Below are 89222 nucleotides of genomic sequence, written 5' to 3'. Positions count from 1 at the left end.
GGACTCGTCAACTATATTTGGTGGGCCAAGAAGGTATACGTGGGTGAGGATTCGCTCGATTTCCCACTGTACTCGTCCATTTCCTTTGACTTGACGGTTACTTCCGTGTTCACACCGTTGATTACAGGCAACACGATCCGGATTTACGCAGGTGAAGATAAGGGCTTGTTAATCCAGCAGATCGTCGAGGACAACCAAGTCGACATTATCAAGCTGACGCCAACACACCTGAGTCTCATCAAAGACATGACCTGGGCGGCAGCAGGACGCTCCCGCATTCGGAAGCTCATCGTGGGCGGGGAGAATCTCAGCACCCATCTGGCAAGCAGCATCACTGAGCTGTTCGGCGGCAATATCCAGATCTTTAACGAATATGGACCAACCGAGACCGTCGTCGGCTGCATGATCTACCGCTATGATCCAATCCGGGATACACGGGAGTCTGTACCGATTGGCGTACCTGCTGACAATGTGAGCATTTATCTGCTAGACGCACAAGGGCATCCTGTACCGATCGGAGTGCCTGGGGAGATGTACATTGCCGGGGACGGTGTAGCACGAGGCTATCTGAACAGACCGGAGCTGACCGCGGAGAAATTCGTAGACAATCCGTTCGTACCAGGCGGTCGCATGTATCGCACAGGCGATCTGGCCCGCAGACTCGCTGACGGTCATATCGAATACCTGGGTCGGATGGATGAGCAGGTGAAGATTCGCGGCTACCGCATTGAGCTGGGCGAGATTGAAGCTCAGCTGCTGAAGGTGGATGCTGTACAAGAAGTGGTTGTCACCGCCTATGCTGCCGAGGATGGCCAAAAGCAGCTGAGCGCCTATCTGGTCGCTGACCGGCTATTGACAACGAAGGAGCTTCGCGGGGCGCTGTCCCAGGAGCTGCCTGGCTACATGATTCCGTCATATTTCGTGCAGCTGGAGCAGCTACCGCATACTCCGAACGGCAAGATTGACCGTAAGGCACTACCAAAGCCTGATAGCGGTCTCCCTACAGGAAGCGACTTCGTAGCCCCAAGGACGGCGGTGGAGCAAGCGTTGTCCGCTATCTGGCAGAGCGTGCTTGGCATTGCAAGAGTCGGCATTCATGACAGCTTCTTCGACCTAGGGGGCGACTCCATCAAGTCTATTCAGGTATCTTCAAGAATGATGCAGGCTGGCTACAAGCTGGACATGAAGCACTTGTTCAGATATCCGACAATTGCAGAACTTAGCCCATATGTTCAGACCCTTGTACACACTGCCGATCAAGAAGAGGTCGTCGGCGAGACACCGCTGCTCCCGATCCAGCACTGGTTCTTCGAGCAGACACCAGCAGATCCACAGCATTTCAATCATGCGGTCATGCTATATCGGGCAGATGGCTTTGAGCTGACAGCACTACATCAGACGATGACGCGGATTGTGGAGCATCATGATGCACTGCGGCTTGTATTCCGTCTGACAGATGATGGATATAAGGCCATGAATCGCGGCATTCATGAAGGTGAGCTCTATACACTGGACGTTGCCGATGTCCGCGATGAAGCGGATTGTACTGCAGCGATCGAGGCAAAGGCTAATGCGATTCAGCGCAGCATACAGCTGAATGAGGGACCTTTATTGAAGCTTGGATTGTTCCACTGCGCAGACGGGGATCACTTGCTGATCGTCATTCATCATCTGGTTGTGGATGGTGTGTCCTGGCGGATTCTGTTCGAGGATATTGCCAGCGGATATGAGCAAGCCATAAGCGGACAGGACATTCAGCTGCCATATAAGACAGACTCATTCCGTACCTGGGCGCAGCAGCTATCCTCATATGCCGCAAGCCCAGCCATCGAGGCGGAACGTGCCTACTGGCAACAGGTAGAGCAGATGGCCTCAGCCATTGCTTCGTTGCCGCAGGATTATGACCAGCCTATCGCGCGTGTCCAAGACACAGAGACGGTCATGGCCCAGTGGACTGAGCAAGAGACTTCTCAGTTGCTTACGCAGGCTAATCGCGCCTACAATACGGAAGTAAACGATTTGCTGCTGACGGCTCTGGGTATGGCGGTTCACGAATGGACTGGTATGGAGCAAGTTATGGTCAGCCTAGAAGGACACGGTCGTGAGGAAATCATACCGAATATTGATATCAATCGAACCGTGGGCTGGTTCACCAGCCAATATCCAGTAGTGCTGAGGATCCAATCTGGGCAGAATGTATCGCGCCATATCAAGCGCGTCAAGGAGGATTTGCGCTGCATCCCACATAAAGGTATCGGTTACGGCATACTCACATATTTATCCGGCAGCGGCGAGCATGGGCATCATGTATCTCCTCTGCATCCCGATATCAGCTTCAACTATCTGGGGCAGTTTGATCAGGATTTGGACAGCAATGCCATACACATGTCCTCCTATCCAACAGGTGCCGCGATCAGTGAGAGCCACGTCCGACACTATGTGCTGGACATCAACGGCATGATTGTCGATGGCACGCTAAAGCTCGCTATCAGCTATAGCGGGCAGCAATATCGCAAGAAGACCATGGAGAAGCTAGCCGCTCTGATCCAGAGCAAGCTTCAGGAGATTATTCATAACTGCACAAGCAAGGAACAGGCAGAGCTCACACCAAGCGACGTGCTGCTGCAAGGGCTTGAACTGGACGAATTGGACAAGTTAGTGGAGAACACTCGACATATTGGTGAGGTTGAGAATGTGTACCAACTTACGCCGATGCAGAAAGGAATGCTCTTCCTAAGCCTCACAGATTCGAATCCAGGCTCCTATTTCGAGCAGTCTGCATTCGCCATCCAGGGAGAGCTGAACATTCAGGCATTTTCACAGGCCTTGGATGCCTTGATGCAGCGACATGATGCCCTTCGTACAGGAATTTATCGTGGTATGGCCGAGCCTGTACAGGTCGTGTATCGCCATAAGCGCAGCTCGTTTTACTTTGAGGATCTGCTCGAAATGGATCCCGCCGAACGCAGTGCCTATGCAGACAGCTTCATCGTACAGGATCGATCCCAAGGATTCGATCTGACGCAGGATACACTGTTACGTATCTCGATTCTCCGTGTTGGCAAGGACAGCTATCGTCTCATCTGGAGCTTCCATCATATTATTATTGATGGCTGGAGCGTGCCTCACCTGATGCAGGAGATCTTCGAGCACTATGCTGCGATTGTAGAGCAACGACAACCGGAGCTTGCACCAGCACCATCCTACAGCACTTATATCAAATGGCTGGAGCAACGTGATCTGAACGCAGCTGCAGAATACTGGAGAGAATACCTTGAAGATTATGAGCAGCAGACTCTACTGCCACAGGACACGAATCATGGCAAGACTGACGAATATGTACTAAGAGAGCTCGTCTGCAATCTTGGTGAAGACATGACCAAGCGAATCGAACAGCTAGCCAAGCAACAGCAGGTAACGGTCAGCACTATTTTGCAGACCGTGTGGGGTATTCTTTTACAGCGGTATAATAACAGTCTTGACGTTGTATTCGGAAACATCGTATCGGGTAGACCTGCTGAATTACCAGGTATTGAGCACATGGTCGGCTTATTTATCAATACCGTCCCGGTTCGTGTTCGATCAGAGGAGCAGACGATTTTTGCACATTTACTAAGAACACAACAAGATCAATATCTGGCTTCACATGCTTACGATACGTATCCACTCTATGAAATACAGGCGCAGACGGGTCAAAAGCAAAATCTGATTAGCCACGTCATGGTATTTGAGAACTATCCTGTTGAGGAACGTCTTAGCCAATTGGATCAAGATGATGCTAGTGATCTAAGGATTTCTGATGTGACGATGTTCGAACAAACGAACTATGATTTTGTGCTCACCATCGCACCAGGCACAGAGCTCAAGCTTCATATGAGATACAATGAGCTAGTGTTTGATACGATGACGATTCAGCGAATTCAAGGGCATTTGATTCGTCTGTTTGAACAAGTACTGGATCATCCATATGCTAGGCTCCGTGATTTGCAGGTGATTACGACACAAGAGGTAGAGCAAATTAGCAGCTTCCAGGGAGCTCCAGTTGACTACATGCACCATGCAACGCTCCATCAGATATTTGAAGCTCAAGCCATGTCTACACCGGAGAACATAGCTCTCGTCTTCGAAGATCATCATCTGACCTACAAGGAATTGAACGAACGGTCGAACGCTCTGGCCCGTACTCTCCGAAACGAGGGTGTCCAGCCAGATCAGGTTGTAGGGATCATGGTAGAACGTTCACTGGAGATGATCGTGGGTATTCTGGGCATACTCAAGGCGGGCGGTGCATATGTGCCGATTGATCCTGAATTCCCTGAAGAGCGCATTCGGTATATGCTGGAGGACTCTGGTGCACAATTGCTGATCACCCGAGAACATGGGCTGGAGAAGACCCCATTTGACGGCAGCATGGTTAATCTCGATGATCCGTTGATCTACCATAGGGATCGAACGAATCTGGAGGCGGTCGCGGGGCCAACCCACCTAGCCTATGTCATCTATACTTCAGGCTCCACCGGTAAGCCAAAAGGGGTTATGATCGAGCATCGCTCCGCTGTTCATACTTTAAGTCAGTTGGAACGTATGTACCCGATGCTGGATGACGATGCATTCCTGTTGAAGACGACATTCACATTCGACTTCTCTGTACCGGAATTGTTCAGCTGGTTCTTCGGTCAAGGTAAGCTGGTCATACTGCCTCAGGGCTTGGACAAGGACCCGGCCGCGCTGCTGAAGGCTGTAGAGCAGCATCGAATTACACACTTGAATCTTGTACCTTCCATGCTCAGCATCCTGGTACAGTACATGAAAGAAGCGGGAGTAGCGCAGATGCGCGCATTGAAATACTTGTTCGCCTGTGGGGAAGCTCTGCCAGCCAAGCTGGTGGAGGAATACTACCAACTGACTCCGAATGCACAATTGGAGAATATTTACGGACCGACGGAAGCTACCGTCTACGCCACGAAATACTCAACCAGTCGCGACATTTTGCATGCGACTAACGTGCCGATCGGTCAGCCTTTTGACAATGTGCAGGTCTGGATCATGGATAGTACACAGCAGCTAGCTCCGATTGGTGTTGCTGGGGAACTGTGCATTGCTGGTGACGGCGTAGGCCGAGGATACTACAATCGTCCTGAGTTAACAGCCGACGTATTCGTCCCGCATCCCTTCATAGCAGGAGATCGGATGTACCGGACTGGCGATCTGGCAAGATGGTTGCCTGACGGCAATCTCGAATATTTGGGTCGGATCGACCATCAGGTCAAAATTCGCGGCTATCGAATTGAGCTGGGTGAGGTAGAGGCACAGATTCTGAAGCTTCCACCTGTACAGGAAGCGGTTGTCGTAGCGCATGAGGATGAACAGGGCCAGAAGCAGCTGTGTGCTTATCTGGTGGCGAATCGCCAGTTGGCTCTTGGCGAGCTGAGAGGCGCTCTGATAGAGGGATTGCCTGCGTACATGATGCCGACTTATTTTATCCAACTAGAGCGTATGCCGCTGACGCCAAATGGCAAATTAGATCGCAAAGCACTGCCGCAGCCAGAGAGTGTCGTACGCAACCATGGCGATGGCGATTATATCGCACCTCGTACTCAACTGGAGAGCGAGCTGGCTACGATGTGGCAGGAAGTGCTTGGAATCGAAAAGATCAGTATGCAGGATAACTTCTTTGATCTTGGTGGTCATTCTTTAAAAGTACTGCAGCTTATCCAGCAGATTAGCTCTAAAATGAACGTGGCACTTCCGATTCATGCTGTATTTAATGCACCTACGGTTCAGGATATGGCTCTGGAAATTGTAAAATCCGGATTCGCAGCAATCGTAGACCATGAAGAGAGTGAAATGATTCGACTGAATGAGCACGGCTCCATCTGCCTGTTCTCATTCCCGCCAAGAGTCGGCTATGGTCTGGGATATTATGAAATGGCCCGACAGCTGGAGCACACTAGCATCGTGTACGGCTTGGAGTTCATCGGAGATCGTTATACAGGTGAAGAAATGCTGGAACGATACGTTGATTCGATCGTGAGTGTCCAAAAGGAAGGTCCATATGTATTCCTCGGCTACTCGCTGGGTGGCAATCTGGCGTTCGAGGTAGCCAAAGCCATGGAACGTCGCGGTCACACCGTCTCTGATATCATCATGGTCGATGCATTACGCGAGACGAGCAAGGAAGTCATGTCACCGCAAGAGATGAATGATATTATTGATATGCTCCTTGCCAGTGTCTCTGAGAGCTACCGATCATTGCTTGAAGATCCGAGTGAACGTGAGAGAGTCCGGAACAAAATCAAGGCATATACCGAATACAGAAATGAGCTGATCAATGACGGCACTGTCAATGCCAATATTCACGGATTAGTTGCGAATGGTCTACAGACAGGACAGATGCGAGACACTGATGAGCTGTTATGGAGAAATGCAACAACAGGACATCATGCTGAGTATGACGTTATGGGTAGCCATGATGTATTGCTGGAAGCAGGCTTTATAGAAGCAAATGGACTTCTGATCCAGCAAATCATTCAAGAGATTGCAGGACGCACACTACAGCCGAATAGCAACAACGGATCAGACATGTAATAAATATCAAAAAGCGTTACTGCTGTTAGCCTCCTGCTGACAGCGGTAACGCTTGTTTTGTGTGAAGAGAGGAACGCCGAGATACTGACTTAGAGAGAAGGAGCATTCTCCACAGTCTTTGTCTGAGTAAGCGGAGATGGTTCATCATCCGTATATCGAGGAAGTGTAGCCAGATAATATACAGCTACAGCTAGTAGGCAAGCACCGATTAGCAGGAACAACGCTTCAATGGAGATCGCAGCCGGGAAGCTGATTCCAATCATCCCCAGAGTAAGCGAGTGAGATAACATCATCAGTGGATTAATCCATCCCTGCACACGTCCCATCATTTGCGGAGCAACGATGCGCGGTAGCCAACCGCCCAGACCAATATTCACGGCAGGTAATGCGAAATATCCTAGAAAGCTAAAAACAAAAAAGCTGTATATATTGTTCATGAGCCCAGCAGCAGCGAGCATCACTCCACTGATCAACAGACCAACGGATATAAGCTGATACAGCTTGAATCTAGAAGAGATCATTGAGGCCACGAGGCTTCCTATCAATAGAGCTACACCGACAATCATTCCCATCCACACCGAGTACTGTTCATAGGTGTCGGGGACCAGCTTATATTTCAGAATGAAGATAGGCATGACACTCAATCCGCCATTAACTATACCGAACACAAAAAATCCCATAATCAGCGATAGTAACAATTTGCTTCTTAAGATGTATATGAAGCCTTCCTTGAAGTCACTCGCTATCATTCTAACGCCCATGTTCCTCCATCCACTCTCCCCATTAGGAATACGTGTCTTCTCCTCAATCGAGCAGGCCCTGATCAGAAAAGTCGCGACGGTGAAGGAGATCGCATCAATCAGGATCGCTCCCATAATACCGATATTCCAATAGGCCACAGCGCCAAGAGCGCTGCCGAACAAGACAAATAGACTTCCCAGTGCTTGATTGAGACCCGCTGCAACTGTATAGGTTTCTTTGGACAGTATTCCTTGAATCAGCGAGCTCTCGGCAGGAAGGAAGAATTTACAGACAGCACTTCGCAGAAATAAAAACATGAAAATCAGCGGCATCCAGTTCATCCAGATCGCTAGCAATAGACCGATGGATAGAATCGCGCTAATCGAATTACAATGAGCAGCAATTTTCTGCCGGTCGAGACGATCTACAACGACACCGACAAGGAGAAAGACCACCAGCGTTGGCAAAGAGTACATTAGCTCGGCTAATGTTGCATAAGCTGGTTGATTGGAGAAGCGATTAAGTAGATAGAACATAAATGCTGTCAGGCCAATCACATTGCCTAGCTGAAAAGTTAGACTAGCGAGAAACAGTTTTACATAACTAGAATTTCGAAATACCATCTTCAGTTGCTGCATGACACATCTCCTTCTTGGATCAGCTCGACCGTTCACTGGAATGATATTCTATTTCATCTAATTATTATGTTAATATATCCATCCAAATAAGTCTAACTATTCGTAGTATCTCTGTTCTAATGTTGTGAACTATTTCTGAAGGAATGCCTTGGAACACAAAAAAGGACGGTTATCCCGTCCCGATACTTTACGAGGCAGCTGTCACGCCTCAGTGTTCCGAGCCTGCCAGTAAAAGCTCCTGTATGATCTTGTCTATAAAATATCCTCAAAATATCTAATATACTCACAGCCGCTGCAGAGCAAGTGAAATAGGCATATTGCCTGATGTGACGTCAAAAGCACGTCTGATCGTCGTAGGCTCATTCAAGGCAGCGACAACGATGGCGGCTACATCTGCTCTAGGAATGGTGCGTCGGGACGCATCCTCTCCAATCTGAATCCCGCCTGTCGCCTCCTCATTCACCAATCCACCAGGACGGATGATAGTATAGTCCAGATTACTATTCATCAGGATTCGATCCGCAAAGTGCTTCGCTACATAGTAAGGCTTGATCTCCTCTGGCCACTTCTCCCGCTGATCCGCATACATCGCACTTACCAAAATGAAGCGCTGGATGCCGGCCTGCTCCGCAGCCTCCATCGCCTTGACCGCGCCATCCAGATCAATGAGCAAGGTCTTGTCCGCTCCTGTATGTCCACCAGAGCCTGCGGTGAATACGATAGCCTCGCAGCCAGCCGCAGCCGCAGCGATATCTTCGACCGAGCCTTCCAGATCGGCAATAACCGTCTCGGCTCCCCATTGCTCAAGAGCAGGAGCCTGCTCCTCCTTGCGAATCATGGCTTTTGCAGAATGATTCTCATCCTTCTCCAGCAGCTGGACTACATGCTGTCCAATCTGACCATTTGCGCCAATTACTAGTATCTTCATGATTGCTGCCTCCTTATCCTAGCGAGTAGGGTTCGATGATATACATGGATTCCATTCACAAAATTAGGCATCTCATTGTATATTACCCACGCAGACACACATTCATCAAAAAGCTTATTGAGATGAGCTATGAGCCTCCAGCCTGAACTGATTCATCTCCCGCAGCAATTGGTCTGCCATCTGCTGCAGTCCCTCTGCTGAAGCAGATATCTGCTCGATGGATGCAAGCTGCTCCTCGCAGGTGTCCGCAACACCTTGCGATTGTCCGGAGATCCCCATGGATAAGCCGACGAGCTTCCGCTCGGATTCCAGCAATTGCTCGGTCAGTCCTGACAGCTCCTCGGTTGCGGCCGACACCTCCTGGGAATGCTCTGCTACGGTAAGGACCGCCTGCTGCACCTCATGAAATACACCTGCCGTATCGCGGATCATTCTCGACCCGGTATCCATCTCCTGTGATCCTGCCCTCATCGCCTGTACGGCCTCGGACACTGTATGTACCATGGCATGAATGTGCTCGGCTATCTCGCCTGAGGCCTTCTGCGTCTTGTCCGACAGCTGCTGTACCTCTTCAGCTACCACCGCAAAGCCCTTCCCCTGTACTCCAGCTCTAGCAGCCTCAATCGAAGCGTTGAGAGACAAAATCTTCGTCTGGCGGGCAACATCCTGAATTAACTGCGTAATCTTGACGATACTCTGGGATTGTTCACCTAGTTCGAAGATCAGCCCGGCAGATTGCTCAATGGATGCATTAATCAGGGCCATCTGCTCCACAGTATGCTCAAGCTGCTGCTCCCCGTGCTTGGCTTGAGTTATAGCCTGCTCCGACAGCTCGGCTGTAACTGCGGAAGATTCAGCAATGACCCGAATCCGCTCGGCACTGTGTCTGACCGCCTGCTGATTCTCCCGATTACGCTCTACCTGCACGCTTGCTGATTCGTTTATATTACGCACTGCCTCCGACATCTGCTCTGCGCCGCCTGTACTATGTGCGGACAGAGCTGACAGCTCACTTGAAGCACGGGACAGCTGATTCGCATTCATAGCGACGGCCTTCAACAAAGATTGCAGTTGCCGCTTCATGCTGTTAAAGTCCCTGCTCATATCCCCTACTTCGTCCCGCTGCTTGATCAGTAGATCTGCCCCGGTCAGATCCCCGGCAGCAATCTGTCTGGCAGCCGCTGCCACCATAGTCACTGGGCGTGCAATCAAGCGTGTAGTCCAAATGGACAAGACTGCCCCAACGGCTACTGCAAGCAGCACGGTGATCAGAATGAATGATTCAATCTGCTCAACCTTAGCTGTCAGTTCATTGCGGGACTGATCAAGCAGCTTCTGCTGGTATGCAGCCAGCTCGTCTGCCGTATCTGATAGCGCTTGCGCCATGGGAACGCACTTCTCCATCACAAGACGGGTATAGGCTTCGCGATCCTCCACCATTTTATAAGCCTTGATCTCCTGCACCACATCTGCATATTCCTGTTCCATGGCAACGAAGCGTTCTGTCATTTGCTCTGCTTCTGCCGGGGTTAATCTATCTTCAAAATCCTTCAGCCTGTTTGCAAAATCCACCCTGTTCTTCTCATATTCCTCATACTGAGAGATCTCTCCCGTCAGTAGATAAGCACGGAAATTCTTGGTCTGCGTAAGCGCATTGCTCTTCAAATCCTGGATTTGAACAATCTTGTCCACCCGATTCGCGAATAACTCACGGTACGACTGCTCCATATCACGAATCTGGAACCAGCCCACACCGCCCACAATCAGTGTAATACATAGAACTACAGCAAAGCTGAATGATAGTTTCTTGGTAATATTCACACGAACTCCCCCTCACCAGGACCATTTAACTAGGTCATAGTACCTTATTATCCAGCTTTAATTGATGTGAAACAAGTAGATTTATGTCAATATAATATGAAAAATGTCGTAATAAGTCGACAAAAAAATACTCCCTTAAAAACGCATGATTCCACGCGAACTTAAGAGAGTATTCAATATACAAAATTTATGGATGTATCGAAGCGGTCGTGGGTCCTTCGATGCTGCTTAGTCCTCGAATCCGCCTAATTCTTTGTCCATAAAATAGTCCATTTCCGTGTCAAGAATCGTCTCCACCGTAATCTCATCCAACTTCACGTCAGAACGGCTTAGAATGTAATCCACCAACTCATCACTATCAATGTCCACCTCGCCATTCACATCTGCTTGAGCATTATTGATAAAATCCTGCTCATGCTTCAATACAAGCATAATGCTCTTGGAATCGATCTTGGTTTCATCTGCTATGAACTGGACCAGCTCCAGCTCATTCACCTTTTCACTCATTCATTTCAACTCCTCATTATGACTTGTTGTTGGTGTAGCTTAGTTTACGGACAAGATATATAACCAACAGGATGGTTACGATCATCATTATAACACGAAACCACTTCTCTGTCTGAAACCACCATCGAAGTTCTCCCGTAGGCTCGCGATAAGTTGTGTTAGCCTGTTGGGTGCCGAGAAGAATATCACTTGGATGCGCTTGATCAATATAAGGCTTGAATGCAGCCAGATCGTAATCGGGGGCCTCTGCATCTTGATTGCCATAGAGCAGGGCATAAGGAGCAGTCCCACGCGCCTCAAATACCAGACGGTCCAATATATATTCATTCCTGATGGCCAACATGCTGAGTGGGCTGTCATCCCCATTGCTGATCTCGATCTGCAGACGACTATCCTTCAAAGGTAACTCCGGTGTTATGGTCAACGGCTTCGATCTGCTGTCATTGGTAGATAGCTGATACAACTCAGAGCCTTCCCGAGTCGCCACAAGCCGACCTGTCTCGTCCAGAAGCCGATAGGTTCGCTTGAAGCTGCCCTCCACCTCCAGCTCAAGCCTGCTAATCAGGAGATGCTGGGGATTGTGTACAGTAATCATGGTCAGGGTCCCCTCTTCAGAGATGTCGAAGGCAGGCACCGCCTGTCTGCTGATCGGCTGACGATTATCGTCTATTCGTACCTTCTGCTCCAGCAGCAGCTCTGGAAAAGCAAGCTCTTCTGCATTATCCAATACCCGCAGACGGTAATATTGAAAGCGCTGAGCCTCTTCCCATTCGATGCTATTCTTCTGATTCTTATCGGTGCGATACAGCTGGGCCTTATCCAGAAATGTCCACTCTGCTCCATCATAGCTCCCATATACCTCGACTTGCTTGAGGAACATGGCTGACGGCAAGGTCCAGATCAGATGATTAATGACGGGGTCCGTGAGTTCCCTCTCTACCATTACCTTATAATCAAAAGAGGTATGTCCATCCGCCTTCGTAGTTCTCAATAGAGAGGTGTGATATTGCTTGCTCACCTTCTCCTGCTGCCCCTCATCCAATTGTCCCGCAGAAACGTACATATCCGTATTCTCCATATAAAAAGGGATAAACTGGCCCGTCGAATCCACGATCCGAATATCCTCCAGCCCTGCACTTGCTTCTGCGTAGACCTCCTCATCCAGAAGCACACTATAGTATGTACTACTATTCGTGATTTCAATCATTTTTTTAAATTTCCATGCTGACGTCGGGTCGGCTGCTGTTCCATGCGTCACGGAAGAGGGACTCAGGACTAACAGGAGGCAGATTGTGCCAAGCAGGCAGCCCATACTACGTAGTAGGCTAGACATCGGTATGGGTAGACGCCTCTTGCTCACTCTCACTTCTCCTCCGATTCTCCTCAGATTCCGATCCCCCCAGCTTACTGGAGACCTTTTGGTACATATACGAAATGCCTAACAGAATTACACCAAAGGCAAAATAAGAGACAATCTTGCTGCCAGCAGACACATAAGTCATATCGAAGAGAACTAGCTTGGCCGTCGCCAGCAGGGTCAGTCCCAGGCCCATACGACGGATGTAGATATACCTCCCACGCAAGCCATAAGCGATATAGCCAATTGCCAGCAACAGATACATCATGCTGAACAGGTAGCCTAGCTCCCCAAGCCGCAGCTGCACCAGCATGAACACCGTCAGCATACAGAGCAGGTACAATCCCATAATGACTGGATACAGCTCAGCATTGGCGTAGCGCTGTTGCATGAAGCGCAGCAGAACATCACGTACATGAAGGAAGATGAATGCATGCACCACGAACAGGATGACCAGAGCTACGTATTCCCCGATGGCATGTGTATCACGCTCCCACTGGAACGTAGGTATGACCAGCAGAACATACAGACAGATGAGATACCCTACCGCATAGAGAGCCGCACGGTAATAACGAACTACAGTGTCCTCCAGGATCTGAATTCTGTCCAGTGTATAGGATAGTCCAATGGTGAGACCTGCCAGCAGCAGCGCATGATAATAGTCACTATGCACCCAATCCTGGGGTACGAGACGTGTGTAATTTACGTGCCCCTCATACAAGAAATAGAACCATAGACTGACAAGGGTGATCCATTTAAAGACCCGGATTAGCGTCCACTCATAGGGCATGAATTCCATTGCTTCCCCATGCCTTTGGCTGACAGCATAATGGAAGGTCACTCCAAGCATACCTGCGATCACAAAGGTGTATTTTAGCTCAAAGAAGGCCTCATCCACGCCAAGCAGCTGATAGATTGTAGCATCCACGAGTAGAAATGCTGCCAGACACAGCATCAATATCCCCCAGCCTGCACGTACCATCGACTTCAGTTGATGCCTGCTGCCATAAATAATGAGCAGCACAGCTTCTGCCAGCCAGCCCATGGAGAGCCAGCGCATACCCAACTGGAATGGAATCATTAGAACGGCGAAGGTCAATGAAGTGACATAGAAAAGGATGACTGCTGACTTTTCCTGACGTGCCGTTCTCTCGGTCAGCTTCCCAAGTCCCCAGAATGCAGCGCAGAATAGCAATGCCAGCAATCCACGATAATCCTGCCAGCCGGCCTGATTGAACAATCCATAGACCAACACGCAGCTAATCATGGTATTCAAGGCCAGCAGTACGATGTCCGTTACCTTCAGCTTGGCCTTATGCAAGAACGGGTAGCCCAAAGTAATGCCGAGATACATGAGGAAGGATAGCATCGTGTACAGGATAGCGGCAGGCACGTTCTCCGTGAAGGACAGCAGCAGCAGCCAAGATGGTGTATGAAGGACGAAGCTGATCTGATGAATAATCTCCCACCGTCTTCGGAAGGACACGATCAGGATCGCTGCATTCAACAGGAACAGGTACACCATAGCAGCATAGACTGCATTCCCCTCCAGACCTGAGCTCGCCCAGATGTAGGACATCAGTGGCATATACCCACCTGCCAGTGCCAGGCCGAGAATCGTACGGGACTGATAACGCAATGACAAGAGCACTGCCAGCAAGGATACAATCACAGACATGGCTAGACCGAGCCACAGACTGATGATGTCCAACAAGAAATAACTATAGAATATGGACCCATACAGCACCGAGATTCCTCCGCCTAGCAGTCCTAATGCAAAGGTCTGCTTCTGACGTCGGAATAACCACTCGCCTCCACCCAGAAGAAGCAGGCCGAGCAGGAAGAACGCACTTCCTTTCATATAACTGTTGAACCAGGTTGCATAGCTATAACGAAATGCTGCACCTACTCCCAGAATAATGAGCAAAATACCAAGCTTGTTAATCCAGTTCAGGCCGATCTTCATTTCGATCTGATTTTGCTTGATTCTCCGCTGAATGGTGGCCTCATCCAGTTCCTCATGCGCCATAGCATCCAGACGACCCGTGACCTGCTCCCGCAGATGACTCTGTGCAGCTTGAACCTTCTCACGGTGCCGCTCAATCCGTTGATTCAGCTCTGCGGATACCCGCTGTAGCATCATAGCGAGCTCCTGCTGCTCTGTCTTCAGCTCTGCTGAAGCCTGCTGGAAGAGTCGGATGATACGTGTGCGCGTCTCCATCTCTAGGGCCGCAAGTCTGTTCATATGCCCCGCAGACTGTGTGCCGAAGTAGGTATTCAGCTTCTCCCGGGATACCTTGATGATATTCAGCTTCTCATCCATCATTTGCTCGGCCAAGGAGGTCCGCAGTCTTCCATTCTCCTCCTCCAGCCCGCGCAGTCGAAGCTGGAGCTCTGCCAGACGCTTCTGCCGCTCCTCTGCCTGCTGTCGAAGCGTTTGATTTTCCAACAGCAGATCCTGTGATTCATATTCCCGCACGAGGGATTCATACTCCTGCAGCAGCCGCTCCTGACCACCTTGAATGTGCCGGAGCTGTTCTCTGAAGTCTTTCATGCTTAATCCTCCGCTTGAACAGTCCGATAGACTATGGACTGCCCACTTCCAATGTTATGTATGAAGCCATGAATAATATGTATAGCAACTAGAGAAATCTGGGACAACAGGGACTTCTCCAATATTTTACTACATTGAGCATTTTGCATAAATCCCCAAGTATTGTTCAATCTTCAATATGTAGATCGAAATGTTTTGTTCGTTTGCTGTGCAAGACCGAATTGCCTTACGCATCATCAGACAGCCTGGCGGGGATGTTAGAAATGTAACAGGGATACGAACAGGGTTTTGGCCAAAATTAGGTTCAGCACAATTTTGTTATTCTCTCCTCACCATCGTTTGTTCTCAATGACTCACCAAAATGAAAGCGGTTTATTATATGATGATTTCAGGAGGTGTTTCCGAGTGATGATTGATAAACGACCTGCCTTTCTGCTGAAGCACCTTTTAAAAGTAAAGAATACAACCATGAATCAGCTTATGGAGCACTCTCAATTAACCAAAAGGCAAATTGCCTATGATTTGGATAAAATCAATTATTGGTTGAAAGAGAGAACACTTCCTGCCATTCCGTACAAAGGAATGAATCACATCATGGTGCCGGAAGAGGTGGTGGACTTTTATCGGAAGCAACAATCGGAGAACCAAAAACAAGATTTATTTTTGACAGAAGAGGAACGTTTGATTTTCATTTACCTGTACCTCTTTATACGCCAAGAGCACATTTCATCGGTTCACTTAACACAGCTTCTACAGGTAAGTAAAAACACAGTGATTTCCGATGTGAAAAAGGCAAATGAAATGAATCAACCTTTCTTGGTCGAAATTCGTTATTCCAGGCAGGGAGGCTATCATCTTCGGGGTACAGAGTCTGATAAGAGGACGCTGGTTCAGCACCATTTAGCACAGCTGATGCAAATTCCTTATTTCGGAAAATTAATCAACTATCTAGTACGTGATCGAAAAGAACTAATTCCGTTAGATTCTATTCACAGTGCTCTTGTGCAGGTGGAGAAGCACTTTCATCTATATTTCGTAGAGGAACGTGTACATCAATTTGCCTATTTTCTCATTGTCTATGCTTACCGTCATCGGGAAAGAAGATTCGTGCGATTTCATAGTGATGAAATCGAGCTATTAAGAAAAGATCAGATGTGGTCCGTGGCAATATCATTATTTCATCATCTGGGTTTTGAGGAAGATGACAATGAACTATGCTATTTCACCACTCAATTGCTAGGTTTGTCTTTAGGAAGCCGCTCTGTTCAGGACGGGAGCCGGGACTTGCTCTTTAACTTATGTGAACAGCTCGTAGTTGATTTTGAATATAAAGCGGCCATTGTTTTCGAAAAAAAGGATGAAGTCATTCACTCATTATATCAGCATTTGAAGCCGGCTTATTTTCGAATGAAATATCGGATTCCTATTAATAATCCGCTTCTCGATCAAATTAAAAGTGAACACAATGAGCTGTATACCATTGTAAAAGAGCTGCTTCAGCCCATTGGATCGCTACTAAGCATCAATATTCCGGAGGAAGAAATCGGCTTTATTACGATGCATTTTGGCGCACTGTTGGCACAACCGCAGCAGGCCATGCCGAAAAAGAAAAGAGCGATTGTCGTGTGTCCAAGCGGAGTAAGCTCTTCTTTGATGGTAAAACACCTGATAGAGTCGCTTTTCTCCGAAATCACCGTAGAAAAAACACTGTCTTTACAGGGCTACCAGAACGAGAATATCGATCAATATGATCTTATCTTTTCGACGGTAGAGCTTGAGTCAACGCTTCCATGCTTTTATGTAAAGCCAATCATGACTCCAAATGAAAAAAACAGATTAGTCAATGAAGTGTATCAGCAGCTCTTTGGTATTGAATACCATGACATATCCCTGAAAGAGCTTATCCAAACGATTGAGCGTTATGCGAACATCTATGATGAAAAAGGATTGTCGGGCGCATTAAGTCAACTGACATTTCATAAAAAAATAGATATTCAGAGGAGGAACCAACCTGTGCTAAGCGATTTACTAAAAGAAGAAACGATTCAAGTTATGGAACAACTCCTCGATTGGGAAGAGGCAATAAAGGCGGCGGCAAATCCGTTGCTGGAAAAGGGAGCGATTGAGCCCTCCTATATTGATGCAATGATTTCAAATATTAAGACCTTAGGCCCGTATGTAGTCATCGGCAATGAAGTCGCGATCCCGCATGCACGTCCTAAAATGGGAGTGAATCAAGTAGGGATGAGCTTTTTAAAGCTAAATAAGCCGGTATATTTTTTAAATGACGAGAAGTACCCTGTCCGGCTATTATTCTGCGTTGCGGCCAATGATAATAAGACACATCTTAAGGCGCTTACCCAGTTAACCAAACTTCTCAGTGATACCAAGAACATTGAGCTTTTAAAAGAGGAAGAGTCTATCGAGAAAATTCTTGGCTTATTCAAGCTATATTCCGCCACGGCGTAATACGAATTTGTCTTCATAAGTGAATGCTGAGAATGCCAAAGTTATCAAAATTAAAAGTTGGAGGAATTATCATGAAAATATTAGCAATCTGCGGTACAGGGTTAGGAAGCAGCTTCATGCTCGAGATGAACGTTCAACAAATCCTGTCGGAGTTTGGTTTAAGTGGTATCGAAGTAGACCATTCCGATCTTAGCTCGGCAACTCCGGATTCAGCGGATCTTTTTATCGCCGCAAAGGATATTGCCACAGGAATGGGGCATTTAGGGGAGGTTATTGTGATTGATAGCATTATAGATATGGACGGTCTTCGCGCGAAGCTTAAGGATGTATTCCAGGAAAAGGGATTGCTTTAATCACGGATGAAAGCTCTACTCTAAGGAAAATAAAAGGGGACAGATATCATGGGCGAAAGAATTCTCAAATTAATGATGGATATTTTGAGCCAGCCAGCCGTCTTGGTTGCGTTAATCTCTTTAGTGGGGCTCATTATTCAGAAGAAGCCAACCAGTGAGATCGTTAAAGGAACAACCAAGACGTTCCTGGGCTTTCTAGTCATTTCCGCAGGGGCTGGAATCATTGTTCAGTCTCTGGATCCATTTGGGAAAATGTTCCAGAGCGCCTTTCACGTAACAGGCGTTGTTCCGAATAACGAGGCCATTGTTGCCATGGCTCTTAATGAATTTGGCAGTGTCACCGCCTTTATTATGTTTTTTGGCATGATAGCGAATATCTTGATTGCCCGCTTTACAAAGTTAAAATATATCTTCTTAACGGGTCATCATACCTTATACATGGCTTGTATGCTTGCTGTTATTCTAGTTGTCTCAGGTCTAAAAGGAGCCCCGCTGATTGTTGTCGGTTCCCTTGCTTTAGGTCTAATCATGGCGGTTTTTCCGGCCATTTGCCAACCCATCATGCGGAAAATTACGGGTAACGACAGCGTAGGATTCGGGCACTTTTCCAGCTTAGGTTACGTTGCTTCTGGACTTATAGGGAAGCTTGTCGGGAAAGGCTCCCGTTCAACAGAGGAGATTAATTTTCCTAAAGGGTTGGGATTCTTGCGTGATAGTTCTGTGACCATCTCGTTAACGATGGTAGTACTGTATGTCATCATTGCTCTCTTTGCCGGCCCATCCTATGTTGAGACAGAACTTAGCGGCGGTACTCATTACCTTGTGTTCTCCGTTATTCAGGGCGTTACCTTTGCGGCAGGGGTATTCGTCATCCTTTCTGGGGTTCGGCTTGTATTAGCTGAAATTGTACCCGCTTTCAAGGGGATTTCTACCAAGCTTGTTCCCAACTCCAAGCCTGCTCTCGATTGTCCGGTTGTTTTTCCATATGCGCCAAATGCGGTGTTAATTGGATTCTTCAGCAGCTTCCTTGGCGGGATCGTGGGAATGGTGATTCTTGCCGCTACAGGGTCCGTTATCATCTTGCCAGGTGTAGTTCCCCATTTCTTTACGGGTGCGACAGCCGGGGTATTCGGTAATGCAACAGGCGGTGTTCGCGGCGCTACCCTGGGATCTTTTGTGAATGGATTGTTAATTACCTTCCTGCCTGTATTCTTAATGCCAGTTCTCGGCAACCTCGGTTTTGCAAGTACAACGTTCTCTGATGCCGACTTTGCGGCTTCCGGAATTCTTCTTGGAAATATCGCCAAATCGTTCGGAGCTACAGGTGTTACCGTAACGGTTGTTGGACTGGTACTATTGGCAGTCGTATTCGGTTTCTTCAAGAAAAACAAAGCAAACCATGATTCGCTGGCCAATGAAGCTTAATGATTAGGCTCACCGGGGGTGTTTCGGCTCAGGCTGAAGCAGCCCCTTTATTTTTAAAGAAGGCCCTCAATTTCGCTTCGTCAAATTCGAGGCTTCCATAACATCATCCGGCCATAGGCCTGCACCATGTTATGGAAGGATAGAAAGGTGAGAACATGCCTTATCAAATTATTGTATTAGATATGGATGGCACTTTGCTTGATGAGTATAGCCGTGTAAGTGATAGGCTAAAAAAATATTTTATGGAACTGAGAGCAAGTGGAAAATTTATTTTTATTGCAACGAGAAGGACTTTGAAAGAAGTCAGAGACGTCTGGCCCCATGATTTAGAAGTAGATGGTCTGGTTACTGCCAATGGGATGTCCGTCTTCGTTGGTCAGGAACAGATTGTCGAACATACGCTTCTTCCTGCACTTGTGTCGGAATTGGTGGAGAAGGCAAGGAGTAAGGGCATCTATTATGAAGTTCATCCGAATGAAGGAACGAGCTTCGCTCTCAAGCAAGATAAAGCTTATATATGCGAGCGTATAACAGACCCTAAACCGGATACAGTCGAAGAAAATGAATGGCTGTCGAGGAAAATGTCCGTAAAAGAGGGGTTGGATTGGCTAGATGGCTTACATGCACTAAATATTTTGAAAGTATATTTTTTCAGTAAGAATGCGGAGCTCATTAACGAATGGAAAATGGAGCTGGACAATTTAAAGAAACAAATCGCATTTACCAGTACTTCCTCCTCGGAGCATAGCGTAGAAGTAGCGGTGGCTAATGTCTCAAAAGCAACCGGCATTGAGCATTTACTCGACAAATTTGGATTGTCTAAAGACAGCATCATGGCAGTAGGGGATGGGGAAAATGATCTTCCTATGTTTAAGTTGGCCTCCTATGCTGTTGCCATGACAAACGCCTCTGATTTTGTCAAACAACATGCGGATGCAATAACGGATTATTCCTATAAAGAAGACGGATTATATCACTTTTTGCAGAAAACTTTTGAACCGTCCGGAAAAGATCTATTCCAGAAACAGGATTTTGTCCAAAACTAGCTTTAGCACAACTTTGTTATTCGCTCTGAACATCGTTTGTTCCCAATCACTCGTCATGTTGAAAGCGATTTAATATATGATTGCTTCAGGAAGTACTTCCAGTTTTGTTGACAGTATCGCGGGTATACAAAAGGGAGGAAATTATAATGAGCTTGGATTTGCAAAAATTAGAATTATTTCGTGATGAGGTCCGTTTAAAAACATTAAAAGAGCTGCATCACCTTGGTTTTGGCCATTACGGCGGCAGCTTGTCCATTGTTGAGGCCCTGGCTGTATTATATGGCGAAGTGATGAAGCTGGACCCAGCCAACCCGAAATGGGAGGATCGTGATTATTTCATTCTCTCCAAAGGCCATGGCGGACCGGGGCTTTATGCCACTTTGGCGGCTAAAGGCTACTTTCCCGAAGAGGTTCTGTATACGTTAAATCAAAATGGCACGAAGCTCCCTTCACATCCCGACAAAAATTTAACACCTGGCGTTGATATGACAACAGGATCTCTAGGCCAAGGAATTTCGGCGGCTGTTGGGGTAGCTCTTTCTCATAAACTATCAAATAAGGACAATTACACCTATTGTATTGTGGGTGATGGCGAATTAAACGAAGGGCAGTGCTGGGAGGCATTCCAATTCGCGGCACATCATAAGCTGAATCGCCTCTTTGTATTTGTGGATGACAATAAGAAGCAGTTGGACGGCTTGACGAAGGATATTATTGATCCGCTGGATTTTGAGGAGAAGTTTAATGCCTTTGGTTTTTACACTATAAAGGTGGACGGCAGTTCATTGCAGGAAATCTATGAAGCTATTGAAAAAGGAAAAGCGCACAAGGATAAGCCCATTGCGATTATATTAGATACGGTCAAAGGGCAAGGCGTTCCTTATCTAGAAGAAAAGGCCGATAACCATCATATTCGTCCCAGTGAAGCAGATGAAGCCGCTATTTTAAGTGCAATTGCGGAATTGGAAACTAAACTTGGAAAGGCTGTGGAGTCATGATGAACGCAAGTGCCAAAAACTATGAAATAGAGAACGTGGAAATGCGTCAAATGTATGCCAATACGCTATTGGAGCTGGCCAAGGCAAATCCCAATGTTATCGGCTTGGAAGCTGATTTAATGAGCGCGATCTCCACGAATAAAATTATCAAAGAGATTCCGGAGCAAATCATCAATACCGGGATTATGGAAGCGAATATGATGGGGGTTGCAGCCGGCCTGTCGCTTACAGGAAGAATCCCCTACGTTCATACATTCGGCCAGTTCGCTACCCGCCGCACGTTTGACCAGCTGTTCATTTCAGGCGGTTATGCAAAAACGAATATCAAAATATTAGGATCTGATGCCGGAGTAACAGCTGAGCATAACGGCGGTACACATATGGCCTTCGAAGATCTCGGCCTTGTCCGTCTGATTCCCGGTGCTCATGTATATGAAGTGAGCGATTCCACCATGCTTCGTTACTTGCTTCGCAAAATCGAAAAAGAGCACGGTATTCATTACATCCGAACGATCCGCAAAAATGCAGTAAAGCTGTATCCTGAAAACGAGGTCTTTGAAGCAGGGAAAGGCAAGGTTCTGCGTGAAGGAGGCGATGTCACCATTATTGCAAGCGGTATTATGGTGGCGGAATCCTTGAAAGCGGCAGACCTGCTGCAAGAACAAGGAATCGAAGCAACTGTAATCGATATGTTCTCCATCAAACCAATCGATAAAGATTTAATTGTGAAGTACGCCGAAAAAACAAAAGCGGTCGTTACGGCGGAAAACCATAACGTTATTGGCGGTCTGGGAAGTGCAGTGGCCGAGGTTCTAAGCGAACATTGCCCTACCCGAATGCGGCGAATCGGGGTCCATGAACAATTTGGTCAGGTCGGTAAGCTTGAATACCTGAAACAGTTCTATAAGCTGACAATAAAAGATATTGTAAGTACAGCGGAGGAAGTTGTTTCGCTTAAAAATAGCTGATCGTCAGCTTATCCGTGAGATACACTTTTGGTTTGGGGTTGTCCCCAAAGGTCATTAACTTGGCCTTAGGGACAGTCCCTTTCGCATTATTAGGTCATTCAGAGGTCGGACCTTGTATCACAAGCGAAGCTGTAGAGTTGGAACCTCAGTCAATTCAGACTTACGGCAGCAATCTGTGCCTTGCCCTCGCCTGAAGGAGTTAATAAGAACAATTGGCTGTTATTGTATCCGATGGGCTGGCTTTTCATCGTATTAGCATTTGCCGTCGATTGAGCTTCTTTTACAAGTGTGGCCTCTTTATTATACATAGCGAAGGTTGTAGGGTTATCCGAATCCGACAAGATAAGCCTGGATTGAATATAACTTGTTCTCCAGTTCGCTTCCGAATTGTTAAAGCTGCGTGTAAGCTTGACGACAGGAGCACCAGTCTTCACATCATATCGTGCGAACACCGTATATTTCTGTCCCGGATTGATTCCCATGGGAAAGCCCTGAATACTTGATGTATACATCACAAGCTCCTTGCCTTCCAAGGCAAAATTAGAACTTACATTCCAGTCCGCAGCTACGGTGATTTTCTTCTTCGTTGCAACATCTATGATTCGATACAAGTCCTGTGACTGTGTACTATTGTCTCCATTTAATTTAACGACTACATACGGAAATTGAGCTTGGATATCCTTCACAATAGTAAGCTCATATTCTTTATCACCAGATACTGCAATAGGAATAGAGGAAGACGCCTTCTTCCAGGGAGATTGATACAGCAAAATCCGATCGCTGGATGACACAATCAATCTTTCCTTACCTCCGCTGCTGGCCGGAGACCAGCATATATCCTGAATTCCGTTAAGCTTGATATTCGGAAAAGACTGCTGCGACAGAAGTGTGCCATTTGGGGATAGGACAATCTTTTTAGGTAGATTATTGTCCGCTGTTATGACCACGATTTTGACAGGATTGCTCAACACATAATAATCGTAAATGGGTGTATATGTCTTGCTCCACAATGCTTCCTGAGTATTTAAGTCAACCACCCGCAGGGTGTTGTTCAAATGATCAACCAGCAGGGTAGACTGATCTGTAAGCGGGTAGGCCTGCGTAGTGTTATTAATTACATCAATTGGAATAAAGGTCTGTTTTGGTGCCGCACTTGCCGAAGCACAGGTTGAAAATACAATCAAAAATATAAGGATCATACCCATTTTTTTCATAAATACTGCCCCCTTATTCAAGGATAGAGGCCAGAGTTCTCTGGCCTCCCTTTAATTCTTTTTGCCTATCAATATATTTTTATAGACTCTTTGGTGCCTGATTTTATGTAATCTAAGGTGCCACCGTGATTCCAGGTTTCTGTTTTTAAACCACTAATTTCACTCGGGTATTTAGTTAGCGATCCATTGTTGTACATAAACTTCATATTATTCCACACCGCATATGTTTTGAATGGAACTCTAAATTTCTGCTTGTTATTAGTAACACCATTCATGGCAATAGTTGTTAATCTTTTGACAGATAGCCCCTTTGGTGATGTGCTTTTAAAATTGATCAGATAAATCTGTGAGCCTAGTATATATCTTACACTTAAATATGATTCATCGTATTTATAATAGACTTTGTAGTAACTAACACTGGCACCACCACTGTACCGATGAGCTGAGTCATAGTAATAAGTTACCGAATTGCCATTACCGTTGTCATCACCACTGCCAACCTCATGTGTTGCCTTTGCATGAAAAACCGGATACCAACCGGCGGGCATATTTAATCCAGTTTGTCTAGTCGTAGTCAATCCCACTTCAGCTATACCTGGATCAATTCCAGTATATAAATATGCAGCCTCTGTAGGTGATGTCAATGCTGCGTTGATATCATAATCCGGTAATGTGATGGAATCAGCTACCACGCCAGTATATGAATTAGCTAAAGAATTGCTGGATGGTGTCTGAATTCTGTGAAACGCCCCAGTTTCTGCCCCTGCTGGTGGAGTTGACGGGTTTGAAATAATGGATTGTAACCCGATTGTCTCATCTTCCTGAACGATATCGCCCGAATATACATCATTATTTACGTCATTACTGACAAATACTGATTCTTTGATAAAGCGGTCAGTTACGGCTCTAGCTTGCGAGTTCTCGGCTGTAACAAGGGCACCCTCCTCATTAAAATTTAATTCTACAATCTCGGCTGCTTCTAACATATCAATTGTACTCTGAAGTTTACTGATTGCTGATACGTTATTTTTTGATGTACTATTCGTTGCTAATTGAATTTCATCCTGAATAATACTCTTGCGATATTGATCAAATTTATTGGTGTCAGGAAGAGATTCTGCATAAGATGGTGAAACTGACGCAGCCAACAAAACAGCACTAGATGCTACTATACTTAGTATGGTTTTTATTTTACTAAAAGCCAAGCGAACCACTCTCCTAATTCAATTTAGAGGCTCGGCTGATGTCTCTTGTTTTCAGTACAATACCAATATAAGGTAATAAAACGTTAGATATATCACACCAAGTTATTCAAATCTACTACGTTATCTTCAACATTATCGCGCCCTTTTCTCCTTTTTTTGGCATTTCCATACATATTGAAACTTGAAACAAATTATCCGATACAAAGCTCACAATATCAAACATACGTAGCACGTATCCTTTCATAGATGTAAACCGAATCCGACGCTATCATGCTATTACGTGCAATTTGGGCTCCCACAGAAAAAGAACCCTGCTCCTGAAATTAAGGAATAGGGTCCAGCTCATAGTATTCAGTCACCTATACGCTTCCTTCGTACATAGTAGAGTCTTACCCCAGCCAGAAGTGCTGCGATAACGGTGGAAATAATGAGCGCCACAACCAGCTTGCCGCTAGAGGACGATGTCTCCTGTTGTTCCTGTCCAGCCTCCGTATTCGGTCCATCTCGCTGAGCTGACGCCCCAGGCGCCGCCTCCAATTGGACTGACACCCCCGTCTGAGCCGGCAAATACCCGTTACCCAATTTGGCAAGCTCCTCACCCGCCTCAGCTACCGGCTTCGTTCCCTCGCAGAGTCCCGTCTTCAGGTCATTAGGATCTCCATAGGCAAATACCAGATATTCCTCATTCACCCGGAAGTCCTCATAGCCGCAGCTTGCCCCAGACATAGCTGTACGTATGCTTAGTTCCCCACGAGGCTCCCCTTTCCATAGCTGCTTCACTGTAAAAGTAACCTTCACAGGGTCTTCGCTGGACATAATCTTCTGCAGGACAGGCTCCTTGATACTGGTTACCGTCCCTTGAAATACAGCCGTCTTTCGCTCCAGTCTCTCCTCCACCGGACCCGGCTCTACACAAGAACACGCATATGCAGGGGCAGGAGCCATAGTCCAAGTTCCCGTAAGCAGCAACGCCAAGATACAAATTCCCAACCACACAGCCTTCGGTCTCATATCCTCACCTCAGCCCTTGGACGTATGACCATGGGGGATTGTTGCAGCCTTCAGGAATTTATTTACACCAGCTCTAGATTCTGAATTGACTCAACGAGGTATGCAGCTCATCAGAAACCTCCGACAGATCATCTGAAGAGGTCTTTACCTGTTCAATCGAATCCAGCTGCATGGCTGCCGAGCTCGCGGTCTGCTGTGCGTTCAGGCTGGCCTGCACAGCGTGGTGGCTGATCTCATGCACCGAAGCTGTAATCTCTTCTACTCCTGCCGACATTTCCTCCGTAGTGGCCACCATATCCTCCAGCTCCCCGGCGATCTGGGTATTCATCTCCAGAATATGCCCGAAATGACGTTCTGTCTCTGTCGTTAACCGCAGTCCTTCCTCGACCTCGCGGATTACATGTGACATGGAGGCTGTTGATTGGCTCATCTCAAGCTCCATGGCGCTAACCAGCTTCTCAATGGTGGTGGAGGAATCCGCCGATTGCTGAGCCAGCTTACGCACCTCCTCGGATACGACAGAGAAGCCCTTCCCATGCTCTCCTGCTCTGGCCGCTTCGATGGATGCATTCAGCGCAAGCAGATTGGTCTGGCGCGCAATGTCCTGAATAGCCCCTACCATATGATGAATCTGGTGCGACTTCTGCTCCAGCAGGCTAATGACCTGCTCTGTCTCTTGGGCAGAGGTATGGATCGCGGACATCTGTCTGACGGATAATTGTACGGTCTCGCCACCAATCAATGCCTGGCTCCGCGAAGAAGCTGCCGAACTGGAGATGTAAGTTGCACGCTCAGCAATACGCTGCACACCTGCAGACAGCTCCTCCATTGCCTTCAGATTCTCTGCAGTGCTCTTGGTCTGACTATCCGCCCCATCGGCAACCTGCGTTGCAGTAGAAGCAATGTGCTGTGACTCCTTACGGGTCTGCTCGGCGATCTGCTGCAGCATTCCTGTTGATGCTTTGACCTTATGAGCTGCCTGCAATCCTCGGCTAATAATCTCCTGCAGGTTCAGTCTCATCTCATTGTAGCCGCCAGCCAGTTGACCAATCTCATCTTGCACCGGATCTGTAACCGATTGTGTAAAATCACCGGTACCTGCCTGCCTAATCGCAGCCGATACGCGCTGAATCCGGCGACTGACCCGTCGTATATACCATAAGATCAGCACCAGAGTAATTGTCATCGCCAGCAGACCCACAATAAGAAAGGTACGTAAGAATGAGGCCATAATAACATCCATCAACGATTGGGAGGCACCGACATAGAGAATGCCGATAGTCTCTCCAGCCGCATTCCGGATCGGCTCGTAAGCTGTCTGATACGTCTGACCGACCACCACCGCCTGCCCATAATAGCTTTGTCCCTGCTTCAATACAGTGTCTGCTACCGCTTCGGATACCTTGGTTCCGACCGCCCGTTCCCCGTCGATCATGACATTGGTAGCTACACGCTCATCTCCCCGAAAGATTGTCGCGGTATCCCCAGAGGCTTCACCAATCTCATCCACCAATTCAAAGTTACCGTCCATCAAGGTCGTTCCTTTATATAGCTGGCCGTTACGCACCTCCCAGTCGCCTGGAATCTTGTATTGAATTAAGCGTTCTGTCATGTCCAGATCCCGCTTGGCCTTCTCCGTAGCGAACGCAGCTATGCCTCGTTTCATCTCAAAAGCCACACTGATTCCTATGGCTACCGAATAGGCGAGAATGATGCCGATCAGGATCATACTTATTTTTGTGCCAATGCTCATGCTTCTCATGTCGTGAGCCACCCTTTTTCCGATAATTGTTAATATAGACCTAAATGAATTTCACGAAGATGCATATAACAATCAATGTATCGGTAAAATAATCCTGGCTTTTTATACGTTCGCAATGACATTAGTCACATTTTTCCGACAAATTTCAACTTTATTTATAGAGAGGTATGAATAACTTGCTTGAAATAACGTATAGACAGCACACCGAATAATGAATACAGCAAGGTATAGACACTCATCACAAGCAGCATCGGGGTAACTAGTTCTGTACCGAAAAAGAACCATCCCGACTTCACCGCAAAATAACTATGGCTCAGTCCGATCAACAATGGAATACCGAAATTGAGGCACTGCTTGAGTCGAATGCCCCGCATTAGATCGCTCTCCGTGAAGCCAATCTTGCGTAGAATCGTATAGCTGCCCCGCTCCTCCTCCGCTTCGTCCATCTGCTTGAAGTAGAGAATACACCCGGACGTCAGCAGGAAGATCAGCCCCAGGAACCCGACAATGAACATAATCAGCCCCATTTGGGCACGCCCGTTCAGCATAAGCTGCTGTTGAGATACACTGGGAGGCTCATGTTGCTGACGGGTATAGATCTCGTAAGCCTCCGTCTGCTCAGAGGATACCGATATACGAACACCATAGTAGGTGGATGGCTCCTGCAGCATGGACGAGCTGTGCTTCGCGATGTTCTGAAATGTAGCATCCGATACCACGGCGACGGGGACCAATCGACTGTAATAGCCCGGTAAAATAGAAGTCTCATCAAGGCCGACAAGCTGCAGCTTTGCCACACCTTCTCGCAGATCGAACGTTACCTGCCCGGTCTCGTGCAGCGGGACCTGTCTTCGAGCAATACTTCCATAGCCCATGAACAATACCTCATCAGGGCCTAAGGTTACTCCCTCCACAGTGCTATCACTCACAACCCGCAGCTCTAGCTGGGACCATCGCTGATCTGGAGTAGCTTCCATTGAGATCACCTCCAAGACATTCGCCGTGACCGCTACACTTGGTCGCTCAACCCCTGTATAGTGGATTCTCTGCCCCGTCAAAGCGGCGGTGAACCGTTCCTTGGATGATGCATCAACGAAAGAGAAATCATCAGGGCTATTTTCTCTCGCCACTGCTGCGGCCGAGTAATAGGAAATATAACTGAGGGACAGCAGACCGATTGCAAGTGCCGATACCGTCGTAATAATCGTGAGGAGCAGTGCATTGGACTTCATACGGAACATCAGAGACGATAAAGACAGCACTTCCTGAATGTTCAGATATCCCTGCTTGCTTCGCCTAATATAGTAAAAGGCCAGACTAACCGAGCCTTTATAGATCATATATGTGCCTACAATCACAGAACCCAGAATCCACAGCATCATCCACATTAGTTGCATGGCATTGGATGGGTCCTTCTCAAACATCCCTGCCGACATGTAATATCCAAGCATGATGAATCCGATTCCGAGGAAGCCAATGACTATTTCCCAGCGGGATAAGTGACCTGCACGCTGCTGCGGGCGTGAGTTTGCACCGAAGAGAGACAGGATGCTTTGTGCCCTTATGAAGCCGTAGTTCATAATCATAATCAGCAGATACAGCGTGGCAAACACAAGAATGGTCTGCAGTAACGCATCCGTCGAGAAGCGAAGCGCCGCTTCCTGCTGCAATCCCATCACCTTCAGCAGGACCATCAGCAGCAGCCGAGAGACGGTAAACCCCGCTCCAATACCACATATCAGCGAGCCAAAATAAAGCAGTAGATTCTCCGCGCTTAATATCCCGAAAATCCGCCCCTTCGTTAGACCGATCAATTGAAGAAGGCCGATCTCCTTGCTACGCCGCTTAATGAACATTGTATTAGCGTAGAGCAGGAAAATTGCTACGATCACTACGAGCATTACCGAGGCGGCTCCAAGTGCCGCCGAACCTTTAATTGAATCCTTCATCTCATTCAGCGAGGGATCATATTGCAAGGTCACGAAGGAGAAATACAGGGCCGAACTGAAGATGAGCGCAATCACATACAGGTAATGATTCGTGAGATTTTTCCGCAAATTTCTAACTATTAGATAGCTCAAGGTCATGAACGGACACCGCCCAGTACCCCCTGCGTGGTCATAATGTCATGGAAAAAATCCTGTCTCGATTGATCCCCCTGGTATAGCTGGGTGTAGATCTGCCCGTCCCGAATGAACACAACGCGGCTACAAAAGCTGGCTGCGACAGGATCATGAGTCACCATCACAATCGTGGCTTGCTCGCTGACATTCAGCTCTGCCAGCTTGTTCAGCAAGTCCGAGGCGGACTTGGAATCAAGCGCGCCCGTTGGCTCATCAGCGAAAATAATACTTGGCCTGTGCACGAAGGCCCTAGCTGCCGAGGTGCGTTGCTTCTGTCCACCAGAGATTTCAGATGGGTACTTGTCCCGGAGTTCATAGATGCCGAGCTCCCTGGCAATCGCCTCGAACCTCGTGTGTGCCTCCTGCTTCGAAAGCTTGGTGATGGAGAGAGGTAGCAGCACATTTTCCTTCACGGTGAGTGTATCCAGCAGGTTATATTCCTGAAATACAAACCCCAGGTGATGCTTGCGGAATTCCGCAAGCTGTCGTTCCTTCATGGCAGTGAACTCTTGCCCCTCGATCACAATGCTGCCCTCGCTGGGCTTGTCGATGGAGGAGAGCACATTCAACAGTGTCGTCTTTCCAGAGCCGGAGGCCCCCATGATCCCGACGAACTCTCCTTTCTCGATTCGCAAATCAATCCCTTTGAGCACCTCTTGGTGGTTCCACTTGTTGCCGTATACTTTAGATATATTATGCGCTTCCAGTATCAACACTTCATATCAACTCCTTCTAACCCTCATCATACGGGTGATGCACCCCCACTGTCGCTCGTTTCGCCGAACAAAAAGAAGAAGCATGTGACATTGTTGTCACACGCCAGATATATCCATCATGCTATTGCGCATGGGAAAAGTCAGTACGCACAAGGTGCCTTCTTCCAGTGTCGATGTGACCTCCAACTGAATGTGCAGCAGATCGGTCACCTGCTTGGTCAAGTACAGCCCCATTCCCGACGCATCACCCTGCTGGCGGTTACGTGAGGAGGTGAAGCCCTTCTCGAAAATGCGCGGCAAATCACGAGCCTCTATTCCCCGCCCGGCATCCTGAATCATGAGCTGGACATGCCCAGCGCGCTCGTAACTGCGGATGAGAATGTCTGATGACTCGCTGTATTTCACTGCATTCGTAAGGAGCTGCCGCAATACGAAGCTGAGCCATTTAGGGTCTGTCAGCACTTGCCTAGCAGCCAGCTCCAGTTCAAAGCCGATGCCCTTGAACATGCACCACGATTGCAGAGCGCGAATTTCTGTATTTAATATAGGCTCTAGTAGCGTCTCGGTAATCATCAGATCATTCTCCATGGTCAATATCCGCTTCTGATGCAACTGTTGATCGAGCAGATGATGGATTCGCTGCCATTCATGAGACAGCCCCTTTCTCAGCTCCGGGTCTCCAACACGATCCAGCATGAGTCGCATGGTACTTAGCGGTGTCTTGACCTCATGAATCCACGATAACAACTCATCCTTCTCCTGCTCCAGCTGTCGAATACGCGTAGCAGCCTCGGTCTGGTACCGTACAGCCTGACTGGTTAATGCCTCGTACACTATAGATTCGAACGGGCGGTCAGCGAGCTCCAGGTCGTTCAGATCATTGATATGATCCCACTGCTCTAGACTACGGTAAAAACGAGTCTCCTTGTGGTATCTTACTGCCATAAAAGCTATACAGATGAGTCCATTCAGCACAACAATATATAGTATAGGCAGCAGCGGGATACTCACATCCACGAATGCAACGAATATCGTTAGTCCCTGCAGAGCCAAAATGAGCAGTAGCCAGCTTCGTTTCTCTCTCACATATCTTCGGATCATATGCAATCCTCATCCGTGGCGATATAACCTTGGCCAACCTTTGTCTCGACATAACCGTCCAGACCTAGTGGCACCAGCTTCCTTCGCAGGCGGTTCACATTCACCGTTAAGGTATTGTCGCTGACGAATTGCTCATGGTCCCACAGGGCGCGGATGAGTTCCTCCCGTTCGACGATCTGGTTCTTACAATGAATCAGTAGCTTGAGGATTAACATCTCATTCTTCGTCAGCTGCACGCTTCCTCTTGCGCAAGTGAGCGTATTTTTACCGTACTCAATCGTAGCTCCCCGCCATACTCGCAGCTCCGCTTGTTGTGTACTGTAATTATAGACACGCCGTAGGATTGCCTGGATCTTGGCAATCAGCACATCAAAATGAAAAGGCTTCTGGACATAGTCGTCCCCGCCTAGCTGCATAGACATGACCATGTCCATAGGATGATCCCGTGAGGACAGGAAGAGAATCGGCACATTCGAGTGTGAGCGTAGCATCCTGCACCAATGGAACCCGTCATAGCGCGGAAGCTGAATATCCATAATGACCAGATCAGGCTTCAATGCCGCGAACTCCTCCAGCACACGGTCATAATCCTGAATCCCGTGCACCTCGTAGGACCACTGGGATAACCGGTTTCTTATCTCTGTGAACAAGGATACATCATCCTCAATCAGCATAATCTTGAACAAGCAGATCACCACTTTTCTTTACTGGCAATATCCATCGCTATCGAATCCTCTACTCCATTATACATGGGCGCACACAGGATTCGATGGATGCTATTCAAGATTATTGCTTAACCTCTAGCCTTTCGAGCTACTGCCCCATGTGCGCATCCCCTTTCCACTCATCATCGGAAGTAACCACAACGCTGCCACTAGGAATAGAAGGCTTGCCGCAGCGAACACACCCATTAATGAGAAGCTAACCTTCAGCAGCCCTGATATGGACATTCCAATGACGGTCAGCCCCGTGAACACTGGCATTAGCGTACCACCCACTCTTCCCACGAAGCCTGCTTCGGTATTGCGCAGCAGGAGCGTGTTGATCCCGATATGGATGCATGGGAAGCCAAGGCCATTCAACATCTGCAATACGATCGTAAGTGGAACACTATGAGACCAGCCGGTCCCCAGCGTACCGATCGTACTGAACAAGAGGCCTACAGCGAGTAGCGTCTGTGGTCTGATCTTGCCGGACATTCCCATTAACCAAGCTCCCCCGAGCAGCATCGCCGCTCCATTCGCCATCATGAACCATTTCAGAGAAGACTTATCCAGCCCCAAATTCTCCATCACCACAAAGATAGACAATGGCTGAACCAGTCCAGAGGCCAAGCCTGTGAAGGCAAATACTACCCCGAGCGTCCGCAGGACAGAGCTGGACCATACGTACCGAAGCCCTGCCTTCAGCTCATAAATGAACGAATCATAGCGGGCAGCGGCACGCCCTGTGGTGTCCTTGGGCAGTTGTGCCAGAATCAGTGCTGAGCTGAACAGCAGGCCACCCATCAGCAGCATGGAGACAACAATTCCGTATTGCTGATATACGAAGGTACCTACGACAGGACCAATGACCATGAATATTGCAGTTAGCGATTGAAACATCGCCATGACTCCTTGTAGCTGATCTTCGGGAACATGCTGCTTGAACAGCTTCATCGCGGATGGCTGGGAGAATTGAGACAGAATCGCAGACACAAGCGTTGCCAGCAGCAAGCCGTACCATGATCCTGTTCCCAGTGTCAGTAGCACCACGAAGGCGGACAGTCCGGATAACACATCACACCAGATCATCGTCCGCTTCGGTAGCCACCGATCCGCAAAGGTCCCACCAATGACCGCAAATACAAATATAGGTGCATATTCAGCAATGGAAATCACAGATACATAGACAGGATTGTTATTCGTTAGCTCCGTAACATAGAGCAAGATTGCAAAATTCCGTATCCATATCCCCAAGTGCAGACATACACGCGAGAAAATAACCGTAAGCACATACCGGTTCTTCAACACCTGTACCAACCTCTTTCCAGCGAGTACGGCCCGCTATCATGATTTCATCCGGCCGGATGTTACCCTTCGTATTATGAGCACCACCTATTAGTTAGTCAATATATTTTTATAGACAATAATTATATTTATCTATAAATAAACAAACAAATACAACTATTGATTAGGGGAATGATCAAAAAAACAAATCAAAAAGACGACCAAATATACCAACAGGATCTCTGTCGGTATATTTGGTCATCCCTAATGGAGCCGCCACCTATCCATGAATCACTCAACTCTATAGACGTACACCCTTGTTCGCTGGATATCCTTGCAGACAATGACACGCTCTGGCTGCCAGTCAGGTAGGGCAAAGCACACGCTAATGATGGTTGCTCCCGGTAATAGACGCTCATGGAGCAGGCTACTGAGCCGCTGCATAGCGGCAGGATACAGATAACAGACGATCACATCTGTCTGCTCCAGAGGCCATTTATACAGATCGGCCCTCCGAAATACAAGACGCTTCCCAAGTGAGTGACCTCGGCGAGGAAGCAGACCCCGTGATAGCAAGAAGCTAACGACTCCAAGTCGCAGTCTGGCATACACATATGGAACCATTGAATTCTCTACTCCCGTAATCCGCCAGCCCGGACAGGCCCGAGCCAGATAGAAGGTCAATGAGCCCCAACCAGAGCCAGCCTCCAGAAGGGTTCCATATTGGCCCAGGCGTTGCAGCTCCGTGGCCACGACGGCCCGCGACTCGATGGGCGAGGGCATCGGAGAGATTCCGTTACGCCAGCTATACAGCACTATAGATATCAATATCAATAGACAGGCCACTACGAGGCACCCGGTCAGAATTGTCGTGATCAAATCTGCATTCATCTGTACATCCTTTCTTACAACACATATGTACTTCCTCTCTGATACCACATGTGTATTTCCCTTCTACATTCGTGAACAACCCCTTGGAGAGAGCATTTTGTATACATTCCACGAGCGGTGTTCTATCAACAGAAGGTAGTTGAGAAGATATTATTCGTTCATCTGCATATCAGCAAGCTTGGGGGCTTCCACGTATGGCTACGGAACTAACGTATGGTTACGGAACTTTTGTATCCTTCTCGTGAGCGCCTTGGTGCTGATTTTCGAATGGTTATAGAACCATTGTAACCTTCCCGTGGGTGTATTGGGGCTATATTCTGATGTTTCTTTTCCTTGCTCAGAATCTTTGGCTTGATTTTTATAAGTTTAGTAACTAAACTAATTACATGAATACTAACCCATCCGAGCAACATACGCCTGGCACAAGGCAACGATCCGAGCAAGGCTCACGTAATCTGGGACGCCTCATTATGCAGCTTCGCCGTCTGGAGCGACAGCCGCACAGCTTCGGTACAGCAGGAGCCCTGACGCCTAGTGAGATTCACACCATTGATGCCATCGGCCCTAATGGAGACCTGCTCATGAGCGAGCTGGCCAACCGTCTTGGGATTACCAAGGGGGCCGTGACCCAGCTTACGGCAAAATTAGAGAATAAGCTGCTTATCCAGCGTTCCCCTCACCCAACAGATTCAAGAGGGGTATTGGTCTCACTGACGGATAAAGGGAAGGAGGCTTATCTAGCTCATGAAGAGGTGCATATCAACTTCTATGAGCAGCTACGCTTACAGCTAAGCGAACAGGAGATTGAGATTTTCGAGCATTGTATAGAGAAGCTCAATTCATTTTTGGAACGCTAGTATCTTGACCAGATACACCTGTGTAAAGATCCGCTGCAAGCGGGGAGCCCTGTTGGCCACTGTTAAGCTTGCTGTTCTTTGATCTAAGATGAACAGTACTAGAACAGCAAGCTTAAAGGCTGGCACTTCGTTTTTCTAGGGCTTCCCCCTTCCGCTAGCGACTACACTCCCCAGATCATTCAACCTGAAATTCGTTCAGTCAAGGTGCTAGGTTTTCAACTTATTTTCTCCACCATTTAACTTATTTTTTTACCAAAATAGTATAGTTACTAAACAAAATCCGCAATGCTACAGGAGGTTATTAAGTTGCAGCCAGACAATACATCATGCACCATAGCGCGTCCCTCTTCGTATCTCCCCATGATGGCTGCTGTCTGCATAGGAGTATTTATTTCACATTTTACCGCGGGGGTGGTCAACATGGCCTTACCTCATCTAACAGCTGTCTTTCATAGTAATGCGAATACTGTGCAGTGGATTACAACAGGATACCTGCTGGCGATTGCGGCCCTGCTGCCTGTGATGGGCAAGCTTGCTGACCGCTATGGCAGTCGAACCATACATAATCTCGGGTATATCGTGTTCGGCATAAGCTCCATATTGGCCGCCTGTTCCCCCAACCTGACTCTCTTACTAGTGACACGGATCATGCAAGCGGCAGGTGCAGCCATGTTCCAGGCGACCAATATGGCTCTAATCAGCATTCATTTGCCTAACAGCCATAAAGGACGAGCCTTCGGTCTGGTCAGCACCGCAGTAGCCTTAGGAGGAATGGCGGGGCCTGCTGTCGGCGGGTTACTGGTGGAGTGGGTTAACTGGCGCTCACTGTTCATCGTACATATGCCCGCCGCCATTCTGGCTACCTGGCTGGCTTACCGTTATATTCCCGCTGTTAGACCAACGCAAGCACGAAAGGCCTTTGATTATACAGGTGCCGTGCTATTCACCATCTTCATGCTTTTGCTAATCACAAGCCTTACGCAAGGTAGCTCAATCGGGTGGCATCCTCTTGTGATGACCGCTGCAGCTGTTTTCATACTGGGGGCGTTATACCGCTGTGAGCGGCGTCATCCTGATCCGTTCGTTCCGGTGGCAAGTCTGCGCATGCCGGCTATACGTCTGGGGCTGATTGTCAGCTGTGTCTCGTTTATGCTTACGAATGCTGTCGTAACCGCACTGCCGTTCTATCTGCTGCGCAGCTCATTGCCAGCTTCGGCGGCTGGATTGATGTTAAGTGCTTATCCTTTCATGCTCGCTGTGTCAGGACCTCTTGCCGGGTATCTCTCCGATCGACACGGTCCTAGAAAATGGATGCTGATCGGAATAGCGATTACAGCGGCTTGTGTTCTTGTGCTAGTGCTGAAACTGGACGACATGCCGGCTGTAGGAATAAGCTTCATGCTTATTTTGCTAGGACTTGGGATGGGATTAACCGTATCACCCAACAACAGCTTCATTATGAAGCATACGCCAGCAGGGCTGGCAGGCTCTACAGGAAGCATGATCGCACTCTCTCGCAACACCGGTATGGCCGTAGGAGCCGCGATCGGCATCAGCAATATGAATGGAGGATTATTCGGATGAGAGATCAAGTTATTGTAATCGGGGGATATGGACATACGGGGCAGATGATCTGCAGATCACTGGGAGCCGCCTATCCAGGTAAAATACTCGCCGCAGGAAGAAGCCTGGAACGCGCAGAGCAATTCTGTGCTACGACAGATGGGCAAGTGCTGCCATTACAGCTGGACATTCGTAGTGACTGGAACCCGGAGCTCTTCCAGAACGTTAGACTGGTCGTAATGTGTATGGATCAGACCGACACGGCATTTGTTCGTGCTTGTCTAAGCATGGGGATTCATTACGTTGATATTTCAGCCAATGGGGCGTTCCTGTCTCAGGTCGAAGCCCTCCATCCGATTGCTCTATCGCAGGGTGCTACTGCTGTATTGAGCGTTGGACTGGCACCCGGATTGACGAACCTGTTGAGCCGGCATGCCGCTGATCACATGGACGAGACACATGAAGTAGATATATCCGTCATGCTCGGACTGGGTGACTCTCACGGCAAGGCTGCCATTGAATGGACGATTGATAACATGAACACCGAGTACGAGGTCATGGAGCAAGGCGTCCCGACCACCGTCTCCAGCTTCAAGGATGGCAAAGTCATTGATTTCGGCGAGATGCTGGGACGGCACACCGCATACAGATTTAATTTCTCGGACCAGCATATCCTGCCACGTACACTTGCCATCCCGACCGTCTCCACACGATTGTGTCTGGACTCGGCTATCGTCAGCAGACTGCTGGCCTGGCTGCGGGCGGCAGGCGTATTCCGTTTGCTGCGGTTCGGCCCGCTGCGCCAGGCCGCTGTCTATCTATTCAGCAAACTGCACGCAGGTGAGCCTGTATTCGCCGTCAAGGTGGATGCATGGGGAAGGGTAAACAACAAGCCGATGTACATGGAATATATACTGCAGGGTAGCAGCGAGGCCGCCATGACAGCCCGTGTGGCAGCAGCGATCGCAGCCATCCTGTATCGTGTACCTATGCCACAGGGCGTCTATCATAGTGAGCAGCTGTTCCAGCTGCAGGATGCTCTGGGATCCGAGCTGAAGGATGTATCGCTGAGCATTCGGAGAAACGGAGATCCATTCATGATCTCAGGAGCATCGTAGTCTAGTACATTGACCAGATCAAATATGAGTGTAGAGCCGCGGCCACTTCGTTTCTCTAGGGCTTCCCCGCTTTCCGCTAACGACTACGCTCCCATGTCATTCAACCTAATCATATTCGGTCAATGCACGAGTGCTTCGACGCTCTATACTTACACTTGAAGCACAAAAAAAAGGTGCCTCCAGCCATTGGCTTGGAGCACCCCTAATGTTCGTTTCACTCCTATATATTTCACAATATGCACAGCATGCATGACTATGACGCGATTAGAACTTGATGATCCCCGTAGAATGCAGAAGCACCAGCAACACCATGATTGGAGCCACATAACGCAGCATAAACACCCACACACGGAACCATCCGGCTGTCAGGCCAGCAGCTTCACCTGCATTTTTCCAGAAGTAGCCCACGAAGATCGTGGTGATGAAGCCACACACTGGCAACAGAACGTTCGAGGTAATGAAGTCAAGCCAGTCAAAGAAGGCTTTCCCCCCGAAGGTCAGATCCGGGACCATACCGAGAGACAATGCAGCCGGAATACCGAGCAGGAACGCCAGTAAGCAAGTGATAATCACAGACTTATTCCGTGACCAGCCCCAGCGGTCCATCGTGTAGGCAACAGGAACCTCCAGAATGGATACAGCCGATGTAAGTGCAGCTACAGCTAGGAGCACGAAGAACAGACCCCCAAATACAGCTCCGAACGGCATAGCTGAGAATGCGGCTGGCAAGGCAATAAATACGAGTGAAGGGCCCGAGTCTGGCGCGATTCCAAACGAGAACGTTGTCGGGAAGATGATCAAACCAGCTACCAGTGCATACAACAAGTCACCTGCCCCAACAGCCAATGAAGCTGCGCCCAGAGACTGTCTCTTATCGACATAAGCACCGTAAGTAATCAGGATACCCATACCAAGAGATAGCGAGAAAAAGGCATGTCCCAATGCAACTAGCGCCGATTGCGCTGTCAGCTTGGAGAAGTCCGGCTGCAGGAAGAAGGATACTCCTTCCATCCCCCCAGGCAATGTGATGGCACGAATCATCAGGATGATCAGCAGGACGATCATGGCTGGAATGAGGATCTTGTTGAACTTCTCAATCCCTCCCGAGATTCCGCGCACTACTACCCAAGCCGTGATAACGAGTGCTGCAAGCTGGAATCCCAGCGCACCATAGCCTGTGACAAAGCCATTGAACTGGGTGGTAAAGTCTCCCTGTCCGAATAGCTGGCCTGTGAATGCCGCATAAGCGTAATACAGTGTCCAGCCTGTGATAATGACGTAGAATGACAAGATAATAAAAGGCGCTACGACTTGCAGTATTCCCAGACGTCCCCAGATGGGACTTCCACCGACCTTCGTAAAGGAAGAAGCGGCACTACCCCGTCCACTGCGACCAATCGCAAGCTCAGCTAGGAGCACTGGCATCCCTACTAGAAGCAGGCAGACAATAAAAATCAAAAAGAAAGCTGCTCCCCCGTATTGTCCCGTAATATAAGGAAACTTCCACATATTCCCCAATCCTACAGAGCTACCGATGGCAGCCATAATAAAGCCGAAGGACGAGAAGCGTTCCCCCCCTGACGACTGTGTATTCGATGTTCCTTTGCCCAAACTCATAAAATCCCCCTTAATCATCTCTCTGTCGATATTCCTCATATTATATCCCAAGATGTCAGCTAGGTCAGTAAGAAAATGCACCTCTATTATCGCTATATTTTTCTAATCTATACTTTTTTAGTACAATACTTAGATGAGCGGGCAGTAACATAGATGACCCGACCAAAATATAGGAGAGAGGAGCTACTAATGGATTTATTCGAATTGTTAAAGTATGCCTTTCTGGGGCTGCTGCAGGGAGTAACCGAACCAATTCCTGTATCATCGAGTGGGCATCTGATTATTGCTCAACATTTACTAGGCTTACATATTGAAGGGCTGAGCTTTGAGGTACTGGTTAATTTCGCATCCCTGATTGCGGTGTTGATTATCTATCGCCATGATATTGTGAAGATTGCTGGCAACGGTTGGCTATATCTGCGCAAACGAGAGCCTGAGGCTCGCGCGGACTTCATGTTCATCATTTATGTCATCGTCGGAACGCTTCCCATCGTTATATTCCAGCCTCTGTTAGGCGGACTGCTGGATCATTACTCCAAGGACTTGAATGTCATTGGCGTAACACTGCTAATCACAGGGATCGCGTTGTGGCTCATTCGTAATATGCGTGGACGCAAGCAGGATAATGATCTTCGCTACCGTGATGCAATCATTGTGGGCCTGGCACAGTGTGTGGCGCTCTTTCCGGGAATTAGCCGCTCAGGCTCTACGATCGTGGCAGCCATGGGCATGGGAATGAAGCCAGCGACAGCGTTGCGCTATTCCTTCTTCCTGTACATTCCTGTCAGTATTGGAGCAATGCTGCTGGAGGGCCGCAAATTGCTGGCAGACCCGATGCTGGGTCAACTGCTGGTCCCTTATTCACTGGCCTTCATTTGCTCGTTGGTTGCCTCTTATTATGCTCTACGATGGTTCATGGGCATTATGGCCAAGGGCAATCTGCTGGTCTTCTCAATCTACTGTCTGCTGGCAGGACTGGCCGTACTCATTTTCCTATAGGATATATGCATAGAATACACGCAACCATACGTCATACCGTACACTATGCCCTAAAAAGAACCTTAAAAATGCACGAAAGGACGCCAAATTCTCGGCGTCCTTCTTCATATATTACATAACTGCAAATTCGCAAATAAATCATGTAGTGAAGGTATTCCATTTAGTGGAGTTATCCATGTCGTCACAACTGTTACGGAGTCCACAGGTCAAAGAGTTACGAAATTCAAAAATGTTGCCAGCAAAAAATTCGGTAGTTATATCGCTGCCGAATATGGTTAATACCTTTAAAATAGCCCTGCAGCCATGCTCGTGGAGCTTGCCTCATTCATGCAGCAAGCTCTAGATTGCAACTTGCTGTGAATTTTGATATTGTTATATTCAGGTATAGCAAAATCCCCCTTGCCCTACAAGGAGGATCGTTCGGACAGGCTTTGCCTGTACCTAGCTATATTTGCTTGCCTATTACACCACGTAAAGGAGGCGAACATTATGGCAAAAGACGTACTGTGTGAAGTTAACGCCTGCACTTTCTGGGCTGAGAACAACAAATGCAGCGCAAGCTCCATCTACATTGTCAGCCACTCCCCAGAGAAGGCTAAGAACTCTGAGCAGACTGACTGCAAAACCTTCGAAGCTAAATAAGCCTTCAACTCATCTTGTATAAGCCATTTATGTGTTCCATAAGAGGAGCCCCTGCCAGGGTTCCTTTTTTCATTATCCAATAGCCTCAATTCATCTTTTCTCATTGTAGCAAGAATGATAATTATTATCAAGCCCTTTTTCACAGCGGTGAAGCCAAGCAACGCACAACAGTCAGATATTCTTATGGTTATTTGTTATTTGTTATCCAAGAGACTCTTATTTCATATAATTGAAGGCGACCTCACCAAGAGCTTCTTCCAGATTCCTCATCGCTCGATACTGGGATAGATTGAACGATTGCCAGCCTTCGTGACCCGTTGATGTCATAACATCATATCGGTCCTGCAAGTAGCCTCTCATCGCTGGATATTCCTTCGAGAAATCAATCAGCTTCGGCGTCGCCTCCACCGACAGATTGCTCAAATATACGGCATCAATCCGCCCGGTCTCACGATAGCGCTGGATATTCTTCTCGGCAATGATCTGATCCATTCCGATATAATTCATCAAGACATATGCGCATAGACCGAGTACAATGTAGCATTTGGCCAGAGGAATCTGCTTCCAGCGAATCCGGCAACCAGCAATGACTAGCAGCAAGCCAAGAAAGATCATAAATGCATGGACAAGAAAACGTATATAGGTATACCCATACATCTCCTCGTACAGCAGCAGACGCTGATATCCCGAGTACAGCATGACTCCAGAGCAGGCAAGCAGGACATACAGCATGATCCGATTCATGGACTGTACAACACCTTTGTCCTCTCCACTCAGCAGCATTACAAACAGCATGATGGTGAAGTTAATCGCCGTCACAACGACCAGCTCCAGAAATCCGCTACGCGCATATTCCGCATAGGACTGTCCCTCTGGCAACAGCCCTTGCCCCGCCCCGAACAGGTAGCTGAACTGAATAGCTACGAACAACACATAGACCGTATTGATCGCAATCAGCACAGTGGCTGTAATGATAGGGTCCAGTCTTGGCTTCTCGACATCTGCAGCCCATTCAGCCAGTCTTTCCTCCAATGCATCTCCTGTTCTGGCTTCAGATTCATAGCGCTTGAAGTCAATGAACCCCCACAGATACATGAAGAACAGTAGTCCGAAGAAGATCACCCATAGGAAGCGCGCCGTTCCCTCTCCGAAGCTCACCTGACGGCCCAGCCAGTGCGGCAGCAGTGAGAGAATGTGGTTAAAGCCCCCATCCGCTGAAGATAACAAGGTGACGACAACGATTAGTAATGGTAGCGAAATGAGTAGTCCGATCAACACTTTGCCAAGTGTCCGCTTATGCTCCTCATCCATACTGCGCCCACTCGTGCTTCTCACGACGCGGAAGATAGTAGGAACATGGCGTAGGCTCTGGACGATCACATGATCGAGCGCATCTCCCACCAGCTTCAGCACAGACCAGTCCAGACGGCGTTCACTGAGGGAATAGGCCATATGTATGAAGAACAATCCGGGAATGACCAGCAGATTCAGGACATAAAATACCACATTCGAGAACAGTACATAGGTCAACGATAACAGCATAATCACGGTGAACATCAACCAGCCGAACCAGGTGAATGGACGCAGCTTATCCTTTGCGAATACATACATGTAGCCATACAAGCAGGCAACAAAGATTGGATAAGAGACGGCCGGATCATGACCAAAAAATAAATATTGATGAACAACCGCCAGCACGAATGCGCCTAACAAGGAATATAAGGGACGACGATCGGAATAGAGCCAGGAATTTTCCATTTAAATATTACCTCCATCGTGTTCTATAACCTATTGTAGATGATAAAATAAGAAGATAAAGAGAAGAAAAAAGATGACAAACTTCCTATTTTAGGAGTGAACACGAGGATGAAGTTACACAGCCAATTTCTAAGGCTTCACGCCCGTTATGGGGACAATAATGAAATTTTCGTTACGATGGACGAGCTGGCTGTAACCTTTGACTGCACCCATCGCAATGCGCTCACGATCATCAACCGGATGGTTCAGATGGGCTGGATTCGCTGGACACCGCAGCGCGGACGCGGACGTCGCTCTACATTGACGTTCCTGACCCGACCGGAGGAGATCGCCGTCCAGTCCATGATGCAGGCCATCAATCGTCGCGATATTCAACGAGCCATGGACCAGCTACAATCACACTCTCCGTCGGCTACGTTGCAGGAACGGCTGCAGGGCTGGTTCATGACCTATTTCGGCCGTCACTCGGAGGTTCGCAGCAACAAGCAGATTGATATGCTGCGGTTGCCGATTCGGCAGCAGTTGCATACGGTCGATCCTCTATACATGAATCTGCTGGCCGAATCCTTCGTATCCAGCCATATCTTCGACGGACTGGTTCGCAAGTCGAACACTACTGGAGGGCTGGTGCCTGGCATTGCCCATGCATGGGAGACGGACGCTTCACGCAAGCTGTATACCTTTTATCTACGCAAGGAAGTGCTGTTCCATAATGGTAAAATGCTGACTGCCTATGACGTGGTCTATACGTTCGAACGATTAATGCAGACCTCGCAGCGGATGCTGTACAGCGCAATATTCAAGCAACTGCAATCAGTTCGTGCACTCCATCCCTACATGGTGACCATGGAGCTGAAGGAGCCGAATGAGCTATTTCTGCCTTTTCTGTGTACTAGCCGGGCGGCGATTGTACCCCGAGATCTGGATCAGCTCGGTGATAAGCAATTCGGACAGCGACCGATCGGGAGCGGCCCATTCCAGCTGCGCGAGATGAACGATAATCTGTGTGTGCTGGAGGTGTTCAAGCATTATTATCAGGAACGCGCTCATCTGGATCGAGTTGAAATTGTACATGTTCCCTGGCAGATGACAGAAGGCTCGACTGGTGAAATCAATACCGGGCTAGACATGGAAGCAGGCTCCAATGAGCCACTCTCTCCTTTCCACGTTATTCACAATCCAGCCGTGAGGGATTCCGCTGCCTGGAGTCAGATTCACTCGGATGTATCTGTCCGCAAATTCGTGACCTTCAACACCAAGAAGACCGGACCGCTAAGCGATCCGGCCATACGAGCCGCCATATGGAATTGTCTGGAGAGAGGGACTATGACAGCAGAGAAAGCAGCGCCCGGAAAGGCAGTAGAGACAGAAAAGACAGAAAAGACAGACAAGACTGCAAAGTCAACGAAAACACCAAAGATAGCCGCGCAGCGAAGTGCCGCACCCCCTTCTGATACCAAGGGACAAGCTCTGGAGCCGCTGCGCATTGCTACCATTAATCATTACAAGACGGATGCGGAACAGGTTGCTGCAAGTCTTCAGGCTTGTGGTTATGCCTGTCAGGTCGTCTCTTCCTCGGCTGAGGAATTCAAGGGGCCCATCCGGCTGGAAGCCGACCTGATCGTCTTCTCACTCATTCGGGACCGCGACGAGCAGCTTCGCCTGTACGATCTGTATTCGACCATTAGCGAGCATGTCGAGCCACATACTCGTACAGACATCCGATCCAGGCTGGAAGCCATCATTCGTGAGCCCGACGCAGCTGCGAGAGATACCGGCTTTCGGACGATTGAGGAGCTGCTGATGAAGGAGCATCAGCTGTATATTTTATATGAGCATCCAGTACAGACCGCATTCCTCCCCTCCCTGCGCGGCGTTACCTTCAACAGTCAGGGATGGGTCGATCTGCGGCGGGTATGGTTCCCACCTGAGGCGTGAGGTAATGGGCGATGAGAAGAATAATCTCAGGCCTGATCGGACGCTAGATGATAATCGCTAGCGCCCGAGAAGCTCAGCTTGGCGTCACGAATTCGGAATGGTCACTTCATTCGCATAGTTGGTTGCCATGATGCGGGCAACCTCCTTCGAATCCGTGGACTGACCGAGTGCCCACATCATTTTGGTCACCAGAGCCTCTGTCGTCATATCATAGCCGGGGATAACCCCCTTCTCCAGCACCTTCTGTCCGACCTCATAGATCGTCAGGTCGCCGCCTTCATATGGACATTGTGTCGTCACCGCAATGCTAATACCCGCTTTCATGAGCTGCTCGATCTTGTCGATCAGGCTGCGCTCCTTGAATGGGACACCGCCCATGCCGAAGCCCTCGATGACAATCCCTTGGTAGCCAAGAGCCTGGATCGCATCGAAGATTCCCGGATTCGTGCCCGGAATCAAGCGTAGCAGGAACACGCCAGCCGAGTAGCTCTCATTATATACATGGTCCACGGGTGCAGCAGGCAACAGCCCCTCCGTGAAATCAATCACGCCCTGCTCCACGAGTCCAATATAAGGATAGTTAATGCTCTCAAAGGCATTGTAGCTACGCGTGCGGATCTTCGAGGAGCGCGGGCCGTTGATAATCTTGCCATTAAATACAACGAACACACCCGTTGCTTCACTGCAGGCTGTCACGAAGGAATCAATGATATTCCTTTGCGAGTCACTATTCTCGGCCAGAATAGACACCTGTGATCCGGTCAGTACTACGGGCTTATCCAGCGCACCCAGCATGAAGCTCAGTGCTGAGGCGGTGTAGGCCATCGTATCCGTACCATGAGCAATGACAATCCCGTCGTACTTCGGCAACGAATCTCGTACCAGTCGCGCCATCAGGACCCAGTCCTCTGGCTGCGTATTCGTGCTGTCCATGCTCATAAGATCATGCGCATCAATGTGGCAGATCGTGCGCAGCTGGGGAATCTGCTCCAGAATGTTATCTGCCGATTGCGTCGGGGTTAATCCATGCTCTTGGTGAGAGGATGAAATCGTGCCCCCGGTATTAATAAAAAGTATGTTTTTCACAATGCACTGTCCTTCCGAATAGCCAATATGTTATTCCTCAGCATCCCCTAGTTACCCTCAAGGAAAACACACAGTAGACTTCAGGAGTTACCCTGATTCATACGATATGCGGGGTGTGAGTTGTATGAAAGTAAAATTGACTTCATTATACGGCAGGAGGACTTGAAATGGAACTCAATCGTGCTGTGGCACTAGAGATATACAATTGTAAACAGATATAATGTAAAGAAACCACGTGAAGAATCTGTTGTCAGACACTTCGCGTGGTTGCTATGTTTTCTGCTTGTCAGGCAAATCTGGACTTGTAATTAGCGACTTTGACGCAGCGCTCATCATCCTTGTCCTTGACTTTAATAATTTGTTTTTCTGTAGTCAAACATAGATGGGCTTATTATTTGGTCCAGCTTTCAATCACTTTCACGCTGTCGCCGTCCTTCGCGAAATGCAAGAACTGCATCACATCACCGGCAGTCTTCTCGCCAGTCTTCGTGTCCTGATTGGTAATTCTGTAATGAATGGCGGCCCAATCTCCACTGATTATCATACTATCAAAGCGAATACGCTTTACTTCGGTGGATTCAGAAGCGTTCTTGACGGAAGCCTTGTATTCCTCAAGAGTCATAGTTGTATCATTCGTATGGTACTGCAGGTTGCTGTCATAATAGGAATCTGCGCCTTCCGTCCAAGCATCCATACCTTTATTCCAATTTTCAAAATCGTTCAATATGGCCTGTTGAATCTCCTTAGCCATACCATCTTCGATCGGCGTAGGATAGGTAACAGGATACTTGGCTACAAGATCCGTTGTATCAGGGATCGTCGCATTCACGATGGCATCCAATGCCGCCTGCTGTGCCGCTTTCGCAGCGTCAGTCTGGAAGGTCGTCAGACCAGCAAAATCTGCACCCTTTGTTCCTGCCCAGCCTTCCACAACTCGAGTGCCCAGCTCATCTCCATAGTCCTTGAAGTGCACAAACTCCATCACACTTCCATCCGAAGTTTTTTGGGTCTGTCTGTTGGTCGTTGAAATATCGTAGCGAATCGCAGCCCAGTCACCGGAGATGATCATATTATTGAAGTTGCCCATTTGAATGTCGCTGGACTGCAGCGTCGCATTCATGGAATCCTGATATTCCTTCAAGGTGAGCTTCACACCATGAACGTTGTACAGGGAATCCTCAGTATACAGAATATCGCCCCATGTTTCCCATGCATCATAGCCTCTGTTCCAGTTTTCGAACCCATTCAGCAGCCTATTCTGAATGTTTTTCCCCATTTGCGTGTCAATGGGGGTAGGATTGATGACCGGAAAAGTAGCCGATAGCTCCTCAGTATTATCATAGGAGTCAGAAATAACGACCGCAGACTCACTTGGGATCGAACTTGCCGCGCTCACAGCAGGACCCGAGCCCGTTTTCGCTCCACACCCCACAGCAACAACCATGATGGCCAAGGCTGTCGCACCCGCCACCAACACCTTCGTTATATTTTTGTTCATAATGATTCTCCTCTCATTGATTTCATCAGATTAATAGACTTACTGCCCACCAGACAGTGGATCATCGAACAAGGGTACTTCCTTTCTTGTTGATATTCGTATCTTAGCCTGCGAAGGTTGAACCAAAGTAAAATCAAACCGATTCTTTCATGATAAGTGCGCACAAGCAAAAACAGTTGAAGCTCGAACCTTCACCAAGGTTTGTGCTTCAACTGTTTTTTTTATCTCTATTATATTGAACTCGTTTATACTGCGCTTGTTAGATGGGGAGCTCGATAATAAAGGTACTTCCCTCCTGAGGTGTACTCTCTACATGAATCTTACCGCCACACAGGGAAATAATACGTAAAACAATGGACAGGCCAATACCGTTACCCCGCACAGTGGAGGTTGTATCATGCTGGTAGTATTTCTCAAAGATACGCGTGACGGTTGCTTCGTCCATGCCCACGCCGCTGTCTGAAAATGTAAGCGTAAGCTGATCTGAGGTGCATTTGGCGGAGATTTTGATTTCCCCATATTCAGGCGTGAATTTGATGGCGTTGCTAAGCACATTGATCCATACCTGTTCGATCAGCTCCGCATTGCCCACATAAAATATATCGTCTACATCCAGCTCCAGCTCAATCTTCTTCTGTTCAATTTTCGGCAGCAGCAGGATTACACAACGTTTTATTTGCTCGGATAAATCGAATGCTTCTCTTTCAGTGATGATCTCGCAGGCTTCGACCTTGGAAAGCAGAAGCATGTTATGAGACAGAGCAGACAAACGAAGGGATTGATCGGCAATGACCTGAAGATACTGAATCCGTTCTGGGCTCTCAATGCCATCTCCTGTATCAATAAGGTGTTGGGCAAATCCGGAGATTGAAGTAATCGGCGTCTTGAATTCATGAGAGAACTCATTCACAAAGTTCTGCATCTCTGCCTTTGTGTTTTTCAGTTCTGAGGTCATGCGATTAAATCCATCATAGATCGGTGCATATTCCTCTGCCTTTTTGTTGTCTAACCGAACCTCCAGATTACCAGCGGATACCTCTTGTATTCCAATTAACAGATCACCCATTTTCCGGCGAACGGATCGTAGCGTAAAAAATGTCCCCAAACCGACAGCAATCATCATAAGCGGGATGATAGCCAGCATGGAAAGAGCGTTTTCCCTCGTCATGCCCAGCCAGTATGTAGCGATAAACCCATAGGCCATCACTGCGCCGACAACTACGATTGCATCTGCAATGAGAACCCACCGGAACTGAACCAGCTTAAAGATTTCGCCTTGTTTATACCGTGTCATTGCCGCCTCCCATCTTATGGATGACCGCTTTATATCCCAGTCCCCGAATGGATACCAGCTCGAATTCCTTGCACATCGAGAACTTGTTGCGCAGACGGCTGATATAGGTTTTGATGGTATCGTACTCTGTTTCGGAATCGTAACCCCAAATCTCATCCATCAACTGCTGTTTGGTGAATACGACATTGGGATAGGAGAGAAACTTGTACAGCAGTTCAAATTCCTTGTTTGTTAGTGGAATAGTCTCTTCGTTATACTTAGCGGAAAAAGTGTTCTGTTCCATCAAGAGGTTACCGATCACAATTCGCTTTTCGTTGGCAATCTGTGCTCGCCGTAGCAATGCCTCGATACGCCAAATAAGTTCCTCATAGTCGAGGGGCTTTGTCATGTAATCATCCACGCCTGAGGCAAAGCCCTCCTTTTTGTGAGCAAAGGTGTTCATGGCCGTCAGCATGATCACAGGCGTCATATCGTTGACATTCCGCAGGGACCGCACCAGGTCATACCCATTCATGTTTGGCATCTGAATATCCACGATGAGCAGCTCAATATGTTCGCGATCGAGAACCTCCAACGCTTCTTTGCCATCAGCTGCTTCTTTGATTTTATATAACGGGCTCAGCTTCGCTTTCGTCAAAAGACGCACCATCTCATCATCTTCAACGATAAGAATTGTAATCATACACGCCCTCCTTTTAGATTACTATAAAGCATATCTACGGAAGGTTGAACAAAAGTAAAAGGAATAAAAATATTTATGGATGGGATGCCAAGACCCATATCTTATACTTCTCTAGTCGAATATATCCACTACTTAAGCATACGGTCACATGGTACCAAAGTAGTAGTCCACCCCCCTCCAAGGGAGGGACCTACTTCTTAAGCTCTATTTTGTGCGCTACAATGCTTGAACGGATACAGGACAATTCTCATGGAACTGCGATTGATCCAGTCCTGCGTAATCATACAGATACCCTTCGTAGATGATCTCAAATGCAGGATGACAACCAAAATCAAACGGTGTTACCAGCCCAGATGAACGCTCCCACAGCTGGATTCCTGTCCGTCCAAGTACCTCTGCCACAAATTGCGAGCAAAAAAATGCATTGTCCCGCTCAACGCTAAAGTTCAGCAATACACCGAATAGCCCTACCAGATTGTACCGATAGACACCCTCACGCTCCTCAAAGGCTTCCAGCAGGCGCGCTGTCTTCTCCTTCTGTCCATAACTGACGGGCAGACGAAGCAGCATGCACCTCGTATGTGGAAAGCGCCGATAGACACCCCCATACACGTCCTCGCGGACGAAGCCCGCTACCCACGGATTATAGGGCCGCTTCCGTCCAAAGCTGTATAGATTCTTCAGATTGGCATCCAGCGACAACGACGCATGATTGTATGGTGCCGACGTTACCTGCTTGATGAGCGTGCTGAACCATGTGCCAGTGTCTGTCAGAAGGACATATAGACTGGCCTCATCGCGCTTGTGAATGTGCCGAACCTTTTCCCTATTGTGATTCATTACCGATTCACCTCATTACAACGAACTGAGGCTAATTATAAATTCCAACCCTGCTGCTCAAGAACAGACCTGCGCACGGATTCCCTACTGGACCTTAGGCCAGATTGAACACAGACCTCTGGAACGTTTATAGCGGATTGCACCCTGAAAAATTTTGTCGACTTGCCTCTAATCAACCTATTCCTCCACCATGGTAGTCCAGGCTCTATTTCCCACCATTTTTCCATATATGTATTCTATAACTAGCTTGTTTACTTTTATTCATGTGTGGTAATCAAGCTTAAGGAGGATGATGCATACATGAAATGGATTGATAAGTGGAAGGCCGTTCAGCAGTATGAACAATCTTCATCCGAATGCTTCCTGACCATCTATCTCAATACCGAGACCGCCAATGGTGCCAACGCCGAATGGCCGCTACGTCTGAAGAATGGGCTGAAGAAGCTCATGGAGTACTCTCATTCAGGAGAAAGTCCTGAGCAGCAGAAGACGCTCAAGCGACTCTGTGCCAAGGTCGAGAAGGACATCAACAGTCATCGCACAACGCTAAAGAAAGGGCTTATTGTCATTGCAAGCTCCTCCGGCGATCTGTATTTTCTGGAGAAGCTGCAGGTGCAGCTCCCCAATGCGTTCTACTGGGAGTCTTCTCCCCATCTTGATGAGATGAACGAGGTATTCACTCAATATCCGGCTGCAGGTGTCATTCAGGTCGGCAGTGACCATATCCGGGTGCTGGATACTCTGCTCGGCAACATTCATCAGGAGTATCGCTTCGATTGGGACAGTCAGACGGAGAATTGGCGTGAGCATATCGGTGCCGAGAGCGTCAAGAAAGTGTCAGGTCGAACTCAGAAGGAGAACTACGATGAGCGGATCGCCGTGAATAAACAGCGCTGGATGAAACGAATCATCCCTGTATTGCAGCGTTTCTCCAAGCAAAAGCGTTGGCAGGAGCTCATCTTCACAGGTGAGAAAGCCCTGGCCGCAGAGCTATCCAAAGAATGTGATTTCGCCAAGACAAGAGTCATTTCGAAAAACATGAACGGCGCACCCGCCCATGAGGTGTTGAATGGGGTATACTCAGCTATCCGCGCCTGACCATGTCCCGCTCACTCATGTTGAGCTTCCTTACAGTCATTCGGCCCACACAGGACAAGCCGTCTCCGTGAGCCCGTACTGTAGCCCGTACTGTACATCGTAGAATATGTAGGACGAGTATAGAATACACTAATTCAAGTCCTTCCATGGCTCCGTCAGGGGTCAGGAAGGGCTTTTTGCGTTACAATAAACTTATGGGGCGCGATTCAAAATCATATTTATCACAATCACATTAAAAAATGGAGACGTGACATCCACTATGAATTACACACCATTCACAGAAGTGTATCAGCTCATGGAGCTATCCTTTCCCGAGAGCGAATTTCGTATATTCGAGCACCAACAGCAGCTGCTACTTCATGCCTACTATTCCCTTCATACAGAGCAGGACGCATCCGGTAGAGTTACCGCCCTCCTAGCCGGGTGGAGACTGCCGGGGTTCTCATTCATTGAGCATCTGGCCGTAGACCCCACGCTAAGAGGGGGAGGTGTCGGGGCACGCATGATTCAACAGTTCATACAGGAGAGAGAAGCAGAGGGACCGATTATTCTGGAGGTAGAGCCACCGGAGGAAGAGATGGCTAGGCGACGCATCGGATTCTATGAACGACTTGGCTTTTGTCTCAATGCATTCGACTATGTGCAGCCTCCACTTCGCCAGAATGCGGAAGAATTGAAGCTGCTTATCATGAGCTATCCCTCTCCACTAACGCTGCAGCAGTTCAAGGACTATCGGGCCATTTTGTACAGAGAGGTCTACGGAGTAGAAGCAGCGGAGTAGAGTTGAAGAGACTATGCTAGGTAGCCTAGAGTAAGACAGGCTAGATGAGTCTGGTGCCTCAAAGTTGAGGTGGATTCCATGAGTAAATTGGAATGCCAAGGAATAAAGTGGGACTTATGTGTACTATCAAGTCCTATTTAGCACAAAAAAACGTTGTGATCACAGCCATGAGCCGCAATCACAACGTTTTTATACTAGTACAAGCACAAGCTTCTGTAAGCTTCGTCTATACGTATAAACTTATTAGCTTATTCGTCTATCCGATACGCTCTTTAATTCGTAGCAGGCGCATCTGGAGCTGGCAGATCCGAGGTCGTCACCTCTGGCTCCTCTGCACGATTGCCAAGGAATATATTCAGTACGATCGCTGTAATGGAGCCTGTCACAATGCCGCTTTGCAGGAGCATCTTGAGCCACTCTGGCACCTGATCGAACATTTGCGGTACAGCAGCTGAACCAAGACCCACAGCAATACTGCAAGCTACGATGAGCAGATTGCTCTCCTTGCGCAGATTCACTTCGGACAGGATAGACACACCCGCCGCAGCTACCGAGCCGAACATCACAATCATGGCTCCACCCAAGACAGCATTAGGAATCACCGTCGTTAATGCGGCCAGCTTGGGCAGCAGCCCGAGCACGACCATAATTGCGCCCGCCGCGAAGATTACCTTGCGTGTCTTCACTCGCGTCAAGGTAATGAGGCCAACGTTCTGAGAGAATGCGGTATACGGGAATGCATTCAGAAGGCCGCCGAGCATGATCGCTGCTCCCTCTGAGCGAAGTCCGTTCACAATCTGACGTTGCTCGACCTTCTGGTCGGTAGCTCGCCCAACAGCGAGATACACACCCGTCGATTCCACCATACTGACGATATTCACGATAATCATCGTAATAATAGCCATCACACTGAATTCTGGCTTACCGAAGTAAAATGGCTGTGCAATGCTGATCCAGGACGCCGAGCCAACCGCTTCAAAGCTAACAATACCCATGAAGTAGCCCATAGCGGTACCAACAGCCAAGCCTAGCAGAACGGATACAGCACGCAGGAAGCCTGTAGCCAGTCGATTAACCAGCAGTATAATCACTAGTGTAGCCAGAGCCAGCAACAGATTGCGCGGTTCGCCGAAATCAGGCATACCTTGACCACCTGCTACATTGTTCATAGCTACCGGAATAAGTGTAAGCCCAATGATGGTAACGACAGAGCCCGTCACTACAGTTGGGAAGAAGCGAAGTAGCTTCCCGTATAATGGTGCGAACAGCACGACGAATAAGCCGGATAGTATAATGGCGCCATAGGCCGTCGCAAGGTTCGAGGTTGAAGCAATGGCGATAATCGGCCCCACGGCTGTAAAGGTACAGCCCAATACCACCGGAAGACCGCTGCCGAAATACTTGCTGCGCATAATCTGCAGCAGTGTTGCCAGCCCGCAGGTGAACAGATCTGCTGCGACCAGATAGGCCATCTGGGCAGGAGTCAGCCCCAAAGCTCCACCTACAATGAGCGGCACCGCAATAGCACCGGCATACATTGCCATGACATGCTGGAAGCCTAGTGCGAAAATCTTTTGTCTACTTAACATATTCACGTTCACTTCTCCTCTAATTCAATCGAACTCGCCAGTACTCTTTTTTTACACAGTTACTTATCTTGTACAGTTACTTGCCTTATATAGATATTTCTTTCTTACGACTCAATACGACTCAATGGATGTACATCTCTTCTTCTATGAACTCAATCTGTCCAGGGGACATTGAAGCGATGCGTGCCAGTGAGTGCACCCGAATGCCTCTCTCCTCCAGCAATCCGCGTCCTTCCTGGAAGCTCTTCTCGATGACACAGCCAACGCCAACCAGCTCGGCACCTGACTCCGCCACCATATCCGCCAGACCTACCAATGCAGCGCCCGTAGCCAGGAAATCATCGACGATCAGTACCTTATCCCCCGGGGTCAGATACTTGCGTGCAAGGCTGATTTGATAAGTCTCGCCTTTGGTAAACGAGTGGACAGGTGCAGAGAATACCTGCTCACCTTGTGTGATTGCCTTCTTCTTCTTGGCATAGACAAATGGAACCTGGAGATCAATCGCTGTCGCCATGGCGAATTGAATCCCGCTCGCTTCAATGGTCAGTACCTTGGTAATCTGCTCGTCCCGAAACCTGCGACCGAACTCCCGTCCAATCTCCAATGCCAGCATGGGGTCCACCTGATGATTCAGGAAGGAGTCTACCTTCAGGACCGTATCGGATAGTATCTCGCCTTCCTGGCGAATACGCTCTTGTAATACTTTCATGCTTAAATCTCTCTCCTTCTATGTGCGGTTGTCCAGAAAACGCAAAAAAGGACAGATCCCTTGACGTACTTCGCTCAAGTGAACCTGTCCTTCTGGGTTTTTGTCCCTGTAGGTGTAGCACAGTCATCCTGTGCCCGTATCGCTCGGACCAGCCCTTCCATGCCCACGGCAAAGAAACGGAACCCTAGATACGCTATCACTCATAGTCGGACGATTGCAATGGTCATCCGGTAGAAACTTTTGGGCCATATCCCCAAGATTATATGAGCTTGCATGTTGTCTTGCTTACCTCTCACGAATCAGACAACATGCATATTGACGGTAACATGTATAGTACACCTTCTGCGGACAGGTTTCAAGGATTTTTAGCATACTTGTACAGTCCATACGCTAATGCCCGTCGTAGCAGCTAGTAGAAGGATGCCTCTCACAGCACAACTGTCCGCCCATGATGGACTTGATCGGTACACTTTGCACACGAATGTTATAATGGTCCGTAGATTCATACTGAACATGATCAGTACAATTGTATGATGTACGGTTAAGATATTTGAGTACAAGTACACCTTGCTAAATAAGGAGCGTTCTATGTGATGCAAAAAATTATGATCGTCGAGGATGACCCCAAAATTGCAGAATTGCTGCAATCACATATATCAAAGTATGGCTATGAGGTGGTTCAGCCCTACCGGTTCGAGCATGTACTGGATGAATTCCACATCCATTCCCCTGATCTGGTCCTGCTTGATGTGAATCTGCCCAGTTACGATGGCTATTACTGGTGCCGGCAGATAAGAGCGGTCTCTACGTGCCCAGTATTGTTCATATCAGCTCGTGCTGGTGAGATGGATCAGATCATGGCACTGGAGAATGGGGCAGATGATTATATTACGAAGCCCTTTCATTATGGAGTCGTGATGGCCAAGATCCGTAGCCACCTACGTCGCGCCTATGGAGAATATGCCGCCCAATATACAGAGCAGATCCTGGAGAAAGCCGGGCTACGCCTCTACCCAGAGCGACTGGAATTGAGCCTCGATACTCACACCGTGACATTGACACGCAAGGAATCCGATATTATCGAGAGTCTGATGGAACGCCATCCCCGGGTAGCTAGTAGAGAAGCTCTGCTGGAGAAGCTGTGGGACGACCAAGCCTTCGTAGATGAGAATACACTGAACGTCAATATCACTCGGGTCCGCAAAAAATTCCAGGAGCTGGGCGTCGAGGATGCCGTTGAGACCGTGCGCGGTACAGGGTACCGGCTGAATACCTCCTGGCTGCAGGAGGAGGAGCGATGAGATTATTCCTGCGTGAGCATGCCTTATTGGTAGTAGTGCAATGCCTTCAGTTTGCACTTATATTGTCTATCTATTGGATGGACGGCTACCGTCATCTTCGGCCAGCGCTCTACTCTATCTTCCTTGGAATATTCCTGCTCAGCTGCTATCTCATCTACCACTACATCAGCCGACGTCGCTACTATCAGCGTCTGAGTGAACCTATGCTCAAGCTGGATGCCTCCTTCCGCACCATGGACACAGCACCGATCTCCGAAGCTTTGGAGCTGCTACTGCATACCCAATACAAGCACTACCAGACCCAGCTGAACCATGCCCAGGCACAGCAAAGTCAGCATCTGACCTTCATGGACCAATGGGTGCATCAGATGAAGACCCCTCTGTCGGTCATCGAGCTAACCGTACAACAGATGGATGAGCCTGAGGGAGCGAGCATTCGTGCAGAGCTGGAGCAAATGCGCTCCAATCTGAACACCGTCCTGTACATGGCCCGGCTGCGTAGCTTTGAGCAGGACTTTCACGTCCGATCCGTGACCTTGGCCAAGCTCGTCAACGAGGTGCTGCATGATAACAAGCGATTATTCATTCGCAGTCACGTATATCCAGAGGTTCGTACCCTACAAGACATTCGCGTCGATACTGATGAGAAATGGCTCTTCTTCATGATTTCGCAGATTGTGATTAATGCGGTCAAGTACTCCGCCGGAAAGCATGACAAGGTACTCATTACCTCTGGCGCGAAGGGGAAGCAGGCCTACATCGAAGTCCGGGATCAAGGTGTTGGTATCCCGGCTGCGGATCTTAAGCGTGTCTTCGGCCCGTTCTTCACCGGGGCGAATGGTCGAGGCTTCCGCGAATCTACAGGCATGGGTCTGTATCTGACGAAGGAGGCTGCTGACCGCCTGGATCATCGTATTGAGCTGGAATCCATAGAAGGTGAAGGGACAACCGTCCGCATTCTCTTCTCCTCCTTTCAGCGTGAATCCGCCTGAACGAGTGGAACGAAGCAGGGAAGGAATCCCCAACCTTACACGCATGTAATAAAAGTGAAAGCTGATTCGATGGTTCAGATGAAGACATCAGCACTATACTGTGAACATCTGATAGATGCACAACTGAAAGGTAGCCAGCATAGTCGACGCGATGAGATCCTATTCTGTAATAATAGCTGATCTTGTGGGGCTTATGCGGCATGCTGACGAAAGGGGAGGCTATCATGCTGAATGTCAATAAAGTTAGTAAAATCTATACTGGTAATATCGCTTATCGAGCCTTGACGGATATCGAGTTCACCATTGAGGAGGGGGAATTCGTCGGAATCATGGGACCCTCAGGTAGCGGGAAGACAACACTGCTAAATATGATTGCTACCATTGACGAACCAACAACCGGGAGCATACTGGTGGATGGCCGGGATACAGGGAAGCTGAAGAAGCAGGAACTGGCCCGATTCCGGCGGCGTGAGCTGGGTTTTGTCTTTCAAGACTTTAATCTTTTGCACACTCTTACGGTAGAGGAGAATATGGTTCTGCCTCTCACCCTGGATGGTCACAAGGTGCAGGATATGAAGGAGAAGGCTCGCAAGATTGCCGATGAGCTAGGTATTTCTGGCATCCTAAGCAAGCGCACATACGAAATATCAGGCGGACAGGCCCAACGGGCAGCCATTGCCAGAGCAATGATTCATTCGCCCAAGCTGCTGCTAGCGGATGAGCCTACTGGCAATCTGGACTCCAAATCCGCCCGCGATGTTATGGAAATGCTGGAACGGATCAATCATACGCAGCGCACAACCATGATGCTAGTAACTCATGACGCCATGGCAGCAAGCTACTGCCATCGGGTCATCTTCATCCGTGACGGAAAGCTGTATACGGAAATTAACCGAGGCGATAACCGACAGACCTTTTTCCAAAAGATCATCGATACGCTGTCACTATTAGGGGGCCATGCCAATGACATTTCGTCAATTCGCGTTTAATAATGTCCTCAGGAACAAGCGTCTCTATGCCGCCTATTTCCTAAGCAGTCTCTTCACGGTAATGGTGTTCTTCACCTTCTCGATCTTCGCTTACCATCCGATGCTCAGCGGAGAGAATGTGCATGGCAGTGCCGCTACAGCCCTGTCCTCCTCCAAATGGATCATCTATGTATTCTCCTTCTTCTTCGTGCTGTACTCCATGAGTACGTTCCTGCAATCCCGCAAGCGGGAGTTCGGTCTCTTGATGCTGCAGGGCATGTCGGATGGGCAGCTGCGACGCATGGTCTTCCTGGAGAATATGCTGATCGGCCTCGCAGCCTCAGCAGGAGGTATCGGGCTTGGACTTATATTCGCCAAAGCCATCCTGCTGCTCGGAGAGAACATTCTCCAGCTTGGGGGCAGTCTGCCCTTCTACATTCCGTGGCAGGCTATCACGGTAACACTAATCTCATTTCTGATTCTGTTCGTGCTCATCTCTCTTTTCATTGCGATGGTGCTGCGTAGCGGCAAGCTTATCCAATTAATCAAGAGCAACAAGATATCCAAAGGAGAGCCCAAGGCTTCCCTACTACTATCGCTACTGGTAGTTGCCTTGATTGGCATCAGTTATACGTTATCCCTGAACGCCAAGGGGGTAGAAGTAGTACTTCTGTTGGTTCCTGTAGTCATCATGGTATGCATCGCCACTTATCTATTCTTCACTCAGCTTAGCGTCTACCTGATTCGCAAGCTCAAATCCAAGGAGCATATCTTCTGGAAGAAAACGAACATGCTGTTGTTCTCGGACCTGTCCTACCGCATGAAGGATAATGCACGTACGTTCTTCTTGGTAGCCATTATCTCAACTGTCGCCTTCTGTTCTATTGGTTCATTGTATGGCTTCCGCACGGTGCTGACCAAGCCGCTCATTGAAATAAACCCATACATTTTCCACTATGTATCCAAGCAAGGAGACACTGAGCAGCAGATGCATCTGCAGTTGATCGAATCGACACTTCAACGTGAGCAGATTCAGGCTACGCGAGGCGATGTCCGACTGAATTACTATCAGATCGAGGGTCAAAAACAACCTATCTTGATGATCAGCTTATCAGAGTATAACCGCTTTGCCGGATTGATGCAGGCAGATCCGATCAAGCTTGCGGGCAACGCTCCAATAGTCGTAGGGGCTGATTACGGTTTTGCTGCACCGAAAGATTCCGAGCTGCTGAGCAAGCCGCTCATCACATCATCCAAGCTCACTCTCCGGGCAGAGCAGAAGGTCACATCCCATCTACTGCCGGGTTCACTACACTATCTTATCGTTCCAGATCATATCGAATCGCAGTTAGGCAAGCCAGCCGAGCAAGAGCATTATTATGCGTGGAACGGTAGAGCAGGACAACCCGGCGCTATTGCAGCAGGTAAAGCCCTGCTGGGCACGCTTAAGCAATATGGAGATCAATATCAATTCCTTCCGAGGGACTATCAATTGGACGATACGATCAAGGGCTATGCCCCAATCCTATTCATCGGCTTGTTCATTGGAATTGTATTCTTCGTATCAGCCGGCAGCTTCCTCTACTTCCGTCTCTATAGCGATCTGGATGAGGATAAAGAGAAATTCAAAGCTATTGCCAAGCTGGGACTGAGCAAGCAGGAGCTGAGCCACGTGCTTACACAGCAAATTTCCCTGCTGTTCTTCACTCCCATTGTAATAGCATTAGTGCACGGTGCCGTGGCCCTGACGGCCTTGTCGAACATGTTCGAATACTCCCTATTCTGGGAATCCGCCTCCGTGCTAGGTATCTTCTGTCTAATCCAGTTCGTATACTTCGTCATCGTTAGATATTTCTATATCCGGCAGGTGCAATCCGTGATGTGACCATAATCAACGCAAATAGCCTGAAGCAAAGGATCATGAATCCTGGCTTCAGGCCTTTTATTATAAGGTGGATCGTTACGTGTGTCCTTCTTAATGCGTGTGCAGAGCTACTCATCAGCTGTCACAGGGCAATGATTCAGCTCCTGCTGATGACCCGATGAATGTGAAGCTTAGACTTCTCTACTTCGCCTCATCATGTAAATTCAACCACACTACTCTGGCTTGTACCTGATTGCCGACGCTTGGTCCCTTGGCTTAGTCTCTTTACGCTTGGTTATTCTCCCGCTCACGGAGTTCTATCCGTCGAATCTTGCCCGAGCTGGTCTTCGGCAGATCGCTCACGAATTCAAGCTTGCGCGGGTATTTGTAAGGTGCCGTAATGGCCTTTACGTGATTCTGTAGCTCTCTCGCCAGCTCTGGCGAAGCTGCGGATTCATTGCGCAGCACCACGAACGCCTTCACGACATGGCCCCGCATCTCATCGGGACTGGCAACGACCGCACATTCTTTGACCCATTCATGCTTCATGAGCGCTTCCTCGACCTCGAATGGACCGATGGTATAGCCAGAGCTGATAATAATGTCATCCCCGCGGCCTTCGAACCAGAAGTACCCCTCTTCATCCTTGCTGGCCCTGTCTCCCGTGACAAAATAATCTCCGCGCATGCTGGCTTCCTTGCGGCCCGGGTCCAGATAATACGTGCGGAACAAGGCTGGCATGTCTTGGTGGACTGCGATATCACCCACCACCCCTGGTGGCTGAGGCTGCCCATCCTCATCGATAATCTCGATGAGTCCCGGTGTAATGGACTGCCCCATGGAGCCGATCCGAAGCGGTGCATCCTTGAGGCTGCCGATCAGTAGCGTGCTCTCGGTCTGCCCATAGCCATCGCGAATCGTAAGATTGAAATGCCGCTCAAAAATCTCGATCACCTCCTGATTCAGCGGCTCTCCCGCCGATACGGCACTGCGCAGCTTGGATAGATCATAGCCAGGCAGATCCTCTGCCTTCGCCATCAGTCGATATTCGGTAGGCGTGCAGCACAATACCTGAATTCCATATTGCTGGATCAGCTTCAGATAACGTCCGGGCTTGAATCCACCATTGTAGATGAAGCCCGTCGCACCCCGACCCAACACGGACAGGAATGGACTCCAGATCCACTTCTGCCAGCCAGGTGCAGCGGTAGCCCATACGGTATCGGAAGGCTGAATGTCCAGCCACAGGGATGCGGCTATCCGCAGATGAGCGTATCCCCAGCCATGGCTGTGGACCACACCCTTGGGATTGCCCGTCGTTCCCGAGGTATATGCCAGGATCGCCATGTCATCTCGATGAGTCTGCACAGAAATAGGCGTAGCTGGCGCCTCCTGCAAAAGCTCACTCAGATTCACCCAGCCCGATGGTGTCACGAATGCGTCATCCTGCATGCTTGTAGAGGAATGAACGACAATACGGTGTGCGAGGGCGGGCAGATCCGCTTCAATCTTCTGAACCTCCTCCGTCGTATCGGACCAAGCAATGACAGCACGAGCTTCAGAATGCCGCAGGCGATATTCGAGATCCTTGGCTCTCAGCATTTCAGAGGATGGAATAATGACCAGACCCAGCTTGAGACAAGCGATATAGATGATATAGGCAATAATCTGCCTAGGGACCATGACGAGCACACGATCTCCCTTCTCTAGTCCCAGGCCATGGAGTCCAGCCGCCAGACGATTCGCCTTGCCGAGGAGCTCTCCGTATGTAATCTCCTCCATGTCTCCATGGTCGCTGAGCCAGCGCAGCGCTACACGCTCCGCCGGGTGATTCTCCATCTCAGTCGTGAGATTATAATATTCAGGTGCAATCCACTGTTCAAAATTCAAAGACAGGTCTCTCCCTTATGATCAATTGTGTAGCTATGTATATTATACTCCTAAATCCTAGGACCTGGTACTAGGACAATAATATTCTTTTTATCTCCTTAGATAACCTTACTCTCTACCCTTGAGACCCGGGCCAAGAACAGGCTCTGGCTATCTCGCGAATTGCAGCACCCACCACCGACTCCTGCTGAGGTCTGCCGGGGTCCATGTTTGTCAGGACAACCACACCCACTCCCCGCTCTGGAAAAGCCGTCAGCATGCCTTGGAAGCCGATCCCCCAGCCTCTGGACAAGATCTGCAGGACGTCATCGGCGGAGTGCAGGAAGACACCCATCCCCGCAGCTGGCTCACAACCGAAGCCTGTCAGCATATAACGGACCAGATCGGGTCGCAGGAGCGATACGGATTCACCATGCCAGGCTTCCATAAGTGCAGCCAGCATTCGTGCCAGATCCTCCGCCGTGGTCCATAATCCTGCAGCTGCCTGATAAGGATAATAGGCTCGTCTACCAGGGACGACGCTGCCTTGAGCGTTGTGACCTGCCGCAATGCTGCACCCACCTTCTATATCCATGGGCAATGTCCTTCCTTCAGGATCGGCAGCCGAATTCCAGAATGAGGTGTATCGAAGCCCCAGTGGTCCTATGACCAGCTCATCCATGGCCTCCGCAAAAGGCAAACCTGTCACCTGCTCAACGATCAGCTCGATGACGCAATACCCCGCATCCGAGTAGCTGAACCGACTCTCTGGTACATAGCTTACTTTCAGCGGTTGCTGGAGATACCGGGTGCGTCCCGCCAAAATGTCCTCCAGCTCGGGCACCTGATCATCAGGCCGACATGCATCAAAACTGCACTCCGGGTCCTCCAGCCCTCCCTGATGAGCCAGAAGCTGCGATAACGTAACACTGATCTGGTAGCGCGGTCTCTGATCTGACACTTCATCCATATGCTTGACGAGGACATGCTGGTCTACCTCCTTACCACGATCTCCGATCATGTCCTTTTCCCGTTCATGACCCATGTCCTGTTCCATAGAATTCCTCATGTTCGGGCCTTCTGTCAGCTTCCAGGACTCAAGATACTCGTTCACATCTGCATCCAGTCTGAGCCGCTCCTGCTGCACAAGACGTAGCACTCCTAATGCTGTCACCATTTTACTCATGGAACAGGCATGGAACAGACTATTTCGCGCTACTGGACGATCATTGCCTCTCTCTAGCGTTCCTAGCCCCTCACTCCACGCGATCTGTCCACCCTGCAGGACAGCCACGCTCATCCCCGGAGTACCGTGTTCCTCCATAAGACTGGAGAGAGCTATCTTCAACTCAGCGTATCGGTTCATTGTTCTCAGCTTCCTTCTCCTGTCATCTAGGCCAACTTCATGCGCTCTACCCCATAAATTCTATCCTCTACCCGTGGGGGATGGATATGATTATATTCCCTTAATACGGAAGAGGTATTAGGGGTATAGGAGTATAGGGTATTAAAAATGAGAATAATGCAATTTATATATTCCATTATGGAATATATATGTTACAATCTAAAGTAGATGGGAGGTGCTGTCTTCATTGGACAACCGGGTCAAACTTGCCAGACTGGCTGCGGGGCTGACCCAGCAGGAGCTTGCCGCCAAGACAGGCATCACAAGACAGACGATTAGCCTCATTGAGAAGGGAAGCTACAATCCCTCGCTCAAATTATGTCTTGATATTTGTCACGAAGTAGGCAAATCACTGGATGAGTTATTTTGGAAGGATAAGGAGGAATAACGATGTTCAAGAAAATTACAGACGAACGGCTGGTACTTGCACAGCTTAAGCATATCAAGCTCGCTTTTATGGTGCAGTCCCTGGGAATTCTGGCTATACTGGGCTATCAGGCAGTGTCGGAGGGCCCCCGTCAGATGATCGCCAATCCATTGTGGCTTGTATTCATGCTAACTGCGGTGGTACTCGGTTATGCTCAACTGCATATTTCTGTAGATCATGAGGAGCCAAAGACGGCTTCCCTCAGACCCTACTCCTATAAAGTATTGGGATGCCTCATGCTTGGAGTGCTGGTCTTCGTCCTCTACCTGGCGTTATCCAACGATCGACCATGGACCGAGGGTCTGCTGTTGGGGGGCGTTGCCACCCTCTGCACGCTAGCTCCGGTAACGATTGTGCACCGATTGCGCTCGGCTCGTCGTCGCGAGGAGGAAGAGTAATATGTTCACTAGCTCTACCAGGTATGACGATTCGATACAGCATCCACAAGGTCGTCGGCTCGATCACGTCAGCATAAAATATATGCCCAATAAGGCCGCTCCAAGTGCCACCGAAATCATGGACTTTGAAGCGGCCTGCGCTCTTCTTCCTACTGGGCTCCGGCTCACAACTAGCACCACGATTAGATCAACTGTGAGTTTCTTGTCCTTCTTCTCTTGTCAGCTATTCTCTTGTAAGTCCTCCCGCCGAACAGCATAGATCGCCATGGCATCTCGCATGAACACAGCAAGTCCTGCTCCGAATTGATCGATATTGCGGGTAAAACGTTCATCGTCCACATACATCTGCCCCAAGCCCTTGAAGGCCTCCAGCGTATAGCTGTGACTACCCATGCTATTGAGAAATGCATACCACTCCCCGATGGCCTCCTGTGCCTCAGTGCTGTCTGGTACACCATTTCGTAGTGCAGCGAGCCTGAAGTAGATAGCATTCATGCGATCAGACATGGCCTGCTTCTCATCTGCGGGCATTCCCTTGACTTTGGCATTGGCCACGGCTTCATCTCCCCAGCGCTTGCGCGCTTCCTCCTCATAGGGATTACTCCCGAAATCAAAACCCTTAAATTGTTCGCTTGCTGTCATCGTTATCTCTCCTCTTGTAGATTGCAGCGTCTTCTCAATCGTATCAATCATCACATCAAGCCTCCGTCGCTTCTCACGCAGCATATTCTGCTGCAGCTCCAGCGCCTCTACCCGGTCAAAAGAAGGACTGCTCAGAATCTCCTGAATCTGCTTGAGTGGGAAATCCAGCTCCCTGAAAAACAGAATCTGCTGTAGCCGAGCCAGGTCATCCTCCGAGTACAGACGATACCCTGCTGTAGTCACTTCATTGGGGACGAGCAGACCGATCTCATCATAATGATGCAGTGTGCGCACACTAATGCCTGCCAGCTTGGCGACCTCTTTTACTCTCATGGCCATGATTCATCCTCCCTTCACCACTGACTATAAAGTATCACGAAGCGTGAGGGTCAATACCTGAATTCTTACCTGATTTATCATTTGGAGCCAAAGGTAAAGTCCTCTATAATGAAAACATCTACAATCACATTACGCGCAACCGGGAAAGGATCTGTGGAACTCATGTTACGACTTCAAGCGGTGCGACTGGGCTTTCTGCTGGGAATCTCGCTCATTCTGTCAGCCATGATCTATTTCTTCGCTGCGAACTGGGGTGGTATGGATCGGCTGGGGAAAATTTCTCTGGCGACCGGACTTGTCATCCTGTTCTATGGAGTATCCTTTGTGCTGAGCCGCATGAAGGGGCTATTCGGACATCAGCATTTCCTGTCAAATATTGTGCTAGTCGGGGGCTGTATCTCCTTCGGAACGGCGGTTGCCTTATTGGATCAGATCTACAATGCTCACGCCAATAGCTATGTACTGTTTCTGGTCTGGTCCATCCCTGCACTGCTCTTGGCCTGGATTACGCGCTATCCAGCGTTTTATGTATTGTCGTACTTCCTTGTACATCTGGCGCTATGGTTCTACTTCATACCGTCCTCTGTATTCATGGCGTATGAAGAGCCCTATATGCTTATGTATGGATTCATTTTCCTGCTGGTGAATCTGGTGCTATTCATCCTGATCGAGAGTCGCAGACTACGTTCACCCGCCTTGCGTATACTTAGCTTCGTCGTACTGCACATTACGCTCTGGTTCCTGTCCAACTCCTTCTATTACGAGACCTATGGAGTGTATCTAAATGTGCTCTGGGTGGGGATGCTGGCAGCAGGCTTCTATTACTTCCTTCATGTGCGTTTCAATACGACCTTCGTAGCTCTGAATGCACTGGCTGTCTCGGGCTTCGCGGTCTTCAAATTCATTGAGCTGACGGTGTATCACTCGTCGACGCTATTTTTTCTGTACGGCCTGATCTTCGTCGCAGCGCTGCTGACGGGAAATGTACTGTTCTTCCGCTATTTGCGCAGGCTGGAGCAGTCCAGAAATGCCGAATCTGGTGTCGATGAAGCACACACTGATCGGGAGATCGCTGCCCCGGCAGACAGCTTAGAATCGAAGCCTGTACCATCAGATTCGACACACGATGCACGTTCGATCATGAGCGTACTCGTATCCCGAATCATTAAGATCGTAGGGATTCTGATCGGAAGCATTTCCCTGATCGGGCTAGCGCTCATTACCACCGGACTGTCGCATCCAGAGTATGGATTGCTCGCTCTGAGTCTAATCTTCATGGTCTCCATGACGATATGGCGTTCCGTGGATTCCGTGATTCGTTATACAATGCTCTGCATCGGGTACATTATCGGGGTCATCGCTGCACTATGGATAGATAACCTCGCTGTATCCATGATCATCACGTTATTGATCGGACTTGGATGGCTGCGCTCCGAAGGACGGACACAGCTATGGGCCACGCATGCCATCTGGAATCTCAGCATGGGCATGATGCTGTATCAGCTGCTGGACGACGTACCGCGCAGCTTCACTTACATGATGATGATATTGGCTCTGATCAACGGAGGACTTCTGGCTGCTCACTCCCGTCTGACAGCCCCGTCCTTGCATGAGAATGCACGCAAGCATCTCGGAGAAAGCAGCTTGTTCTTCACGCTGCTCTTCCTGCTGTGGCTGACTTTCCTACAGTCCGCGATTTCTTACGGTCACTTAATGTTCAATATTTTGAACTTTATTGTAGTCACTTATCTGGCATTCCGATACCTCCAGCAGCATAGGATACTTCATGCGACTATAAGCGTGGTGTTCTGGTTCTTGTTTATCGGCTTCCAGTATTATGACCTTCTATGGCCCTTGCTGCACAAGTCTCTGACACTGGCTCTCTTGGGTATCCTTGCGCTGGCGCTCGCTTATATAGCTGCCCGTCGGGCCGCAGATAGCTCCGAGGCCGCTGACTCCATACCGCACAACAGCTTGATTCGCAGACGTACGATTGCCATCGGGCTGGTGATTCTACTGCAGTTGGCTTACATCGGCTCTGTGACAGTCTACAAGGAGACACTGCTGCAGTCAGGAACAACAGTGAAGCTGGAGCTCATGCCAGTGGACCCCCGCTCACTGCTGCAAGGGGACTATGTACAACTGGGCTATACCATCTCAAATCCGCCATCTCCAGCACAGGAGAAGCTGATTGCAATGCCTTATAGAGCACGGGTAAGCGTCGTGCTTGCCCCGGGTGCCGACGGGGTCTACACCTTCCAACGACTATATCAGCCTGGTGAGACGCTTGAGACCGGAGAGCTCGTGCTGAACGGCAGGATGTCCGGAGGTGGTGGGATCTACTATGGGATTGAGAGCTATTTTGTGCCAGAAGGCACTGGATTGGATGTACAGACAAATGCCCGCTATGCTCACATCCGTATCAGCGCTGCCGGGGATGCCATTCTGGAGAGCGTAGGGCAGGATTAATGTGGATGGGATTGAGACCTACTCCTGTAGACAATAGCCCATGAAAGCTGCAGATTAAGGCGTATGCTCCGTTGTCAATATGACCAACTTTGTGATAAAATGTAAAAAGATTGTGTACCCTAAGAATAACATCTGTCGACTTGCTTCACAGAAGACAGACCGCACTTAGCGGAAGTTTTTCTTATGATGATAGAATGGTTAGCTCCACTGTAGACAGATTATATTCTATCGTCTATAGAAAAAGAGTAAGGATGTTGGCGCATCCTTACTCTTCGGCAACAGTCCGCTTACAAGGGCGGTAGGCTGCAGGCATTGGTACATGAGATAGACCGCTTACCTTTCGACAGGGCGGTCTATTTCTTTTTGTCTTGGGTCAGTGCAACGACAATGGTGACGACAAGTCCAATCAGCGCAATCAGCAGCGAACCGAACGTCATCATGAGTGTCAGTGCATCCTTCACCTCCACAGGCTTCACCTCCCCTACAGGAGACTAGCCGACCGCCCATCTAAGCCATTCTGTTGTTATGGAATATTATAACATATACCTTAGTTTTAGAGAACGAAAAAGCGAACAAAAATATATAAAACTATACAATTCCTCTAATCTCATCCAGAGCTTGTACTTTTTCTTGACTCATCCATGCTTCCAGGCCTGAGATCAGCTCCACCCCTGCTCGCAGATTCATGAAATTATACGTCCCTACCTGCACGGCAGCAGCCCCTGCCATGATGAATTCTACGATATCCTCAGCGGAGGTGATGCCTCCCATTCCTATGACCGGAATGCGCACCGCTTGGGCTGTCTGATGGACCATCCGTAGAGCGATTGGCTTGATCGCTGGTCCCGATAGACCTGCATAAGTCTGCTGAAAGGCACTGCGACGGCGACGGATATCAATCTTCATGGCCTGAAAGGTATTGACCAGCGAGATACCGTCCGCCCCCTCCTCTTCACACATGACCGCCATAGCCGTCAAATCCTCCGCTCCTGGAGACAGCTTCACGATCAGCGGAAGGGCTGTTGCCATTCGTACCGCTCGTACGACCTGACGAGCCACCTCTGTGCGGATACCGAACTGCATACCGCCCTCCTTCACATTCGGGCAGGAAATATTGAGCTCTAGCATGTCCGCTGTCCGTAGTCCTTCCCGACGCTGAGCAGCACAGGCATCATTGATAATACTCGCAGCTTTTACGTACTCTTCGATGTCGGCTCCTCCAAGATTGATCATAACCGCGGTATCCCATTGTGTCATGGACTCCAGTTCATCCCTTAGAAAGGCCTCCACTCCCGGATTCTCCAGACCTACACTGTTCATCATTCCTGACGCCGTCTCTTGCATCCGCGAGCCTTTGTTGCCCGCGCGAGGGTGAAGCGTAATGCCCTTGCCAGAAATACCTCCCAGTAGACAAGGATCATAGAACTGCGCATATTCCCGGCCAAAGCCGAAGGTACCGGAGGCCATAATGACCGGATTCTTCAGCTCTACCCCTGCTATATTACAGGTCATGGAGTGCATTCCAATCCACCTCCCCTGCTTCAAATACGGGCCCATCCTTGCATACCTTGCGATTGCCATGGGTTCCTTGCACAGAGCATACCAGACAGGCTCCTATCCCACAGGCCATACGCTTCTCAGCAGACAGGAACAATCGTACTCCAGTCCCCTCTACCTTGTGAGCCAGCGCCTCCAGCATCAGATGTGGACCACAGGCAAAAATATACTCATAGCGCTCAGGCTGGACATGCTCCAAAATACTCTCGGCACCTACCGTAACCGTGACCTGACTTGTCCGTTCCTCAAAAGCAGACACGCCAAAGGCCGCTGTCGAAAATCCCAGAAATACCTCAGCCTGTGTATACCGCTTGGCAGCCATATATAGAGGTACTGTTCCCATGCCTCCCCCTACCAGTGCTATGCGGCCTTCCACCTCGGGGAAGCCTTGACCAAATGGTCCTTCCAGTTGGACCTCGTCTCCTGGCTGCAATCCGGAGAGTAGCTCTGTCCCCGTGCCGACGATTCGGAACATGAATGCGATATAGCCGTCCCCTATGTCATATATACTGATCGGACGTGACAACACGGGAAAGCTGTCCCAGCAGCGCAGCATATAAAATTGCCCCATCGCGCCTGCATAATCGCCTTCCACCTTCAACACACTGATATCCGGAGCATACCGGACATTTGAGATTACTTTAGCCACAGTGAACCTCCCCTTTTGCATTCCTCTCACTATAATACAAAGGGCGGATTTCACATGTGAAATGAATCACTCACCTTCAAAATGGGCGCAGGATCATGCTATAGTTATTCAATTAACCGATGATCTGGAAGTATATCACACAAGCCACTGTCATAGGATTAACCTATTCACAGTGGCTGTGTTCATTTCGCGGGCCCTTGTTCAGCCTTTCCGCCCCGCACAAAATACTACATCAACTACTTTAACAGTGCCTGCTTCAGAAGTTGGATTACACCCTCGGCCTTCTGCAGCTGTTCATCATTATTATTAATGATTAGATCACACTGCCCCAAACTTTGTGTCTCCTGATCAAAGCCCATGAGACGGCGCTCGATCTCCTCAGGAGAGCTCTGGCGCTCCAGCAGTCGCTTGTGAATCTGCTCCCGGTCTGCTGCGATGCCAATTAGAAGCGTCTGGTCAGGAAAAAGCGCCTTCACCACTGCTGCCCCCTGTGCATCCATAACAGTAGAGACGGTCATTCCTCCCTCTATGGCCTCTTGCAGTGAGCGAAGTGAAGTTCCGTATAGCTCCCCGTGATAGGTAGACATCTCTGCCATACCACCTTGTCTGTACATTGACTCAAGCTCTTCTCGCGTAGCGAAGAAATAATGCTGTCCATGCTTCTCACCGTCCCGAGGTGGTCTAGACGTCCAGGTGACTACGCGCGGCAGTCCCAGCATAGCCTGAAGCGTGCTTTTACCCGAAGCGCTTGGCCCTTGAAAAATAACAATACGATACATGTACGTCCTCCACATTCCTGAACTACTTCTATTCCCGTCTTTAAAAGTATCAAGATCGTGCAACAGTATTCCCCGTGAAGAGGCCTTGGTTACAGTCACTTGTGTGTCTATCTCATTTCTCGCCTAAACGATGATATCCTGCTCAGGATTCCAACTGCAATACTGACAACACCTCGCGAACCAGCGGCTTCAGCGGATGCCCGATCAGGTTCCCCCTGTGATCCACCTGTCCTTTCACAGTATCTACCATAGATAGCTGAGCTACAGAGAGTCTATAATCAGGTTTCTGCTCTAGCAGCAAGCGAATATGCTCCGATATAACAACATCATACGTTTCCTTGTCTCCCTGCATAAGGAGTGGAAAGGCCCCGTCAATGACCTCCGTATCCACCTGTACAGTCTGACCTGAACGGACGGCATATTGCTGTAAACGGCTCATCGTCCCCTGTACCGTCTCAGGGTTGGTGAACAGGAGTAGCTGAGGGGTATTCGTACGGCAAAGCTCCACAAAATAAGGCTCATCAATCGTCAGGATCGGAATATCGGTGGATATGGGATCGCTGAGTTGTGACAACAGAGCAGCGTAGTAGGTACAGGTGATCAGAATCGCATCCAGTTGGCATCGCTGCATCCAATCCAATTGCTCCCTAACACGCCGCTTCGCCCCCTCCTCACCCGGATCGCGCTCTGGGTCTGAGCTGTATACAAGCCCTGGGTCTACAAAATGCATCCACTGAATCCCTTTATCGTGAAATGCTTCTTCAATATAGGAGATATTCGAATAGTGAGCATGCAGACAGCCCATTCGTTTCATCGTCCTCTCCTCCTTCTTTATGAACTGAACTGGAGTTTATTTTAGCATAGCTGGATAAGGTCGAAGAGAGAAGAAAGCCTCTTATCCAACCCAGATTAATAGAAATTTGAAGAAAACAATTGACCGACGTCCAATAAATGGTTATATTTGTAACAATCATAAGGAAAAAAATTACATATGAATTTGATGATGGATTGAAGACAAGGCTCCCTTACATAGTAGCGTTCTTTTAGTTAAAAATTTAATAAATTATTCCAAACGTATATCTGGACGATCATCAGATCCTAATGTTAAGCTTTAAGGGGTGGTTATATTGGCACAGGCAACCACGATTCGCACAGAACTTGAGAACTACATGGAGTTGAAAGCACTTAATATTAGTCAACTGGGAAAAATCTCAGGCCTTAATCCAGGAACGATCAGTTCAATTCTAAGCGGTAACAAAGTGATTGCCGTGGACCAGCTTGACCGCATTACCACCGTAATGGGGCTGGAGCATGGGCATTTTTACGAACAGTACATTGAAGAATGTCTTATCAATGCGCCACTGAACTGGCGGAGGATCAGACCCTTCCTGTATCGATGTGCTGAGCTCGGCAAGCTGAGCTGTATGGAGAAGGCTGTAGCCCTGCTAATTGATAATTTGACGTACTCTCCATTATTGTTCGAGACGGCCGAGGATTTCTTTCAGGATAACAAGCGTGAAGCTGCGGCAATCCTTTACGATGTCGTTGCCTCCAGTGAGCGCAGACAGCATTCAGAGCGCCTGGCTCTATGTCAATATCGTCTCTTCTCCTTAAGATTGGGAGAGGATCATTCCAAGAATCTGCAAGCCGCCATTCAGTTCGAGCCGTTCGTCGAGCGTCTGGATGAGATTGATCAGTTGGATGCACTCAAGGATCTGGCTAATACCTATCGTTCCTTGCGACGGTGGGATAAGGTTGAAGAGGTCGCCAAAGAAATGGGTAGAAAAGCAGAGATTCTGTATTTCATGTCGCAGAGTTCAAGAAGGCGCAGAACGGCCGATGAGAAAACAACTACTAGACCACTATTTACTTATATTGCATACTCTCAGTTACTTCAAGCCAGCGTCTGTGAATTTAATAAAGATTACAAAAAAGCATTAGAACATACCTATGAATATGCAGATTTGGAATGGGTTATGGAAACTGACTCTGAGACAGAGCACTGGAAGTCACTTTTTCTAGAGTGGGCTCATGCCAATACCATTGTGAACAAACTGTTGTCCGGCGATGTAAGCATACTCCCTGAATATATTGCATACATTGAAGCAAAGCAGCATGAAATCTCATCTGCGTTGATCAATATCGTTGTAGTTGCTAACCGCTACAATGTTGATATTAATCATATTCTTGATAAGTACAAACCAGAGATTAAAAACTGGATTGCGGACCCTCAACAAACTCTTGGTACCTATACTGAACAGGTTGTTTCTGAAAGACTCACTCGTTTTTTATACGAAATCTCCTATTACTATTTAAATAAAGATACTTTCTCATATGGATTTCAATACCTACTGGACGGATTCAATAAATCTATTGTGATCAATAATGCTGACTATACTTTTAAATTTGTTCAGCTGTTTGAACGTTATCGCGATTTTGCCACGATTGATATTCAATCTAGATACCAACACATTCTTTTTTCTGAAGGAGAAAAATATGAAAAGAAAACTAATAATTGGGGTTGCACTGACTAGCATCTTATTTATATCTTTGATCCCAGTACGTCCTACACTCCCTCCGATTACTCCTTTTGATCAACACGGTGGAATATAACTGTCAAATACCTTTAAGAACAATGGGCCTCAGTCTCATTGTTTTTTTTGTTAGTTAATTCTTTATTTACCGTATCAGCCTCATTCAAGTCCAGTTCGCATGACACTCCAACCTGCAACTGGATATGTAACATGTCCAAATTATTTACACCCAGATATAGACATATCCCCCTAAACTAAGGATGTGGGATTCTAGCTACTGATAGATACGGCCCACACACACAGAATAACCCAACAGAAGGAGGTGTGTAGGGTTGATCCATCAGAAGTCCTTGCAGCAGAGCATTGATGTAGCTCGACAGCAGCTCTATAACCTGGCCAAGCACTATGATCTGAGTCACCCGATTGTGTTGAAGCAATCCATGGTATTGGACGAGCTTATTAATAAATACAATCGCTTGACTTATAAACGGAGTCCTCGCCCGCTCAGTAACAACAACGAGATTCATGAAGAGAGTGCGGCCTATACACTATCCTATTCGAAGAGCTATTTGATGCCTACCACATGACCATAATCTGTTCAGCCAAACTAATCCTATATCATAGACAGTCAGATGTCCGCTATTAATCCCATGTGGGAGCAACGTCCCCTTGTTCATCTGGCTGTTTTTTTGTGCTGTCTTACGAACCTCACTCCAGTTCACGTATATCCATAGCCCTCCCCCACTTCCCACCTTTGGTGATCTCATGCATCTATCGTTCTCGCATCACTCCGCCCCAACTCCATACATAACGCCCTACATCTTCAACAATTACTCAACTTACCTTCAGTCTAAATTCAGCTTCGCAGCCGATGAACTGCTCTGTGGGCGCTGCAATAGGGCGTTGAATGTGAAAGAGGATAGACAACAAACCAAATTGATCACGCTGAAAGGAAAGGGACTCCACTATGTCTATTAGAACCGACTATTACCGTAATCTCTTATCTTACACAACTGCAGAATACGGGAGTGTAAACCATGCACAGAAAAACTCTCCTGCACTGCCTCCCAAGCCTGCGGGACAAGAACAAGGAAATCACGACTCGCTGCAGTTAAGTGCAGAATACACCGAACACACGTCTGGAGAGCAAGCCATTACTCCAACAGGTACCTACAGTAGGCCACCACGCCCGGAACCGCTGACCACGGATCAGGAGAAATCCTTGCTCAGCTCGATCCAGCAAGCTATTGCAGAGGCCTCAACGTCCAGCTTGGTCACAGGGCAATCATCCAGAGGAACAGAAGAGGAGATCGATCCATTTGCGGAGCTGCAGAATATTTTGACGGATTTTGATGCCTCGGTAGCTACAGATGAGGAAGTATCCGGGCTGTTTGATCAGGTTATGGAGCTTATGGAGAGCCTGAGACCACAGCCGCCAATGAAGCAAGCAGAGGAAGAGGCAAGTGATTTTAGCGGGATTCCTTCGGAACTGTTAGCCATGAACGGTATGCTGCCTCCGTTCGTCATGAATCTCAACTCTGCCTTCGCAGATCAGGACAATGATTCCACCAAGCTGAGCCCAGAGGACAAACGCATACTACTGTCAGAGCTGAGCGAGCTGGATACAGCAGCAACAGATGAAGAGATTGGCGCCTGGTATGAGGAGCTGACGAAGTTAATTCAGAATTCCACATCTAGCACAGAGCTGTAAGCACCAACGAGTCTATGCAGCTAGCCCACACCGAATGTGATATGCAGCATCAACGAGCACTAGCATTGTCTCAAGAGATGAGGAACGTACGCAGGCTTTGTCCGAATCTTTAGCGAAATACCAATTTGAACGATTAAGCTCCGAGACAAATATGTGGTTGTTTTTAGGAATTTCTATAGGAGGGATAAAGGATGATTGTCAGAAATTTTTTGGAGGCACCGCTGCGAATCGCCAGCAGCCATCAGGGCAAAGGAGAGGTGAAATCCGTCAAGCTGTTCGGTAAAGAGGATTATGACAGTAAGCTACAATTTTTCTACTACATGGAGCTTCCCCAGGCACGTCTATCGGCTATCACGAGCACAAGCAAAATGAGGAGGTGTACGTGGTTCTGGAGGGTCAGGGACGAATGACGGTAAACGGGGAGGAGAGGGATGTAAAGCCAGGAGATGTGATACTGAATAAACCGAATTGGAGTCACGGGCTGGAAAATGCTTCAGACTCTATTGTTCGGTTGCTGGTATATGAGGCAAATTGCTGAGTAGTCAGCTTCGGAGGCACAAACGCAAGTGCAAGCTCCGGTGTATCTTGCCTAGTGGGTATCTGCACATGGACGTTAGCATTTAAGTCGGAACAGTGAAAATCCTTAGCTTTCATTAACCTTTGGGCACCTTCCAGCGTAGGCTACATAGCAGACTGAATGCAAAAGGAGGCTCATGATGCTCCAGGCAATAATCGGCCATGCCGCCTATGCGCCGCGCAGTACATCGGAGGATTATTTCCAATGGTATCGTAATCAGGTCATCGGCCAGCACCACATCTTCGCGACGCCATACGGGAAACAAAGATTGCTATATACTGACTGGACGGCCAGCGGACGACTGTATCGTCCAATCGAAGATTACATGATTCATGACATAGGACCGTTAGTTGCCAACACCCATACAGGCTCGAATCTTACCAGCGCAGCCATGACAGATGCCTATCATGAGGCTAAAGCGATGATCAAGAGACATGTCCATGCAGATGAACAGGAATGACCGGTGCAGTTCACAAGCTGCAGCATCTGTTGGGCTTGAAAAAAACGCCGCTCCTGCCTCTGGCATCTGAGGATCGTCCGCTGATCATAGTCACACATATGGAGCATCATTCGAATCAAATTTCCTGGGCGGAGACCTATGCGGAGGTGTGGTGCCTTCCACCTGGACCAGATGGATTGGTCGATCTGAACGCTCTTGAGGCCGTGCTCCACCAACACCGTGAGCGCAAGTATAAGATCGGCGCTTTTACAGCCTGCTCGAACGTAACAGGCCTCCGCACTCCATACCATGATATGGCCCGCATTATGCATGAGCACGGTGGCATTTGTGTCGTGGATTTCGCAGCAAGTGCACCATATGAGACGATTCGCATGCATACAAGTGATCCGCTGGAGCAACTGGATGCAATCTGCTTCTCACCACACAAGTTCCTCGGTGGCCCGGGTAGCTGTGGCGTGCTGATTATGAATTCCGGGTTATATACCAGTTCAATACCGGAACAGCCCGGAGGTGGAACTGTATCGTGGACGAATCCATGGGGAGAGCATCGCTATCTAGGTGATATTGAAGCGCGAGAGGACGGAGGAACACCGGGATTCCTGCAAGCTATCCGTGCGGCACTAGCAATTCGTCTGAAGGAGCAGATGGGTATAAGTCGCATCGAACAGCGTGAACGGCAGCTCACTACGCGACTGCTTCAAGGGCTGAGTCGTATCAGCCGAGTCTCTGTACTGGCAGGACAGCATAAGGATCGTGCAGGTATTGTATCTCTACTGATTGAGGGAGTTCACTATAATCTGGCTGTACGTCTACTGAACGATCGCTTCGGGATTCAGGCACGAGGAGGCTGCTCATGTGCTGGCACCTATGGACACTATCTGCTCCAGCTTGGACCATCTGAGTCTAAGGCCATGACAGATCAGATTGACCAGGGCAACATGTCGCTCAAGCTTGGTTGGGTGAGAATATCACTGCATCCAGTGATGACAGATCAGGAGATCGAATACATTTTATCTGCGATTGAGGCAATCGCAGATCACGGCGCACAATGGCAATCAGACTACGTATATGACGCAAGCACAAATGAATGGCAGTACTACGGGGATTCCGATCATCAGGGACAGACAGTGAGCATAGGGCATCCGTTATCCTTGTTAAACGCATTTTAGCCAAAGATAATCCTACCTTATTACTGACAGCCCCTGAACATCCGGATCTGTTCGTGAATGGTGTTCCAGCTCGGTAATGACAGTATCAATGCATGGGTACTGCTCCCATTGCTCCAGCTGAAACACCATAGCTCCGGAACGAACAATAATCTGTATATGATGTCCCTGGCTGTTAATATACTCCACCTGCATCAGAGCAGCCTTTAGCCGCCCAATGAGCAATTGTACGTAATCCTCATTCATCATAGGACATAGAATGACGAACCTCCCCTCTCCTATGAAGAAGGTGTAGTCATCGAATCTTAGCTCCCTCTGAATCGAATTCGATAGATCCATCAACAATCGTGCACAGCCTACAGAATCTAGTGGCTCCGTATCCGCTGGCTGCGGCTTTACCTTGAACATCATGATGCACAGACTATAGCATTCAGGAAAGCGACGTGCCAGATTGGAGTGCCTCATGACAGCCTCTTGTAACGCTTCCTTATTGCCCAGATTCGTGCATAGTCTGAGACCTGGGCTGGTTGATTGCGGTCCGTATAGACTCTCTGTTGGAGATTCGCGGCGCAAGAGCGTTTGTATACGAGATGCGATGATTGCATTTCCCGGAATAAGGAGCAGCCAGAACAAGTTCCATGCACCGATGTTGTTGTATGAGACAAGCCAGATTGGATAGGCAATCAGGAACATCCCCACACAAATGATGGTCCTACGTACAGAAAGTAACAAGCCAGCGACCAAAGCCACAAGGCTACCTATCAGAAGTAGTAGCTCCGTCAACTGATAGGCACCATGGATACGGCTATGCAGATATAGCGCTACTTGCTGCAAGCTTGAAATACTGATTAAGACAACGTATGCCCAGACGGCTCCTCGCGGCACACTTCTCTTCTTCATAGCTACCACCTCCAGCTATTTTCCCAGCGCCCTCTCAGCCAACAACGGAAGCAGATTATCGAACATATGTGTATTCTGATCAAATACATAGCCTCCAGCATAGGCACCATGATTCGTACGGAAGGTAATCATACGGGCGTACAGCTGCTCAGCCCATGGACGGTCATTCATATCCAGCGCCAAAAGAATGGCCAGCCCATAGACAGCCGGAGATTCATAGTCCACCTGCGCCTGCAATGTGCCTGCCGCATAGCGCCCCTTCAATCCCCCATGCTCAGCGAACTCACGCTTCATGAATTTGATGAGCGCCTCTGGTCTACGACCAGCCTCTACCATGTGGATGCCTACAATCAGCTGGTCAATCAGATTCACCTCGTCCGCGTACTGATATTCCCCGCTTAATACATTGAAGGTTCTAGGGAAGAAGGTCCCATCCTCCGGTAAAGTTAACAGCATTTGCTCATACTGGTTGTATTCCTCCTGTCCAATCCATCCCTTGTCCCGCATGCCGCGCAGGGCAACCGTATCCACATAGACAAGACTTAACGTCTCGGGGACATAGCTATGCTTGAAATCATTAAAGTCAACAAAATAGCCCTGGTTACGTACCTGTTCATGCAATGTCTTGGATATCACTTCAGCAGTCTGCTCGTAAGCTCCTCCTTCCTGCTCCCATACACTGGAGGCCTCTAACAAAGCACGGATGATTCGAAAATCATCTCCCAGGGCATTCGTATTCACGGTAGAGCTTCCATCCGGCTCCAGCTTCCAGGTCACATACTTCTGATCGTTCAGGAAGCGATCCATTAACACACGATAACTACTCTCGAAGAGCTGCTGATCCTCCTTCATGACTGCGTATTCCATCCACAGTCCCAATGACTCCGACAATGCCTCTCGGCCTGCAGGGATATCTGGATGCTCGGATATATCAGCCTGTAGATAGGAGGCCAACGTGCCGTTCGAATTCGTCATATGCTTCAGGATGAATTGCTCTGTGGCACGTGAGGGCTTATCAGACATGCTATTATACCACCACCATCCAAGAGCTACGCCTACCACGACCAGCGTCACTGTACCTGTAAGTATAAGACTGCTTGTACGCCTCTTCATCTCTAGCAATCACATCCCTTAGTTGTCATGTCTTTATCCGAATCATTGTATATGAAAAATCCAAAAAAAGAAGCGCGCCCATCGAGGTACACGCTTCTTCCTCTGCCCGCCCCTAACCGGCTGTTACTTGCTTGCGATCTGCTGCATCCTTCTTCATCTGCTTGCTACGAAGCTGTCCACATGCTGCATCGATATCCGTACCATGTTCAAGCCGTACCGTGCAGTTAATGCCATTCTTCTTCAGAATATCATAGAATGCAACAATAGATTCCTGTTCGCTACGCTGATATTGGCTGTGCTCATCAACAGGATTGTAGGGGATAAGATTAATACTAGAGCTTCCACGACGAGGTGCAATCAGCCGTGCCAATTCGACTGCATCCTCTCTGCGGTCGTTCACATCCTTGAGTAGGATATATTCGAACATCACCCGGCGCTTCGTGCGCTCCACATAATAATCGACAGCCTCCATCAGCTGCTCGATCGGGAAAGCACGATTAATCTTCATAATTCGTGTCCGCAGATCATTGGTAGCAGCATGCAGAGAGATCGCCAAGTGCACCTGCAGGTCACTATCCGCGAATTCCTTGATCTTCTCTGGCAGACCACTTGTTGAGACCGTTATACGCTTTGGCCCGATAGCCAAGCCCTTGTGGTCCTTAATAATACGGACGAAGTTAGATACATGCTCAAAGTTATCCAGTGGCTCGCCAATTCCCATCACCACAATGTGAGTGACTCGTTCATCTTGTCCGCGCTGATCCAGATACAGTTGTACATTCATCAGCTGCTCCACAATCTCGCCTGCCGACAAATCCCGGCTCTTCTTGATGAGGCCACTGGCACAGAAGCTACACCCGATGTTGCAGCCTACCTGTGTCGTTACACAGACAGACATGCCGTACTTTTGCCGCATCAGCACCGTCTCAATCAGATTGCCATCCTGTAGTCTCAGGAGGAACTTGACCGTGCCGTCTCGCGATTCCTGCTTCACATGCTCACTTAGCGTATGCATGACGAACTGCTCTGACAGCAGCTGTACAATCTCTGGCTTAACCTCTGTCATTCGTTCAAAATCCGTAACTCTCCGGCGGTACAGCTCTTCCCACACCAGTGTGGCCCAGAACTTGGAGTATCCGCGCTCACCCAGCCATCCCGTCAGCTGCTCCAGCGTTAATCCATATATAGAAGGCTTATTCATAGCTATCCTCTTTTCAATCTCCATAATGATCCTCGTATACGACAATTTCAAGCCACTTTATCACAAACACTACTTGCTTTTTGCCCTATTGCTCATTGTCCCAAATTTTAAAGATGAACACAAGAGAGAAAGCATGGGGATTCCTGTTCAGAATCGGTTCAGTGACCCTCGTTACAATAGTCCTTAAGTCTTGTGGCTTATAGACCAACTAGAGAAAGGAAGTCGAGAATGAACAGGAATTTCCTGAATGCAAAAAAAGCTGTATCAACGATACTCGCCTGCCTACTAGTCCTTGGTGGTATCCCTGGATTTAACATATGGGGAGGAGACCGTGCTCATGCAGCTACTGACACATGGACTGCCTTGGGTGGTGCTGGAATCAGTGCTGGACAAGCCGAATATATCTCAGTAGCAGTAGACCCTCAAGATATTCCTTATGTTGCTTTTAAGGATGTAGGGAACGCCAATAAGGCAACAGTAATGAAATTTGTGAATGGCCAGTGGGAAGCCGTGGGAGCCCCTGGGCTCTCTTCGGGAGAAGCCAATGAATTGTTCCTGGCTATTGACAAGCAAGGTACACCATACCTTACTTATCAGGATGATGCAGCCAACAATCGTAGGCTGGCTGTTAAGAGATTCACGGCTGGTCAATGGGAATCTGTAGGGAGTGGCAACCTTTCACCAGGTGCAGCGAATGGTATGCAGATCGCTTTCGACTCCGCAAATAATCCCTACGTACTCTTCAGAGATCACCCTAATCAGACTAGAGCTGTAGTCATAAAGTTCACAAATAATGCATGGTCTACCGTGGGTGGAGCGCCAGTGACCACAACCTTTGCCAATGAAATGGCTCTCGCTCTGGATTCTCAAGACACCCCTTATGTCGTGTACAGTGACGGAACAGACAATTACAGATTGTCCGTTAAGAAGTTCAACGGTACGCAATGGAATTACGTGGGGGCTAACAAGCTCACAGCCGGTCAATCTACGAATCACGCGATAGCAATCGGCCCCAACGATGTTCCTTATATTGCTTTTTCAAATGGAGACGTTTCTTATAAAACTACTGTATTAAAGTTCACTGGAACCCAGTGGGAGGCTGTAGGAAACAGCGGCTTCTCTGTGAGCAGCGCGTTCTACAACACATTGGTTTTCGATTCAGAAGGGACACCTTATGTTGCTTATGGTGACAACGGGACTCCATTCATGCAACCACCTTTCGGAGCTATCAGAAAGCTCGTCGGAAATCAATGGCAGCCTGTTGGAGGAGGTAACTTCTCAGGAGTTTCCAACGGTAGTCAAGTGCAATATATATCGTTTGCTCTTGATTCCAATGACATTCCATACGTCGCTTACAGGGATCAATCAGCTGGTCAGAAAGCGACCGTAAAGTCACTGGTTTCCCAGTATAATGTCACTTACAATGGCAATGGCGCGGATGCAGGGATTGCACCTGTAGACAACAATAGTTATTCCACTGTGTCCCCTACAGTCACGGTAGCTGGAAATACAGGGAATCTGGAGAAAGCCGGCTATACCTTCGCGGGCTGGAATACAGCAGCAGACGGAACCGGCACCAAGTATAATCCAGATGATACGTTCACAATCGACAATGCGGACGTCAACCTTTACGCCCAATGGCAAAATGCGGATGCAACTGTAACCTTCGAAACCAACGGAGGTACGAGCATCGATAGCCAACAAGTAAGCTACAACCATGCTGCAGTGGAGCCTCCGTCTCCTGAGAGACCTGGCTACTCCTTCTTCGGCTGGTACACAGACAGCGAACTGACTCAGGCATATGAATTCCATACGCCAGTGACTAGCCATATCACACTGTATGCGAAATGGAAATCGGCTTCTGCCATCCTATCTGGCTTGAGTGTCGAACAAGGTACGCTAGAGCCAAGCTTCACGCCTGAAGAGCTGGATTATCAAGTCGATGTGGCTCCTGAAGTAACAAGCCTGAAGTTCTCCTTGACCAAACCAGAGCTTAGTCAGACACTATCGGTCACAGGAGTGACTTACCAATCCGTAACAGAACAGGTATATACCTATACCATTTCTGATCTGGTAGAGGGCTTGAATCCTGTACAGATCAAGGTTACTGCCGAGAACGGCAATAGCAATACCTATAATCTGGTGGTAAATCGCCTTGGCCTAGTTAGTAACAATGCTTATCTGGGCGAGCTGACATTGTCTGGTGGTACACTATCTCCGGCCTTCGCCCCGAAGACAGCAGTCTACGATGTGGAAGTCGATAATGCAACTCGCAGCATCACAGTTACTGCAGCTACTGACGACGAGAATGCAACCATGACAGTGAATGGTTCTGTCGTGACAAGTGGCGTTGCGAGCGAGCCTATTACCCTGTCTGTAGGCAGCAATCCAATTACGATCGTGGTAACTGCACAAAATGGACAAACGAAGACATACATCATTCATGTGACTCGTCAGGCCGTAGCTTCATCACAGGATGCCGCCCTGACAGCCATCACAATTCCAGGACTGAATCTGACTCCAGCCTTCAACCCGGATGTAGAGCAGTACACTGCTACCGTGAATTATGCGACTCGCTCCGTGTTGATTAGCGTTGCTGCAGCCCAAGAGGGTGCAAGCATTCTGATCAATGGCACGAGTGGAAATAGTGCAGACATAGCTCTCACAAGCGGTCGTAATACCGTAACCATCGAAGTAACTGCACCAGATGGTAGCACGAAGAAGACCTACACACTGCTCATTACCCGGAGAACCAGCAGCTCTGATGACACTATCAATAAGGGTAACACTGGTAGCACTGGAGGCTCATCAAGCACTGGTGGTTCAAATGGTGGCGGTGGAGCAACACCTCCTTCGACTGGCAATAACACAAGCAACAGCGTTCAGGTATTGGTGAACGGACAAGCCGAATCTGCTGGTACGTTGACGACTACTGTTGTGAACGGACAAAAGGTAGTTACGATTACTGTAAATGCTGAGGCTATTGCCCAGAAGCTGAATTCTGAAAGTCAGGGTACAGTAGTGACGATTCCGGTCTCAGGCAGCGATAGTGAGCATGCAGGTGCAGTCATCGGTGAACTGAACGGACAGACCGTGAAGCTCATGGAGGACAAGCAGGCGGTACTCGTGCTCCAGACCGAAGCAGCAACCTACACTTTGCCTGCACAGCAGATCCAGATTAACAGCTTGGCTCAACAGCTTGGCTTGAATAGCAATGCCTCCCTGGAGAGCATCAAACTGCAGGTAGAAATTGCTCGTCTGAGCAATGCTACGGTACAAGCAGCCGAATCTGCTGCACAACAAGGCGGATATACTCTTGTTGGATCACCTGTGGAATTCAACGTTACTGCTACTTATGACGGTAAAAAAGTAACTGTGAACCAATTCAACAGCTACGTAGAGCGCACGATTAGCCTCCCAGCCAACATCGATCTTGGTCAGATTACAACAGGCATCGTACTTGAGTCTGATGGCAGCGTTCGTCATGTACCAACTAAAATCACGCTAGTCAATGGCACATATCATGCACAGATTAACAGCTTGACCAATAGTGCATATAGTGTCATTTATACCCCGCAAACGTTCGCGGATGTAGCTAACCACTGGAGCAAGACTGAAGTGAACGATATGGGATCGCGTATGATTGTCAGCGGTGTCTCGAACAATACATTTGAGCCGGATCGCAGCATTACACGCGCAGAATTCGCAGCTGTCGTTGTACGTGCACTTGGTCTGAAGCCAGGTGAAGGAAGCAACAGCTTCAGTGATGTGAGCGATAGCGACTGGTATGCAGATGTCGTAAAAACTGCCTCCAGCTACAGCCTGATCGGCGGCTACGAGGACGGTACATTCCGTCCGCAAGAGCGCATTACCCGTCAGGAAGCGATGGCTCTGATCGCGCGGGCGATGAAAGTAACCGGACTAGACAGCCAAGTACCTGCTGGTGCGGTACAGCAATTGTCCAGCTACACAGATGCAGCCCAGGTAGCCAGCTGGGCGAAGGAAGCAGCCGCAGCAAGCATCCACACTGGACTGGCCACTGGCCGCGGATCGAATACGATTGCACCCCAGCAATCGATAACAAGAGCTGAGACAGCAGCCATTCTAAGAAGATTGCTACAGCAATCTGGCCTGATTTAAGGTAATAGAAATTCATTACTGACCATGGTCATAGAAATTAGGCCTGTGATACTCATTAAAGATCTATGGTAATATTTAATGATTTTTCAGACAGGCAGTGCGAGTCGCACTGCCTTTTTGTTATACACTGGGAATGGGTCTAGGGAATGGTTGTTAGTAATGCTTCTAATACTGACCTTTTGTGCCAGGGCCTTGGACCAGCTGTGCAAGCCATTAGATATCGAAAGGAATGATTCAGATAACTAGATGGAGTTATTGCAGAAAGAGATATTTAACTTCTCACAGCTGGAACTGGTCGATGAAAGAGGACGAAGCTGGAAGAGTGATATCGCATTAACTAAAGGAAATGAGCGCTCCGTTTATTTTGAAAGTATGTATTTTAAAATGGCGCCAATGCCCACGGTCCACTGCTGATGACGATTAGCTCTTACCCTTTACAGATCGATTCGCCTATTCAGCTTGATATTCCCCTAATCGGGAATTGAAGCCTCGAACTAGCACATACATGAAGAGCCTCTGTCCGGCTAGACACCGAACGGAGGCTCTATGTTATACACGACTACACTTTGATATCAATGCTATTCTTGGGTATAGTTAGCGTGCTCTTTTGCTGCTGGTCCATATTCAGGGAAGAAATGAAGCTGTTCCAGTCTTCCACTTTCTCATCTCGAACTTGATTGGCAAATTCAAGCTTGGCCTTGGGCCCTACATCCCCTTCCATACTCGGTGCAGATATCATGTTATGATGCAAGCTATTAAAGGCGTTAATCAGGCCACTGCGAAGATCTTCCGGCTTCTGATTCAGAAGCCCCTTCATACTCTCCCACATGATGACTCCTACAGTCTTCTTCGCGTCAGGGTCCTGCATTTGCTTGTCGAACATACGTTTAATCTCTAATGACATCTCATCATGAGACTTGAATTTCTCCCGGAACCTAGGATTAATCATAAGCGAAGATCTGTAGTCTTTGAATTCGGCGACCCTCAGCTTGTTATTCATCGCAGCATCCACAGACTGGGTCAGCTGCTCCTTGATCGCAGAAGACATTGGCGATTGCTGCAAATACAAATCCAACTTGAGACGTGCGGCTCCCAGCGTGTTGGCTATCCAATCGGGATTAAGACTCGTTGAATTGAATGCCCTGGTGCTCGTATGGACCAACGCATTAAATACTTCCGCCACGTCCTGATAGCTAATATCCTGAAAGGATGTGGACTCCGTTGCAAAAGCTTGGCCTGTTGCTTGCTTCAATTGGTCTCGGAAGTCTGTAAGTCCTTTACCACCCTGCTCAACAACCTGATTCCACTTGTCTCCTTGCTCTGCCTGTAACTTGCCTAATATCTGTTGCTGCTCCTGTAGCATACTCTTAATTCGACCAGCCAACTGATCCTTATCGAAGATGGGCTCGTAGGTAGAGAGAAACTCCTTCTGCATAGCGTTGTCAAATTCAAATAATGAATCACTCTCATAATTCAGATAGTTGGCCAAGGTATCTGCAGTTGTCTGCGCAATATCCTCTATTTTAAGTTGAACTTGCTTATCGTACTGCTCAAGACGCTGATTCAATTCGTCTCCTGTGTAACGCTGAAGCAGTTGATCACGCTCATATGCACTTTTTACCAGAAACCCGCTCACATCATCCTGAAAATTCTTTGAGTAGTCCGTACCGTGAACCGAAGCAAATTCCCTTCCACCAATCCACCGGCCTCCCAATGCACGAAGCTCCTGTTGTCCTTCGTCAATCACACTCGGGGTGTACGTCTCTACTGCGTCCGAAGCTTTGTTACCTGCAGGGGCAAGCGATCTTGTAGCAGACTGATTATTCTTTACTGCCACAGTGCTTGAAGTTGATGATGCATAAATGCCGTTCATTTGCATCGCGGACCACTCTCTCTCTTCAATGAAGTATATGTTATCAATAATATATCGGGTGTGAGAAGTAAATAATTTACTCTCATTCCTAAAAATCTTCATTAAGGCTCATTTGAACGGTAAGAGCAGTTGATCCCAGTAATCTTACGCCTGTAATGAGAACGTCTATAGCCTTCCTAATGGGTTGTTTCGGACCCTGCTGTAGACCTCAAAATTACCGATTTAACGGACTATCCACCAGTACCGTATGCTTATCGCCATACTCTCGAACAATGTGCTGCTCCCCCCAGGCACAGAGTGAATCGAGAATGGGCTTCAGACTTCTACCGTACTCTGTCAGCTCATATTCAACCTTCGGGGGCACCTGGTTATAGGTGATCCGGTTCACAATGCCATCCTCCTCCAGCTCTCGCAGCTGTTGGGTCAGCATTTTCTGCGTAATGCTGGGCATCACGCGCTTCAATTCACTGGTGCGCATTTTGCCATGTGTCAGATGGCAGAGGATCACACATTTCCATTTTCCCCCGATTACCTCAAGTGTTGCTTCCACAGAAATATTATATTTCTTTCCCACGTTCATTACCTCCATTAACCTATCGCTTTGTATGTTCTAATAGGCACCAAAAAGTACCTACATTACTTTCAGGTACTTATATCACTAAAAAGTACGTACTATTCATCTGTATTCCTTCCAGTCATAATAGCACTTACCTGCTACACATCTCAATATTTAGGAGTGATCCATTTCATGTCTACATCTAATGCACGGAGCAGGCTGGCTCTGCTAGCTCTTGCCGTTAGCGCATTTGCCATTGGAACGACCGAGTTCATTAGCGTAGGGCTACTTCCCCTGATCGCCAATGATCTTCATATATCCGTTACGACTGCTGGCCTGACCGTCACCTTATATGCGCTGGGCGTCATGCTTGGAGCACCGATTCTAACATCTCTGACCTCGGGAGTACGACGTAAGCACCTGCTGATCGGGATTATGCTGGTCTTCATTCTAGGGAATAGCTTAGCTGCTGCGGCTCAAGGCATTGTCCTGCTGCTGGTAGCCAGGGTGCTGTCTGCTCTCGCCCATGGATTGTTCATGTCCATCGGGTCCACCATTGCTGCCGAGCTCGTCCCTGCGAACCGCCGAGCGAGTGCCATCGCTATCATGTTCTCCGGCTTAACCGTAGCTACGATTACCGGAGTTCCGCTGGGCACCATGATTGGACAACAATGGGGCTGGCGCGTTGCCTTCATTGTAATTGTCATTATTGGTATACTGAGCCTGCTTGCCAATCAGCTATTAGTTCCTACAGATCTACGCGGAGGCTCGTTAGCTTCTATACGAGATCGGATCAAGCTACTTACGAATCACCGGCTACTGCTGGCTTTTGCCATGACTGCTCTAGGCTATGGCGGAACCTTCGCGGTATTCACTTATCTCGCACCATTGTTGCAAAATATCTCAGGCTATCATGAATCGACGGTGGCCGTCATCTTATTAATCTATGGGCTAGCTATTGCGCTCGGTAATATTATTGGAGGGCGAGTCGCCAATCAAAAGCCGCTACGAGCACTCTTATTCATGTTCATAGCTCAATCCGTCGTCCTGTTCATTCTCGGTTGGACTGCAGCGGACTCTGTGCTTGGGCTAATAACGGTACTGCTCATGGGCTTGCTGGCCTTCATGAACGTACCAGGATTGCAGATTTATGTTGTTACTCTGGCTGAACGATATGCTCCTACTGCTGTAGATTTCGCTTCTGCCCTGAATATCGCAGCCTTCAATGCGGGGATTGCGTTAGGTGCATTCATCGGCGGACAAGTAACCGCAAGTATCGGCCTGATCCATACCACCTGGGTGGGTGGACTCATGGTCGCTTTAGCTGCTCTTCTAGTTGTATGGAGTTACAGGCTACAGCGCCATGAGACAACCGCCACCGCACATGCGAATACTGTCCGTTCGCATATTTAGCAGACTAGCGTATGACGCGCAGCAGGACCAAGAGGAGGGCACCAAGCACGAGGAGCTACACGTGGCACGAATGGGTCACTTTAGTAAGAGCGCATTGACACAGTAGCTGGCACATTGCATGGCCCAGTGAGTATTTGCAATAATAGGACCAACTGAATGCAAAGGAGTGAGCAACATGCATTACCGCCGTCTGGGGCACAGTGGTCTACAGGTATCTGCATTAGGACTGGGCACGAATGCCTTTGGGAAACGAGCTGACGAGGAGAGCTCCATTCGAATCATCCACACCGCGCTCGATGCAGGGATACAATTCCTGGATACCGCCAATATTTATGCCAATACCGAGTCGGAACGCATCATCGGTCTTGCTCTGCAAGGGCGACGACATGAGGCTGTGCTGGCGACCAAGGCCGGATTACCTCGCGGACAGGGGCCGAATCAAGCTGGTTCTTCGCGTCTCCATGTCCAGCGCGAATTGGAGGATAGTCTTCGTCGCCTCAAGACTGACTATGTAGATCTGTATCAGATTCACACCTTCGATCCATCAACACCACTGGAAGAGACTCTCCGCACATTGGATGATTTGATATCTGCCGGTAAAATCCGCTATATCGGAGCATCTAACTATGCAGCCTGGGAGCTCATGAAGGCACTCAGCATCAGTGAGCAGCAGCGGTTCGCTCGTTATATATCCATCCAGGTTAGTTATTCCCTTGCAGATCGCACTCCTGAGAGAGAGCTGATGCCTCTCTGCCTTGATCAGGGCATCGGTATTATCCCTTACTTCCCCCTTGCTGGAGGTATTCTGACAGGCAAATATGCTCAGGGACAAGTTCCTTCAGGGTCCAGAGCAGACACGGACCCTAACTTCTCACGCTTTCTGAGTCCAGATCGGATTCAACTCGGGACAGAGGTAGGAACGCTGGCTGCTGAGCTGAATACCAGTCCTGTAGCTCTGTCACTGGCCTGGCTCATGCACCAGCCTGCCGTCTCTACGGTTATTGTAGGTGCCACTCGTCCAGAGCAGCTGCTTGAAAGCCTGCTAAGTGTAGACTTGTCCTACAGTGGCGACATCGCACAGCGGCTGGAGGATGCGAGCAGCCGTTATATTCATCAGGAGCCTTTTGCTGTATATCGCCTGCCCGTAGAATAATCCACCTGAGCAGGCCCGTGCGGATGGAACCATCACTTCATGAGTAGTGAATAGCAGGTGGGCGGGCTCCATATCGTGAATACAACCACCATACAAGGTAGCCCATACTGCGGGAAGTGGCCACCGCTGTATGGGCTAATTCAAAGACAAGAAGGCTGCCCTTGGGCAGCCTTCACATCCTTTCCATAGTTTTACTATTCATCTCCATAGCTTGATCATGGACTGCCCATTGGCGGAGACTCCCAGGCGAACTTGAACATATAGCATTCCGTACTATGCCGGGTCATCCT

General features: G+C 48.6%; 68 protein-coding genes, 1 pseudogene and 1 riboswitch. Of the genes and pseudogenes, 31 read left to right on the top strand and 38 right to left on the bottom strand.

Translation table 11 applies throughout. From position 1 onward, the window contains the following. On the top strand, window positions 1–6588 hold a 6588-nt coding region (locus tag K331_RS29520; RefSeq protein WP_036634880.1), incomplete at its 5' end, for a non-ribosomal peptide synthetase. An 89-nt stretch (window positions 6589–6677) separates the two neighbouring features. On the opposite strand, the gene K331_RS0113425 is transcribed toward K331_RS29520, so the two are convergent. From K331_RS0113425 to K331_RS0113400, 6 genes are all read right to left on the bottom strand, one after another. Then, window positions 6678–7967 (bottom strand): MFS transporter, encoded by a 1290-nt coding sequence (locus K331_RS0113425; protein WP_028590709.1) that lies wholly within the window; start codon window positions 7965–7967, stop codon window positions 6678–6680. A gap of 283 nt (window positions 7968–8250) precedes the next feature. Then, window positions 8251–8895, bottom strand: a complete 645-nt coding sequence (locus tag K331_RS0113420; protein ID WP_028590708.1) for an SDR family oxidoreductase — start codon at window positions 8893–8895, stop codon at window positions 8251–8253. A 114-nt stretch (window positions 8896–9009) separates the two neighbouring features. Next, window positions 9010–10716 (bottom strand): methyl-accepting chemotaxis protein, encoded by a 1707-nt coding sequence (locus tag K331_RS29515; protein ID WP_051289825.1) that lies wholly within the window; start codon window positions 10714–10716, stop codon window positions 9010–9012. A 228-nt stretch (window positions 10717–10944) separates the two neighbouring features. Further along, complete coding sequence (locus tag K331_RS0113410; RefSeq protein WP_018883900.1) at window positions 10945–11223, bottom strand: hypothetical protein; 279 nt, start codon at window positions 11221–11223, stop codon at window positions 10945–10947. Between the two features lie 16 nt (window positions 11224–11239). Beyond that, complete coding sequence (locus tag K331_RS0113405) at window positions 11240–12583, bottom strand: DUF3999 family protein (protein WP_156897661.1); 1344 nt, start codon at window positions 12581–12583, stop codon at window positions 11240–11242. After that, window positions 12549–15134, bottom strand: a complete 2586-nt coding sequence (locus K331_RS0113400) for a DUF2339 domain-containing protein (RefSeq protein ID WP_028590706.1) — start codon at window positions 15132–15134, stop codon at window positions 12549–12551. The genes K331_RS0113405 and K331_RS0113400 overlap by 35 nt, the downstream gene beginning before the upstream one ends. A gap of 408 nt (window positions 15135–15542) precedes the next feature. Between K331_RS0113400 and K331_RS0113395 the strand changes: the two genes are divergently transcribed. The 6 genes from K331_RS0113395 (at window position 15543) to K331_RS0113370 (ending at window position 22393) form a co-directional block, all read left to right on the top strand. Next, complete coding sequence (locus K331_RS0113395; RefSeq protein ID WP_226383595.1) at window positions 15543–17603, top strand: BglG family transcription antiterminator; 2061 nt, start codon at window positions 15543–15545, stop codon at window positions 17601–17603. Window positions 17604–17674: 71 nt separating this feature from the next. After that, on the top strand, window positions 17675–17956 hold the full coding sequence (locus tag K331_RS0113390) for a PTS sugar transporter subunit IIB (protein ID WP_028590704.1): 282 nt from the start codon (window positions 17675–17677) through the stop codon (window positions 17954–17956). A gap of 48 nt (window positions 17957–18004) precedes the next feature. Continuing rightward, window positions 18005–19381, top strand: coding sequence for a PTS ascorbate transporter subunit IIC (locus K331_RS0113385; protein ID WP_028590703.1), 1377 nt, complete (start codon window positions 18005–18007; stop codon window positions 19379–19381). Between the two features lie 155 nt (window positions 19382–19536). Continuing rightward, the gene (locus K331_RS0113380) at window positions 19537–20427 is read left to right on the top strand and encodes a Cof-type HAD-IIB family hydrolase (RefSeq protein ID WP_028590702.1); all 891 of its coding nucleotides are present in this window, start codon (window positions 19537–19539) and stop codon (window positions 20425–20427) included. Window positions 20428–20573: 146 nt separating this feature from the next. After that, entirely contained in the window at window positions 20574–21425 is an 852-nt protein-coding gene (locus K331_RS0113375) for a transketolase (protein ID WP_028590701.1), read from the top strand. Then, entirely contained in the window at window positions 21422–22393 is a 972-nt protein-coding gene (locus tag K331_RS0113370; RefSeq protein WP_226383593.1) for a transketolase family protein, read from the top strand. The genes K331_RS0113375 and K331_RS0113370 overlap by 4 nt, the downstream gene beginning before the upstream one ends. 149 nt (window positions 22394–22542) lie before the next feature. Here the strand turns inward: K331_RS0113370 and K331_RS0113365 are convergent, their stop codons facing one another. The 10 genes from K331_RS0113365 to K331_RS0113315 form a co-directional block, all read right to left on the bottom strand. Beyond that, window positions 22543–23607, bottom strand: a complete 1065-nt coding sequence (locus K331_RS0113365; protein ID WP_028590699.1) for a hypothetical protein — start codon at window positions 23605–23607, stop codon at window positions 22543–22545. A 68-nt stretch (window positions 23608–23675) separates the two neighbouring features. After that, entirely contained in the window at window positions 23676–24812 is a 1137-nt protein-coding gene (locus K331_RS0113360; RefSeq protein WP_051289824.1) for a hypothetical protein, read from the bottom strand. Between the two features lie 351 nt (window positions 24813–25163). Then, a complete protein-coding gene (locus K331_RS29510; RefSeq protein ID WP_051289823.1) occupies window positions 25164–25823 on the bottom strand; it encodes a hypothetical protein in 660 nt (219 codons plus the stop codon). A gap of 73 nt (window positions 25824–25896) precedes the next feature. Continuing rightward, window positions 25897–27585 (bottom strand): methyl-accepting chemotaxis protein, encoded by a 1689-nt coding sequence (locus K331_RS0113345; protein ID WP_028590697.1) that lies wholly within the window; start codon window positions 27583–27585, stop codon window positions 25897–25899. 155 nt (window positions 27586–27740) lie between these two features. After that, a complete protein-coding gene (locus tag K331_RS0113340) occupies window positions 27741–29672 on the bottom strand; it encodes an FtsX-like permease family protein (RefSeq protein ID WP_028590696.1) in 1932 nt (643 codons plus the stop codon). Further along, window positions 29669–30424 carry an ABC transporter ATP-binding protein gene (locus K331_RS0113335; protein ID WP_028590695.1) on the bottom strand — a complete coding sequence of 252 codons (756 nt, stop codon included), beginning with the start codon at window positions 30422–30424 and terminating at the stop codon, window positions 29669–29671. The genes K331_RS0113340 and K331_RS0113335 overlap by 4 nt, the downstream gene beginning before the upstream one ends. Before the next feature lie 96 nt (window positions 30425–30520). Next, window positions 30521–31525 carry a sensor histidine kinase gene (locus K331_RS0113330; protein WP_028590694.1) on the bottom strand — a complete coding sequence of 335 codons (1005 nt, stop codon included), beginning with the start codon at window positions 31523–31525 and terminating at the stop codon, window positions 30521–30523. Further along, a complete protein-coding gene (locus K331_RS0113325; protein ID WP_036634850.1) occupies window positions 31522–32211 on the bottom strand; it encodes a response regulator transcription factor in 690 nt (229 codons plus the stop codon). The genes K331_RS0113330 and K331_RS0113325 overlap by 4 nt, the downstream gene beginning before the upstream one ends. Window positions 32212–32325: 114 nt before the next feature. Beyond that, window positions 32326–33537 carry an MFS transporter gene (locus K331_RS29505; RefSeq protein WP_036634848.1) on the bottom strand — a complete coding sequence of 404 codons (1212 nt, stop codon included), beginning with the start codon at window positions 33535–33537 and terminating at the stop codon, window positions 32326–32328. A 267-nt stretch (window positions 33538–33804) separates the two neighbouring features. After that, window positions 33805–34404, bottom strand: coding sequence for an SAM-dependent methyltransferase (locus K331_RS0113315; protein WP_028590692.1), 600 nt, complete (start codon window positions 34402–34404; stop codon window positions 33805–33807). 386 nt (window positions 34405–34790) lie between these two features. On the opposite strand from K331_RS0113315, the gene K331_RS0113310 reads away from it, so the two are divergent. The 3 genes from K331_RS0113310 to K331_RS0113300 all read left to right on the top strand — a co-directional run bounded on the left by K331_RS0113310 (window position 34791) and on the right by K331_RS0113300 (window position 37942). After that, entirely contained in the window at window positions 34791–35261 is a 471-nt protein-coding gene (locus K331_RS0113310; RefSeq protein ID WP_051289822.1) for a MarR family winged helix-turn-helix transcriptional regulator, read from the top strand. Between the two features lie 285 nt (window positions 35262–35546). Beyond that, a complete protein-coding gene (locus tag K331_RS0113305) occupies window positions 35547–36845 on the top strand; it encodes an MFS transporter (protein ID WP_226383592.1) in 1299 nt (432 codons plus the stop codon). Then, entirely contained in the window at window positions 36842–37942 is a 1101-nt protein-coding gene (locus K331_RS0113300) for a saccharopine dehydrogenase family protein (RefSeq protein WP_028590689.1), read from the top strand. Before K331_RS0113305 ends, K331_RS0113300 begins: the two co-directional genes overlap by 4 nt. A 264-nt stretch (window positions 37943–38206) precedes the next feature. Here K331_RS0113300 and K331_RS0113295 read toward each other — a convergent pair whose 3' ends face one another. Next, complete coding sequence (locus tag K331_RS0113295; protein WP_028590688.1) at window positions 38207–39559, bottom strand: sodium-dependent transporter; 1353 nt, start codon at window positions 39557–39559, stop codon at window positions 38207–38209. A 189-nt stretch (window positions 39560–39748) separates the two neighbouring features. Between K331_RS0113295 and K331_RS0113290 the strand changes: the two genes are divergently transcribed. Together K331_RS0113290 and K331_RS31465 are read left to right on the top strand one after the other, a co-directional pair. Continuing rightward, complete coding sequence (locus tag K331_RS0113290) at window positions 39749–40558, top strand: undecaprenyl-diphosphate phosphatase (RefSeq protein WP_028590687.1); 810 nt, start codon at window positions 39749–39751, stop codon at window positions 40556–40558. 489 nt (window positions 40559–41047) lie between these two features. After that, window positions 41048–41200, top strand: a complete 153-nt coding sequence (locus K331_RS31465; protein WP_018883887.1) for a DUF1540 domain-containing protein — start codon at window positions 41048–41050, stop codon at window positions 41198–41200. Between the two features lie 216 nt (window positions 41201–41416). On the opposite strand, the gene K331_RS0113280 is transcribed toward K331_RS31465, so the two are convergent. Beyond that, complete coding sequence (locus tag K331_RS0113280) at window positions 41417–42958, bottom strand: DUF4153 domain-containing protein (protein ID WP_028590686.1); 1542 nt, start codon at window positions 42956–42958, stop codon at window positions 41417–41419. Between the two features lie 108 nt (window positions 42959–43066). On the opposite strand from K331_RS0113280, the gene K331_RS0113275 reads away from it, so the two are divergent. Further along, window positions 43067–44896, top strand: coding sequence for an ABC transporter substrate-binding protein (locus tag K331_RS0113275; RefSeq protein ID WP_028590685.1), 1830 nt, complete (start codon window positions 43067–43069; stop codon window positions 44894–44896). A gap of 84 nt (window positions 44897–44980) precedes the next feature. Here the strand turns inward: K331_RS0113275 and K331_RS0113270 are convergent, their stop codons facing one another. The 5 genes from K331_RS0113270 to K331_RS0113250 form a co-directional block, all read right to left on the bottom strand. Then, window positions 44981–45982, bottom strand: a complete 1002-nt coding sequence (locus K331_RS0113270) for an asparaginase (RefSeq protein WP_028590684.1) — start codon at window positions 45980–45982, stop codon at window positions 44981–44983. A gap of 391 nt (window positions 45983–46373) precedes the next feature. Continuing rightward, window positions 46374–47480 (bottom strand): nuclear transport factor 2 family protein, encoded by a 1107-nt coding sequence (locus tag K331_RS0113265; RefSeq protein ID WP_028590683.1) that lies wholly within the window; start codon window positions 47478–47480, stop codon window positions 46374–46376. A gap of 259 nt (window positions 47481–47739) precedes the next feature. After that, window positions 47740–48774: a HAMP domain-containing sensor histidine kinase gene (locus K331_RS0113260; protein WP_028590682.1), complete on the bottom strand. Its 1035-nt coding sequence runs from the start codon at window positions 48772–48774 to the stop codon at window positions 47740–47742. Further along, window positions 48761–49456: a response regulator transcription factor gene (locus tag K331_RS0113255; protein WP_028590681.1), complete on the bottom strand. Its 696-nt coding sequence runs from the start codon at window positions 49454–49456 to the stop codon at window positions 48761–48763. Before K331_RS0113255 ends, K331_RS0113260 begins: the two co-directional genes overlap by 14 nt. A gap of 216 nt (window positions 49457–49672) precedes the next feature. Continuing rightward, complete coding sequence (locus K331_RS0113250) at window positions 49673–50296, bottom strand: hypothetical protein (RefSeq protein ID WP_051289821.1); 624 nt, start codon at window positions 50294–50296, stop codon at window positions 49673–49675. A gap of 300 nt (window positions 50297–50596) precedes the next feature. Between K331_RS0113250 and K331_RS0113245 the strand changes: the two genes are divergently transcribed. After that, window positions 50597–51394, top strand: coding sequence for a VLRF1 family aeRF1-type release factor (locus tag K331_RS0113245; RefSeq protein ID WP_028590679.1), 798 nt, complete (start codon window positions 50597–50599; stop codon window positions 51392–51394). Between the two features lie 259 nt (window positions 51395–51653). Further along, on the top strand, window positions 51654–52175 hold the full coding sequence (locus tag K331_RS0113240) for a GNAT family N-acetyltransferase (RefSeq protein ID WP_028590678.1): 522 nt from the start codon (window positions 51654–51656) through the stop codon (window positions 52173–52175). A gap of 272 nt (window positions 52176–52447) precedes the next feature. On the opposite strand, the gene K331_RS0113235 is transcribed toward K331_RS0113240, so the two are convergent. Continuing rightward, window positions 52448–53764, bottom strand: coding sequence for a nucleobase:cation symporter-2 family protein (locus tag K331_RS0113235; protein ID WP_028590677.1), 1317 nt, complete (start codon window positions 53762–53764; stop codon window positions 52448–52450). Window positions 53765–53885: 121 nt separating this feature from the next. After that, window positions 53886–54476, bottom strand: a complete 591-nt coding sequence (locus tag K331_RS0113230; RefSeq protein WP_028590676.1) for a xanthine phosphoribosyltransferase — start codon at window positions 54474–54476, stop codon at window positions 53886–53888. Between the two features lie 183 nt (window positions 54477–54659). After that, window positions 54660–54763, bottom strand: a riboswitch (purine riboswitch). 306 nt (window positions 54764–55069) lie between these two features. Here K331_RS0113230 and K331_RS0113225 point away from each other — a divergent pair. From K331_RS0113225 to K331_RS0113210, 4 genes are all read left to right on the top strand, one after another. Beyond that, window positions 55070–55777 carry a response regulator transcription factor gene (locus tag K331_RS0113225; RefSeq protein ID WP_028590675.1) on the top strand — a complete coding sequence of 236 codons (708 nt, stop codon included), beginning with the start codon at window positions 55070–55072 and terminating at the stop codon, window positions 55775–55777. Next, window positions 55774–56769 carry a sensor histidine kinase gene (locus tag K331_RS0113220; protein WP_028590674.1) on the top strand — a complete coding sequence of 332 codons (996 nt, stop codon included), beginning with the start codon at window positions 55774–55776 and terminating at the stop codon, window positions 56767–56769. Before K331_RS0113225 ends, K331_RS0113220 begins: the two co-directional genes overlap by 4 nt. 224 nt (window positions 56770–56993) lie before the next feature. Beyond that, on the top strand, window positions 56994–57758 hold the full coding sequence (locus K331_RS0113215; RefSeq protein ID WP_028590673.1) for an ABC transporter ATP-binding protein: 765 nt from the start codon (window positions 56994–56996) through the stop codon (window positions 57756–57758). After that, window positions 57733–59622 (top strand): ABC transporter permease, encoded by a 1890-nt coding sequence (locus K331_RS0113210; RefSeq protein WP_028590672.1) that lies wholly within the window; start codon window positions 57733–57735, stop codon window positions 59620–59622. Before K331_RS0113215 ends, K331_RS0113210 begins: the two co-directional genes overlap by 26 nt. 264 nt (window positions 59623–59886) lie before the next feature. Here K331_RS0113210 and K331_RS0113205 read toward each other — a convergent pair whose 3' ends face one another. Both K331_RS0113205 and K331_RS0113200 read right to left on the bottom strand, forming a co-directional pair. After that, entirely contained in the window at window positions 59887–61440 is a 1554-nt protein-coding gene (locus K331_RS0113205; protein WP_051289827.1) for an acyl-CoA synthetase, read from the bottom strand. A 166-nt stretch (window positions 61441–61606) separates the two neighbouring features. Further along, window positions 61607–62836 carry a serine hydrolase domain-containing protein gene (locus K331_RS0113200; protein WP_028590670.1) on the bottom strand — a complete coding sequence of 410 codons (1230 nt, stop codon included), beginning with the start codon at window positions 62834–62836 and terminating at the stop codon, window positions 61607–61609. A 226-nt stretch (window positions 62837–63062) separates the two neighbouring features. Between K331_RS0113200 and K331_RS0113195 the strand changes: the two genes are divergently transcribed. Together K331_RS0113195 and K331_RS0113190 are read left to right on the top strand one after the other, a co-directional pair. Further along, window positions 63063–63263, top strand: a complete 201-nt coding sequence (locus K331_RS0113195; RefSeq protein WP_028590669.1) for a helix-turn-helix transcriptional regulator — start codon at window positions 63063–63065, stop codon at window positions 63261–63263. Between the two features lie 2 nt (window positions 63264–63265). After that, entirely contained in the window at window positions 63266–63700 is a 435-nt protein-coding gene (locus tag K331_RS0113190) for a hypothetical protein (protein WP_036634843.1), read from the top strand. 219 nt (window positions 63701–63919) lie between these two features. Here the strand turns inward: K331_RS0113190 and K331_RS0113185 are convergent, their stop codons facing one another. Continuing rightward, window positions 63920–64681, bottom strand: coding sequence for a MerR family transcriptional regulator (locus K331_RS0113185; RefSeq protein ID WP_028590667.1), 762 nt, complete (start codon window positions 64679–64681; stop codon window positions 63920–63922). Between the two features lie 162 nt (window positions 64682–64843). Between K331_RS0113185 and K331_RS0113180 the strand changes: the two genes are divergently transcribed. Continuing rightward, on the top strand, window positions 64844–67150 hold the full coding sequence (locus K331_RS0113180; RefSeq protein ID WP_028590666.1) for a GDYXXLXY domain-containing protein: 2307 nt from the start codon (window positions 64844–64846) through the stop codon (window positions 67148–67150). 353 nt (window positions 67151–67503) lie between these two features. On the opposite strand, the gene K331_RS32680 is transcribed toward K331_RS0113180, so the two are convergent. The 5 genes from K331_RS32680 to K331_RS0113155 form a co-directional block, all read right to left on the bottom strand. Beyond that, window positions 67504–67617: a putative holin-like toxin gene (locus K331_RS32680; protein ID WP_018883865.1), complete on the bottom strand. Its 114-nt coding sequence runs from the start codon at window positions 67615–67617 to the stop codon at window positions 67504–67506. A 121-nt stretch (window positions 67618–67738) separates the two neighbouring features. Further along, complete coding sequence (locus K331_RS0113170) at window positions 67739–68671, bottom strand: dihydroorotate dehydrogenase (protein WP_028590665.1); 933 nt, start codon at window positions 68669–68671, stop codon at window positions 67739–67741. Further along, on the bottom strand, window positions 68652–69356 hold the full coding sequence (locus K331_RS0113165) for a dihydroorotate dehydrogenase electron transfer subunit (RefSeq protein ID WP_028590664.1): 705 nt from the start codon (window positions 69354–69356) through the stop codon (window positions 68652–68654). The genes K331_RS0113170 and K331_RS0113165 overlap by 20 nt, the downstream gene beginning before the upstream one ends. 236 nt (window positions 69357–69592) lie before the next feature. Next, window positions 69593–70135 (bottom strand): guanylate kinase, encoded by a 543-nt coding sequence (locus tag K331_RS0113160; protein WP_028590663.1) that lies wholly within the window; start codon window positions 70133–70135, stop codon window positions 69593–69595. 142 nt (window positions 70136–70277) lie between these two features. Beyond that, window positions 70278–70949, bottom strand: a complete 672-nt coding sequence (locus tag K331_RS0113155) for a hypothetical protein (protein WP_036634840.1) — start codon at window positions 70947–70949, stop codon at window positions 70278–70280. Between the two features lie 304 nt (window positions 70950–71253). Here K331_RS0113155 and K331_RS0113150 point away from each other — a divergent pair, with 304 nt between their 5' ends. The 6 genes and pseudogenes from K331_RS0113150 to K331_RS29490 all read left to right on the top strand — a co-directional run bounded on the left by K331_RS0113150 (window position 71254) and on the right by K331_RS29490 (window position 76586). After that, complete coding sequence (locus tag K331_RS0113150) at window positions 71254–72669, top strand: transcriptional regulator (RefSeq protein WP_404821487.1); 1416 nt, start codon at window positions 71254–71256, stop codon at window positions 72667–72669. 332 nt (window positions 72670–73001) lie between these two features. Next, window positions 73002–73256 carry an aspartyl-phosphate phosphatase Spo0E family protein gene (locus K331_RS29500; protein ID WP_018883857.1) on the top strand — a complete coding sequence of 85 codons (255 nt, stop codon included), beginning with the start codon at window positions 73002–73004 and terminating at the stop codon, window positions 73254–73256. Window positions 73257–73636: 380 nt separating this feature from the next. Beyond that, window positions 73637–74380, top strand: coding sequence for a hypothetical protein (locus K331_RS0113140; RefSeq protein WP_028590660.1), 744 nt, complete (start codon window positions 73637–73639; stop codon window positions 74378–74380). Between the two features lie 191 nt (window positions 74381–74571). Then, complete coding sequence (locus tag K331_RS32675) at window positions 74572–74790, top strand: hypothetical protein (RefSeq protein WP_226383591.1); 219 nt, start codon at window positions 74572–74574, stop codon at window positions 74788–74790. Further along, on the top strand, window positions 74688–74918 hold the full coding sequence (locus tag K331_RS29495; protein ID WP_226383594.1) for a cupin domain-containing protein: 231 nt from the start codon (window positions 74688–74690) through the stop codon (window positions 74916–74918). Before K331_RS32675 ends, K331_RS29495 begins: the two co-directional genes overlap by 103 nt. Before the next feature lie 175 nt (window positions 74919–75093). Continuing rightward, window positions 75094–76586 (top strand): annotated as a pseudogene (locus K331_RS29490) (aminotransferase class V-fold PLP-dependent enzyme). Window positions 76587–76598: 12 nt separating this feature from the next. Here K331_RS29490 and K331_RS0113125 read toward each other — a convergent pair. The 3 genes from K331_RS0113125 to rlmN form a co-directional block, all read right to left on the bottom strand. After that, entirely contained in the window at window positions 76599–77483 is an 885-nt protein-coding gene (locus tag K331_RS0113125) for a hypothetical protein (protein WP_028590659.1), read from the bottom strand. Window positions 77484–77498: 15 nt separating this feature from the next. Continuing rightward, window positions 77499–78596, bottom strand: coding sequence for a glycosyl hydrolase family 8 (locus K331_RS0113120; RefSeq protein ID WP_028590658.1), 1098 nt, complete (start codon window positions 78594–78596; stop codon window positions 77499–77501). Window positions 78597–78708: 112 nt separating this feature from the next. Then, window positions 78709–79797: a 23S rRNA (adenine(2503)-C(2))-methyltransferase RlmN gene (gene rlmN, locus K331_RS0113115; protein WP_028590657.1), complete on the bottom strand. Its 1089-nt coding sequence runs from the start codon at window positions 79795–79797 to the stop codon at window positions 78709–78711. Window positions 79798–80025: 228 nt separating this feature from the next. Between rlmN and K331_RS31000 the strand changes: the two genes are divergently transcribed. Then, window positions 80026–83937, top strand: coding sequence for a cadherin-like beta sandwich domain-containing protein (locus K331_RS31000; RefSeq protein WP_051289820.1), 3912 nt, complete (start codon window positions 80026–80028; stop codon window positions 83935–83937). Between the two features lie 559 nt (window positions 83938–84496). Here K331_RS31000 and K331_RS0113105 read toward each other — a convergent pair. Further along, on the bottom strand, window positions 84497–85816 hold the full coding sequence (locus K331_RS0113105; protein WP_028590656.1) for a hypothetical protein: 1320 nt from the start codon (window positions 85814–85816) through the stop codon (window positions 84497–84499). 208 nt (window positions 85817–86024) lie between these two features. Beyond that, window positions 86025–86390 (bottom strand): winged helix-turn-helix transcriptional regulator, encoded by a 366-nt coding sequence (locus K331_RS0113100; RefSeq protein WP_084165470.1) that lies wholly within the window; start codon window positions 86388–86390, stop codon window positions 86025–86027. 168 nt (window positions 86391–86558) lie between these two features. On the opposite strand from K331_RS0113100, the gene K331_RS0113095 reads away from it, so the two are divergent. Both K331_RS0113095 and K331_RS0113090 read left to right on the top strand, forming a co-directional pair. Beyond that, the gene (locus tag K331_RS0113095; RefSeq protein WP_028590655.1) at window positions 86559–87779 is read left to right on the top strand and encodes an MFS transporter; all 1221 of its coding nucleotides are present in this window, start codon (window positions 86559–86561) and stop codon (window positions 87777–87779) included. A 175-nt stretch (window positions 87780–87954) separates the two neighbouring features. Then, a complete protein-coding gene (locus tag K331_RS0113090; protein ID WP_028590654.1) occupies window positions 87955–88932 on the top strand; it encodes an aldo/keto reductase in 978 nt (325 codons plus the stop codon). The last annotated feature ends 290 nt before the right edge of the window (window positions 88933–89222 follow it).

Source organism: Paenibacillus massiliensis subsp. panacisoli DSM 21345 (assembly GCF_000426545.1).
GTDB classification, from domain to species: domain Bacteria; phylum Bacillota; class Bacilli; order Paenibacillales; family Paenibacillaceae; genus Paenibacillus; species Paenibacillus panacisoli.
This window is presented reverse-complemented; position numbering and strand designations above follow the sequence as displayed.

What these genes read in the sequence shown, in the direction of transcription:
- K331_RS0113205 (WP_051289827.1), bottom strand. Translation starts at nt 61,440, where the DNA reads ATGGAGAATCACCCGGCGGAGCGTGTAGCGCTGCGCTGGCTCAGCGAC.
- K331_RS0113290 (WP_028590687.1), top strand. Translation starts at nt 39,749, where the DNA reads ATGGATTTATTCGAATTGTTAAAGTATGCCTTTCTGGGGCTGCTGCAG.
- K331_RS0113385 (WP_028590703.1), top strand. Translation starts at nt 18,005, where the DNA reads ATGGGCGAAAGAATTCTCAAATTAATGATGGATATTTTGAGCCAGCCA.
- K331_RS31465 (WP_018883887.1), top strand. Translation starts at nt 41,048, where the DNA reads ATGGCAAAAGACGTACTGTGTGAAGTTAACGCCTGCACTTTCTGGGCT.
- K331_RS0113230 (WP_028590676.1), bottom strand. Translation starts at nt 54,476, where the DNA reads ATGAAAGTATTACAAGAGCGTATTCGCCAGGAAGGCGAGATACTATCC.
- K331_RS31000 (WP_051289820.1), top strand. Translation starts at nt 80,026, where the DNA reads ATGAACAGGAATTTCCTGAATGCAAAAAAAGCTGTATCAACGATACTC.
- K331_RS0113185 (WP_028590667.1), bottom strand. Translation starts at nt 64,681, where the DNA reads ATGGCCATGAGAGTAAAAGAGGTCGCCAAGCTGGCAGGCATTAGTGTG.
- rlmN (WP_028590657.1), bottom strand. Translation starts at nt 79,797, where the DNA reads ATGAATAAGCCTTCTATATATGGATTAACGCTGGAGCAGCTGACGGGA.
- K331_RS0113095 (WP_028590655.1), top strand. Translation starts at nt 86,559, where the DNA reads ATGTCTACATCTAATGCACGGAGCAGGCTGGCTCTGCTAGCTCTTGCC.
- K331_RS0113180 (WP_028590666.1), top strand. Translation starts at nt 64,844, where the DNA reads ATGTTACGACTTCAAGCGGTGCGACTGGGCTTTCTGCTGGGAATCTCG.
- K331_RS0113340 (WP_028590696.1), bottom strand. Translation starts at nt 29,672, where the DNA reads ATGACCTTGAGCTATCTAATAGTTAGAAATTTGCGGAAAAATCTCACG.
- K331_RS0113425 (WP_028590709.1), bottom strand. Translation starts at nt 7,967, where the DNA reads ATGCAGCAACTGAAGATGGTATTTCGAAATTCTAGTTATGTAAAACTG.
- K331_RS0113090 (WP_028590654.1), top strand. Translation starts at nt 87,955, where the DNA reads ATGCATTACCGCCGTCTGGGGCACAGTGGTCTACAGGTATCTGCATTA.
- K331_RS0113190 (WP_036634843.1), top strand. Translation starts at nt 63,266, where the DNA reads ATGTTCAAGAAAATTACAGACGAACGGCTGGTACTTGCACAGCTTAAG.
- K331_RS0113300 (WP_028590689.1), top strand. Translation starts at nt 36,842, where the DNA reads ATGAGAGATCAAGTTATTGTAATCGGGGGATATGGACATACGGGGCAG.
- K331_RS0113330 (WP_028590694.1), bottom strand. Translation starts at nt 31,525, where the DNA reads ATGATCCGAAGATATGTGAGAGAGAAACGAAGCTGGCTACTGCTCATT.
- K331_RS0113160 (WP_028590663.1), bottom strand. Translation starts at nt 70,135, where the DNA reads ATGTATCGTATTGTTATTTTTCAAGGGCCAAGCGCTTCGGGTAAAAGC.
- K331_RS0113280 (WP_028590686.1), bottom strand. Translation starts at nt 42,958, where the DNA reads ATGGAAAATTCCTGGCTCTATTCCGATCGTCGTCCCTTATATTCCTTG.
- K331_RS0113220 (WP_028590674.1), top strand. Translation starts at nt 55,774, where the DNA reads ATGAGATTATTCCTGCGTGAGCATGCCTTATTGGTAGTAGTGCAATGC.
- K331_RS0113265 (WP_028590683.1), bottom strand. Translation starts at nt 47,480, where the DNA reads ATGAACAAAAATATAACGAAGGTGTTGGTGGCGGGTGCGACAGCCTTG.
- K331_RS0113240 (WP_028590678.1), top strand. Translation starts at nt 51,654, where the DNA reads ATGAATTACACACCATTCACAGAAGTGTATCAGCTCATGGAGCTATCC.
- K331_RS0113295 (WP_028590688.1), bottom strand. Translation starts at nt 39,559, where the DNA reads ATGAGTTTGGGCAAAGGAACATCGAATACACAGTCGTCAGGGGGGGAA.
- K331_RS0113125 (WP_028590659.1), bottom strand. Translation starts at nt 77,483, where the DNA reads ATGAAGAAGAGAAGTGTGCCGCGAGGAGCCGTCTGGGCATACGTTGTC.
- K331_RS0113345 (WP_028590697.1), bottom strand. Translation starts at nt 27,585, where the DNA reads ATGAGAAGCATGAGCATTGGCACAAAAATAAGTATGATCCTGATCGGC.
- K331_RS0113120 (WP_028590658.1), bottom strand. Translation starts at nt 78,596, where the DNA reads ATGAAGAGGCGTACAAGCAGTCTTATACTTACAGGTACAGTGACGCTG.
- K331_RS0113420 (WP_028590708.1), bottom strand. Translation starts at nt 8,895, where the DNA reads ATGAAGATACTAGTAATTGGCGCAAATGGTCAGATTGGACAGCATGTA.
- K331_RS0113215 (WP_028590673.1), top strand. Translation starts at nt 56,994, where the DNA reads ATGCTGAATGTCAATAAAGTTAGTAAAATCTATACTGGTAATATCGCT.
- K331_RS0113310 (WP_051289822.1), top strand. Translation starts at nt 34,791, where the DNA reads ATGAATACTAACCCATCCGAGCAACATACGCCTGGCACAAGGCAACGA.
- K331_RS0113255 (WP_028590681.1), bottom strand. Translation starts at nt 49,456, where the DNA reads ATGATTACAATTCTTATCGTTGAAGATGATGAGATGGTGCGTCTTTTG.
- K331_RS0113260 (WP_028590682.1), bottom strand. Translation starts at nt 48,774, where the DNA reads ATGACACGGTATAAACAAGGCGAAATCTTTAAGCTGGTTCAGTTCCGG.
- K331_RS0113210 (WP_028590672.1), top strand. Translation starts at nt 57,733, where the DNA reads ATGACATTTCGTCAATTCGCGTTTAATAATGTCCTCAGGAACAAGCGT.
- K331_RS0113370 (WP_226383593.1), top strand. Translation starts at nt 21,422, where the DNA reads ATGATGAACGCAAGTGCCAAAAACTATGAAATAGAGAACGTGGAAATG.
- K331_RS0113380 (WP_028590702.1), top strand. Translation starts at nt 19,537, where the DNA reads ATGCCTTATCAAATTATTGTATTAGATATGGATGGCACTTTGCTTGAT.
- K331_RS0113375 (WP_028590701.1), top strand. Translation starts at nt 20,574, where the DNA reads ATGAGCTTGGATTTGCAAAAATTAGAATTATTTCGTGATGAGGTCCGT.
- K331_RS0113225 (WP_028590675.1), top strand. Translation starts at nt 55,070, where the DNA reads ATGCAAAAAATTATGATCGTCGAGGATGACCCCAAAATTGCAGAATTG.
- K331_RS0113140 (WP_028590660.1), top strand. Translation starts at nt 73,637, where the DNA reads ATGTCTATTAGAACCGACTATTACCGTAATCTCTTATCTTACACAACT.
- K331_RS0113410 (WP_018883900.1), bottom strand. Translation starts at nt 11,223, where the DNA reads ATGAGTGAAAAGGTGAATGAGCTGGAGCTGGTCCAGTTCATAGCAGAT.
- K331_RS0113235 (WP_028590677.1), bottom strand. Translation starts at nt 53,764, where the DNA reads ATGTTAAGTAGACAAAAGATTTTCGCACTAGGCTTCCAGCATGTCATG.
- K331_RS0113395 (WP_226383595.1), top strand. Translation starts at nt 15,543, where the DNA reads ATGATTGATAAACGACCTGCCTTTCTGCTGAAGCACCTTTTAAAAGTA.
- K331_RS0113400 (WP_028590706.1), bottom strand. Translation starts at nt 15,134, where the DNA reads ATGAAAGACTTCAGAGAACAGCTCCGGCACATTCAAGGTGGTCAGGAG.
- K331_RS29510 (WP_051289823.1), bottom strand. Translation starts at nt 25,823, where the DNA reads ATGAGACCGAAGGCTGTGTGGTTGGGAATTTGTATCTTGGCGTTGCTG.
- K331_RS32675 (WP_226383591.1), top strand. Translation starts at nt 74,572, where the DNA reads ATGATTGTCAGAAATTTTTTGGAGGCACCGCTGCGAATCGCCAGCAGC.
- K331_RS0113305 (WP_226383592.1), top strand. Translation starts at nt 35,547, where the DNA reads ATGCTACAGGAGGTTATTAAGTTGCAGCCAGACAATACATCATGCACC.
- K331_RS0113245 (WP_028590679.1), top strand. Translation starts at nt 50,597, where the DNA reads ATGAAATGGATTGATAAGTGGAAGGCCGTTCAGCAGTATGAACAATCT.
- K331_RS0113315 (WP_028590692.1), bottom strand. Translation starts at nt 34,404, where the DNA reads ATGAATGCAGATTTGATCACGACAATTCTGACCGGGTGCCTCGTAGTG.
- K331_RS0113155 (WP_036634840.1), bottom strand. Translation starts at nt 70,949, where the DNA reads ATGAAACGAATGGGCTGTCTGCATGCTCACTATTCGAATATCTCCTAT.
- K331_RS0113170 (WP_028590665.1), bottom strand. Translation starts at nt 68,671, where the DNA reads ATGCACTCCATGACCTGTAATATAGCAGGGGTAGAGCTGAAGAATCCG.
- K331_RS0113365 (WP_028590699.1), bottom strand. Translation starts at nt 23,607, where the DNA reads ATGAAAAAAATGGGTATGATCCTTATATTTTTGATTGTATTTTCAACC.
- K331_RS0113100 (WP_084165470.1), bottom strand. Translation starts at nt 86,390, where the DNA reads ATGAACGTGGGAAAGAAATATAATATTTCTGTGGAAGCAACACTTGAG.
- K331_RS0113105 (WP_028590656.1), bottom strand. Translation starts at nt 85,816, where the DNA reads ATGCAAATGAACGGCATTTATGCATCATCAACTTCAAGCACTGTGGCA.
- K331_RS0113250 (WP_051289821.1), bottom strand. Translation starts at nt 50,296, where the DNA reads ATGAATCACAATAGGGAAAAGGTTCGGCACATTCACAAGCGCGATGAG.
- K331_RS0113275 (WP_028590685.1), top strand. Translation starts at nt 43,067, where the DNA reads ATGAAGTTACACAGCCAATTTCTAAGGCTTCACGCCCGTTATGGGGAC.
- K331_RS0113200 (WP_028590670.1), bottom strand. Translation starts at nt 62,836, where the DNA reads ATGAACCGATACGCTGAGTTGAAGATAGCTCTCTCCAGTCTTATGGAG.
- K331_RS0113390 (WP_028590704.1), top strand. Translation starts at nt 17,675, where the DNA reads ATGAAAATATTAGCAATCTGCGGTACAGGGTTAGGAAGCAGCTTCATG.